Origin of the sequence: Paenarthrobacter sp. 22069, assembly GCF_052046035.1 — a bacterium.
In the GTDB taxonomy this organism is placed as follows: Bacteria; Actinomycetota; Actinomycetes; order Actinomycetales; family Micrococcaceae; genus Arthrobacter.
Map to the genome: position 1 here is coordinate 26620 of NZ_JBQEQF010000017.1, position 86509 is coordinate 113128.

The window sequence follows — 86509 nt, forward strand, 5'->3', positions numbered from 1 at the left end:
GAGGCTCCGGATTGCGCCTATGGAGATGTGCGCCCCGGTGGCGGGTGACCAGATGATGGCGCCGCCCTGGTAGTTCTGGAAGACGCCGCCGTCTTTGAGGCCGCCCACTTCGTCCGTGACCGGGTAGCCGAGGCTGCCGTTTTCGAACCCGGTGGCTGCCCAGAGGCTCCGGATCGGCCCCGCTGAGACATGTGCCCCTGAAGCCGGCGAGTAGAGGATGCATCCGCGCTCAAAGCACTGGTACCCGCCGTTGTCCCTCAGCCCGTAGACCTCCGGAGTGGTTGCCGCTCCCAGTGCGCCGTTCAGTGAAGCCGCCTTCACGGCAATCGGAGTTTGCGAGGTCGCGGTGCCGGCTGTGGTGAAGGTCCAGGTCTTGTCCGCGGCCAGGGCGTTACCGGCAACATCCTTCACGCCGCTGCTGCCGCCCTTGAGGGTCGCCGTGTACGTCGTCCCGGCAGCAAGGTCTGCGCCGGGGTCCAGTGTTGCAACCTTTCCGGTGGCCCCGTACGTCACAGTGCCTGTCACGGCCACCGTCCCGCCGGTGAGCGTGACCGTGCCGGACGTGATCGTGGAGGGGTCCATGGCCTCCGAGAAGGTTCCTGTCACGTTTGCCGTCACTGAAACTCCGGTGGCGCCTGCGGCCGGGGAGGTGGCGGTCACTGTCGGGGCGGTAGCGTCAGAGCTTCCACCGCCGCCGGTGGGGTCGTAGTAGTGCCAGTACTGCTTGGTGGCGTTGACATCCGCAAGCACCAACAGGCCGCTGTTCGCTGTGCCCCCCGCGGCACTGTTGACGTTCTGCTTCGTGGAGGTCACGTTGTGTACAAACTGGTCGGCGTCGACAATGCGTGCCGTCTTGGTGGTGGTGAAGTTGATGTTGTCCAGCGGTGTGGACTTCTCGTAGATCGCCCCGCCGGAGGTGGTGCAGACACCGGCGTCCGTTGTGCCCGATGGCTTTGGATAGGTGGCGAAGGTACGCAGCCTTTGGGTGCTCTCGTCAATCATGACGATCACCCGGTTGGGACACTCGGCAACGGTTGCGATCGTGTGCGCCGACCAACTGGTGCCGCTGAGAGCCAGCAACTCGATCAGAGGCTGGGATGCCGAGATGTACGAGGTCTTGATGGCCGCAAACACCCGGCCGCCTGAGGAATCCAGCCACTTCAGGTTCATATGGTCATCACTGCTGCGCTGCCCGGACACTGCCGCCACGGGGGTACTCCATGTGGTGGCCGACGCGCCATCGACGTGGTAGCTCCAGTACATGCCGTCGGTGGAGTCGCCCATCTGTCGGCTCCACATCACGCCGATCTTCCCGTCGAAGGCAATCACGGCCGAGGTATCGTCCACGGAAACGTTGCTCATTGCTCCCGGAAGCTGGAATGGGGTGCCCCAGGTCTTGCCGTCAGTGGCGGTGACGTTCACGTAGATCCTGTTGTCCTGCTGCCAGCTGGACCAGATTCTGCCCGTGGAGTCCTTGTCGATGGTCAGGACTTCAATTTTTGAGTTATTGATTTGGCTGGAACCCAGCAGCGTGTACTTCTTCGCACTGGAGTCGTAGCTGTAGCGGCGCATTGTCGTGGGGAAACCAGGCTCGGCGGGCAGGCCGTCATCAACGAACTTGTAGCTCGCGACATACAGCGTCTTTCCGTCCCACAAAACATCATGATGGGTGTTGGGACGCGAATCTGTTGCCACTCCCGTATCCGCCCAGGAACTCGTCCCCGCATTGAACTTAAAGATATGGAAATTCGACGATGTGGAATTCCACAGATTTCCCCACCAGGAGCCGTCGTTAAACCACAAAGAACTTGTGGCCCGCTTGGTACCCGTGGGAGTCTCCGTGCCCGCATGAAACGGACCTGCAACACCAACATCGCCGGTGGCAGCCGACGCCGGAATAGGCGCCACGAGTGCCGCCAGTACAACCAGCAATGCCGTCACGAGTCCAGGGAGGCGCAAGTCCGGCCATTGGCGCGGACGGGGACCGGGCGGGCCTTCAACCCGCGATGGGAAAGGTAAGGAAAACCCGGCGCTATTGGCACGCCTGCGCCGGTGGAAAAACGGAATATTGATCAATTTGGCTCCCGGAGTTAAATACCACCGCTGAATCCCAGTTCGATCAGTGTTGGTGCTCAAGGCATTCAAAAACAATCCCGGGCTGCCCCTAATTGTTGCCCCTATGCCTCAGCTTAAATTCATGGGAATTCACCGATTGCCGGAACGGCAATTTGCCACAGCGGCCTACCGGTCAGGGCAGGCCGGCCATCCGGGCCGCGAGGTGCAGTGCCGCCAGCCTTCCCGTGCCCCGCGGATCGCCCCCGCAGAGCTCGAAAATCCGCTGCAGCCGGTGGTGCATGGACTGCCGCTCCAGGTGCAGTTCGCGGGCGGACTGCGCTGTGTTGCAGCCGGAGTCCAGCCACACCTGCAGGGTCTCCAGCAGCTGGGACTGCCGCTGGGCATCGTGCTCCAGGACTGCCCGGAGCTGCCGGTTGACGAATGCCTCCCGCGCCGTGGCGTCCAGGCAGGTCAGGGAGAGGCTTTCCACGGCGGCGTCCTCCGCGTCCACCACCACCAGGCCGCGGGCCGGGAACCGCCGGCGCGCCGACGCGTTCCGGCGGCGGATCTGGCGCACCTCCAGTGCACGCCGTGCCTCCGCGAGCGACCAGGCAGCCTCGGCCACGCCGCCCGCCAGGGGTCCCACGGCGATCACGGCATCGTGGTCACCCTCCAGGCTCCGGAGCGACTCCACCAGCTGGCGCCGTTCGCTGGGCGTATCGGTGCAGGGCAGCCCGATCATGACCACCAGCTCGGCGTCGTCCAGGTAGGCGGCGCAGGGAATGCGGCGCGTGCTCAGGAAGGTTTCGACGGCGCCCCGCAGCTCCTGCGGGGACGCTGCATGGATTGCCGCCACCACTGCCGGGGAATCGGTGGGAAAACCGGCCCCCGGAGCCAATTGCTCAAGGCGCCACTCCGGGGATGAGTTCAGTACCGCGCGCATCAGTTCCGCGCCGGCCAGGGCGTGCAGGCCCGGCGGGGTGTGCTGCAGCAGCGCAAGCCCCAGGATGTCCTCAGCCCGTTCCCCGGCCACCTGTGCCAGCGCTACGTCCGCAGCGTCCGGCACCCGCACCTCGAGCCGGCCCATGAGGACTCCACGCACAGGGATGTCCACATTCAGCACCGTTTCCCCGCCCGCCCTGCCAAAGGTGCCGTCCCCGCCCGGCTCAGGGCCGTCGTCGTCCGCTGCCGGGTTATCCCTGACGGCCCAGCTCTCCGGAACCGCGCTGCCCATCGTGACTCCCCAGGGGGACGTGAGCCTGACCGCGGACCTGGTGATGCCGGCCAGCACTCCCAGGATCTTGTCGAGCGAGGCCCCGTGGGCCAGCTCGGCCGCCATGGCGCGGGTGGCCGCGTCGGCCTGCTGCAGGTGGCCCACGGACTCGCTGACCAGCATGGAGTTAATGGCCTGCATGACGCCCACAAACGGAACCACCTTGCGCAGCTCCACAAGTGGAAGGCCGAATTCCTCTGCCGTGCGGAGCATGTCTTCAGGAATCCCGGGCAGGGCGCCGCCGGTCTCGACAGCCAGCGCGGCAATGCCTTTCTGGGCCAGTTCGCGCACGTAGTCTTCACGCCTCGCGGGCGTGGCGGTGGCAAGGGTGATGCCGCCGCAGAGCAACAGTTCCCCGCCGCGAAGCAGGGGAGCGATGTCCAGGACCTCGCTGGAGTGCACCCAGCGGACGGGCTGCGAATCCGCCGCTACGCCCCGCGGGTGGACCAGGGGGTCGGCGGCGGCGAGGGCGGGGTGGGCGAGTATTTCGCCAAGAAACACTGACACGACGATCCGTAACGTAATAGGGGAATCTGTTCGACAGATTGTATCTTGTTGGTTGTGATGAGGGCCACATAGCCTTTTGGTACTTATTCACCTCACGGAGGCCCCCATGCAAGAAAAGCTTTCAACAGCCACGCACGGCCAATCTGGCCAGGCGGCGCAGGACCACAGCGTTGTGGACCACGAAGCCTGGCTGCAGCCCATCCCCGAATCAGCAAGAACACGCAAGGTATCCGGCCAGTTCTGGATCTGGGCGGGCGCCAACTTGGCTCCCATCAACTGGGTGCTGGGGGCACTCGGTATCCAGCTGGGACTTGGACTGGCGGACACCATCACCGTCCTGGTGCTGGGCAACCTGATCGGCATGCTGCTCTTTGGCTGCTTCGTCCTTCTGGGCCAAAAGACCGGAGCTACCGGCATGGTCCTGGCCCGGGCAGCGTTCGGCCGCCGCGGCAACTACCTGCCGGCCGCCATCCAGGCGCTCCTGGTGATCGGTTGGTGCGCGGTAAACACCTGGATCATCCTGGACCTGGTGATGGCACTCTTCGGAACCCTTGGCTGGGTGGACCCGGATGCCCCCAACTACGCCTCGAAGATCGGCGTCGCCACCTTCATCATGGCCCTCCAGGTAGCCATCGCCTGGTTCGGCTACAAGGCCATTGCGGCCTTTGAGAAATGGACGGTACCGCCCACCATCCTCATCCTGGCTGTCATGTCTGCCGTCGCCTGGTTCGGCATGGACATCGACTGGGGCTACGCCGGACCCGCAGGCGCCATCCTCGAGGGCTCGGAGCGGATCGCCGCCATGAGCGCCGTCATGACCGCCATCGGCATTGGCTGGGGCATCACCTGGTTCACCTACGCCGCGGACTACTCGCGGTTCGTCAGCACCAGCGTCCCCAAGAAGAAGGTCTACCTCGCTTCAGTGCTGGGCCAGTTCATCCCCGTAGTGTGGCTCGGCGTCCTGGGCGCCAGCCTTGCCACCAACAGCGGAGAAATCGATCCCGGCAAGCTGATCGTGCTCAACTTCGGCGCCATGGCCCTGCCGGTGCTGCTGATGGTGCTCCACGGACCCATCGCCACCAACATCCTGAACATCTACACCTTCTCGGTGGCCACCCAAGCCCTGGACATCTCCATCAGCCGCCGCAAGCTCAACCTGTTCGTCGGTGTCTTCTCCCTCGCCGCCGTCGTCTTCTTCATCTTCCAGGAGGACTTCGCCGCGGTCCTCGACGCCTGGCTGATCGGCCTGGTGGCCTGGGTGGCTGCCTGGGGCGGGATCATGCTGGTGCACTACTTCTGGCTGGACAAGCGGTGGCCCGGCGAGCCGGAGCGCCTGTTCGACGCCGTGGGAACCAAGCGGCTGCCCGGCGTCAACTGGGCAGGGGTCATCTCCCTCGTGGCCGGCATCTTCGCCACCTGGCTGTTCATGTACGGCCTGATCCCCGTCATGCAGGGCCCCATCGCGGTGGCCCTGGGCGGTTGGGACCTGTCCTGGCTGGCCGGCGGCCTCACCAGCGCCGCGGTCTACGCCATCCTCGGCCCGCGGTACCACGTCCGCTACCTCGCCCTGGAGCGCAGCGCAGCGCAGCAAGCAGACGCCGCTGCCGGTGAAGAGGCCACATCCGCTGACAGCGCGCCGGCCCTTCCCGCCCTCTAACCGGCACAACTCCTCTTCTCCAAGACCAGGCGGGCGCACTGCGCCCGCCGAAAGGACTTCCCGTGAACCAGCCCGCCATCGCGGACCCGCTGCACCCCATCGTTTGGCCCGACGGCGCCAAAGCAGCCGCCTCCTTCACCTTCGACATGGACGCCGAATCCTGCACCATCGCCCACGATCCCACCAGCACCCGGCGCATGTCGCTGATGACCCACCAGTCCTACGGCCCCAAAGTCGCAGTCCCGAGGCTCCTCGGGATCCTGGCCCGCCAGGACATCCGGGCCACGTTCTTCATCCCCGGTTTCACCGCGGAGTCCTACCCGGATGTGGTGCGGCAGATCGTTGACGGCGGCCACGAGGTGGCACACCACGGCTACCTCCACGAACCCATGCAGGGCATCGACGCCGCCACCGAAGCCAGCTACATCGACCGCGGCCTGGATGCGCTGGCCAAGGTGGCAGGTGTCCGCCCGGTGGGCTACCGGGCGCCGTGGTGGGAGCTGAACTGGCACTCGCCCGGCCTGCTGGCGGACCGCGGCTTCCTCTATGATTCCAGCCTGCTCGACGGCGACGCCCCCTACCGCTTCGCCGTCGCCGCGGATGATCCCCGGGACATCGTGGAGATTCCCGTGGACTGGACCCTTGATGACTGGGAGCAGTACGCGTTCTACCCCGGCGTGACGGGCAGCGGAGTGATCGAAAGCCCTGCCAAGGTCCTCGAGATGTGGAGGCTGGAGGCCGAGGCACACCACTCCCAAGGCAGCTGCTTTGTCCTGACCAACCACCCCTTCATCTCCGGGCGGCCGTCCAAGGCCGTGGCGCTGGAACAGCTCATCGAGCGCGTAAAGGCGATGGATGGCATGTGGGTCACCACCATGGAGCAGATCGCCCGGCACACCAAGGCCACGGTTTCCGAGGTCCACACCCACGCGCGGATTGAGGTGCCGGTATTCCCGGGCGCGGGTGCCCGGTTCGAGCCGGCCGTGGTGCGGCAGGAGGTGCCGGCCTAGCGTCCAGGACACGGCGGCCGGTGGGGGGAACTCCCGCCACCGGCCGCTTTCCTGTGCCCATGGACACCGTGGTTGGGCGTGCTTAAGGTGGCGGAGGGAGCCGGTGCAACCGGCCGGGAGGAGCGCTCGCATGGACCTCATGGACAGCCTGAAGGACGGCATCGGCCAGGAGCTGGACTGGCAGATTCCGCTGTACGAGCAGTTCCATCGGCATCCGGAGCTCGGCCTGGCCGAACACGAAACGTCCGCAGCGGCAGCGGACAACCTGGCCGGCTGGGGTTTCGACGTGCGGCACTTTGGCGGTACCGGCGTCGTAGGCGTCCTTGCCAATGGTGCCGGTCCCTGCGTCCTTGCCAGGGCTGACATGGACGCCCTCCCCGTCACCGAGGCAACGGGGGCTTCCTACGCCTCAGCCGTGCCCGGCGTGATGCACGCCTGCGGCCACGACATGCACGTGGTGGCGTTGCTTGGCGCAGCTAAGTACCTGGCCGGGAACCGTGAGGGCTGGTCCGGCACATACATTGCCCTCTTCCAACCGGCGGAGGAGACAGCGGCAGGCTCTCAGGCAATGCTCGACGACGGCCTGGCCGCCGGCATCCCGAGGCCGGACGTTGCACTGGCCCAGCACGTCATGCCCACCCAGGCGGGGACGATTGGCACCACACCAGGGCCCATCCTGTCGGCCGGTGATTCCATCCGGGTCACCGTGCATGGCCGCGGCGCCCACGGGTCCATGCCGCACAAGGCTGTGGACCCGGTGGTGCTCGCGGCCTCCATTGTCCTGCGCCTGCAGACTGTGGTGTCACGGGAAACAAACCCGGGGGAGTTCGCGGTCCTGACCGTTGGCGCGGTCAATGCCGGCGCAACAGCCAACATCATCCCTGACCGGGCGGAACTGCTGCTCAACCTCCGCACCTACAGCATGGCGACCCGCAGCCAGATGATCGCCGCCATCGAACGGATCGTGCGGGGCGAGTGCGCTGCCGCGGGCTCTCCGCAGGATCCGGAGTTCGAGTACTACGACCAGTACCCGCTCACCAGCAACGACCCCGAGGCCAACGCCCGGGTCACGACGGCGTTCACCAGGACCTTCGGTGCCGACGCCGTTTACCGCACTGCCCCGCAGACGGCCTCCGAGGACTTCAGCCGCATCCCCGATTCCTTTGGAATCCCCTACGTCTACTGGATCGTCGGCTCCGTGCCCCGGGACACCTACCGGCGTGCGGTGGCGGCGGGGACCGTGGACACCGACATTCCGGCCAACCACTCGCCGTTCTTCCTGCCGGCCGTGGATTCCACCCTGGGCATGGCCACCCGGGCCCAGGCTGCCGCTGCGCTCGCTTTCCTTGGTCCGGCAGCCGGCTAGCCTGCCTTGGACAGCAGGGACTGCATTTGCGCCCCGGCGTTGCTGCCCGGGGCCGGTGTGTAGACCACGATATGCAGGTCCGGCCGGTCTGACGGGGACACTTGGTGGTGTTCCAGTTGGAGGACGCCCACTGCCGGGTGGTGGAAGAGCCGCTCGCGGGACTCGAAGCCCAGGATGTCGTACAGATCCCAGCCCTGTTTGAACTCGGGGCTGGCTTCCTTGAGCCGCTCGACCTGGTACTGGATGTCCGGGTCGCCCAGCCGCTGCCCGGTTTCGGCCCGGAACTCGGCAAGGAAGCGTTTGCTGGTGGTTTCCCAGTCGGGCAGCAGGTCCCGGACGTAGGGGTCCGTGAAGACCAGCCAGAGCAGGTTCCGGTCTGCCGCCGGCACGTTGGCGATGTTGGGATACAGCGCGGCGTAGGCCTTGTTCCAGCCGGCTACGCCCCAGTCCGGAAAGAGTGCGAAGGACGGGTTGGGGTCCAGCGCATCCAGGAGGCGCTGGATGTGGGGAGGAGCAGTATCGGCGGCCGGTCCGGCCGGTGCAACCGATGCGTATCCGCCCAGCGACAGCACATACGCCAGGCCGGTGCTTGATAGGTGCAGCGCGCGGCTGATGGCTTCTAAGACCTGCCGGGACGGACTGATGTCCCGGCCCTGCTCCAGCCAGGTGTACCAGGTGACGCTGACGCCGGAAAGGAACGCCACCTCCTCGCGGCGGAGCCCCCGCTCCCGCGTGCGTCCCACCGGCGGCAGGCCGTAATCGCCCCGCAGTGCCTGGTCGCGCCGCGCCCGCAGGAACAGGCCGAGTTCTTTTCGGCGGCCGGGATCACTCACGCACAAATACTATTACTCTGGTACTCCCACTACTAGTAGCAGCGCTGTCTTCCGTCCGCGTCGCCCAGGCAAGAGGATGGTAAGCATGCCTGCACTCCGCTCTAAAACAGTCACCCATGGCCGCAACATGGCCGGCGCCCGCGCACTGCTGCGCGCCTCCGGCGTCGCCAACTCTGACATCGGCAAGCCGATCATCGCGGTCGCCAACTCCTTTACCGAATTCGTCCCGGGCCACACGCACCTTGCCCCGGTGGGCCGGATCGTCTCCGACGCGATCCTCGCCGCCGGCGCTGTACCGCGCGAGTTCAACACCATCGCCGTGGACGACGGCATCGCCATGGGCCACTCCGGCATGCTCTACTCGCTGCCGTCCCGCGACCTGATCGCCGACTCCGTGGAGTACATGGTCAACGCGCACTGCGCCGACGCCCTGGTCTGCATCTCGAACTGCGACAAGATCACCCCCGGCATGCTCATGGCCGCACTGCGCCTGAACATCCCCGTGGTCTTCGTCTCCGGCGGCCCCATGGAGGCCGGGCGCGTGACCCTGACCGACGGCTCCGTGCGCTCCCTGGACCTGGTGAACGCGATCGCCGACGCCGTGGACGAGTCCATCTCCGATGCCGACATCAACCTCATCGAAGAGAACGCCTGCCCCACCTGCGGGTCCTGCTCCGGCATGTTCACCGCCAACTCCATGAACTGCCTCACCGAGGCCATCGGCCTGTCGCTGCCGGGCAACGGTTCCGTGCTGGCCACCCACACCGCACGCAAGGCACTGTACGAAAAGGCCGGCGCCACCGTCGTCGAGCTGGTGAAGCGCTATTACGACGGCGACGACGACTCCGTGCTGCCGCGCTCCATCGCCACCGCCAAGGCCTTCGACAACGCCATGGCCCTGGACATCTCCATGGGCGGCTCCACCAACACCATCCTGCACCTGCTCGCCGCGGCCCAGGAGGCGGGCGTGGACTACGGCCTGGCCGAGATGGATGCCAAGTCCCGCCAGGTACCCTGCCTGGCCAAGGTGGCCCCCAACGTGGCCAAGGACAAGACCTACTACATGGAGGACGTCCACCGCGCCGGCGGCATCCCCGCCCTGCTGGGCGAGCTGAACCGCGGCGGCCTGCTGCACAAGGACGTCCACTCCGTGCACTCCAATGACCTGGACGGCTGGCTGGATGACTGGGACATCCGCGGCGGCAAGGCCACTGAGGAAGCAAAGGCCCTGTGGCACGCAGCCCCCGGCGGCGTCCGGTCCTCCACCGCGTTCTCCCAGTCGCACGAGTGGACCTCGCTGGACACGGATGCGGCGGAAGGCTGCATCCGCTCCGTGGAGCACGCCTATTCCAAGGACGGCGGGCTGGCCGTGCTGCGCGGCAACGTGGCCGTCGACGGCGCCGTGGTGAAGACCGCCGGCGTGGACGAATCCATCTGGACCTTCTCCGGCCCGGCCGTGGTGTGCGAGTCTCAGGACGAAGCCGTGGAGAAGATCCTGAACAAGCAGGTCAAGGAGGGCGACGTAGTGGTTATCCGCTACGAGGGCCCCAAGGGCGGGCCGGGCATGCAGGAAATGCTTTACCCGACGTCGTTCCTCAAGGGCCGCGGCCTGGGCAAGAAGTGCGCCCTCATCACTGACGGCCGCTTCTCCGGCGGCACCTCCGGCCTGTCCATCGGCCACATCTCCCCGGAAGCTGCCTCCGGCGGCGCCATCGCCCTGGTGGAGGACGGCGACATCATCAGCATCGACATCAGCCAGCGGTCCATGCAGCTGGAGGTATCCGACGAGATCCTTGCCGAACGGCGGGAAAAGCTGGAGGTTAACGGCGGCTACAAGCCCAAGGACCGGGACCGCCAAGTATCCGCTGCACTGCGCGCATACGCCGCCATGGCCACCTCTGCGGACAAGGGCGCAGTCCGGGACGTGTCGCTCCTGGAGCGTTAACCCTGCCTCCCGGGCGGGGGAGGGACAGGTCCATGGCCCTCCTCCGCCCCATGTCAACGGGCCAAAGGTCCGCTCCTTTCGGTCCGCTGGTGACGGTACCCTGTTTCCATGGTGCAGGACATCTCCGATTACCGGGCGGAAGGCATCCTGCTTGCGGGGGCAGGGCGTGCCATTTTGCTGCAGCTTGCCAATCCCGCCATTGGCCGGGGCGTAGCCGACCACAGCACTTTCACGGAGCGCCCCGTCAACAGGCTCAAGGGCACCCTGACCTATGTGTACGCCGTCGTCTACGGAAACGAGGCGCAGGTCAATGAGGTCCGCCGCAGGGTCAACCGGGCGCACGTGCCGGTGCACCGACCCGGAGACAAGACATCTGCCGGTTACAGCGCCTTCGATCCGGAACTGCAGCTCTGGGTGGTGGCCACTCTTTACGACACCGCACTCACCATTATCGAGAAAATTTACGGTCCACTGGACGACGCCGCCGCCGACGCCATGTACCAGGACTATGCGCGGATCGGCACCGCCCTGCAGCTGCCGGCGGGCATGTGGCCGAAGGACCGGGCAGCGTTTGACGGCTACTGGGCGGAGCACCTCAAGGGGCTCCGCGCGGAGTACCCCGGAGTCCGCGTCGGACGGGGGCTGCTGTTTCCCAAACACACGGCGCTTTGGTACCGCGCCATCATCCCACCCGCGAGGTTCCTGACTGCCGGGCTGCTTCCAGAGCCCCTGCGCAAGGATTTTGGCCTCCCGTGGAGCGACCGGCACGAGCGCCGCTTCGACCGCACGTTCCGCATCCTTGCCGTCACCTACCCCAGGCTGCCACAGGGCATCAGGTACTGGTTCAAGGATTACTGCCTGCGGGAACTCGACAGGGACCTGAAGCGGAACGGCCAGCCAGGCACGCGTCAGGGGATCAGTGCGTAATTCGACACCAGTGGAGCAACGGATCGATGAACGCGCGCACCGCTTCCTGGCCACGGCGCCGGCCAGCGGGGCCAAGGCAAGGCTCACCGAGTTCGTCGTGTTTGGCCTCAAGCAGGGATGGGCCTGCATTTTCGGTGCAGCCCTGCTGGCCGTGCTTCTGGCGGCCAGGCTCTGGTACCCCGGCAACGCCGGCCTGGCGCGCAACGACTTCCTGACGGTTGCCGCCGTCGCCATCCAAATCATGATGGTGGCGTTCAAGCTGGAAACCCTGCGGGAACTGAGGGTCATTGTCCTGTTCCACGTAGTGGGAACCGTGATGGAACTGTTCAAAACGGACATGGGTTCCTGGTCGTATGAGGCGGAAGGCGTGCTGCGCGTCGGCGCCGTGCCGCTCTTCAGCGGCTTCATGTACGCCGCCGTGGGCTCGTACATGGTGCGCGTCTACCGGCTGTTCGACCTGAAGTTCGCCGCCTACCCGCGCCGCTGGATCACGGCTGTCCTTGCCGGCGCGATCTACGCCAACTTCTTCACCCACCACTACATCTGGGACCTGCGCTGGGTGCTGCTGGCCGCCGTCGTAATTGTCTACGGCCGGTGCGTGATGCACTTCCGCGTGTTCCGCCGCCGCTTCCGGATGCCCCTGGTGGCCTCTTTCCTGCTGGTGGCGCTGTTCATCTGGCTCGCCGAAAATATTGCCACCTGGTCCGGTGCCTGGCTCTACCCCAGCCAGGTGGCGGGCTGGCACCCGGTGGGCTTGGAGAAACTGGTGGCATGGTTCCTGCTGATGATCATTTCCGTGGTGCTGGTGGCGTGGGTCTATAAGCCACAGCCGCCGAAAGCAGGGGGGAAAGAGGGCCGGCACCTGCAGGAGGACCAGCCCGCAGCGTTGAAGCAAGGGACCGCATAAAGGTTCCGGGTAAAGGGGGCTGCGTAAAGGGGGTCTGGCAAAACCCGTTACAACAGGGCCCTCGCTAGGGCTGGAGGCGAACGGTTGAATGGAAGCCATGGCCCCCGAAACCCCTCTCATCCACACCAGCCGGCAACAGAAAACCAGCACTCCTGAACGGCACCCGGCCCACTGGGGCGGCGTCTTCGCGATGTCCCTTTGCGTCTTCGCGCTGATCGCCTCAGAGTTCATGCCCGTCAGCCTGCTCACTCCGATGGCCGCGGAACTCCAGGTGTCAGAGGGGATGATTGGGCAGGGAATCGCCATCTCCGGCGTCTTCGCCGTCCTGACCAGCCTGTCAGTTTCCACCCTGGCCGGCAGCATGAACCGCAAATCACTCCTGTTGGGCCTGACGGCACTGATGGCGGTTTCGGGAGCATTGGTGGCGACGGCACCCGGATACCTGCTGTTCATGGCGGGCCGTGCGCTCATCGGCGTGGTCATCGGCGGTTTCTGGTCCATGTCGGCAGCCACTGCCATGCGGCTGGTGCCGGCGCACCAGGTGCCCAGGGCCCTCGCGATCTTCAATGGCGGCAATGCCCTCGCCACAGTCCTGGCTGCACCGCTGGGAAGCTACCTTGGCTCCGTCATCGGTTGGCGCGGCGCGTTCTTTTGCCTGGTGCCCATAGCGGTGCTTGCCCTGGCCTGGCAGTGGATCAGCCTGCCGTCGATGACGGTTGAGAAGCGCACGTCCGGCAACGTCTTCGGGATTTTCGCCGGGCTCAGGAGCCGGCCCGTCGCGTTGGGCATGGCCGCCTGCGGCTCCTTCTTCATGGGCCAGTTTGTGCTGTTCACCTACATCCGCCCGTTCCTGGAGACCGTGACCCGCGTGGACGTTGCCACAGTGTCCCTTGTCCTGCTGGTGATCGGCGTGGCGGGCTTTGTGGGAACGCTGCTGATTGGCCGCTTCCTTGGAAAGGGCCTCTACCGCACGCTGGCCACCATTCCGGTGCTGATGGCGGTCATCGCCGCGGCGCTCGTTCCCGCGGGCAGCTGGATTGCCGCCGTCGTGGTTCTGCTCGGCCTGTGGGGCCTGATGTCCACCGCCGCACCCGTCGGCTGGTGGAGTTGGCTGGCGGAGGCAATGCCCCACGATGCCGAAGCCGGCGGCGGCCTGATGGTCGCCGTGGTCCAGACATCCATTGCCATCGGGTCAACGCTCGGCGGCGTCCTGTTCGATTCTTCGGGCTACCAGGCCACGTTCCTGGCCGCAGCTGCCATCCTTTGCATCGCCGCTGCCCTGTCAGTCCTGGCATCCCGGGCCACACCCCGGCAGGCCACGTAGCCCCACCGACCACTTACCGATCCCCGAGGAGGAGATTATGAAATACACCAGGAGCGGCGGCCAGACAGCAGCCGGACCGCAGGAATGGTTCACCGGAACGGTGCAGATTGACGGCATTCGGAACCCGGACGGGCAGTCAGCGGTCGGATGCGCGCACGTCCGGTTCGCCCCCGGCGCCCGCACCGCATGGCACCACCACCCCAAGGGCCAGACCCTGTACGTGACCGACGGGATCGGGCTGGTGGCGCGCCGTGGTGGGGAAGTCCAGGAGATCCGCCCCGGCGACGTCGTCTACATCGAACCCGGTGAAGAGCACTGGCATGGTGCCACCCCGGACCGGTACATGGCGCACGTGGCCATGCAGGAAGCGGACGCGGACGGCCAGGTGGTCACCTGGCTGGACCACGTAACCGACGAAGAGTACCGGGCCTGACCTGCCGGAAAAAGGGAAGAGCGGACGANTCCGCTCTTCCCTTTGCGGGGCCTGGTCAGTCGTCGTAGGTGTTCGCGATGTAGACATCGCACGGCGCGTTGTGCGCCACGCTGTTGGCGACGCTTCCCAGCAGCCGGCCGATCCCGCGCATCCTGCGGTTGCCCACCACGATCAGCCGGGCATCCATTCGGATGGCTTCCTTGATCAGGGAATCGGCGGGCTTGCCGCGGGCAGCGAAATGGGTAACCTGCACGCCCGGCCGGGACTTGGCCAGGTCCCCCGCCACGATCTCCGAGCTGTCCGCGTTGGAGATCCTGACCTTGTCCGAGCCCACGCCAAAGGTTTCGGCCGTTTCGGTTTCAAAGGCCGTCACCACATGGAGCGAGGCCCCCAGCGACTCCGCCAGGCCCAGGGCCACTTCCGCAGCCTTCCGTGCCGACGGGCTGGCGTCCACACCTACTACAACTACTCCGCTCATTGTTTTGCTCCTTCGTTATTCCCGGCATACAACGTCCACTGGTCAGTCTAAGGACTACCCGCCTGGAGCCCGCCTAACCGTAGACTCTGAAGGCGGGACCGGGACACGGCGGTTTGATGGGGGAACATGGGTGGCTGGCAGGCCGACGGCGCGCGGATGCTGAGCCGCCCGGGCCGCCGTCGAACCATCCCTGACAACGGCCGCTGCCGGTCATGCCGATGCGGCGTCCAGCTGCCTGCTGTACCGGCTTTCTGGCCGCGCCAGCCCGTAGTGGTCGCGCAGCGTCCGGCCCGTGTACTCCGTGCGGAACAGGCCGCGGGACTGCAGGATGGGCACCACCTGGTCCACGAACGCCTCCAGCCCGGAGGGAAGCACCGGCGGCATGATGTTGAAGCCGTCCGCCGCGCCGCCGTCGAACCACTCCTGGATGGCGTCCGCCACCTGCCCAGGCGTGCCGGCGAAGGTCCGGTGCCCGCGGCCGCCGCCCAGCCGCCCGATCAGCTGCCTCACAGTCAGCTGCTCCCGCCGGGCCAGCTGCACGATCAGGGTGTAACGGCTCTTGGCGCCCTCAATCTCATCCTCGCTGGGCAGGTTCTCCGGCAGCTGCCGGTCCAGCGGCAGGTCTTCGGGATCCACCCGCAGGGTTTTGGCCAGCTGGATCCGGGCGTACTCGGGCTTGATCAGACGGTCCAGTTCGCGTTCCAGCTCCAGCGCCTCATCCTCGGTAGGGCCGATGACCGGCACGATGCCCGGCAGGATCTTTATGGCCTGCGGGTCCCGCCCGGCAGCAGCGGTGCGCCCCTTGAGGTCGCGGTAGAACTCCTGCGCGTCGGCCAGGGTCTGGTGGGCGGTGAAGACGGCGTCGGCGTAACGCGCCGCGAGGTCCTTGCCGTCCTCCGATGAGCCCGCCTGGACGATCAGCGGGTGGCCCTGCGGCGACCGGGGCACGTTGAGCGGGCCGCGCACCTTGAAGTGCCTGCCCTCATGGTCAATGGTCCGGATCTTGTCCGCGTCAGCCCAGATGCCGGCTGTTTTGTCGGCGAGGACGGCGTCGTCCTGCCAGCTGTCCCACAGCTTCTGCGCCACCTCAATGAACTCGGCGGCGCGCCCGTACCGGACGGCATGGGCGGGTTGGTCGTCCACCCCGAAATTGCGGGCGGCGTCCGGGCCGGCGGTGGTCACCACATTCCAGCCTGCGCGCCCGCCGCTGGCCCAGTCCACCGACGCGAAGCGGCGGGCCAGGTTGAAGGGTTCGTTGTAGGTGGTGGACGCGGTGGCGATCAGGCCAATGCGCTCGGTGGCAGCTGCGATGGCGGTGAGCAATATGGTGGGTTCCAGCTTGCCGGCAGGCCGTCGGCCCACTTCGCCGAACAGGACGGGGGAGTCGGCGAAAAAGATTGAGTCCAGTTTGCCGCGCTCGGCGGTGCGGGCAAGCTGCTGGTAGTGCTCCACCTTGTTGCCGGCGTGCGGGTCGCTTTCCGGCAGCCGCCAGGAGGCTTCATGGTGGCCTGTGCTCATGAGGAAGGCGTTGAGGTGGAGTTGGCGGCGGGACGGTTTGTGGGCGGTCATGGATGGCTCCTTGAGGGGTGTGGGGTGGTTAGTGGCCGACGGCGGCGGGTTCAGCAGGGTGCGCAGGCCCGACGCCCAGCGCGGCGAGGAGGTCACGGCGCAGGGATTCGTGGCCGGAGGTATCGGTGGACGTGCGGATTTCCGGCGGCACCGGACGGATGGCTGCAATGCGGCCGCGGTCCAGGACCACTATCCGGTCCGCCAACGCGATGGCCTCGTCCACGTCGTGGGTGACCAGCAGGACGGCGGGCCGGTGGGCGGCCACCAGGTCCTGGAGCAGCCCGTGCATCCTGATCCGGGTCAGCGCATCCAGGGCTCCGAAGGGCTCGTCCGCCAGCAGCAGCTGCGGTTCGCGGACCAGGGAACGGGCCAGGGCCACGCGCTGCTGTTCGCCGCCGGAGAGCTGGTGCGGCCACGCCTTTTCACGCCCGCCGAGGCCCACCTCGGCGAGGGCACTGCGCGCCCGGGTCCCGGCGTCGGGCTTCCGAAGACCCAAAGCGACGTTGCCCAGCACGGTGTCCCATGGCAGCAGCCGCGAGTCCTGGAACACCACGGACACGCGCTCCGGGACACTGACAACACCGCTGCCGCTGACCTCGTGGTCCAGCCCGGCGAGGGCACGCAACAGGGTGCTTTTGCCGCAGCCGCTGGGACCCAGCAGCGCCACGAACTCGCCGGCAGCGATGTCCAGGTCCACGCCGTCCAGCACGGTCTTGGTGCCGAAACTGCGCATCAGCTGCCGGACAGACACGGCGGAAGGGGCGGTTGGAGCGGGTGCGGGCGCGGTCAGCCCGCCAGGGTGCGCTGCCATGAGAGGGCCTTTCCTTCGATGAAACGGACGATTGCGTCGGAGAGCAGGCCGAGGATGCCGTAGACGGCCAGGCCCAGGACGATGATGTTGGTCTGGCCATACGTGCGGGCGAGCTCCATCATGTAGCCGATGCCGCTGGTGGCGTTGATCTGTTCCACCACCACCAGGGACACCCATGCGCCGGTGACGGCGAAGCGCAGGCCCAGGAAGAACCCGGGCAGTGCGCCGGGGAGCACCACTTTGCGGACGAAGGCCGCCCGGCCCAGTCCCACGGTCTGGGCCAGTTCCACGAAGCGCAGGTCGATGCCGCGCAGGCCCGCGTGGGTCTGCAGATAGACAGGGACAAGGACGCCCAGGGTGATGGTGAGGACCTTCATGGTTTCGTCGATGCCGAACCAGAGGATCAGCAGCGGAATCAGGGCCAGGCCCGGGATGGCCCGCTTGATCTGCACCGGCCCGTCGATCAGTGCCTCGCCCACCCGGCTCAGCCCGGACAGGAGGGCCAGCACGGCGCCCACGAGCGTCCCGGACACCAGGCCCAGGCCTGCCCGCTGGGCGGAAATAGCCAGGTTTTCCTGGAGCCGGCCGTCCGCGATCAGCTCACCGGCGGTGGCCACCACGGTCCAGGGTTCGGACAGGATCCGCGGGTCCAGGAGTCCTGTTGCGGAAGAGGCTGACCAGAGCAGCAGCAGGGCCGACGGGCCCACCCAGGCGAGCCGCCGCCGTCGTCCCGGGCCCAGCCTTTTCGCGGTGGGCCGCACGTCCTGCCGCCCGGCAGCGGCCTGCGCCTGGTGCGGCGCCAACACGGGCCGGTCCAGTACGGCGCTCATGCTGCCCCTGCCTTTCCTGCAGATGCGAAGGCGGTGCCGGCGATGGCCTCGAACCTCGTGTCGTACAGGTCCGCGGCCTTCAGCTGCGGCTTCTTCTGCTCCCGGGCCAGCAGGTCGATGGTTTCCTGGTGCCGGGCGATGGCCTCTGTCCAGGAAGTGGGGAGGTCGCGTTTCCCGGTGGCGTCGATCAGGTACTGGCCGTCGTCGGGGGACAGGCCCTGGTCCTTGACGTAGTAGCCCTCCAGCCATTCGGCGGGGTGGTCCTCGATCCATCGCTGCGCCTTGCCCCAGACCTTCACATAGGCTGCCAGGGCTGCGGCCTTGGCGGGATCGGCCAGGACCTTGGCGGGCGAGTAGAGGAGGCTGGGGTCATCGCGCAGCCCGTGGCGGAGGGTGGTGGCGTCGTCGGCCTTGTATTTGGTGAGGTAGCGCTTGATCTGGACGCCGCCCAGCGGAGCCGCGTCCACCTGCTTTCCGGCCAATGCCGTGGCATAGGCGTCGCCGGTGCTGGGCAGTTCCACGAGTTTGACGTCGTCCTGCGTGAGCCCGGCCTTCGCCAGGATCCGCAGGACCAGTGCGCCCTGCGCCTGGCCCGGGCTGTAGGCCACCTTCCTGCCGCGCAGGTCCTCGAGAGAGCTGATGCCCGTTCCGGGGGCGATGCCGAGCTCGTAGATAGGGTGGTTCACGGCGTCCTGCCGGTAGCCGGCGGCGATGATGCGGACGTCGAGTCCTGTCCAGGTGGCGTGGATGGGCGGAATGTCCGCCACGGATCCGACGTCCAGCGCATTGGCGCGGAAGGCCTCGGTAGTTTGCGGCCCACCGGAGATGTTGGCGAATTCCACGGTAAAGCCGTCCAGCTCCTTGGCCAGGCCGGACAGTTCCAGCGCCACCCGGATGCTCGGGTCACCCACCGTGATGGTGGTTCCGGCGGGGACGGTGTTGGCGAGGGGTTCAAGGGACGCCGGGTTGATACGGTCTCCGCCTGCCGTAGCGGTGCCGCCGCAGGCCGAGAGCAGGGCGGCGGCGGGGACCGCGAGGAGCGCACCCAGGGCGTGGCGGCGGGTGAACGCGGGGAGCCCGCGGCTGGGGGTGGGCGGTGGTGCCGGGAAGGACATGGTGTTCCTTTCAGGAAGATTCCGGGTACGACGACGTCACCCGGCGGAGTGCGCCCGGCGGAGTGCGCCCGGTGGCGTGGGGAAGGTGGTTGGGTCCGCCGTTGACGGCGGGATGCGGAGGTGTTTCGGCTGGTGCGTACGGCCTGGCCGGTGCCGTGGAAACACCTAAACACGCGCTCAGGGGCGTTGGCCAGCACCGCGCAATGCACGCTCAACGCGGGGAAACGGCGCTACATCCGGCGACATGCGCGTGACCAACCGGGCAACCCGGCGCCACGAACCGAAACCTGGGTTAGGGAACCGCAACGGGCGTTAATGTGGCTGGACGCCCGTCATGCCAGCCGGCAATTAGGCGCGGACCTGGCCCTGCGCCATGTCCGCGATCTTTTCGGTGGCCGCCCAGGAGGCCAGCAGTTTCAGGCCTTGCTCGGAGGGGCTGCCCGGAGTGGCCGGGTAGACGGTGAGGGTGTGCCCGGGGTCCTCCTCCAGGCCCAGGACCTGGTAATTCAGTTCGAGCAGGCCCACCACGGGGTGCTGGAAGAACTTGGTCCCGGCGTAGTGGCGGCGGACGTTGTGCGCGGCCCACAGGGTGCGGAATTCGTCACTGCGCATGGACAGTTCACCGATGAGTTCGGCGATTCCCTTGTCGTGCGGGTTCCGGCCCGCTTCGCGGCGGAGAATGGCGACATTGGTGTTGGCGGCGCGGTCCCAGTCCGTGTAGAAGTTGTGGGCACGCGGGTCAAGGAAGATGAACCGGGAGTGGTTGGCCGGCCGCGACGGGTTGCGGTACAGGTCCGAGTACAGGGCGTAGCCCAGGGTGTTGGCGGCAACGATGTCCATCCGGTTGTTGCCGATGAATGCCGGCGCTTCCGTGATGGCGTCCAGGAGGTACTGCAGTTCCGGCCGCACGCCCGCGGGGGCGGGCGCAGCGGCGCCGGAAGCCCGCTTGCGCCCCGAGGTGTTGGCTGCACGGGCGAGGTCGTAGAGGTGGTCGTGCTCGGCGCGGTCCAGTTCCAGCGCTCCTGCGATCGCGTCCAGGACGCTGTCCGAGACGCCACTGAGGTTTCCCCGTTCCAGGCGCGTGTAGTAGTCCACGCTGACTCCGGCGAGGCGGGCAACTTCCTCGCGCCGGAGGCCGGGCACGCGGCGCCGTCCGCCGTAGGGTTCGATGCCTGCCTGTTCCGGGGTAATGCGCCCACGGCGTGAGGACAGGAACTGCCGGACCTCGGCTCGGTTATCCATACCGGACACGTTACGGCTATTGGCCTTGCCGTAAGGAGGGTCTGCCAGAACCAGTTACGGCAGGACCCTCCCTAAGGACGGCAGGGACGGGTTTGATAGGGATGTCCGCTTTCCGCAATTCACCACAGGGGAGGACCCATCATGCGCGCAACCATCCTGCACGCCCCCGGAGACGTCCGCGTCGAGGACCGTGACAGGCCAGCCATCCGGCAGTCCACGGATGCGGTCATCAAACTCGTTGCCGCCTGCGTATGCGGTTCGGACCTGTGGCCCTACCGCGGCGCGGACAAGGTGTCCAGGCCTTCGCCAATGGGCCACGAGTACGTGGGGATCGTGGAAGAAATGGGTGCAGACGTAAAAACGGTGCAGCCGGGCCAGTTCGTGGTCGGGTCCTTCTTCGCCTCGGACAACACGTGCGAGATCTGCCGATCCGGCTACCAAAGCGGCTGCGTGCACCGCCAGGGCGTGGGCGGCGCCCAGGCCGAGTACATGCGCGTCCCGCTGGCCGACGGCACCCTGGTGGCCACCCCGGAGATGCCCGACGACGGCAAGGTTCCGTCGCTGCTGGCAGCCTCCGACGTCCTGGGCACAGGGTGGTTCGCCGCCAAGGCGGCGGAGGTAGGACCGGGCAAGACCGTGGCGGTGGTGGGCGACGGCGCCGTGGGGCTGTTGGGGGTCCTGGCAGCCAGGCAGATGGGGGCCGAACGGATCATCGCCATGTCCCGGCATGCCGACCGGCAGGCCCTGGCCCGCGAATTCGGCGCCACCGACATTGTTGAAGAGCGCGGCGATGCCGGCGTGAAAAAGATCAAGGAACTCACGGGCGGCCTCGGCGCCCACTCCGTCCTCGAAGCCGTGGGCACCCAGGAATCCATGCTGCAGGCCATCCACGCGGCCCGCGCCGGAGGCCATGTCGGCTTCGTGGGGGTGTCGCACGACGTGGCGTTGCCCGGCCGCGACCTTTTCTACTCGCACGTCCACCTGCACGGTGGCCCGGCTCCAGTCCGGCAGTACCTTCCCGAGTTGATTGACCTGATCCTGCGCGGAGAAATCAATCCCGGAAAAGTCTTCGACCTCGAACTCCCCCTGGAGCAGGCAGCGGAGGCATACAAGGCCATGGATGAGCGGCGCGCTATCAAGGTGCTGCTCCGCCCGTAACGGCAGTCGCCGGCGTGGCCACTGCAGGCCGGCAAGGGTAGGACTGCCAAGACCAGGTACAACAGGGCCACGCTGGACCGGCCTTTTCCGGGGATTGCTCCGAACAACCCCGGTAGCATTTTTGTTATCCCCCAACAGATCAGAGGAGAACCATGACTACCGTCAAGGCTTATGCATCCCCGTCCGCCACGGAGGACCTGGTGGCAACCACCATTGAGCGCCGCGAGGTGGGTCCGCACGATGTCATGATCGAGATCAAGTTCGCCGGCATCTGCCACTCGGACATCCACACGGTGCGCGGCGACTGGGGCCCCCAGCAGTACCCGCTGGTCCCCGGCCACGAAATTGCCGGCATCGTCAGCGAGGTTGGTTCGGCTGTAACCAAGCACGCCGTTGGTGACCGCGTCGGTGTCGGCTGCATGGTCAATTCCTGCAAGGAGTGCGTCAACTGCCTCCAGGGCGAGGAGCAGTACTGCCTCAAGGGCATGGTGGGCACCTACGGTGCCGTTGACCGCGATGGCACCATCACCCAGGGCGGCTACTCCACCCACGTGGTGGTCACCGAGGACTTCGTGGTGACCATCCCGGAAGGCGTCGAGCTCGACGTCGCCGCGCCGCTGCTGTGCGCCGGAATCACCACCTACTCCCCGCTGCGCCACTGGGGCGCCGGTCCCGGCAAGAAGGTTGCCGTGGTGGGCCTGGGCGGGCTGGGCCACATGGCCGTCAAGCTGGCGCACGCCATGGGCGCCGAGGTGACGGTCCTGTCCCAGTCCCTGAAGAAGCAGGAGGACGGCCTGAAATTGGGCGCGGACCACTACTTCGCCACCAGCGACGAGAACACCTTCTCCGAACTCGCCGGCTCCTTCGACCTGATCATCAACACGGTCAGCGCCTCGATCGACATCAGCTCCTACCTTGGCCTGCTGAAGCTCGACGGCGCCCTGGTGAACGTTGGTGCCCCGGCGGAGCCGCTTCCCGTCAACGCCTTCGCATTGATCGGCGGCCGCCGTTCCTTCGCCGGGTCCATGATCGGCGGCATCCGTGAAACCCAGGAGATGCTGAACTTCTGCGCCGAGCACCACCTGGGCGCCGAGATCGAGGTCATCCCGGCAGAGAAGATCAACGAGGCCTACGAGCGCGTCCTCGCCTCGGACGTCCGGTACCGCTTCGTGATCGATACCGCCACCCTCTAAAGCACCACCCTCGCTTTCAACGCGGGCGACGGCGGGCCTGCTCCCATAGGGGGCCGGCCCGCCGTCGGGCTTTAAGGAAGGGGACGACGGCGGGACAGTCCTTACGGCCGAAGGGCAGCCAGGATGGACGCCGCCGGGGCATCCACCGCGTTCCGGTAGTTGATGCCTGCCCACAGGTTCAGCCAGTCCGGGTCCCCTGCCGCAGCAGCCGCTGCACGCAGGGGAGTGGTGAGGTGGTGGATTTCGGGGTAGCCGTAGGGGGCCTCCCCGTCGTGGCGGCGCATGAATTCGTTGTAGAGGCCGCGGGCGTTGCGGCCCGAGAAGGCGCGGGTCACGCCGGTGGTGGGAAAACGGTCGGGCGACGACAAGGCCGCCCGGTGCGCAGGCTTGGTTCCTGCCTCATCCGCGCGGAGGAACGCTGTTCCGGCCTGCACCGCCGCGGCACCCACGGCGAGCGCGGCCCGGGCGTGCTCCGCTGTGGCAATTCCGCCCGCCGCGATGAGCGGCACCTCCAGGTCTGTGAGGCTTTCAAGGATCCCGTGCAGGGGAACGTCGGGCGGTGGCGCAGCAGCGGCAAAGGTTCCACGGTGGCCCCCGGCTTCCGGGCCCTGGACGCACAGCGCGTCGGCGCCTGCGGCAAGGGCCCGCAGTGCTTCATCACGCGCAGTCACTGTGGCGATGACGTACACCCCGCGGTGCTGCAGGGCTTCCACCACGGCCGGTTGGGGGAAATCGAAGGTGAATGAAACCACCGCCGGCGCCAGGTCCAGCAGGACCTTGAGCTTGTTGTCCCAGTCGTCGTCGTCATGCCGTGGGGCGCCCAGGCTAACGCCGAACCGTTCAGCGTCAGGTGCCAGCGAACCTGCATAGCGCTGAAGGGTATCGGGGTGGACGACGGAGGCCTGGGGAACGAAGAGGTTGACGCCGAAGGGCCGGTTCGTCAGCCCCGTGAGATTCTGAATGTCCGTCCGCATCGCTGTAGCCGTCTTGTAGCCGGCCGCCAGGAATCCCAGCCCTCCGGCGGCGCTGACCGCGGCCGCCAGCTCCGGCGTGGAGGGCCCGCCGGCCATCGGGGCTTGGATGACCGGTATTTTCAGGTCTTCCAAACGAAAACGGGCTGCTTGATGTTCGGTTCCCATGTGGCCTTTCCCCGCGTTCCGCACCTGCGCCTACCTCACGAATGCTACGCGGGTCTGCCGGCGGGGTGGGGAATGCCAAGGCAGAAAGGGCAACAGAAAGGCGCGTACGACGGCNGATGCCCGCCGTCGTACGCGCCCTTTGTGCCTGGGTTACCTAGAGGGCCAGTGCCGGCTCTTCCCCGCGCACGCTCAGGGTGAAGGTGTTGGGGCCGCTGCATGTGACGGCAACCCGGCAGGTGGTGGTGTTGTGGCGGGCGGAAAGATCGGTGATTGCGGAATCGAGGGTCTCGTGGAGGGAGGCCCGGTCCCAGATCTTCAGGCTGACGGAATTGGCGGCATCGAACGTCATTATTCAACTTCCATTTCTTGCGTTGAACGGTCCGGACCCGGCCGGACCGCGCCCTCGGCTCTGAGGGCAAAAGGCTGGGAAAGCGCGTTCCCGTACTTCAATCGTGCACGGCTGCCGGATCGATGGCAACCACTTGGGGCGGAATGTGAGCAACCGCACGCGGCGCCCTGCATTCCTCCTTTCCATGGTGCCCATACCGGCGACGGCGGCTCAACCGGATGGCGCAGTTTTGGCACGTGAGACTCATCACGTCCCGCCGGGCCGCCTATTCGTCGAAGTACGTGGAGATCGTCGTTTCGCCTGAAATAGAGGCAATGACTGCAGCCGCCACGTCCCGAAGTTTGGCGTTGCGGGTATTGGATGCCCTGGTCAGGATGGCGACGGCGGTATCCCGTCCGCAGCGGTTCTCGGCCATGATCGCCCCGACAGCCATATCGATGATGGTGCGCGACTCCAGGGTGGCGGAAAGATCACTCTTGACCTCGATGAGCTGGGTGATCCGAACGGCCAGCCGGAGCGAGCTTGCAGCCTGCACAGCGAACGTTTCGGCCTCGGAGACGTCCTCGCTGGAGAAGCCGCCGGGGTGTGCCGAATACAGGTTGAGGACGGCGTCCGCCTCGCCGGCAAGATCCAGCGGGACCGCAAGGATGGAGGCCACGCCATGCTGCCGGGCGGTCCGCACGTACGGGTGCCAGCGGCGTTCCACCGCGAGGTCGGGAACCAGGAGGGTGGCCCTGTTGCGCAGGGCGGTGAGGCACGGGCCCTCACCGAAGCCGTTTTGCAGTTCATCAAGGGCCATCGCGTGCGGGTCGCTGGCGGCAACCGCGCGCGGCCGTTTATGCCGAAGCACCGTTACCCCGGCGTGGATGGTGTTGCCCGGCGTTGAAAGCCGATAAGCGGCCAGGACTGCCAGCTCGTCCAGGAAGGCTGCGATGTCGCGGCTTTCCAAGAGCATCAGCTGGAGCGAAAACTCCGTGCCGGCCACGGGATCAGGGCGGCCCGTCCCGTGCAGCGGTGTCCCTGTGTCCGTCACTCTCGCTCTCCTCCTGTGGATCTATACGTGGTGGTCTGCTGAGGGGCCCGGGAAATGGCCGTCGACGATGTCACTGGCAACCTCCTGGAGCCGGCGGTTGCTCGACTGGCTTGCGGCTTGCAGGACCTCCAAGGCCCTGTCCCTTCCGCCGCGGGTCTGGAGCATGATCAGCGAGAGGGCGGCGTCCACCACAGCCCGCGATTTCAGGGCGGCGCGCAGTGCACCGTGGGAAGATTCGGCAGCGTGCAGCTTCAAGGCCAGGCGAAGAATCCGGGACATGGACTCCGCCTGCTCCTCCACAAGTTCCACGGCGGCGGCATCGAAGGCGTTCGCGCTCGCTGCGTAGCAGTTGAGGGCGGCGTGTGCCGTGCGTCCCGCCGGAATGGGCGTAGCTAAGACGGAGAGCACATTTTCGAATCCAGCCTCGTCGCGGTAGCGGGCCCACTGTGGGTCATTGCGGAAATCGCCAACCAGCACCGTGCGCTGCTCGCGTTCTGCCGTGAGGCAGGGTCCATCACCGATGGCGTATTGGGTTTCGTCGAGCCGTTGGCCTTCTTCGCTGCTCGCGGCAACCGTAGAGGTGCCGCCGGCGCGCTCCACTGTGATGGTGCAGTCCAGGATGCTGCTGTCGGCGCCGAGCCTGGAGACGGACATCATTGCCAGGCCCAGGAGGAATTCAGTGAACCCGGGGCTTTCAAGGAGCAGGTCCTGGTACTCGTCAGAGGCCGTCAGCTCTCGGTTCCTGGCCATCAGGCCTCGATCCGTGTTGGCGCCAGCGCCGTTACGCCTGGCTGTTCGGCCGCCCGCTCTTGGCGCGCACGGCCCCGGCATTCAACCTCCGGATCCTGTGGCTATCCCGAAATCTCCTACCTTCGACACTACGCTCCCGCCGGTGTTTCCGATACTTCCGCAGCAAACGCCTGGCACTGGAACGGGACTGCTAGTTATCCGCCTGGGGACCATCCGGCGGGTTGCCGCTGCCTTCTTCGTCCGCCCCTTCCGCGGGGGCGCCTCTCCCATCCGCCGTATCGGCTGCAAAGTCGTCGGAATAGGGGGCGTGTGGCCGAGGCAGTTCGTCGATCAGTTCATTCGCGGCAAGGGCCAGGAGGTCCCGTTGGGTCATGGGCAGGGAGAGCAGTCCCTGGAGGTAGGCTTCCACTTCGTACTCGCCGGCGTCACCGGACAGGCTGAAGTACTTCAGCCACAGCTCTGGAATCGAGATGTCGGCTGCCTTGAGTGCTGCCCGGAGCCGGCGCCGTTGTTCCGGCTCGTTCGGATCAAACCCCATGGGCCCGTCCCTACTCGCGGCCGGCCGGCGTCCCGGCGAGAATGGATTCGCTGACGTCCTGCAGCCTGGAGTTTGAGGCGCGCGCTTCCCTGATGAGCTGCTGCAGCGCTTCCTGGTGGCTGATGCCTGACCGTTCCATCAGGATTCCGCAGGCGCGGTTCACCAGGTCCCGGGTGTGAAGCGAGGACTGAAGGCCATCGGTCATCTTCTGCGGAGCTTCGGCCGCCTGGATGTGGGAGAGCAGCGTTGCCGCGGGGCCAGCGAAAAGCTGCACCAGGGGCGGCGTGGAGAGGTCATAGGCGTTGGCCGCTGCCGAGTACAGCTTCAGCGCACCAATGCATTCCTTTCCGGCCAGCAGTGGAACACTGACAACGGAGCGGATGGGAAGTGGCAGGACTGTGTTGCGCCACCCAGGCCAGCGCTTGTCGCTGTGCAGGTCCTGGATGAGTACAGGCCGCTCGGTTGCCCATGCTGTCAGGCAGGGCCCTTCGCCGAGTTCATACTGTGCCGCGTCCGCGCGTTCCACCACCGTGTCCGTGTAACCACTGCTGGTTCTCCGTCCCCGGGCGTCCATCAGGGACACGCCGGCACCGAGGGTGCCGCGGACGGACTCCTTCGCCGCCCGCGCAAGGGACTGCACGGCGCCGTTGACCTCTTCCTCCGTGAGCAGCAGTCCCTGGATCCGGGCAATCAGGAGGCTGAGCTCGTCAAGGGGAAGTTTCTGGGCCATTTCATCAGCATAACTCCCATCTTTAAGGGGCTAACGCCCTTGCCACGGGTGCGGCGCCAGTAAGATGAACCCATGCCCAGTTCAGCCGATAACGAGTCCGTTCAGCACCTGCAGGAGATCCTCGTGGGGGCTGACAACGTGGTCGAATTCCTGTCCGGCCTCTCCGGGCTCGCGGCAGCCTCGGTATCGGAGGCGTCGGGCGACGACATTGAGTGCGCCGTCACCCTGAAGCTGCGCCGGCGTCCCGCCACGGCTGCGGGCAGCAGCGCGCGTGCTGTCATGCTGGACCACGTGGAGCAGGCACTGGGCGACGGCCCCTGCATCCGTGCCCTCCGCGAGATGACCCCGGTGATGATTGACGACGTGTCCACGGATCCGCGCTGGAAGACGTACAACCAGAAGCTTGCGGAGCACAACGTGCACAGCACCCTGGGAGTGCCGCTCGTAATCACCCCCGAGGCAAGCGCCGCCCTGAACTTCTTTGCCACCAGGCCCCGCGCGTTCAATCCGGATGTCTACGACAAGGCGGTGGGCTTTGCTGCCGCCGCACACAACACGCTGCACCTGTCGGTGCGCCTCAACACTGCACAGAACCGTGCAGAAGACCTCGAAGCCGCACTTGAAAGCAGGACAGCGATCAACCTGGCCTGTGGTGTGATCATGGCGCAGAACCGGTGCTCGCAGGAGGAAGCGATGGAGATCCTTACCCGGGTGTCCAGCAACCGGAACAGGAAGCTCCGGGACGTTGCCAAGGAACTGATCGAGCAATTGTCGGGCAGCACGGTAAGCACCCATTTCGACTCCTAGTCATCCGGAGCCGCTACCAGTGCGGGAAATCTCCACCCACCGCCCCCTGGAGACCGCACAGAAACCGTGGTCCCGCACCCGGTAAGGCGGATGTCCCAGCAGTTGCCGGTACCGATGACCTCATAGTCCTCATCGCCGGGCCTTGAGAGCACTGCGGCGGTGTTGTCATCGATGGCTGCGACCCACTTCACCAAACCTGCCGCTACGGCGGCCGCGGCGCGGCTTACCGTTCCGGCGTGCACATCCACCGCGAACGGGGCCAGCCCCAACCCGTCGCGGACGTCCACGGTGTCAAGGGCCCTCGGAGCGCTCCTCGCCGCACACATCCACGCCGTCGATCCGCTATCCGCCGACCAGCGCGCTCTGCGGCGCCAGCATGGCTCCGGCGGAAAGACGTGCGGGAAAGCCGCTGGATCCGGGCCGGCCCCGGCAAGGAAAATGCTCATGGGCTTCGAGATACCGGCATGGGCAAGGGCCAGAACGAACCACAAAAACACCTTGACCCCTGCCGACGGCAGGACTAACGTACAACCAAATGGTTGTAGAAAAGATGAGCGAGACCGAACAAGACCGCCTCTTCCAGGCGTTCGCCGACTCCACCAGGCGGGACATCGTCCGCCGGGTGACGGCCGGTGGGTATTCCGTTTCCGGCCTGGCAGCCCTCTACGCCATGAGTTTCGCCGCCGTTCAAAAGCATGTGGCGGTGTTGGAGCGCGCGTCATTGGTTACCAAGGAAAGACGCGGAAGGGAGCAGATCGTGCGGGGCAATCATGAAGGACTGCAGACGGCCCGGCGGCTGCTCGACGAATACGAACACATCTGGCGGCAGCGTGCCGCCAGGATGGCAGAAATCCTCGATGAAGGTTAGGAAGGCACCGCCATGGCAGTCATCAGCACGGACAAGAATCCGGAGGCACTGACCCTTACCCTGGTCGCCGAGTTCGACGCCGGCGTCGAACGTGTGTGGCAGTTGTGGGAGGACCCACGCCAGCTGGAGCGCTGGTGGGGCCCTCCCGGCTGGCCCGCAACGTTCCACAAAATGGACTTTGTTCCAGGCGGACGCGCCAGTTACTACATGACCGGCCCGGGCGGGGAGAAGGCCCACGGCTGGTGGGAATTCACGGCAATCGAAGCTCCGCGGCGGCTGCAGTTCGACGACGGGTTTGCCGACAGCGACGGCAAACCTACGGGTGACCAGGGGACATCCCACGCCACGGTCACCCTGGAACCTGTGGGGGAGCGGACACGCATGACCATCCACTCCGCGTTCGATGCCGAGGAGCAGATGGAGCAGGTGATGGCCATGGGCATGGAGGAGGGGCTGAAGCTGGCAGTCGGGCAGATCGACGGCATCCTTGCCGAGCACGCCAACGCCTGATGGCACGCTGTCGCCAGGAGCCTTTTCCTGATGCCGGGGTGGGCGGACGACGGCGGGGTCCCGCCGTCGTCGGCCTTTCCTGGCGTTGAACCTCCGGGGCCGCCGCTGAATACTGGAAGGTGGACGATGCCAAGGGAAGGCGGTGGCAGCAGTGAGCGGCGGGGCAGGGGACTTTCGGAAACGCCTGGAGCGGGCTGCCGAGGTCCGTTCATACCGCGGCGCCGGGATCAGTGCGGAGGAGGAAGCAGCACTGGACGCCCTCGACGCCCGGGAGCGGGAGAAGCGGCGGAAGGTCAGCGACGCCGCCCGGTCGGAATACCTGGTCCGGGATGCCATGGCGCAGGGCAAGTTCGACAAACTGAAGTACGCGGGCAAACCGATTCCCGGATTGGGCGAGTCCTACGACCCCGACTGGTGGGTCAAGGGGCTGATCCAGCGGGAGAACATTAGCGGTCTTGGTCCCGCGGCTATTCTGCTCCGCACCGAGGACGCGGAACTCGATGCCAAGCTGGACGGCCAGTACACCGAGCAGCAGGTGCGGGACATCCTGCAGGACTTCAACCGGCGGGTGATCGACGCGCGCCGCCAACTCCAGGGCGGGCCACCGGTGATTACCAAGACCCGCGACGTGGAGGAGGAAGTAGAGCGCTGGCGCACGCGACGCGCTGGCCGGGTTGAAGAGGCTCCGCCTGAACCGGAGCCGGAGCGGTCCTGGTGGAAGCGGTTGTGGAAGGGGACGGGCTAGGCTGAAGGATTCCGCGCATCGAACAGCCGCGGCAGGGCAGGGCCCGACGCCGGAATTGGCTTAAGGAGCAGCGTCCCCGCGAGCTGGACGGCGGGTGGCCCAGGACGAAGTCTGCGTCGTCCGGCTTCCAGGGGCGCAGGATCAGCCGCCTTGTCTCAACGATTTCCACCACTCCCATGCTGCCAGAGAGGGTCGACATGTGGGCTGTTTCTGGTTTTCCACATAGGGGTTTTAGGTGGCTGGGATTGTCGGTGCCTGGTGAAAGACTTGGGCTATGGAAGCGGTTTTGGGGCAGGTTGCAGGGCGTGGGCGGGAGCCTCAGGCACCCTCTATTGCCGATGTCCTGGGGCTCTTGGCCCGTGTTCCCATGGCCAGTGATGATGCGGGGAAGATCGATCAGATTCGCGGGCTTGAGGACCTGAAGTCGCTGGCGGCCGCGCGGCAGGCCGAAACGAGCGTCGCTTTCGATCTGTCCCAGCGGCGGGAACAGTCCGCGGCCGGGGTACCTGTGGAGGAGCAGGGCGCGGGGGCTGGTGCGCAGATCGCGTTGGCCCGCCGGGAATCCCCGAACCGTGGCTCCCGGCTGCTGGGGCTGGCCAAGGCCCTGACCGGAATGCCCCGTACGTTCGCCGCCTTCCGCAGTGGGCGGTTGAATGAGTGGCGGGTCACGCTGATCGTGAAGGAAACAATCTACCTCAGTGTCGAGGACCGGGCCGGGGTGGATGAGGAACTCGCCGCCGACACCGGTGCCCTGGACGGTGCCGGTGACCGGGCCATCATCGGCGCGGTCCGGGCCGCCGCGTACCGGCGGGACCCGACTTCGGTGGCGAAGCGGGCAGCACGGGCAGTTACGGAACGCACTGTGAGCCTGCGTCCGGCTCCGGACACCATGACCTACCTGACGGCGTTGCTGCCCGCAGCCCAGGGCGTGGCCGCTTACGCCGCGTTGTCCCGCGACGCCGACACAGCCCGCAGCCGTGGGGATGAACGTTCGCGGGGCCAGGTCATGGCCGACACCCTCGTCGAACGGGCCACCGGCACCCCCGGCGGCGTGACCGGGGTGGAGGTCCAGCTGGTGATGACCGACCGCACCCTCCTGCAGGCCGATGCCGAACCCGCCAGGCTCCCCGGCTACGGCACCATCCCGGCAGCCACCGCACGGTCTATTGCCCTCACCGGTGGATCATCAGCAGCTCAACAACCGGCGCCGGACCCGGCCGTCCCTGAAGAACTCAGCCTGTGGATCCGCCGCCTGTACACCGCCCCCGGCACCGGAGAGCTGGTAGCAATGGACTCCACAGCCCGGCTCTTCCCACCCAACCTGAAACGCTTCCTCCAAGTCCGGGACGATACCTGCCGCACCCCGTACTGCGACGCCCCGATCCGGCACCACGACCACATTCTGGGATGGGCAGCTGGCGGCAAAACCACCGCCGGCAACGGCCAGGGCCTCTGCGAAGCCTGCAACCACACCAAAGAAACACCCGGCTGGACCACCAAACCCATCCCCGGTCCACGCCATCCGGTGGCGACCACCACCCCGACCGGCCACACCTACCGCTCCACCGCTCCACCACTACCGGGAACGGCGGTGCGCATGTCACCTGAGCGTCCTCCCGGGCACGCCGTCCAAGGCGGCGGCGACCCCGGAAGTCCGTTACACGCTGCCCACCCCGCTGCCAAGGCATCGGTTCTGGCTTCAGCGGCCGAGGCTTCAGGGATCACGGCTCCAGGGTCGGCTGCGGGTCCAGCCGTAACTACGGCCTGTAATTACGGCTGCGGGTCCAGCCGTAACTACGGCCTGTAATTGGGGTTCGGCCCGATCATCGAGGCGGGAGGCGGCGCGAAGGGGCCTGCTGGATAGAGCGGCGCCACCTTAAGCATGTAGTTGGCCCACTGTGGACCGGCGATCATGTATCCGTCCAGGCTGGGATAGAACGTGCCGTTGATAGTGACATTTTGTCCCGCCCGCTTTTGGCCTTCGAGTGCGTCGCCAAAGAATGACGCGGTGACCAGGCCGGTGGTGTAGCCAACCACCCAGGTGGACCCGTTGGTGTTCGAGGTGCCGGTCTTGGCCGCGGTGGGAACCACGTCCTGCACTTTCGGCTTGATGTAGACGCCGGAGCCCTTCTTCAGGACGTCCTGCAGCACCGAGTTCACGCCGCGGGCAACGTCAGGCTTAACGGCGTCATGGCAGTCCGGGGCCTGGGCGGGCAGTTTTGCTCCCGCTGCGTCGGTAATTTCAACGACGGCGATGGGTGCACAGTAGCGGCCATCCGTGGCAAACGTGGCAAAGGCGTCGGCCAGGGTGAGCGGGGCAACGCCGGTGCCACCCAGCAGGTTGCCCAGTTGATGCATGTTGACCGGACTGCTGTCGAGCCCGCTGTGCAGGCCGACGGCGTCCACCATCTTCTGGATGCCGCAGAAATCAAGCTGTGATGCTGAAGCGAACGTGGCGGTGTTGATGGAGTTGTACAGGCCGTAGTTAACCGGCATGGGCCGGTAGAAGCCGTCCTCTGCATTCTGGAGGTCGTCCGTGACGCCAAGGGCAGGGTTGGCCTGCGCAGTGCTGTAAGCGCCCAGCACCTTCCCGCAGCTGTCCTTCCAGGGGAACCCCAGCGGGTAGGTCCTGCGCGAGGCGTCCACCTCGGCCGTGATCGACTTGCCCTCGTTCAGCCATTCCGCGAACGTGAAAGGCTTCATGGTGGATCCGGGCTGGAAGCCGCCGGCACCATTCAGGTCATTGCCCTGTGCGTCCTTCGCGTCGACGTTGAAGTTCAGGTTGGTATCGAACTTGCCTGGCTGTGGGATGAACACCGTGTTTTGGGCCATCGCCAGGATCTTTCCGCTGCCGGGCTGGATGCTGACCAGTGATGCTCCCCATTTGTCAGGGTTTGCCCCAGCGGTCCCGTCCACTTGTGCCTGGGCCGCCGACTGCAGCCTGCTGTCCAGGGTGGTGACGATCGTTAGGCCGCCCCTGTACAGCCGCCGCTCACGTTCAGTCTCCGTCGGCCCGTAGGCCGGATTGTTCAGGATCAGGTGGGAGATGTAATCGCAGAAGTACGGCGCCATGGACGCGTTGGCGCAACCCTGCTGCTGAGGCGTGATCTTCAACTGGATGGGGGTCGCCACCGCCTCATCGTGCTGGGCCTGGGTGATCTTGCGCAGGCGCAGCATTTCAGACAGGACCTGGTTCCGGCGGCCGATCGACTGGTCCGGGTTGGTCGCCGGGTTGTAGAGGGTCGGGCTGTTAACCACGCCTGCCAGCAGGGCCGCCTGCGGAAGGGTGAGGTCTTTCGCGGTGGTACTGAAGAAGTAGCGTGCCGCAGCCTCAATGCCGTAGGCGTTATTGCTGAAGAACACGATATTGAGGTAGCCCTCCAGGATCTGGTCCTTCGTGTACTTCTTCTCCAGGCTGATGGCCAGCTTCATTTCCCGGATCTTGTCGCCGATGTTTTTCTGTCCGTTCAAGACCACAGCATCGGGCCTGTCCTGGGAGAGCTGGGCCTCGTTCAGGACGTTCGTAACGTACTGCTGGGTGATGGTGGATGCCCCCTGCTCACCGCCTTTGGTCAGGTTGGACACCAGCGCCCGCAGTATCCCCTCGGGATCAACGCCCGCGTGTTCGTAGAACCTGCTGTCCTCAATGGCGACGATGGCGTCCTTGATGAACGGTGACATCTGGTCAAGAGGCACTTTCACACGGTTTTCAGCGTAAAAGGCGGCAATCTGTTGCCCATCGGAGGTGAGAACCTTCGTGGCCTGCGACGGCGGCTGGACCGCCAGGTCGGCCGGGAGGCTGTTGAAGAAATCGATGGAGGTGCTGACTCCCATGCCCGCAGCTGCCACGGCGGGGACCACCAGGCTGGCGGCCAGAACGCCACACATTGCACTGGCTGCCAGGAACCCCAGGATCCGTCCCAAGGCCGCGCCAAAGCCGCGCCTGCGCTTCCGCTTCTTTGCCATTGTCCAGCCCTCGTCCTCGAAGGTGGGATCAGGATACGCCTGCCATGTAGGGGGAACCAGATCTGGGAAGGTCAGGATTTGGTCACGCCGAGCCATTGACGACGCGATAGTTAACGACATATCGTTAACTATCGCTGAAGAAGCAGCGACAACAAGATACAGGAAGGACGATGCCGCTATGAAAGGCATGTTCGATGACAAGCATCCCGGCCCGGAATTCGCAAAGGGCAGGTTCGAGCGCGGCAGGGGCCGCCGGGGACCGCACGGGCACCGTGGTCCAGGCTTCGGGCCCGGGTTCGGGCCCGGGTTCGGGCCCGGGTTCGGGCCCGGTTTTGGCCCAGGGTTCGGTCCGGGGTTCGGCCCAGGTTTCGGGAGGGGCGGGCGCCGTGCCAGCCGCGGCGACGTCCGCGCGGCCATCCTCTCGCTCCTGGCAGAAGCGCCATCCAATGGTTACGGGCTGATCAAGACCATCGCCGCAAAGACTGGCGGAATGTGGCGCCCCAGCCCGGGATCGATCTATCCCACCCTCCAGCAGCTGGTGGACGAGGGCCTGATCGAGGCCCTCAGCGAAGGCCGCGGGACCGAGTTTGCCCTGACGGACGCAGGCAAGGCGTACGTGGCGGAGCACGCCGAGGAAATGGAGAACGCGTGGAATGCTGAACCGGACAGCGCGGACAGGGACTTCCACCAGAGCATCGCCAAGCTCGTGGGTGCCATTCACCAGTTCCGCTCCGGTGTCAGCGAAGAGCAGCGGGCTGCCGCGATCGCCAAGATGGACGAAACCCGCCGTGCCCTTTACAAGATCCTGGCGGACTAGCAGCCCCGGAAGCCCGAAGGGATCGCTTGGGGGCAGGTGTCCTGGGGGCAGACCTAGGCGAAGGAGTCTTCCTTGGCGCGCTGTTGGGCGGCCGGTGCAGCGGCGGCGGCTGGAGTTGCCGCGTGGTGTGCGAGCATCTGGCCAAGGGTGCTGAAACCGGATCCCATCTCACCGAAGGCATAGGCGGTTTCGGCGTGTTCGGACAGGTCCACGCCGGCCGTCTCAGCCTCGTGGCTGACCCGGAAGCCCACTGCCTTGTTGATGACGCGTGCGATGACAGCGGTGCCAAGGCCGGACAGCAGCACGGTGATGACGACGGCGGCCGTCTGGGCGATGAGCTGCTGGGCACCTCCGCCGTAAAAGAGGCCGCCGCCCTGGCCGTTGACGGGGAGGGCAATGAGACCCAGCGAAAGGGTGCCGATGAGGCCGGCGCCGAGGTGGACACCCACGACATCCAGCGAGTCGTCAAGGCCAAAGCGGTACTTGAGGTCCACGAACACGCAGCACGCTGCCCCGGCCACCAAGCCAAGGCCGATGGCGGCCACCGGGCTGACGTTCGCGCAGGAAGGGGTAATCGCCACCAGCCCGGCCACGACGCCGGAGGCTGCACCCAGGGAGGTGGGGTGGCCGTGGCGGATCTTCTCGGTGACCAGCCAGCTCAGCATGGCGGCCGCTGGCGCCACCAGGGTGTTGATCCAGATCAGGCCGGCCTGTTCGGCGCTGGTTGCGGCCCCGCCGTTGAAACCGAACCAGCCGAACCACAGGATGGCCGCGCCCAGCATGATGAAGGGAATGTTATGCGGGCGGTGGTTGGGGTCTTTGGCGAAACCATGGCGCTGGCCCACGATGACTGCGAGTACCAGGGCCGCGGTTCCCGAGCTGATTTCCACCACCGCGCCGCCGGCGAAGTCGATGACCTGCCCGAAGGCCGCGGTAACGGCGCCGCCTGCGCTCATCAGGCCGCCGCCCCAGATCATGTATGCGAGGGGGCAGTAGATGAGGGTGATCCAGACCGGAACGAACAGGGCCCAGGCGCTGAACTTCGCGCGGTCGGCGATGGCACCGCTGATCAGTGCCACGGTGACGATAGCGAAGGTGGCGCTGTAGCCGGCCTTGAGCAGGTCCGGCGAACCCATGAGGTTCTGCAGGCCGAAGCTGGTGAACGGGTTGCCGAACAGCCCCAGGATCCCGTCGCCGGTGGTCATAGAGTAACCCCAGAGGACCCAAACGACGCCCACGATGCCGGCGGAGATGAAGCTCATCATGATCATGTTCAGCGCGGCCTTGGCGCGGGTCATGCCGCCGTAGAAGAGGCCGAGTCCGGGGGTCATGAACAGTACCATGGCGGCCGAAACCATCAGCCAGACGTGTTGGGCAGTGATTTCCACCGGTGGGTCCCTTCGCAACGTGATCGTGGTGCGGGACCCGTTTGGCCCCGAAGCATTTCCCCCGGGTTCCATTTTTGGTGCGGTGTGTTTCAGCCAATGCCGCTTAAAGTTGCGCCCACGTTACACAAATGGCTCCGGTGTGAAGTTCACGTATCACCCATGTTTCAGGAATGTAAACGGCTTCTTCCTCTGGCCGGTCAGCGAAGCCCGTGGACCCCCCAACTTCCCCGGAAATGGCGGGCCGGGCGGCCCGCCAAAGGTGAGGGCCGCCGTCGTACGCCCTTAATCCCTTCTGTTTCCTGGCTATGAACGGCGGCTCACCATGGTGAACTGGCGGGCGTTGGCCAGCACCGGCAGTTTTTCGCGCACGTCGTCAACGGTCGAGGGATCGATATCGACGACGGCGAGTTCCGGCCTTCCCCCGAGGGCCACCACCGCTTTGCCCAGGGGCGTGATAACTGCACTGTGGCCGATTCCGGTGGGCGCCGTTCCGGCGGGGCCTGCGCCGGTGGATTCGGGGTCGCCCTGGCCGCAGGCAATAACGAAGGCGGTGCTGTCCAATGCCCGGGCGCGGACCAAAAGGTCCCACTGCTCGGCCTTGCCTTCGCCCGCGCCCCAGGAAGCGCAGACGATATTCACCTGTGCACCTGCGTTGGCGTTTGCCGTGAACAAGGCCGGGAATCGGACGTCGTAGCAGGTGGCCAGGCCGAACACGGTGCCGTCCAGCTCGAACGTTACAGGCGCCTCCCCGGCATCGACTGTGCTGGACTCCGTAAAGCCGAAGGCGTCAAAAAGGTGGACCTTGTCGTAGGAAGCCTCAACTCCACGGCCGGTGACCAGCAGCGTGTTACGGACACGGCCGTCCTTGCCGGGCGTGAACATGCCCGCCACGATCGTGATCTCCAGTTCCCTGGCTATCCGGCGGACCTCACCGGCCCACGGACCATCGAGCGGTTCTGCGATGTCCCGAAGGGAGTGGCCAAAGGCCCGCATCGTGGCTTCGGGGAAGACCACCAGTTGTGCGCCGGCATTACTGGCCTGCGCGGCGTACTCCCACACCAGCTCAAGGTTGGCTGCGGTGTCCGCACTGCTGATGATCTGGGCTACTGCGATACGCATGGATGAAACTCAATCTGTGGGTAACGGAAAAGAGGTGCCCGGGCTGGTTGGCCCGGACACCCAAGGCGATGCAGGCTCCGGCTACTGCCGGTAGCCTTCAACCTCGCTGATGGGCCGGGCCTCGGCGTCGTTCGGGTTTTCCCCTGAGTCCTTCTTGGCGCGGCGCTGGCGCAACAGGTCCCAGCACTGGTCCAGGCTTTCTTCCACATACTTCAGGCGCGCCTGGTCCGGCGCCTGCCCGTTGCCTGACCCCTCGCGCAGGGAGTGCTCCTCCTCCACGAGGGCCTGGATGTGCGTCAAAATGTCCTGATCGTTCATGGCTTCCCCTTCCTCCGGTCCGGTCCCCTTCAGCGTACGTACCAGGTGCTGAAGCCACCAGTCCCGGCGCTGTACCATCGATTCCATGCCCACTGCGCTCGATATGGCAGGTCCCATCCTGGAAGTGCTCACCTGGTTGTGCCTGCCCGCCGGACTGGGCCTGCTCTTCTACACGGGGTTCCTTCGCCGGTTCATCCACCCCTGGGACGTGGCCGAGGCCGTGGTGTATTCCGACACCACCGGAGTGGGCTTCCGCTGGTTCGACCGGAAGCACAACGTGCACAACGCCCCCATGTCCCCGTACGACATCAGGGATATGGCGGCGGGGGACACCCTGCCGATCTACTACCACCCCAACCGCCCCACCCAGTGGCAGACCACCGCCCCGGAGGAGGCAGGACGCACTGCCTCGGTCCTGGGCCGCTGCCTGACGGCCATCGGGGCCGTGGCGCTTTTGGGCGGCTTCGTCCTGCCGATGTTTTAGGGCGGCCGGTACTCCTCGGCAGTCAGCTGGCCAGGACCACAACAATGCCCACCCCGCCGAGGACCACCCCGGCCAACGCAGTCCACAGCACCGCGGACAGGTCCGCTTCGATGCTTTCCCCCGCCAGGCCGCGGGACCGAACCCGGTAGCGGCGGCGTTGGGTGAGGTAGATGGCAAGGGCGGTGCCGCCGGAAATCACCGGGAGCACCAGGATGGGCGCCCCGTAGGTGGGCAGCCAGCGCAGGAAGAAGGCGCTCGCGGTCACCATCGCCAGCATGGTCCGGCCCCACGCAAGGGCCGTCCGCTCAGGTTGCAGCCCCGGATCGCCGTGAGGACTGGATGCGTGTGGCGCCACAGATCAGCGCCAAAGGATGAAGACAAGGACGACGGCGGCAGCAAGCGCGCCTGCCCCGGCCAGCAGGGGCACAATGAACGGCAACGGCAGCGGAGCCTTGGTGCGCATGCTTCGTTCCACCCGCAGCCACCGGACTGCGGCGCCCCCGCTGAGCATCATGCCGAGCAGGAGCAGGAGGACCGCCAGCCCTTTGCGGACGGGCTCAATGAAAAGCCCGGAGGTGAACGCCTCGAGGGCAATCCCGCCCGCCAGCAGCGCAAGCGAGGTGCGGATCCAGGCCAGGAAGGTGCGCTCGTTGGCGAGGGTGAAGCGGGGGTCCGGTTCCTCGCCGCCGGGCAGCAGCCGTTCGGCGAGCCTTCCGCGCGACGGTGTGACGGGCCTGGGCTGCTCGCTGTTGTCCACCGGGCCAGTTTAGCCGGGGCGGCTAGCTGCCACTCCGCGGGGCAAACATGATCACGGCAACCCCGAGCAGGCAGACCAGGGACCCCGCCACATCCCACCGGTCCGGCCGGAAGCCGTCAAAGGCCATTCCCCATGCCAGGGAACCCGCCACGAACACGCCGCCATATGCGGCGAGGATCCGGCCGAAGTGCGCGTCCGGCTGGAGGGTGGCCACAAAGCCATACGCGCCCAGCGCGACCACACCCAGCCCGGCCCACCACCAGTCCTTTCCTTCGCGGACGGCCTGCCACACCAGCCAGGCCCCGCCAATTTCCGCAGCAGCGGCCAGCACGAACAACACGACCGTCTTGAAAACACTGACGGTTTCCCCTGGAATACCCACGCAGCCATCATGCCAGCCGGGAATTCAGCCGCCGCCATCACGGTTGGGGGAAGTATGGAGCGTATCGGATTCCTTTCATTCGGCCACTGGGGTCCCGGCCAGGGTTCCCGCACCAGGACGGCTGCGGACGCCCTGCTCCAGGGAATCGACCTGGCCGTTGCCGCTGAAGAGCTGGGCTTGGACGGCGCATTCTTCCGTGTCCACCATTTCGCCCGGCAGCAGGCATCGCCGTTTCCCCTCCTCTCGGCCATCGCCGCCCGCACCAGCCGCATCGAGATCGGCACCGGCGTGATCGATATGCGCTACGAGAACCCGCTCTACATGGCCGAAGAGGCGGCAGCCTCAGACCTGATCAGCGGCGGCAGGCTCCAGTTGGGCATAAGCCGCGGCTCACCTGAGCCTGCCCGGGAAGGCGCAGCGGTGTTTGGCTACAGGCCGCAGCCGGGGGAGAGTGACGCCGACATGGCCCGCCGCCATACCGCCGTCTTTCGCAAGGCCATCACCGGGGCCGGCATGGCCGAAGCCGATTCGAGGTATGCCGGCGGGGCCACCGGGCTCCTACCTGTCCAGCCACAGTCCCCGGGCTTGTCGGAACGGATCTGGTGGGGCGCCGGGAGCAGGAAGACTGCCGTGTGGGCTGCCGAACTGGGCATGAACCTGATGAGTTCCACCCTGCTCACCGAGGACACCGGGGTTCCGTTCCATGAACTCCAGGCAGAGCAGATCCAGCTGTACCGGGACGCGTGGGCGGCGGCCGGCCACGCCCATACGCCCCGGGTTTCGGTCAGCCGCAGCGTCCTGCCCATCGTGGATGAAGAGGACAACTACTACTTTGCCGGCAGCGCCCTCCGCGACGGACGCGACCAGGTGGGCGTCATTGACGGGCTGACCGCCAGGTTCGGCAAGAGCTACGTGGGCCCGCCGGAGGTCCTGGCCGAACAACTCGCCGCCGATAGCGCGGTGCAGGCAGCAGACACGCTGCTCCTGACCGTTCCCAACCAGCTGGGCGTGGAGTTCAACGCCAAGCTCCTGGGCAACATCGCAAAATACGTGGCCCCTGGGCTGGGATGGAGCCGAAAGGATGCCGGGAACCTTTTGTGAGACCTAACCGTTACTCTTAAGAGTGCGGCGTGGGGGCTTCGCGCCAACAACTAGCGTGTGACTGCGGAACGGTCATATGACGGAGAGAGAGAAATATGGCTCGCACCGCCTTAGGCTTAACCGCATGATCCGGCTACGACAGCTGGCCCAGGCGGCCTCAGTGCTCACCACCCCTTTGGCGCCGGAAGACATCCTGGCGCTGTTCAACCCTGTCTACTCCGCCCGGCAGCTGCGCGGCGTGGTCACCCGGGTGGTCCAGGAGACCGCCCAGTCCGCCACGATCTTCTTCCGCCCCGGCCGCGGCTGGAAGGCGCACCTGGCAGGCCAGTGGGCCCGCATCGGCGTCGAACTCGACGGCGTCCGCCACTGGCGCTCCTACTCCCTCAGCGCTCCCGCCGGCAAGGACCCGGCCATCACGGTCACCGATGTCGGTGCCGTGTCCGGAACGCTGGTGCGCACAACCAAGCCCGGGGATGTGCTGTTCCTGGCCCCGCCCCAGGGCGACTTCGTGCTCCCTGAGCACCCGCGCCCCCTGCTCATGGTCACTGCGGGCAGTGGCATCACCCCGGTGATGTCGATGATCCGCACCCTTGTTCCCCGGCGCCCGGATGCCGACGTCGTCCTGGTCCACTCGGCCCGCACCCCGAATGACAGCCTGTTCCGCGAGGAACTGGCCGAGCTTGCGGACCAGTTCCCCAACTTCCGGCTGGCGCATTGGTACACCGGCGAACAGGGCCGCATGGACTTCTCCAGCACCAAGGAACTGGACGCGATCTGCCCCGACTGGAAGGAACGGGCAGCCTACGCATGCGGTCCCGACAGTTTCCTGGATGACGCCGAGGCGCTGTGGAAGCGGGCACTCACTGCCAAGCCTGCCGGATCCGAGGTCGCCGTGGCCGGCGACCCGGGCAACCTGATGATCGAGCGCTTCAACACCACCTTCAACGCCGGCGTAGGGCACGACGGCGGCCTGGTCACCTTCGAAGCCTCGGACCGTGAGGTGCAGGCCGACGGCGATACCCCCATCCTGGACGTCGGCGAGGACGCCGGGGTGCTGATGCCCAGCGGCTGCCGGATGGGCATCTGCCACAGCTGCCTCACACCGCTGCTTGCCGGGCAGGTCCGGGACCTGCGTACCGGCGAAATCCATGGCGAACCCGGCCAACTGATCCAAACGTGTGTCTCGGCAGCCGCCGGACCCGTAAACCTCGAAATCTGAGGAGCACCACGGAATGTCTGTAATCACACCTACCAAAGTCACCCCCGCGGGAAGCTCGAGAACGCGCCCCGGGAAGCTCGCCGAATCGGGCAGCCCCACCGTCCGGCCGCCGGCCGCCGCGCACCTCAGCGATGAGCAGGTAGCGGAGCTGGGCCGCGAGCTCGACGCCATCCGGGACGAGGTCCTGGCCAAGCGGGGCGCCGAAGACGCCGCCTACATCCGCCGGATGATCAAGATCCAGCGCGGGCTCGAAATCTCCGGCCGGGCCGCCCTCCTGGTCAGCAAGAACAAGGCTGCCTGGGTTACCGGCACCACCTTGCTGAGCCTGGCCAAGATCCTGGAGAACATGGAGCTGGGCCACAACATCCTCCACGGCCAGTGGGACTGGATGCGCGATCCGGACATCCACTCCACCACCTGGGAATGGGATTTCGTCACCCCGTCACGGTCCTGGCAGCACACGCACAACGACCTGCACCACCGCTGGACCAACGTTGTTGGCAAGGACAACGACGTCGGATACAACCTCCTGCGCATGGATGAGCAGCAGCCGTGGAAGCCCATCAACCTGGCCAACCCGCTGTTCAATGCCATCCTGGCTCCGGTCTTCGAATGGGGCATTGCCATCTACGACCTCGAGCTGACCGAGTACAAGGAAGGCACCAAGTCCAAGGAGGCCCTGCTCAAGGACCTTAAGGCGCTGGGCAAGAAGGTTGTCACCCAGTTCACCAAGGACTATGCAGCAACCCCCGCGGTCGCCATGCTCACCGGGTCCGCGAAGCAGGCCCTTTTTGGCACGATCGCCGCCAACGCCATCCGCAACGTCTGGGCCCACGCCGTGATCTTCTGCGGCCACTTCCCCGAAGGCACCGACACTTTCACCGAGGAAATGGTGGACGGGGAAACCCGCGGCGACTGGTACGTCCGCCAGATGATTGGTTCGGCGAACATCTCCGGGTCGAAGTTCATGCACCTCATGACCGGCAACCTCTCCCACCAGATCGAGCACCACCTCTTCCCGGACCTGCCCTCCAACCGGTACGCCGAGGTTGCGCCGAGGGTGCGTGAAATCTGCCAGCGCTACGGCCTGAAGTACACCACCGGTCCGCTGCTGAAGCAGGTCGGCTCGTCCTGGGCAAAGGTATTCAAGCTTGCGCTGCCTGGAAAGGCCGCCCGCGCCTGAAACCATGTACTACAACGTAGAAGTGACCCTGCCGGCGCTGTCGGGCAGGGTCACTTTTGCGTATGGGGCTTTTTGGGGCTTTCAGTGCCGTGTGCCCGTGGCGGGGGCCAGCAGCATGTGGTCCAGCTTGGGCAACGCATGCCGGAGCCGGTGCTCGGCGTGGTGGATGATCTCCTCCGCCTGCGACAGACCGGTGTCCGCGACGTGGAGCAGTGCAGAGCCCTGCAACCGGTGCCCGGACCAGCGCAGCTGCAGGTTCTGGACCGCAAGGACGCCAGGCGTCTCCGCCAGGGCGGCTTCGGCACGTGACACCAAATCAGGTTCGATGCCGTCCATGAGCCGCCGCCCAATGCTGCGGACGGTGCCCCACAGGAGCACCATGATGGCGGCAGAGATGACCAGCCCCACGATCGGGTCCGCGAGCGGAAAACCGAGCATGACGCCGACGGCGCCCACCACCACGGCCAGCGACGTGAAGCCGTCAGTGCGGGCGTGGACGCCATCAGCGACGAGCGCGGCGGACCCAATCCTGCGGCCCACCCGGATGCGGTAAATCGCCACGGCCTCGTTTCCGGCGAAGCCGATCAGGCCCGCAGCCATCACCCAGCCCAGGTTCTGCAGCGGCTGGGGATTGACCAGCCGGTCAACGGACTGCCAGCCGGCAACGACGGCGGAGAGGGCCACTACGGCCACGATGAACAGCCCGGCCAGGTCTTCAGCCCTGCCGTAGCCGTAGTTGTACCGGCGCGTGGCGGTCCTGCGCCCAAGGATGAAGGCAACCCACAGGGGCACCGCCGTCAGGGCGTCCGAAAAGTTGTGGATGGTGTCCGCGAGCAGTGCGACCGAGCTGCTGAACAGGACCACCAGGAACTGCAGCACGGTGGTGGCCAGCAGGACGAACATGCTGATCTTCAATGCCCGGATGCCCTCGGCGCTGGCCTCCATGGCATCGTCGATCGAATCAGCGGCGTCATGCGTGTGCGGGACGAACAGCTCGACCAGCCAGCCCTTGAAGCCGGCATGGTGATGATGGTCGTGGTCGTGGTCGTGGTCGTGGTCGTGGTCGTGGTCGTGGTCGTGGTCGTGGTCGTGCCCGCCGTGCCCCTCCGCATGGGCGTGGCCGTGGGTATGCATTGACCCCCGGTGCGGGCCGCTCACGAGGCACTCCTTTGCGCAGAATGGTTGGTGATGCGGTGGTGGGCCGGCTCGCCGCCAAGGGCATGCTCGGCCTGGAAGATCGCATCCGCCACTAGCTGCCGTGCATGCTCGTTCTCCAGCCGGTAGAGCACACGCGTCCCGTCCTGCCGGGTGGACACCATCCTGGCCAGTCGCATTTTCGCCAGGTGCTGCGACACTGCGGCGGGAGACTTGCCCACAACGTCTGCCAGCGCGCCCACCGCCATCTCGCCGTCCCGGAGCGCCAAAATAATCCGCACCCTAGTGGCGTCGGCCAGCATGGCAAAGACCTCCACGGCCAGCTCCACGTATTGGCTGTCCACCGCCAGCGAGCAACCGTTCGTATCTGCATTCATGCGCATATAGTGTCACAGCTGCCGCGGCAGCGCATCCTGCCCGTGCCGCCGTCACGGTTTCCAGCGTCGTCGCCTCGCCGGGGCACCTAGAGTAGGAAGTGCACGGGCATGGCGCCCTGCCTCCCGCTTGGTCAGTCTCGAAAGGAATTACCCCCGATGGCTTTCATCACCGTAGGTACTGAGAACAGCACTGAGATCGAGCTCTACTACGAGGACCACGGCTCGGGCCAGCCTGTCGTGCTGATCCATGGCTACCCCCTGGACGGATCCTCCTGGGAAAAGCAGACTGCAGCGCTCCTGGCAGCCGGCTACCGGGTCATCACCTACGACCGCCGCGGCTTCGGCAAGTCCAGCAAGCCCACCGAAGGCTACGACTACGACACCTTCGCCGCGGACCTCAACACCCTGCTCACCACGCTGGACCTGAATGATGTGGTGCTGGTCGGCTTCTCCATGGGCACCGGCGAAGTCGGGCGCTACCTGGGCACCTACGGCTCCGCCCGCGTGGCCCGTGCCGCATTCCTCGGCTCCCTGGAGCCCTACCTGCTCAAGACGGACGACAATCCCGACGGCGTCCCGCAGGCGGTGTTCGACGGCCTTCTGGAAGCAGTCACGGCAGACCGCTACGCCTTCTTCACCGAATTCTTCAAGAACTTCTACAACTCGGACACGTTCCTGGGCACCCCGCGCCTGAGCCAGGAAGTGATGAACGCGGGCTGGAACCTTGCAACCGGTGCAGGCGCCACCGCCTCCGTGGCCGCCCAGCCCACCTGGCTCACCGACTTCCGCCAGGACATCCCCAAGATCGATGTCCCCGCACTGATCGTGCACGGCACCGCGGACAACATCCTGCCCATTGACTCCACCGGCCGGCTTTTCGCCAAGGCGCTGCCGGACGCGCAGTACGTGGAGATTGAGGGCGCCCCGCATGGCCTGCTGTGGACGCATGCGGCGGAGGTCAACGAGGCGCTGCTCGGCTTCCTCTCGAAGCAGTAACGGAATGCATGAACAGCGACGGCGGGATCCCGCCGTCGCTGTTCGACGTTCCGGGAGTGCCGGCGCGGGTCCCACCTTCGGATGCTGCGGGGGAGCTGCGGGGGATAAGCCCGCTAGGGTTTACTCCTGTGATACAGGAGGCCGTGAAGCCGATGCCACGGGAACAGCCGGCGGTGAAGTGTGCCCCGCAGTATCAATTGCGGGGCACAGCTGCAGCGCAAGCTCTTTGAGTTCCCTTGGATGGAACGGTTTGGTGAGGTATATGGCCGCACCCGATGCCATGCCGGCCAGGATGTCGTCCTCCTCGGACCGGGCCGACAGGAACAGCAGGGGAGCCCCGCTGAGGGCACGAATGGCCCGCGCCACCACATGCCCGTCCATGTCCGGCAGGCCCAGATCAAGGGTGACCAGGGAAATGGCCGGATCCGCCGCGGCGGCGATGCCCTCTGCGCCCGTGCCCACTGCCCAAACCTCGAAGCTGGCACGCGAAAGGACCGCGGTGATCAGTCCACGGATATCGGCGTCGTCCTCAATGACAAGGCAAACACGCTGCTGTTCCATCAAGCCCCCCGGCGAAAAGTTGGCATCAGTCTACCGGCGCCGGGTAAGCGGCGGGGACATCGCGCCTAGCCGTCGTAATGTGTCCGCGCCGGGCCCTGCCCCAGCGCGTTGACCACTGCCGCGGCCACCTCGTGCAGCTTGGTGTTCCGGGTGCTGGACGCCGTCCGCAGGATGCCGAACGCCTCCTGCTGGCTGCATCGGTTCTGCGCCATGATGATGCCCACTGCCATGTCGATGACCGTCCGGGACTCCAGTGTGGCGCGGAGGTTCGCAGCCGTCTCGCTGTAGTGCGCAAACCGCACGGCAAGCCTCAGCGCCAGCGATGTCTGGCGGACGAAATCCTCGGCGAACTTCAGTACCCGGCCTTCAAAACGATGGGCGCGGCGGGAATACAGCAGCAGTGCCGCCTTGGTCTCACCCTCGAGCCGGAACGGAACCGCTGCGACGGAACGGATCCCGTGGCCGGCAACGGCTGCGGCGTAGTCCGGCCAACGGTCGTCCTGGGCAAGGTCCGGAGCGTGGACAGTCTCCTGCAAGGTGGAAGCCGTCAGGCCGGGCGTCTCGGAGAACTGGTGCTCAAGCCGGCCGATCGACGCCGCTTCCTGGCTGCTGCTGGCGACGGTGGCGGTTTTGCGCTGCCGGAGCAGGGTGATCGCGCACAGCATCTCATCGCCCGGCTCCGAGAGGTTGCGCGCAGACACCTGCGCCAACTCATTGAGGAAGTCCTCAACATCGGAGCTATTGAGGACCAATTCATGAAGGTGTTCGGTGATGGATGTATCGGTTTTTGCTGTTGACTCGCTGGCCACGGTTTTCTGGTGCCATTCGCTCAGGTCAAAACGAGCCCGCAACGCACCAATGCCCCGCTGCTGGACAGGGAGCCGGTGATGGTCGCTGGATCGACGAACTTTCCAACGGCCTGCTGCTAAACCGATAACCAAAGTATATACAACCGCGCAGCCTGGGAGGCGTCACACAGGCCCGCCCCGTTCCTGACGGAGGCTGGTGCCCGAGCGCGGCAGCGGGCAGAATGAAGCGGGACCCGCCGTGGGGGAAGGACATGAACATGACCAGGCTTCTCATCATCGGTCCGCCGGGCTCCGGCAAAGGGACGCAGGCCGAACGCCTTGCCCTCCACTTCGCGGTTCCCGCAGTTTCCACGGGGGACATCTTCCGGAGCAACGTCATGCGTGAGACGGAGCTTGGCAACCAGGCTGCAGGGTATCTCGACGGCGGACAGCTCGTCCCGGACCACCTCACCAACGCCCTGGTCAAGGACCGTCTCCTTGACCATGATGTCCGCCAGGGATTCCTGCTGGATGGCTACCCCCGCACCGCGCCCCAGGTCGCAGAACTGGACAACATGCTCGCGTCGCAGGGCTGCACCCTGGATGTTGTCATCGAGCTGCAGGCGCCCGACGCGGAACTGGAGCAGCGCATGCGCCGGCGTGCGCTTGAGCAGGGCCGCACCGACGACACGGTGGATGTTTTCCGGCGCCGCCTGGACCTCTACCACCGGGAAACCCATGAAGTAGTCTCGGTGTACGCGCGCCGGGGCATCCTGGTGCCCGTCAACGGCAGCGGCGACCCGGGGGAGATCACGGATTGGGCGATTTCCGCCGTCGAAAAGTTCCTGGCCTCCCCGCGGCCGCCGGCCTGATCCAAGCACCGCTCGTGAAACGCTGAACCAACAGAAGGAACCACTGATGAGAATTGCCGTTACCGGCGGAAGCGGAAAACTGGGGCGCCATGTAGTGCGCCGGCTCACGGGGGACGGCCATCAGGTCCTCAACCTGGACCGGGCAGGAGACCGGAACCCGGGCCTGCTGGTGGTTGACCTGCGCAACTACGGCCAGGTTGTGGATGCCCTCCTGGGCGTGGACGACCGGCATGACGGGTTCGACGCCGTCGTCCACTTGGGGGCCATCCCCGCCCCGGGCATCCTGCCGGACGCAGCCACGTTCGAGAACAACATGCTGTCCACCTACAACGTCTTCCAGGCGGCGCGGCGCGCCGGCATCAAGAAGGTGGTGTACGCGTCCAGCGAGACCGTCCTGGGGCTGCCGTTCGACATCGATCCGCCCTACATCCCGGTGGATGAGGAATACCCGCCGCGGCCGGAGAGCACCTACTCGCTGGTGAAGCGGCTGGAGGAGCAGATGGCCGTGGAGATGACGCGGTGGGACCCCGAACTCAGCATCACCGGCCTGCGCTTCTCCAACGTCATGGATGAGGCCGACTACGCCCGATTCCCCTCGTTCGATGCGGACCCGACCCTCCGGAAGTGGAACCTGTGGGGCTACATCGACGGCCGGGACGGGGCCCAGGCCGTGGTGCGGGCCTTGGAAAACGCCCAGCCAGGATTCGAGGCCTTCATCATTGCCAACGCGGATACGGTCATGAGCCGGTCCAGCGCCAGCCTTGCCGGCGAGGTCTTTCCCGGCGTCAAGGTAACCAAGGAACTGGGCGAGCACGAAACCATGCTGTCCATCGACAAGGCGCGGCGCCTCCTCGGTTTCGAGCCCGAGCACAGCTGGCGGAACCACGTGCCGGAGGGCTCCCCGGGCGCCACGGCCAGCGGTGCCGAAAGCTAGGGAAAACCGGTCAAAAACGCCAGCCCCCAGGAATCGCCAAGGGTTGGCACAGGATCATCCAAGGAGCCGGAAGCATTGCGCTTCCGGCTCCTATCCTTTTTGGTACAGCCACCAGGTGGCCAGTGACGGGGCAGATTTTCCCGCACCGTCTGCCCGCCCCCGCTATTCCAAGGACCCCCAAAATTCGTACCCGATCCTACGCGCTGCCCGTCCTCACGGCGCTGCTCTCCGCCACCGCCCTTTCCATCGTGTCCCTGCCCGCTTACGCTGCCCCTGCACTGCCGGGCGACGCCGGCAACCCGACCGGCCGCTACATCGTCCAATACGCCGCCACTGCCGACGTGGCGGCAGAAGTGTCCGGCCTACGCGGCCAGGGCCTCGCCGTCGGCCGTACCTTCGAGCATGCGATCCGTGGTGCCGTCGTCACCGCCAATCCCGCCCAGGCAGCAGCCCTTGCCAAGTCCGGGAAGGTGCTGTCCGTGGAGCCCGACGCCCCCGTCAAGCTCTCGGCGACCGAGCAACCCGCCCCCTGGGGCCTGGACCGGTCAGACCAGCGCGCCCTCCCCCTCTCCGGCTCCTACTCCTGGACCGCCGCCGGCGCGGGAGTCACCGCGTATGTGGTGGACACGGGCATCCTGTCCTCCCACACCGACTTCAGCGGCCGGGTGGCTGCCGGCTGGACAGCGGTGGCGGACGGCAACGGCACCACGGACTGCAACGGCCACGGAACCCACGTCGCCGGCACTGTCGCGGGGGCCACCTACGGCGTCGCCAAGAGCGCCACCCTGGTGCCCGTTAGGGTTCTCGACTGCAGCGGATCCGGCTACAACTCCGACGTCGTGGCCGGCCTGGACTGGATCGTGGCCAACCACGCCGCCGGAACGCCCGCCGTCGCCAACCTCAGCCTCGGCGGAGCTGCCAGCAGCACCGTGGACAGCGCCATCCAGGCGGTCCTGAACGACGGCGTCACTACGGTCGTGGCGGCCGGCAACTCCGCCGTGGACGCCTGCACCGGCTCGCCCGCCCGCGTCCCTGGGGCCGTTACGGTGGCGGCCAGCGACTCGGGCGACAAGCAGGCATCGTTCTCCAATTTCGGGTCCTGCGTGGACCTGTACGCGCCCGGCGTCGGCATCACTTCCGACTATTACACGTCCACCACTGCCACGGCATCCATGTCCGGAACCTCCATGGCCGCCCCCCACACCACGGGCGCGGCCGCGGTGCTGCTGTCGCAAAACCCGGGCCTGGCCCCGGCCGACGTGGCCGCCGCGCTGGTATCCAACGCCACGGCCGGGGTGATCACCGGTGCCACCACGGGCACCCCGAACCGGCTGCTGTACACCGGAACGGGCGCAACCGCCCCCGCAACCGCCCCGGCTCCTGCCCCGACGGTCAGCGCTGTGTCGCCCGCCGCCAACGCCACGGCCGTGGCCGCGGGCACCAACGTGGCAGCTACATTCAGCACCGACGTCCAGGGCATATCAGGAGGGACCTTCGTCCTCAGGAACGCGGCAGGCAGCACTATCGCGGCTGGCGTCACCTATAACTCCACCACCAGGACGGCCACGCTTGATCCGGGTGCCAACCTGGCCGCCGATGCAACCTATACCGCCACTCTGGTGGGCGGAAGCTCAGCGATCCGGGATGCGGCAGGCACACCGCTGGCCTCAACCAGCTGGTCGTTCACCACAGGTCCGGCACCCACCGTCACCAGTTACTCACCCGGCAGCAATGCCCTTCTGGTCCGCCGGAGCAGCAACGCCAGCGCCACCTTCAGCGAGGCAGTCCAGGGGGTGGGCACCGCCACTTTCACCCTGAAAAATGCCGCCACCGGAAGCATCGTGGCAACAACGGTCTACCGCAACGGAACCACCAACCAGTGGATCCTGGACCCGCAGGAACCCCTGGCCGCGAAGACCCGGTACACCGTGACGCTGACCGGCGGAGCAACCGGGATCCGCGACCTGGCAGGCAACCCCCTCGCAAGCCGCAGCTGGCAGTTCACCACCGGATCGTTTTGATCGCGTGATGGAGTGAAAGGCCCGTCCCCGGGATAATCTTCAGCCTAGGCAATCATCACGGCACGCGTTCACCGCGGCGTAGGGACGGGCAGCACATTGGCACAGAAATCAGCAGGGTCCGCAGTCACGGGAAAAAATGCCGGCAGGTGGCAGACCTTCCATGAGAAGTTCGTGGTCGAGGAACGGTATGTGGACCCTGCCGACCGGCGGCGCCTCTACCGTGCATCCGTCATCCTGGCCGTGGTGGGGCTGGCCATCTTCATTGCCACCTTGGTAAGCGTGGTGCAGTCGGGCGGACTTTCCGCTGCCGACGGCCCCGTGCACGACTGGCTGCTGACCACGCGGTCAGGCGCCGTGACTGCCATCATGATCTTCCTGGCGGTGTTCTTTGGCCCTATCGCGCTGCCCATCATCGTGCTGGTGGTGATCCTTGTCTGGGGATTCGCCGCCAAGCACGCATGGCGGCCCATCCTACTTGCCTCCGCCATGCTGACCGGAGTGATCGTTTCGCAAATCATCCTCCACATCGTCCAGCGCCCCCGGCCGCCCGTGGACCAGATGCTGTTCGGAGCGGACCAGACATTCTCATACCCGTCCGGACACGTCCTGGGCGCCTGCGACTTCCTGTTGGTAGGCGCCTACCTCATCTTCTCCCGGCGCCGGAACCGGCGGGCAGCAGTGCTTGGATTCATCGGGGCCGGCATCGGCATCTTCCTGGCCATCATCAGCCGCCTCTACCTGGGCTACCACTGGCCCACGGATACGCTCGCATCATTCTCGCTGTCGCTGCTCATCCTGGGCGCGGTCATAGCACTTGATACCTGGCGGACGGCGAGGATCCCCGGGGAGCCGGTGACAGGAGAGCTGTCGAAGTCCGAACTGCCCCGCGAGTAGCCGCCGGCTAGGGATACCTGCGAGGGGCACCGGCGAACAGGGCCGGCTTACTGCTGGCGCGACCTGGCCCGCTTGAGGGCACGGTGGAGTTTCACGTTCGCCGCCTCCAGCTCCAGGACCTTGGCAACGCCCGCCAGGTTCAGTCCCTCCTCGAGGAGTTGGCCGATGCGCAGCAGCACGGCGATGTCATCGTCGCTGTACTGGCGTGTTCCGCCCGCCGTCCGCGATGGCGTCAGCAGGCCTTTGGTTTCATATAACCGGATGTTTTGCTGGCCGGTCCCGGTCAGCTCGGCCGCCACCGAGATGGCATACAGCGCCCGCGGACCGGGGGAACGGGCGGCCTTTCCTGCGTCCGGACCTGCCATATGCCCTCCCAAAACCACGTGCCGGCTGTCTTGCTTCAGTTTCCCACGAGTGCTATAAAAAATCTATATCCATCACCATAGATTAAGGGTTGCTGGATAGGCGCAGATCAACACTTGGAAGCCGAAGGAGTGGGAAATGATGTTGATGCGTACTGACCCGTTCCGTGAGCTGGACCGGCTCACGCAGCAAATCTTTGGAACTGCTGCACGCCCGGCGGCCATGCCAATGGACGCCTGGCAGGAAGACGGCGAATTCGTGGTGGCGTTCGACCTTCCCGGCGTGAAGGTGGACTCCCTGGACCTGAACGTCGAAAAGAACGTCCTGACCGTGCGGGCCGAGCGCCAGGACCCCACGCAGCCCAACGTGGAGCTCGTGGCTTCGGAGCGTCCCCGCGGCGTATTCAGCCGGCAGCTCATCCTGGGCGACACCCTGGACACTGAGAAGATCAAGGCCACCTACGACCAAGGTGTCCTCACCCTGCGGATCCCGGTTGCTGAGCAGGCCAAGCCGCGGAAGATCGAGATCGAGACCCAGCAGCACGGGAAGCAGGAGATCAGCACCTAGGGGCAGGGTTTTCCCGCCGGTGCCCCGCCCACCCGGTGGGGCGCCGGCGGAACAGGAGGCTGGGATGACTGAGGTCCCTGATTACTACGCCATCCTCGGCGTAGGCCGGGATGCCACCCGGCAGGAAATCTCCCATGCGTACCGTGCCCTCATGCGCAGCCACCATCCGGATATGGACAGCGGGCAGCCAACCAGGGACAAGGACGCCGTGGGACCTCCCGTGCAGGAGGACGTGCTTCTGCGGATCATGCAGGCGTTCAACGTGCTGCGCGATCCAGGGCGCCGCGACGAGTACGACCGGAAACTGGCCGCAGCGGAGCCCACCATCATTCCCGTCCGGAAAGTCCGCGGCACCGGCGGACCTTCCGGGCACACCATCCGTGTCACCCCGGTGCGATGGGAAAGCGGGCCCTGGTCCTGACAAGGGCGTGGGGCAATTCAGCCAAGGAGGCGGAAAACTGCATGAGCGAGTGGCGGCGTTATGACTCACACCTGATCCCTGCATTCCATGAGCGCTTTGAGCAGCGGTGGGGTGCCGGCACCGCGCCCTTCCTGGATCCGGAGGCGCATGAACAGCCGCTGCCGCGGGCGCAGTGGATCAATCCTTCCACCGGGGCAGCCCTGGCGGTGGTCCCGGTGTGGACGGCAGACGAGCGGCAGCAGCGTTCCTTCGGTGTGTTCTACCTCCCGCCGGCAGGGGATATCTGGGTGCTGCGGCCGGGCTACACAGGCTACCTTGAGCCCAGCGACGGCGACACGGAGCACCTGGTGACCCTCCGCAATGACGCCTTCCGCAAGGCAGTGGCGCACGCCAAGGAGTTCCTGTTCGGTTCGCAGTAGCTGCCGGTGCCGGGTGCAGGGTGTTGCTCGTCAGGCGCCCCCCGCTGTGACATTGTGGGACTTACCCTGACCACCGTGACCAAAAGGCTGGACCACATGCACATCTCCGCCAAGGACCTCGCAGCGCTCATCCCTGCGGGGTTCACGCTTGGTGTCGCAACCGCGGCATTCCAGATCGAAGGGGCGCTGGACGAGGACGGCCGCGGACCTGCGGGCTGGGACAGGTTCGCCGCCCGGCCCGGCGCCATCGTGGAAGGCCACAGCCCGGTGGTGGCCACGGACCATTACCACCGGATGCCGCAGGACGTCGCCCTCCTGAAGCAGCTCGGCATCGACTCCTACCGGTTCTCCTTCTCCTGGCCCCGGATCCAGCCCGGTGGCACAGGCCCGGTGAACCGCGCCGGGCTGGCGTTCTACGACCGGCTCCTGGATGAGCTCCTGGGCAGCGGGATCGCGCCGATGGCCACCATCTACCACTGGGATACCCCCCTGGAACTGGATGAAGCGGGCGGCTGGATGAACCGCGACACGGCCTACCGCCTGGGCGAGTACGCCGCAATTGTGGCGGAGGCCTTCGGGGACCGGGTGGCCCGCTGGGTCACCATCAATGAACCGGCCACCGTCAGCGCCAACGGCTACGCATTTGGGCTGCACTCGCCCGGCAAGGAGCTGGCCCTCGGCGCCTTCCCCACCGTCCACCACCAGTTGCTGGGGCATGGGCTGGCCGTCCAGGCCCTAAGGGCGGCGAAAGTGCCGGGCGAGATCGGGATGACCAACGTCTACTCGCCCATGGTCCCGAACTCGATCAACCCGCTGGACAAGATCAGTGCCGGGCTCATGGACCTGGGCCAGAACCGGCTGTACGCGGACCCGGTGCTCACGGGCAAGTACCCTGACCTGATCCGGGCAGCCAAGTTCTTCAGCTCCTTTGAGCACCCTGAAGAGGACATGGAGATCATTTCCCAGCCACTGGATTTCTATGGGCTCAACTACTACATGCCCACCAAGGTGGCGGCGGGTCCCGGTGGCGGTACCGTGCCCTCAAGCATGGCGGAGGCCATGGGCAGCGACCTCAGTGCAACGGGCAGCGGCACAACGCCGTTCCACGTTGAAACCTGGCCGGAAGCGGATATCACGGCGTACGGCTGGCCCGTTAAGCCGGAGTACATGGCGGTGGCCCTGAAGGAGATGGCAGACCGGTACCCCAACCTGCCGCCGGTGATCATTACCGAGGGCGGGGCGAGCTTCGAGGACATCATCGTCCGGGACAAGTCCACCAACACCCGGTTCATCCCGGACGAGCGCCGGCTCAAGTACATCTCCGACCACCTCGAAACTGCCCTTCGCGCCACGGCTCCGGGCGGTGTTGCGGAGTCCATGGACCTGCGCGGCTACTACGTGTGGTCCTTCCTGGACAACTTCGAGTGGTCCGCCGGCTACAACCAGCCGTTCGGCCTCCTGCACGTGGACTTCGAAACGCTGGAGCGGACGCCAAAGGCGTCGTTCTTCTGGTTCCAGGAGCTCGTCGAGGAACGCGACCTGGCCGCGGCGGCAGGGGCCGTCATCGCGCAGGCCTTGGTTCCGGACCTGGTGGACGGTCAAGACGAACTGGATGAAGAAGCAGTGGGCAGTGAAGCGCCCGACGACGGCGCCTCCCTGGGTGCCGGAGCCCAGTAACGGAGGGGGTGGGTCAGCCCCGAAGCAGGTCCAGCATGGCCAGTTGCTTTGCAATGCCGGCGCCGTCGGGAGAGTAGATCCACGGTACCCGGGACGTTGTGTGGTCGCCGTCCTCGGAGTGGCCGCCGGCGAAGACCGACTCGCTCACCGACAGCTGCCGGATGGCGATCGCCGCAACCTTGTCCGGGTGTTCGGTGGCGAATGCGGAGTAGATGGCTTCGTCATGCTGGCCGTTGTCGCCGATCAGGAGCCACCGCATGTCCGGGAATTCCTGGGCCAGCCGCTCCAGGTTGCGGCGCTTGTGGTCCTGTCCGCTCCGGAACCAGCGGTCCTGGGTCAGGCCCCAGTCAGTCAACAGCAGCGTGCCCTTGGGGTACATGTTGCGGTTCAGGAACCGGCCCAGGGTGGGGGCGGCGTTCCAGGGGCCGGTGGACAGGTAGACGACCGGGGCCTCCGGGTGCTCGATGGTCAGCCGGTCCAGCAGCACGGCCATGCCCGGTGTGGCCATGCGCGCCCGCTCGCTGAGCACGAAGGTGTTCCACAGCGCCAGGAAGGGCCTGGGCAGGGCGGTCACCATGACGGTGTCGTCGATGTCGGATACGATGCCGAACTGCACGCCGGGGGCGATCACGTGGATCAGCGCCTCCGCCGGTTCGGTTCCCTCCGCGCGCAGGACTGCGGTGTGCCAGCCGGGGGAGAGCTGCACGTCCACCTCGGTGTCGATCAGCCCGCCCCGGTCCGCCGTGACGTGGGTGACTGCGTCGCCGATGGCGATTTCGACGTCGGTGAACTGCAGCGGCACGCCTGTGAACGCCCGCCAGCCGCGGATGTTCTGGTTGCCGTTCTTCGCTTCGTGTTCGGCTTTGCTTCCGGGAAGGGGCTTCTGCGTCAGCAATACGCGCCCCAGCACGCGCACCCGGGTGGTTGATCCGTAGCCCTGGTAGGCAATGGTCTGCGGCACGAATTTCCAGCGCCTGGCCAGCTGGATCCGGACGTCGTTGACCGCGTCGGAGAGCCGGTGTGCCAGCCGGAAGAACTGGCTTCCCGACAACGCGTAGTGGCCCTTGGTGTTTTGCCGCGGCGGGCGGGCCATGTCCTGGGCTGGGTTCTGCGGAGCCGTGTCCATGCCACCACTCTGCCACAGGGCGGCCTGCTGCATCAGCCGCGGCCGAGTATCGCGCGCAGGGTCCGGGCGTTCCGCACCGCGTTTCCGCCGCCGTCGTTGTTGAAGTAGGCGTACACGTCCAAGCCCGCACCCTCCCACTCGCGGATCCGGTCCGCCCACCAGTGGAGGTCCGCATCCGAGTAGGAGCCACCGTACAGGTGCTGCTGGTCGGGGCCGTGCAGCCGGATGTAGGTGAAGGGCGCCGTGGTGCGCAGGATGCAGGGCAGATTGGCGCCGCTCATGATGCAGTACGCAGCGTTGTGCCGCTCCAGCAGCCCGAACACCTCGGGACAGTCCCATGTGGGATGCCTGAACTCGACGGCAACCCTGATCCAGGACGGCAGTGCGGCAAGGAAATAGTCCAGCCTCGCGTCGTCGCGCTCCAGCTGCGGCGGAAGCTGGACCAGGAGCACAGCCCGCTTGTCCCCCAGTTCATGCCAGCACCGCACGATGCGCTCCACCCACACCTCGGGGGAATACAGCTTCCGGGCATGCGTCAGTCCCCTTGGAGCCTTGACGGACATGCTGAAGCCGGGTGGCAGGCGCCGGTTCCACCCGGCGAAGGTGGTGTCCCGCGGCCACCGGTAGAAACTCGCATTCAATTCCACCGTGCCGAACTCGGCCACGTAGCACTGGAGCCGGTCCCGGACAGGCAGCCCCGGCGGGTACAGGACGTTTTCCCAGTGGTCGTAGCTCCAACCGGAGGTGCCAATGTGGATTGCCATTGGCCTCAGGCTACACCTGCACCAATCGCGCCCCCTTGGGGCCTCGGTGTGGCAGGGTAATGTCATGGCGCGAATCGAGGATTATGCGGTAGTCGGGGATCTGCAGACCGGAGCCCTGGTCAGCAAGGAAGGCTCGATCGACTGGCTCTGCCTTCCCAGATTCGATTCCCCCGCGTGCTTCAACGCGCTGCTGGACACCCCGGACGCCGGACGCTGGCTGCTTGCGCCCGAGGGCGGAGGTGCCTGCACCCGGCGGGGCTACCGCGACGGAACCCTGGTACTCGATACCGAATGGGAGACGCCGGACGGAACGGTGCGGGTCACCGACTTCATGCCGCCGCGCGATTCCGTCGCGGACATTGTGCGGATCGTGGAGGGCATCAGCGGCAGTGTCCGCATGCACGGTGAGCTGATAATGAGGTTCGACTACGGGCACATCGTTCCCTGGGTGCGCAAGGACAAACGCGGGCTCCACGCCATAGCCGGCCCGGACGCCGTCTACCTGGTGACGCCGGCGCCCCTGCACGGCGAGAACATGCACACGGTCAGCGACTTCACCGTCAACGCCGGTGAGAAGGTGCCGTTCGTACTGACGTGGGCACCCAGCCATGTGGGCCGCCCCGTCAGCGTGGAAGCGGAAGAAGTCCTTGAAAGCACGTGTTCGTTCTGGCGCGGCTGGTCCTCGCAGTGCACAGTCAAGGGCAAGTACCAGGACGCCGTGGTCCGGTCCCTGATTACGCTGAAGGCCCTGACCTACGCGCCCACCGGCGGCATCGTCGCTGCCGTCACTACCTCCCTTCCCGAGCAGCCCGGAGGCCAGCGGAACTGGGACTACCGTTACTGCTGGCTGCGGGATGCCGCCATGACCCTGCAGGCGCTGCTGGCCGCCGGCTACACGGCGGAAGCCGCGGCATGGCGGGACTGGCTGCTCCGGGCCGTGGCCGGGGACCCCGCCGACCTGCAGATCATGTACGGCATCCATGGCGAGCGGCGGCTGCCGGAGATGGAGTTGCCATGGCTGAAGGGGTACGAGAATTCAGCGCCGGTACGGATCGGCAACGCGGCCGCGGAACAGTTCCAGCTGGATGTGTGGGGCGAAGTGCTTGACTGCCTTGCCCTGACCCGCAACTCGCTGCTGAAGCACACGGATGAGGCGTGGGACGTGCAGATCGCGCTGATGGAGCACCTCGAAACCATCTGGGACCAGCCGGACAACGGGCTGTGGGAAATGCGGGGGCCGCGCCGGCACTTCACGCACTCCAAGGTCATGGCGTGGGTGGCTGCGGATCGGATGGTGAAGGGTGTGCGGGAGTCCGGCATGCCCGGTCCGGTGGAGCGCTGGGAGGCGCTGCGGGACCGGATCCGCGAGGACATCATGGCCAACGGCTTCGACGCCGGACGCAATACGTTCGTCCAGTCCTACGGCGGCTCGGAGCTGGATGCCAGCCTGCTGTTGATTCCCCGGGTGGGATTCCTGCCCCCTGACGACCCCAAAGTCGTGGGGACCATCGAGGCGATCCAGCGGGAGCTGACCGAGGACGGGTTCGTGCTGCGGTACCGGCCCGAAAAGAGTGATGACGGCCTGCCGGGCGACGAGGGGGTCTTCCTGGCCTGTTCGTTCTGGCTGGTGGAGGCACTCCTGGGCGCGGGCCGCCACGAGGAATCGCGCGAGCTCTTCGAACGGCTGCTGGAACTGCGCAATGACGTGGGGCTGCTGAGCGAGGAATGGGCCGTGAAAGCCGGGCGCCAACTGGGGAACACGCCGCAGGCCTTCAGCCATTTCGCCCTTGTGACTAGCGCCCTGGAGCTTCATCAGGATACGGTTCGGCGCAGTGACACTCCCATTCCGCCCGCAGGGGCGGATTCGCGCTGAGGCGGCGCGGAACGGGACCGTAACTTCTCCTTCGCAGGATAGATAAGTATACTTACTAACACCTCATGGAGTGCTCCCAAGCACAGTGCCGTGATTGATGGAGGAGTGATAGTTATGGCCGGATTTTTTGAGCTCGTGGACGCCCCTGACGGCGGTTACCGCATCCGGATGATGGACGGGAGCGGAAACCTGATGGCCATCTCCGTAACCTTCCCCACCAAGAGGGCTGCCGTGGCAGGCGTCGCGATGGCCCGCGAGATTGCCGGTACGGGCCTGATCCGGGACAAGAGCCTGGACGGTGCGGGGACGATCATCCGCGACCGTGTACGCCCCGTCAGCTCCGCCAAGGAAGAAGCTGCCCGGCGCAAGAAGGCGCCGGGAGTCCGACGGGCAGCGGTAGGCTGATGCCGGAGTCTTCAACACCCCCTGGCGACGCCCGCCGGGGGGTCCTCTTTGACGTTGACGGAACCCTGATCGACTCGTCCTACATTCACACCATCGCGTGGTGGGGCGCGTTCCGCCAGTACGGCCACGACGTGTCCATGGCGGCAATCCACCAGCTCGTGGGCATGGGCGGAGCGCGGCTGGTGGACAACCTCCTGCCGCCGGACCGGGACCGCGGCGAGGACCAGGACATCATGGCCAGCCACGGCGCGCTCTACGCCTCGCACTGGCCCTCCCTCCGCGCCCTCGACGGCGCAAAGGACCTGCTGGGCCAATGCCGCGAAGCCGGCCTTGCCGTGGCCCTTGCTTCATCGGCGCGGGAGCGGGACCTCCAGGTCATGCGGTCCGTCCTGGATGCCGACGCCTTCATCGATGCTGCCACCAGTGCGAACGACGCCGAGGAGAGCAAGCCCGCACCGGACATCCTTGAGGCGGCCCTGGAGGCGCTCGGCATGGAGGCTTCCAATGCCGTCTACGTCGGGGACGCCGTGTGGGACATGAAGGCCGCCGCGGCACTGGGAATCCCGGCCATTGGGGTTACCTGCGGCGGGATCCAGGCGGCCCAGCTTCGGGACGCCGGCGCTGTGGAGGTCTATGAGGGCCCGCGCCACCTGCTGGAGAACCTGGGCTCAAGCGCCATTGGCCGGCTGCTTGCCATGGAAACCAACTCCTAGCCTTCAGGCCGGCTCCCGGTCAGAGTGGCTGGCCGCCGGGCACTGAGTCCTCGTCCCCTGCGATGGCGGGCTTGGTCCAGGACACGACGACCTTCACGGAGCCGTCGTCGTTCCGCTCGATGTCCGTTGCCACTTCAGCCGCCGGTGCGCCCATCTCCGCCACCCGTGCCTGGTAGGTGGTGACCAATTCCGCCAGGCTCTCCTCCGTCCATTCGCCCGGACGCATGCGGGTGGAGATCTCGACGGGTTCCGGCTGGTACAGCGACATGGCGTTCCTCTTTCGCATGGGCTTCTGCTTTGCCCTTCCTACGCTAGAAGCAGTCGGGAGCGGCCACAAGCTTTTCATCAGTATGCTTACTTTTTTCCGCCAAAACCGATAGCGTCGAAGAAAGGGTGCCCGCGGGTGCCCTGCCCCGCCCCGGGAGACCCCGTGGGCAAAGCAGAGCGAGAGGGAGACTGTGAAAGCACTGACGTGGCAAGGAAAACGGTCGGTAAGCGTTGAAGAAGTGCCCGATCCCGTCATCCAGGAACCAACGGATGCGATCGTCCGGATCACCTCCACTGCCATTTGCGGCTCCGATCTTCACCTCTATGAGGTCCTGGGGCCTTACATGCACAAGGGCGATGTCATCGGGCACGAGCCGATGGGCATCGTGGAGGAAGTGGGAAGCGGCGTCACCAACCTCCGTAAGGGCGACCGCGTGGTGGTGCCGTTCAACATCGCCTGCGGCTCCTGCTACATGTGCAAGCAGGGCCTGCAGTCCCAGTGCGAGACCACCCAGGTCAAGGAGAAGGGATCCGGCGCTGCGCTCTTTGGCTACTCCGAACTGTACGGATCCGTTCCGGGCGGCCAGGCCGAGTACCTCCGGGTGCCGCACGCTGACTACGGCCCGGTGAAGGTGGGCAACGAACTTCCGGACGAAAGGTACCTGTTCCTCTCGGACATCCTGCCCACCGCGTGGCAGGCGGTGGAGTACGCGGATGTCCCCGAAGGCGGCACCCTCGCCGTGTTCGGCCTGGGGCCCGTGGGCCAGTTCGCCAGCCGCATTGGCGTGCACCGCGGCTTCCGGGTGATAGGCATCGACCCCGTCCCCGAACGGCGGGAGATGGCCGCGCGGCATGGGGTGGAAACGCTCGGCTACAGCAAGACCATCGGGGACGAACTCCGGGAGATGACAAGCGGCCGCGGTCCTGATGCAGTGGTGGACGCCGTCGGCATGGAAGCGCACGGCTCCCCGGTGGCGGGATTCGCCCACCAGGCGCTGGGCCTCCTGCCGGACAAGCTTGCGCAGAAGGCCATGGAGACCGGCGGCGTGGACCGGTTGGCGGCGCTGCATGCCTCCATTGATGCCGTGCGCAGGGGCGGAACGCTCTCGCTGAGCGGCGTGTACGGCGGACAGGCCAGCCCCATGCCGATGCTCACCATGTTCGACAAGCAGCTTCAGGTGCGTATGGGCCAGTGCAACGTGCGCCGCTGGACGGACGCCATCCTTCCGCTGGTGGAGGACGACGCCGATCCGCTGGGTGTGATGGACCTGGTCACCCACCGCTCCGGCCTGGACGGGGCGCCGGCGCTGTACGAGAAGTTCCAGAAGAAAGAGGACGGCTGCATCAAGGTGGTCCTTAACCCCGGCGCCTGAGCCAGGCTGCCAGCACAACAAAAGCAGGGGCCGCTACGGATGTCCGTAGCGGCCCCTCTGCTGCCCTGGCAGGCTGGAGAACTCCTAGGTGAGCTTCACCTGGCGGTTCATGTCCTTGTAGAGCAAGTAGCGGAACTCCCCAGGGCCGCCGGCGTAGCAGGCCTGCGGGCAGAAGGCACGCAGCCACATAAAGTCGCCGGCCTCCACTTCCACCCAGTCGTTGTTGAGCAGGTACATGGCCTTGCCCTCCAGGACGTACAGGCCGTGCTCCATCACGTGGGTTTCCGGGAACGGAATCACGCCGCCCGGCTGGAACGTCACGATGTTCACCTGCATGTCGTGGGCCAGGTCATTGGAGTCCGTGAAGCGGGTGGTCTTCCAGACGTCGTTGGTGTCCGGCATGGACGTGGGTTCCACGTCCTTTTCGTTGGTGACGAAGGACTTGGCTTCATAACCCTCAAGACGCTCGTAGGCCTTGCGGATCCAGTGGAAGGACACGACGTCGTCGGAGACGTTCTCCAGTCCCCACTGCGCACCGGCGGCGAGGTAGGCGTACCCGCCTTCCTCGAGCTGGTGCAGTTCGCCGTCAAGCATGAGGTTCACCTTGCCCTTGGTGACGAACACGACGCCCTCTACGCCCGCCTCGAATTCCGCCTTCGGTGCCCCGCCGCCCGGGCCGATTTCCACGATCAGCTGTGAGAACGTGGTGGCAAAACCCGAGATGGGGCGGGCGATGATCCACGAGCGGGTGTTGCTGAAGCCCGGAAGGTTGGACGTGACGATGTCCGTCATCACGCCCTTGGGGATCACTGTGTACGCCTCGGTGACGATGGCGCGCTCGGTGGTGAGGTGCGTCTGCGGCGGCAGTCCGCCGCTGGGGGAGTAGTACTTGCCCATGGAAGGGTTCCTTTGCTTAGGAGTTGGAAGTAGTGGCCAGCCGCGGGTGCGCCAGTGCGGTGAGCTGCGGAATTCCGACGCCGGCAAGCGCCTGGACTTCCTCGGCACCGACGGCGCCGCACTGGACGCCCCGGAGGACAAACGCGGCCAGCGCGCGGGCGGTGGCCGGCTCATCCATCACGCCGCCTTCGGTCCGCTCCACGTAGTTGCGCAGGCGGGCCGCGGCGGCCGGCAGGCCCTCACGGTAAAAGGCGTAGGTGGCGGCGAACCGGCTGGGGAGCTGGGCCGGATGCAGGTCCCAGCCCTGGTAGTAGCCGCGCTCCAGCGACCGCCGGACCAGGCGACCGTGCAGCTGCCAGGCGTTCTCCACGTTGTCGCCCACCGGAATGATGTTGGTGGACCCGTCGGAGAGGCGGATGCCCGTGCCGGCCACGGCCAGCTGCATGACTTCCTTGGCAAAGTCCGCCACCGGGTGCTCCATGGACTGGTACTCGGCGGAGATCTGCAGCGACGCGGAGTAGTCGTAGGTACCGTAGTGCAGGCCGCTGATCCGCCCGGGGACGGCGTGCGGCAGCTGCGCCACCGGCGAGGTGCCCTCCGGGCCGAGGATGAGCTGGGGCGTTTCCACCTGCACCTCAAAACGCAGCCGGCCTGCGGGCAGGCCGTGCACTTCCTCGAGCCGGGACACCGCGTAGTCCATGGCCTGGACCTGGGCCACGGTGGTGACCTTGGGCAGGGTCAGGACCAGCCCCTCCGGCAGCTCGCCGGCGGCGGCCAGGCCGGAGACGAACAGGTCGAGCGTCCGCAGGCCGCGGGAACGGGTGGACGCTTCGAAGCACTTGAACCGGATGCCGATGAACGGCGGAGCGGATCCGGCCGCGACGGCAGCGGCCACCGCGGAAGCCGCTGCCACTGCGGCAGCATCCTCGGCGTCGTCGCCCCGGTCACCGAAGCCGTCCTCGAAGTCCAGGCGCAGGTCCTCGATGGGCTCAGTGGACAGTTTCGCCGCCACGCGGCCGGCAACTGCTTCAGCGAGGGCGGTCTCCTGCCCCAGGAGCCGGCCCAGGTTCTCCAGGCCGCCGTGCGAATCCACCGTTGCAGTTGCCTGGCCGCCCCAATCGGCAGCGAACGACGGCGTGAAACGGTCCGCGGGCACGTACACCGTGTGCACGGGCTGGCGGGAGCCGTCGTCGCCCGGGTAGTTCTGTTCCAGCAGCCGGTCGGTGGCAGCGAGCTGCCCGTCAATGTGCGCGTGGTCCCCTGCAGAGAGCGAGGGCTTGGGTGCGGCCACCTCAGTCCACCAGCTCGTAGGCGGGGGTGGTGAGGAAGTCGGTGTAGTCGTCCGAGAGGCAGATGTCCGCGATCAGTTCGCTGGCCGGCTGGTAGTAGCGGCGGAACGCTTCGTCACCGAATTCGGTGCGCAGCCGCTCGGTCTCCTCGCCGAGGATCCGCTCCACCAGTTCACGGGTCACCGTGTTCCCTGTATCCGCCAGGACGGACTTGTTCCTGATCTGCTGCCACACCTGCGAACGGGAGATCTCGGCCGTGGCTGCGTCCTCCATCAGGTTGTGGATGGCCACTGCGCCGTTTCCGGACAGCCACACTGCTGTGTAGGCGACGGCGACATAGAGGTTCAGGCGCAGGCCGGCCTCGGTGACCTGGCCGCCGGCGGACTGGACATCCAGCAGCTGCTCCGCGGTGACCGAAACCTCCGGGCGCAGCTTGTCCACCTGGTTGGGCTTGTCGCCAAGCACGGAGTCGAAGACTTCCCGGCAGGTGGGTACCAGGTCCGGGTGCGCCACCCAGGAGCCGTCGAAGCCGTCGTTTGCCTCGCGGGTCTTGTCGGCCCGCACCTTCTCGAAGGCGGCCTCGGTGACTTCCGGGTGGCGGCGGTTGGGGATCACCGCGGCCATGCCGCCCATGGCGAAGGCGCCGCGCCGGTGGCAGGTCTTGACCAGGAGTTCGGTGTAGGCGCGCATGAACGGTGCGGTCATCACCACGGAGGCACGGTCCGGGAGGACGAACTCCTCGCCGGCGTCGCGGAAGTACTTGATGATGCTGAAGAGGTAGTCCCAGCGGCCGGCGTTCAGGCCCGAGGCGTGGTCCCGCAGTTCGTAGAGGATCTCATCCATCTCGAACGCCGCCGGGATGGTCTCGATCAGCACAGTGGCACGGATGGTGCCCTGGTGCAGCCCCAGGAAGTCCTGCGCGAAGACGAACACGTCGTTCCACAGCTTTGCCTCAAGATGGCTTTCCATCTTGGGCAGGTAGTAGTACGGGCCCTGCCCGTTGAGGACCAGCTGTTTGGCGATGTGGAAGAAGTGGAGCCCGAAGTCCACCAGCGCACCCACCGCCGGTTCGCCGTTGACCAGCAGGTGCTTCTCCTCCATGTGCCAGCCACGGGGGCGGGCCACGACGACGGCGAGCGGGGCGTCGGTGCGGAGCCGGTACTCCTTGCCTTCCTCCGAGGTGTAGCTGAGGGTGCCCTGGGCGGCGTCCCGCAGGTTCAGGATTGCGTCGATGACGTTGGCCCAGGTGGGTGTGCTGGCGTCCTCAAGGTCCGCCAGCCACACCTTGGCGCCGGAGTTCAGGGCGTTGATGGCCATCTTCGCCGGCGAGGCGGGGCCGGTCATCTCCACCCGGCGGTCCTGCAAAGCCGCCGGTGCGGGGGCAATCTTCCAGTCGCCGTCGCGCACGTCCTTGGTCTCCGGCAGGAAGTTCAGCTTGCCGGTTTCTGCCACCCGCTGCCGTTTGACGGCGCGGGCCGCCAGGAGCTCGTTGCGGGTGCCGGCGAACCGGTTGTGAAGCTCCTCGACGAACGCCAGTGCCTTGGGGGTGAGGATCTCCTCTGCGCGGTCGATCGGCCGGGGATTTGTGACGGTGATGGCCATTTCTGGTCCTTTCCTTTGGCTGGAAGTCGGGCGGTCAGGCGGAGGCCAGTGCAGGCACTGGTTCCTTGTCAGAGTCGGCCGGGCCGGCAGCCGTTGCAACGCTTGAAGCGTGGGCGGCTGCTTCGACGGCGGCCGCGACGTTGGCGGTTACGTGCGGATCGAAGATGCTGGGGATGATGTAGCTCGCATTGAGCTCATTATCATTCACGCGGTTGGCGATTGCCTCTGCGGCAGCCACCAGCATGTCCGGAGTGATGTCACTTGCCCCGGCGTCCAGGAGCCCGCGGAAGAGGCCGGGGAAGGCCAGGACGTTGTTGATCTGGTTGGGGAAGTCACTGCGGCCGGTGGCCACGACCGCGGCATGCTTGGAGGCGATCGCCGGGTCCACCTCGGGGGTGGGGTTGGCCATGGCGAACACGATGGAGTCCTTCGCCATGGAGGCGACGTGCTCCTCGCCGAGGATGTTCGGTGCGGAGACGCCGATAAAGACGTCGGCGCCGACCAGTGCCTCGTGGAGGCTGCCGGAGAAGCCCTCCTGGTTGGTGTTCTCGGCGATCCAGGTGCGGTGCCCGTCGTCGTACTTCTCGCCCTTGTGGATGGCGCCGGAGCGGCCTGCGGCAACAATGTGCCGGGCGCCCTGGGCCTTGAGCAGCTGGATGATGGCAGAGCCTGCCGCGCCGACGCCGGAAACGACGATCTTCACGTCCGCGATCTTCTTGTCCACCACGCGCAGGGCGTTGACCAGGGCAGCGAGGGTCACGATGGCGGTGCCGTGCTGGTCGTCGTGGAAGACAGGGATGTCCAGTTCCTCGCGCAGGCGCGCCTCAATCTCGAAACAGCGGGGCGCGGCGATGTCCTCCAGGTTCACGCCGCCGAAGACGGGGGCCAGGAGCTTGACGGTGCGGATGATTTCCTCCGTGTCCTGGGTATCCAGGCATACCGGCCACGCATCCACGTTGGCGAACTGCTTGAAGAGGGCGGCCTTGCCTTCCATGACCGGCAGGGCGGCGGCGGGGCCGATGTTGCCCAGGCCCAGCACGGCGGAACCGTCGGTGACCACGGCAACGGTGTTGCGTTTGACGGTCAGGTTGCGGGCTGCGGCGGGGTCTTCGGCGATGGCCAGGCAGACTCGGGCGACGCCGGGGGTGTAGGCGCGCGAGAGGTCGTCCCGGTTGCGCAGCGGGACCTTGGGGACCACCTCGAGCTTTCCACCGAGGTGCATCAGGAAGGTGCGGTCCGAGACGTGCTGGACCGTGACGCCGTCGAGGGCGTTGAGGGCGTCCTTGACGCGGGCTGCGTGGGCGTCGTCGGTGGTATTGCAGGTGACGTCGACCACCAGGGTCTCGTGGTGGGACTCGGTGACGTCCAACGCGGTGATCGCTGCGCCGGCTGCTCCGACGGCTGCGGCAAGTTCGCTGGTGGCGCTGAAGCTTGACGGTGCTTCCACGCGCAGGGTGATCGAATTTCCGGGGCTGGGGTTCGCCATTGAATGTCCTCCTGTTGGGCCTTGTCCGGCTGCTGCGCGGATTCGAATGTTTTCGTATTATGGATATTATTATCTACTTTATGGAAATACAAGCCCTTGCAATGTGACTGGTCAACTGCCATCGCAGCCCGGGTCGCGGTGCTGTATGTTGGGTGTTCTAAGCACTCTTTTCACGATGCGGATAAGAGTTGTCGGATTCCGAGCCATAGGAGACAACGGAATGGCAGAAAAAGCCTCTGGCGGGGTGCAGTCGGTGGAGCGCGTCTTCGAACTGCTGGAGCTGATCACTGATGCCGGCGGCGACGTCACGCTCAGCGAGCTCTCCTCGTCCACGGACCTCCCGCTGCCCACCATCCACCGACTGCTCCGCACTCTGGTGTCGCTCGGCTACATCCGGCAGCTGCCCAACCGGCGTTATGCCCTGGGTCCGCGGCTCATCCGCCTGGGTGAAGGCGCCAACAAGCAGCTCGGTGCACTGGCGCGGCCGCAGCTGAAGACCCTTGTCGACAGGCTGGGGGAGACCTCCAACATGGCCGTACTGGACTCGGACATGGTGATCTACGTGGCGCAGGTGCCCTCGCTGCACTCCATGCGCATGTTCACGGAGGTGGGCCGCCGCGCCCACACCCATGCCACCGGCGTCGGAAAAGCTATCCTGGCCCAGCTCGATGATGACGCTGTCCGCGGCATCGTGGCGCGCGCCGGGATGCCCACCCCTACGCCCAAGAGCATCGGCGACGTCGAAGAGCTCCTGGCGGACCTCAAGCTCATCCGCGAGCGGGGCTACTCCATTGACGAGGAGGAGCAGGAGCTGGGGGTGCGGTGCTTCGCCATGGCCGTTCCCAACGCCCCCACGCCCACGGCCATTTCGGTGTCCGGGCCGGTGTCGCGGGTGGACGAGGACTTCGCCGACAAGGCCGTCCCGGTCCTCCGCGAAGCTGCCGAGGCCATCTCCCGGGAACTGAACCACACCTGAGGCGCCTGGCCTGGACAGGCTGTGCCAGCCACGCCCGACGGCGGCCCCCTCCTTTCGGAGCGGGCCGCCGTCGTCGTTTGTGCGGAAAGTCAGTGCTCTGACGCCTTATCTGATGCCTGGACGGGGACTTCCTTGCCGTCGCAGTCGATCAGCTTGCCGTTTTCGAAGCGGTCGCCTTCGGCCAGGCAACGAAGGTCGTCCGCCTTGACCAGCCGCTCAGTGCCCGCCACGAACACGGACTGGTTGTCCGAATTGCCCGCCCGAAGGTGGTTGAACAGCAGGTTCAGCAGGATGGCCATGACGGCGGCGGAGCTGATGCCCGAGTGGAAGATGGTGCCGAACCAGGACGGGAACTGGTCATAGAAGGTGGGAGCGGCGATCGGGATCATGCCGAAGCCGATGGACGCGGCTACCACGATCAGGTTCATGTTGTTCTTGTAGTCCACCTTGGAAAGGGTCCTGATGCCGCTGGCTGCCACCGTGCCAAAGAGAACGATGCCGGCACCGCCCAGGACGGGCGTCGGTACCGCTGCGACCACGCGGCCCAGGACGGGCAGCAGGCCGAGCACCACCAGGATTACGCCGCCGGCGCTCACCACGAACCGGCTCTTGACACCGGTGATGGCCACCAGGCCCACGTTCTGGGCGAAAGCGCTCTGGGTGAAGGAGTTGAAGAGCGGGGAGATGGCGCTGGAGAGCATGTCCGCCCGCAGGCCGTTGCCAATGCGCTTGGAGTCCACCTTGGTGCCCACGATCTCGCCCACCGCGATGATGTCCGCTGACGTCTCGGTCAGGGTGACCAGGATGACGATCAGCATGGAGATGATGGCTGCGAGCTCAAACGTGGGTGGCCCGAAGGCGAAGGGGGTGGGGAAGGCAACGATCTCGCCCTGGCCCACCTTGGAGAAGTCCGCCATGCCGAAGACCACTGCGACCAGGGTTCCCAGGACCATGGCCAGCAGGATGGAAAGCCGCGAAATCGCGGCGCTGCCCACCTTGCTCAGGAGCAGGACGATGCCCATGGTGGCCGCTGCCAGTCCAATGTTTGCCACGCTGCCGTAGTTGGGCGCTTTGTTGTTGCCGCCCATGGCCCAGTTGGCGGCCACCGGCATCAGCGTCAGGCCGATGGTGGTAATGACCGTGCCGGTCACGACGGGCGGGAAGAACCGGATGATCTTCGAGAACAGCGGCGTGATCAGCAGGCCTATCAGCGAGGCAGCGATGACGGAACCGAAGACAGCCTGGATCCCACCGCCGCCGTGGACGATGGCCACCATGGTGGAGACCCCTGCGAAGGACACGCCCTGCACCAGCGGCAGCTGCGAGCCGAAGAAGGGGATGCCCACGGTCTGCAGGATGGTGGCAAGGCCGCCGACGAAAAGGCAGGCGGCGATGAGCAGGCCGATGTCCTGGGAGTTCATGCCGGCGGCGGCGCCGATGATCAGGGGAGGGGCGATGATGCCGCCGTACATGGTGAGGACGTGCTGGAAGCCGTAGGCGAAGGTGCTTCCGATGGAGAGCCGCTGGTCCTCAGGGCGGGCCTGGGCCCCTTTACCGGCGGCTGCGGCAGCCAGTTTCTTTTTGGTGTTCATGGCAGACTTTCTTGGTTCATGGCAGACGTCATCGTCTGGCTAACTGGTGTCTGGCTAACAGGTAAGGCTGTGGGGTGGTGCGGGAGTGGTTTCGACGGGCTCAACCAGCGGTGGTTGAGCCCGTCTGGCCGGGTGGCGTTTAGCAGAAGCCGGCGATGCCGGACCAGGCGGCCGGAGCGGCTGCAGCGTCCTCGCGCTGGACGGTGGCCTCGATCAGGCCGTAGGGGCGGTCGGCAGCGAAGAAGACCTCGTTGGGGTTGTCCAGGCCGAACGGGGAGAGGTCCACGAGGAAGTGGTGCTTGTTGGGCATGGAGAACTTGATCTCGTCGATCTCGCTGTGGGCCTCGAGGACCTTGGCGCCCATGTCGAACAGGGTCTGCTGCAGGGCATGGGAGTACTTCTCGGTGAAGCCTTCGAGCAGGAGGTCCTTGACGTCCTCGTAGCTCTTGTTGAAGTCCAGGCTGCTGAAGTCGGTTCCGGTCTTGTAGCGCCAGCGGGCCGAAACGTCCGTGGCGAGGATCCGGTCGGTGGTCTCGGGCAGCGTGGTGTAGCGGTCCCGGGGGTAGCCGACGAAGCCGGACTGGGTGGACCTCAGGACGGTCAGGTCCTTCAGTCCCGAGATCAGGTGGCTGGTGGCGCCGTCGCGGACCAGGACGGCGGTCCGGACTTCCTGCCCGTTGCGGACGAACGAGTGGTCGTGTTCGCTGCCGTGTGCCTGGATGCGGTTCCAGGCGTAGGACTCAGCTTCCCAGCGGCCGCCGGTAACCCAGTCGAAGCTGGAGGTAAAGTGCTCGCCGAGGCGCAGCAGGAACGCTTCCGGCGAACCGATGCCGTCACGGGCGAAGGCGTAGATGGTGTTCTTCTGGGTGTCGGTGGCCACCACGTGGGCGTTGTCGCCCTCAAGGTGGGCCGCGGCGAAGTCGCCCCGCAGCTGCGAGGTGACGTTCAGGTCCTCGATCTCGTGGCGGTCGGTGTCCCTGGTGATCTTGACGACGCGGACTTCTGCCTTGCCGTACTGGTTTTCGCCGAGAATGATCTTGCTGCTCATGGTCTGTTCCCAATCTCCGGTAAGTGGAACCAAGGTTCCATCACTGAAATTAAGCGCGCGTTTCGAGCGCGTTTCCGGTGGAGCCGACCCAACAAAAAAGAGCCGGCATCCATTGATGCCAGCTCATTACGACCCTGCCTGCTGCTCCCAGGTTACGTGACCTGCGCCACGAGTTGCCTACCAGCGTACCCCTGCTTGCCGGTGGTGTACATCACAAGCCGAAAATTCATTTTGTGACTGGCGTCCTTGAGGGTGGGGTGCCGAGGGTCATTGACGCGCAGCAGGACCAGCCCTATTCTTTTCACATAGCAATAAACAGTTTCCGAAATGCGGAAAAGATTGCGCTAGAAGGAGGAGCAGATGAACCCCCAGGAACAGAACAAGGTCGCGGAGTTTCCGGCACCGGGCCAGGAGTTGTACCTGCCCTTTGGAGCCACGGATCCGGACTTCTACATCCTCGCCGAGCACGAGCGGCGCAACTCCGGGTTCTCGCGCTGGCTGCGCGCACTTCCCGTCTTTGGCCGCCAGCGCCCCTGACGTCCGGCCGGCCGGCGGTCCACGCTAGGCCCTGCCCGGCCATTCCTTCCCGGCCCAGGGGTCGTAGTCCGCAACAAGCTCCTCCTGGGCCGGGCGCTCTGCCTCGGGAACGTGCTGCAGGTTCACCCGCACCCGGTACCAGAGCGAACTGGATCCGCGCATCCCGTCAATAAGGACGTCGGCTGGGCTCAGGGAGGGGACGACCCCGGCATGCCGGGACTTCCATTCCTCCAATGCCGCCACAGCCTCCGGCCTGGTGCGGGTGCGCGCCACCTCAATCAGCGGCATCGTCGACTGTCGGCGGCCCGAACCGTTGGCTCCCCGCGGCGCCTTCTCGGCCGGGCCCAGCTCCTTCGCAAGGGCCAGCAGTCCCTCAAGGGAACCAGCGGCGTCGTCGATTCCCCGGTGCGGGTCGCCGATGTCCGCGAAACGCTCCAGCACAGTGGGGACCGTAAACCGCTCCGGCCGGGCGGTCCGGACCTCCTCCCACGTGAGCGGCGTGGACACGCGGGCGTCGGGCAGGGCCCGCACCGAGTAGGCCGACGCCACCGTGCGGTCCTTGGCGTTCTGGTTGAAGTCCACGAATACGCTTTCGCCGCGCTCCTCCTTCCACCACCGTGCGGTGGCCAGCCCCGGCGCGCGGTTCTCCACCTCCCGGGCGAGGGTTTCCGCGGCGAGCCGGACATCCTTGTAGGACCACTGCGGGGCGATGCGCACCAGGATGTGCAGCCCCCGCGAACCGCTGGTCTTCGGCCATCCCACCAGCCCCACGTCGGCCAGGACCTCCTGCGCCACGTAGGCCACATCCACGATCTGCGACCAGTCCACGCCGGGCATGGGATCCAGGTCCACGCGCAGCTCGTCCGGGTGTTCGAGGTCCTCGGCACGGACCGGATGCGGGTTCAGGTCCAGGCAGCCCAGGTTCACCACCCAGGCGAGGCCCGCCGCATCCCTGATCACGGCTTCCTCCGCAGATGTCCCCGACGCGTAGTGCAGCGTGGTGGCGTCGATGTAGGGAGGATGGTTCTCCGGGACCCGTTTCTGGAAGAACGGCTCCGCATCGATGCCCTTGGGGAAGCGCTTCAGCACCATCGGCCGGCCGCCCGCACCCCGCAGGGCCCCGTCCGCCACTGCAAGGTAGTACTGCACCAGGTCAAGCTTGGTCAGCCCCGGTTCCGGGAACACCACCTTGTCCGGACTGGAGATGCGGACCTCTTCACCATCGACTTTAAGGATTTCGGGCGGCGTCTTGGACGGTGTCATGCGGTCACGGTAGCAGCGGGCGCGGCATGTGTCAGCCGTTTACCAGGCGCCTTGCCGCAGCCGAGTGCTCGGCGATGAGCCCCGCGACGTCAAGTCCCGGGATGTGCCCGTCCACCACCCGCCACTGGCCGCCCACCATCACCCGGTCGGCCCGGTCCGCCGCGCACAGCAGCAGGGCGGCGATGGGATCGTGGCTGCCGGAGAAGCGAAGGTCATCGAGCGTGAACAGTGCCAGGTCTGCCTGCATGCCCGGAGCCAGCTGGCCCAGTTCCTGCCGGCCCAGGACGGCGGCCGAGCCGCGGGTGGCCCAGCCGAGTGCCCGCTCCACGGGAACGTCGGCGCCGTACCGCAGCCGCTGGAGGTACAGCGCCTGCCGCGCTTCCAGGATCATGTTGGAGGCATCGTTCGACGCCGAGCCGTCCACGCCCAGGCCCACCGGAACCCCGGCGTCCTCCAGCTCCAGGACACGCGCGGTTCCCGAGGCCAGCCGCATGTTGGACGTGGGGCAATGCGCGACGGCGGTCCCCGCGGCCCCGAGGCGGGTGATCTCGGCGTCGCTGAAGTGGATGCCGTGCCCCAGCCAGGTGCGGTCCGTCAGCCAGCCGACGCTGTCCAGGTAGTCCACCGTCCGCAGGCCAAACATCTCCCGGCAGAAGTCCTCCTCGTCCAGCGTTTCCGCGAGGTGGGTGTGCAGCCGGACGTCCAGGCGTTCGGCAAGGGCCGCGCTTTCGGCCATGATCTCCTTGGTCACCGAGAACGGTGAGCAGGGGGCGAGGGCAATCTGGATCACCGCATCGTCCCCGCGCTCGTGGTAGCGGCCCACCAGGCGCTCGCTGTCCTCCAGGACCACTTCGGGACGCTGGACGGTGGACTGCGGCGGCAGGCCGCCGTCGTCCGTTCCCAGGGTCATGGAGCCGCGGGTGAGCGTGGCGCGCATGCCCAGCCGGCGGACCGCCGCCACCTCGATGTCGATCGCATCCTCAAGCCCGGCGGGGAAGAGGTAGTGGTGGTCGGCGGCGGTGGTGCAGCCGGAGAGGAGCAGCTCGGCGAGGGCCACGGTGGCGGCCAGTTCAAGGTTCTTGGGGGTCAGCCGGGCCCAGACGGGATACAGGTTCTGCAGCCAGGGGAAGAGCGGGGCGTTGGCCACCGGCCCCCAGGCGCGCGTGAGGGTCTGGTAGAAGTGGTGGTGCGTGTTGATGAGGCCGGGCAGCAGGACGTGCCGGCCGGCGTCGAAGGTTTCCCGGACGGGCGCCGAAGGCTGCTGGCCGGCTGCCAGGACTTCTTCAATGACCCCGCCGTTGACCACCACGCCGCCCGAGGCGTCGAGGCTGTTGGCGGTGAAGGCTGCCAGGGGATTCCTGATCCAGAGCCGGTTGGTGGGTGCAGGGAAATGGATCACGGGCTGTCCTTGTCTGAGCGCAGTTGCGGTGAAGCCAGCTCAGTGAAGCCCTGTCTGCTGATCCAGGGCCCGCCGTCCCAAGGGAGTGCGGGTGGGATCAGGCTAGGGAAGGGGCGCGGCGCGCGTCAATGCCGCGGATTGTGACCGCCGCCGCTACCCGGGGACAGTGAACGGACGGAAACATCGATTTCACATTGCGAAATTAAATTTCCAGAAAACTATGGCGTGGCCCACAAACCGGTGCTAATCTCGATTCTGCCAAAGGCGGGCACCCGAACCCGGGAAGCTATCTACCAGGCGCAACTTAACCTTCACAGCACATGCTGAAGCCTGGTAACCGTTCGCACCTGGTTCTACTGGTCCTGCACGGCAACAGGCTTCCCGGCAAAAGGAAGTCGCATCATGAGTACCACCGTCACGGCCGAACAGTATTTGGCCAGATCAATCCGGCTGGCAACGGCCAACGTCCTCAACAGCGGCGGGCCCTTCGGCGCCATGATCGTCACCGCGGACGGCTCAACCTTCGACGGCGTCAACCGCGTCACCGCGGACAACGACCCCACCGCCCACGCAGAGGTCACCGCGATCCGCAACGCCTGCCGCGAACTGGGTACCTTCGACCTTAGCGGCGCCACCCTCTACACCAGCTGCGAGCCCTGCCCCATGTGCCTGGCGTCCGCGCTCTGGGCCCGGATCGACCGGGTGGTGTACGCCGCGGACCGCCATGACGCAGCCTCAGTCGGCTTTGACGACGCCGTCTTCTACGAGTACTTCGACAACCAGGACAGGGACTCCCTGATGCCGGTCTCCAAGCTGGAACTGGGCGATCCCCAGGCACCGGCCCCCCTGGAGCCGTTCAATACCTGGAACACCCTCGAATCCAGGATCGACTACTAGGCCCGGCGGCTCAGATGACCATCCTGGACCATTCCCACGAGGAGCATCCGGCTCCCAGCACCCCCACCACCCGGCAGGCCCCCCGCGCTTCGAAACTGCCGGCGTCGAACTCCTTCCTTGACCGCTTCTTCCAGATCAGCCGCCGCGGTTCAACGCCGGGGCGCGAATTCCGCGGCGGCCTGGTCACCTTCTTCACCATGGCGTACATCGTCATCCTGAACCCCCTCATCCTTGGCGGGTTCAGCGCTGACAACGCCCCCACCGACGTCGCGGGCGGCTGGCTCTCTGCGGCCCAGGTGGGTGCCGTCACCGGCCTCACCGCCGGGGTCATGACCATCCTCTTCGGCCTGATCGCCAACCTGCCGTTCGGGCTTGCCGCCGGACTCGGCATCAACTCCTTCCTTGCCGTCTCGGTGATCCACGAGGTCACCTGGGCCGAGGCCATGGGCCTGGTGGTGATCAACGGCATCCTGATCGTCCTGTTCGGCGTCACCGGGGCCCGGACCGCCATTTTCCGGGCCGTTCCCAAGGAACTGAAAGCAGCCATCACCGTTGGCATCGGACTGTTCATTGCCTTCATCGGGTTCGTGGACTCCGGATTCGTCCGGCCCACCTCCGGCGGGCCTCCCGTCCAGCTGGGCGACGGCGGCTCCATCACCTCCGTGCCCACGCTCGTGTTCGTCGTCGGCCTCCTTGCCATGGGCATCCTGGTCGCACGAAAGGTCCAGGGCGGCCTGCTCATCGGCATCGTCGGCACCACCGTGCTGGCCGCCGTCGTGGAAGCCATCATGAAGCTGGGCCCCGCCAGCACCACCAACCCCGGCGGCTGGCACCTGAACACCCCCGTCCCGTCCGGCCAGTTGGTTTCGGCGCCGGACCTGGGCCTGGTGGGCCACTTCGACCTGTTCGGCTCGTTCGGCAGGATCGGCGGACTCGCGGCCACCATGCTGGTCTTCACGCTCGTGTTCACCAACTTCTTCGATGCCATGGGCACCATGACCGGGCTGGCCAAAAGCGCCGGCGTCGCCCACAAGGACGGCACGTTCCCGCGGCTGAAGTCCGCCTTCATTGTTGAAGGCTTCGGCGCCGTGGCCGGCGGGGCCACTTCAGGGTCCTCCAATACGGTCTACATCGACTCCGCGGCCGGCATTGGCGAAGGTGCCCGCACTGGCCTGGCTTCGGTGGTGACGGGCCTGCTGTTCCTGGGCTCAATGTTCCTCACCCCGCTCACCAGCGTGGTGCCCCTGGAGGTCGCTGCCGCCGCCCTGGTGGTGGTTGGCGCGATGATGATGGCGCAGATCCGCGAGATCAAGTTCAGCAAGTTCACGGTGGCGCTGCCGGCATTCCTCACCATCGTGACCATGCCGCTGAGCTACTCGATCGCCAACGGCATCGGCGTCGGCTTTGTGAGCTGGGCCGTGATCGGGGCGGCATCGGGCAAGGCGAAGAAGATCCATCCGCTGATGTGGGTGGTGAGCGCCGGGTTCCTGGTGTACTTCGCCCGCGGGCCCATCAACGCCCTGCTCGGCGGCTGAAAACCACCAACCGGGAAGCCCCGGGGACATCCGCACCGGCACCAGAGGTGCGGATGTCCCCGCCCGGATGCTTTTACAACGACTTGATAGGAACGAGAATGGACACCACAGCGCGGCAGGAGGTACCGCAATGCTTGACCTGATCCCTTCGCTTGGCGCCTGGCTGCCCACACTCGGGGGCGGGCAGTTCGCCGTCGCCACCATCGCGGCCGCCAGTGGTTCCGTGCCGCGCCCGGTGGGAACATCCATGATCATCACCGCCTCCGGTTCCGTGCTGGGGAGCCTTTCCGGCGGCTGCGTGGAGGGCGCCGTGGTGGCGCTCGCCCAGGAAGCAATGGACGACGACGCCGCACGCCGGAAGACCTTCGGCTTCAGTTCAGAGGACGCCTTCGCGGCCGGCCTCACCTGCGGGGGAGAGCTGGACATCCATATCCAGCCGGTGCCAGCCCGCGCCGCGCATCCACTGCGCACCGCGCTCCAGGTGATGGCCCAATCCGGCCCGGACCAGCCCCTGGCGCTGGTACGTACGCTGGGCACCCGGGGAGGAGACGCCGTCGTGGTGCCCGATCCGGCCGCCTTCCAACTGGCTGGCCTCCTGGCAGCGGCGCCGGAGCTGCTCCACCTTCTGCACGGGGAAACAGCGTTGCAGGTGGAGTCGATGGTGCGCGGCGGCGGTGCCGGTTTGGTCCGGCTGTCCGGGCCGGGCGAATGCCCGCCGGACCGCGATGGCCGCAGCGGGCGTCCGGAGGACGCTGCCGTCCTGGTGGAGTCCAGGCTTGCACCGCCCCGGATGCTGGTTTTCGGCGCCAACGATTTCGGCGCCGCGCTGGTGCCCGCTGCCAGGCTGCTCGGGTACCACGTGACCCTGATCGATGCCCGCCCCGCTTTTGCCCGCCAGCCCCGCTTCGCCGCCGCCCACCAGGTGGTCACGGACTGGCCGCACCGGTACCTGGCAGTGGAAGCAGCTGCGGGGCGGTTGGACAGCCGCACCGTCGCCGCCGTCCTGACCCATGACCCGAAGTTCGATCTTCCGCTGCTGGAGGCCGCGCTGGCCCTGGACCTTGCCTACGTGGGGGCCATGGGATCCCGCCGGAGCCACCTCCAGCGGGTTGGGGACCTGCTCGCGGCGGGCGTCGCGCCGGAGCGGATCGCCCAACTGCACTCGCCCATCGGCCTGGACCTCGGGGCCGTCACCCCCGCGGAGGTGGCAGTGTCCATCACCGCCGAAATCCTCGCAGCCCGCACCCGCGCCGCCAGCTGCACCCCGCTGCGGGACACCTCCGGCTCCATCCACCAACACCCGGGGCCCGCACCGGCGCCCACAGACTTCAACCACCAGGAGATCGCATGGACATGAACACCATTGAGGCGGTGGTCCGCACCACCGACCCCGCGGAGTGGCGGGACGGCGATGCCTGGCTGGCGGGCGGCACCGTCCTTTTCTCCTACGGCAGCTATGCCTTCGGACCGCAGCCGCTCACCCGGCTCCTGGACCTCGGCTCTGCCGGCTGGACACCCATCACGGTCACCGACGACGGCATCGACATCGCCGCGACCTGCACCGTTGCCGGCCTGTACAACCTCCCCGGGATGCCCGAGGTTTCCGGCCGCGGCTGGCCCGGCCTGGACCTGGTCAAGGCATGCTGCGATTCGTTCGTGGCCTCCTTCAAGGTGTGGAACATGTCCACGGTGGGCGGCAACATCTGCACCTCCCTGCCCGCCGGGCCCATGACCTCACTGTGCGCCGGCCTGGACGGCACCGCCACCATCCTTGCCGCCGGCGGCACCAGCCGCAGCATCCCGGTGGCGGACTTCGTCACCGGTGACGCCACGAACTGCCTGGCACCAGGCGAGCTGCTCCGCGGCGTCCACCTCCCGGCGTCGGCCCTCTCCGCCCGGGTGGCGTTCCGGCGCCTGTCGCTGAGCAACCTGGGCCGGTCCGGTGCGCTGCTGATCGGACGGCTCGACGGCGGCACGTCCCTGGTCCTGACCGTCACGGCCGCGACCAAACGGCCGGTCCAGCTGCGCTTTGACGGGTTGCCGGATCCCGACGGGCTGGCCGCGGCCCTTGACGGGGCAGTCCCCGCAGACCTATACCACGATGACATCCACGGTCTGCCGGCCTGGCGGCGCGACATGACCTACCGGCTGGCAGAAGAGATCCGCGCCGAACTGGCAGTGCCCGATGGGACACCGGGACTGGCTGTCTCGGGCGACTTCTGGCCCCCGCGGACAGGCCCGGCTGCCGGCCCCACCACACTTTCGAAAGGGGCCTGAGCATGGCCATGGAGATCAACGGAACGCCTGCTGCCGCCGAGCCGCGCCCCGGGCAATGCCTCCGCACGTTCCTGCGCGAGCAGGGCAACACCGGCGTGAAGAAGGGCTGCGACGGCGGCGACTGCGGCGCCTGCACGGTCCACGTGGATGGCGTGCCGGTCCACAGCTGCATCTACCCCGCGGTCCGCGCCGAGGGGCACTCCGTCACCACCATCGAGGGACTGGCAGCCACCAGCGGCGGCACTGGCCTGCATCCGGTGCAGCAGCAGTTCCTGGAACGCCAGGGCTTCCAGTGCGGCTTCTGCACCGCTGGCATGGTGATGACCGCCGCCACGTTCGACGACGGACAGAGGGAGAACCTGCCCCGGAACCTCAAGGGCAACCTCTGCCGCTGTACCGGGTACCGTGCCATCGCGGACGCCGTCTGCGGCGACGCGGGCCACCCTGATCCGCAGGGGCCCGGCTCCGGCATTGCCGGGAAAGGGCAGCCGGACCCCGAACCTGGCCAACTGGGCGACGACGTCCCGGCCCCGGCCAGCCGTGCCGTGGTCACCGGTGCCGCACGCTATACCCTGGACATCCCCGCGGACCAGGCACAGGGACTGCTGCACCTGAAGATCCTGCGCTCGCCGCACGCCCACGCCCGGGTTGTCGCCATCAATAAGGAGGCGGCGCTGCGGGTGCCGGGCGTGGTGGCCGTCCTCACGTCGGAAGATGCCCCCGCCCAGCTGTTCTCGACCGCCCAGCACGAGCTCTTCACGGATGACCCGGATGACACCCGGGTGCTTGACGACGTGGTGCGCTTCATCGGGCAGCGGGTAGCCGCCGTCGTGGCCGAAACGGTGGGCGCCGCCGAAGCGGGGGTGCGCGCCCTGCAAGTGGAATACCAGGAATTGCCCGCCGTCTTCTCGCCCCGGGAGGCACTGCTCCCCAACGCGCCGCTGGTCCATGGCGACAAGGATGCAATAGCGTCCCGCATCTCCGCGCCGGAGCACAATGTGGTGGCGGAGCTCCACTCCGAACTGGGGAGCGTGGCCGACGGGTTCGCGGCCGCAGACTTCATCCACGAACAGACCTACCAGACCCAACGGGTACAGCACGTGGCCCTGGAAACACACGCGGCCATCGCCTCCGTGGATGACCAGGGCAGGCTCCAGGTCCGCACTTCCAGCCAGGTTCCCTTCCTGGTCCGGCGCTCCCTCTGCCGGGTTTTCGGGCTCGACGAGGACAAGGTCCACGTGGTGGCGGGGCGCGTGGGCGGTGGATTCGGCGGCAAGCAGGAAGTCCTTACCGAGGACCTCGTGGCGCTCGCAGCCCTGAAACTGCAGCGGCCGGTGCAGCTGGAACTGACCCGCACCGAGCAGTTCACCGCCACCACCACCCGGCACCCGTTCACCATCAAATTGAGGGCCGGCGCCAGCAAGGAGGGGCGGCTGACGGCCCTGGAGCTGGACGTGGTCACCAACACGGGCGCCTACGGCAACCACGGCCCGGGTGTCATGTTCCACGGCTGCGGGGAATCCCTGGCGGTCTACAACTGCGTCAACAAGAAAGTGGACGCCCGTTCGGTATACACCAACACGGTCCCGTCCGGCGCGTTCCGTGGCTACGGGCTGAGCCAGATGATTTTCGCCATCGAGTCCGCCATGGATGAGCTGGCCGCGGGGATCGGGATGGACCCGCTGGAGTTCCGCCGCCGGAACATGGTCCGGGAGGGGGACCACATGCTGTCCACCCAGCCGGACCCGGAAGAGGACGTCCACTACGGCAGCTATGGCCTGGACCAGTGCCTGGACCTGGTCCGGGACGCGTTGGACCGCGGCCAGGAACGGTACCGGCAGGCAGGGCTTGAGGACCTGGGGCCGGACTGGATGGTGGGCGAGGGTACCGCCCTGTCCATGATCGACACCGTGCCGCCACGCGGCCACTTTGCCCATTCCCGCCTCCGGCTCCTGCCGGACGGAACGTACCAGGCCGACGTCGGGACCGCCGAGTTCGGCAACGGCACCACCACGGTGCACGCCCAGCTCGCTGCCACGGCACTGTCCACTGAAGCGTCCAAGGTGGTGGTGCGGCAGTCCGATACGGATCTGGTGGAACACGATACCGGGGCGTTCGGGTCCGCCGGCACGGTGGTGGCCGGTAAGGCCACCCTCGCCGCGGCGGAAGAGCTGGCCGTCCGGATCCGGGCATTCGCCGCCGGCATCCGTCAGACCCAGGCCTCTGCCTGCGTCCTTGACGGGGACTCAGTAGTGGTTGACGGAACGCCCGTGGCACTGCCGGAACTGGCGCAGGCCGCTGCGGAGGCCGGCGTCGAACTCGCCGCCGAGGGGCGCTGGGGCGGCACGCCGCGCTCGGTCGCTTTCAACGTGCACGGCTTCCGGGTGGCGGTGAACCGGGGCACCGGCGAGCTGAAAATCCTGCAAAGCGTCCAGGCCGCAGACGCCGGCGTGGTGGTCAATCCCCGGCAGTGCCGCGGCCAGATCGAAGGCGGGATAGCCCAGGCCCTTGGTGCCACGCTGTATGAGGAAGTGGTGGTCAACGACGCCGGGAAGGTCGCCACGGACATCCTCCGGCAGTACCACATCCCCACCTTCGCGGACGTCCCGCGCAGTGAGGTGTACTTCGCGGACACCAACGACAAGCTGGGGCCCCTCGGTGCCAAGTCGATGAGCGAAAGCCCCTTCAACCCGGTGGCGCCCGCGCTGGCCAACGCCATCCGGAACGCCACAGGAGTTCGGTTCGCAACACTGCCTATCGCCAGGGACAGGATCTACCTGGGACTCAAGGAGGCCGGGCTGGTGCCGGTGCCGGAGCGGGTTCATTCCTAAGGCAGCCGTTGGTCGTTCTTGGCAATGTGCGAGTGCAGCCCGGGGTCGGATCTGACCCCGGGCTGCATCGTTGCATATAGTCGGGGGATGGAACAGCGGATTTTATGCAAGACCGGACGGAATGTGTCCATCGTGGGGCTGGGTACGTGGCAGCTCGGCGCGGACTGGGGCAACGTCGACCCGGCGCAGGCGCAGGCGATCCTGGCGGCTTCCGTTGAAGCGGGGGTCACCTTCTTTGACACCGCCGACGTCTACGGTGACGGACGCAGCGAGCAGGCCATCGGAAAGTTCCTGGCGGACAACCCCGGGCTTGGCATAACCGTGGCCACGAAGATGGGCCGCCGGATGGAGCAGCGGCCGGAGAACTACAGCCTGGCCAACTTCCGCCAGTGGGTTGACCGGTCGCGGAAGAACTTGGGCACCGACGCCCTGGACCTGGTCCAGCTGCACTGCCCGCCCACTCCCGTGTACAGCAATAACGAGGTGTACGACGCGCTGGACACCCTGGTGTCCGAAGGCGCCATCAAAAACTACGGCGTCAGCGTGGAACGGACGGACGAGGCCCTCGAAGCGATCCGCCACGGGGGAACCGCTTCCGTCCAGATCATCCTTAACGCCTTCCGGCTCAAGCCCGTGGACGAAGTCCTGCCGGCCGCCAAAGCCGCAGGCGTGGGCATCATTGCCCGCGTTCCGCTGGCCTCGGGCCTGCTATCCGGCAAATACTCCAAGGACACCACGTTCGCGGAGAACGACCACCGGAACTACAACCGCAAGGGCGAGGCCTTCGACGTCGGGGAAACCTTCTCCGGCGTGGACTACGAGCTGGGCCTGAAGGCTGTGAAGGAGTTCGAGCAGCTGGTGCCGGAGGGCGCTACCACCGCCCAGGCCGCCATCGCCTGGATCGCGGCGCAGGACGGTGTCAGCACCGTGATTCCCGGCGCCCGCAACGTGGACCAGGCGCGTGCCAACGCCGCGGCGGCCGCCGTCAGCATCGGCAAAGAGTTCGACGACGGTGTCCGCTGGATCTACGACCACTACTTCCGCGAGGCCATCCACCCGCGCTGGTAGCGGAGCCCAAAGGGCAACACGGGTCTGCGGCATGGAGGTGTGCGGTGACCAAACAGTCTGATTACAGGGCGGTGTTGGAATCGCTCCCCGCCGGGCAATGGCTGGCCTACCTCGATGCTGAGTCAGGACTGCCCGGTCCCCGCGGCAACATTGAGCTGGCAGAGGCTTTTGCCGATGTGGCGGACCCCGGGCTGATAGAGGCGTGTGCCGGGAGCCCGGACGAATACCGCGCCATGTGCGGTGCCGTGGGCCTTGGCCGATTGCTTGTTGAGGGCCGGCAGGGCGCCGCAGAGACATTACGGGGCCTTGCAGGGGACCATCGCTGGCGGGTCCGCGAGGGGGTTGCGATGGCACTGCAGCGGCTCGGTGGGGTGGACATGCCCGCGCTGTGGGCCTTGTCGGCGGCCTGGCTTGGCGATGGTCCCTTGGTCCAGCGGGCCGTGGCTGCCGGTATCTGTGAACCCCGCCTGCTGCGCACCCCCGAGGATGCCGGAAGGGCGGTGGACGTCCTGGACAAGATCACCGCCGCCATTGCAGGAACCGACCCAGGCTTGCGGCGAACTGAAGAATTCCGCGTGCTGCGGCAGGGCCTCGGATACTGCTGGAGCGTGGCCGTCGCCGCCGCCCCGGAGAAAGGATTCGGGTGCCTGGAGAAATGGGCCGTGAGCCAAGACAAGGACGTGCGCTGGATCCTGCGCGAGAACCTTAAGAAGGCGCGCCTCGCGAGAGCTGACGAGGCCGCGTGCGGACGCCTGGCCGCGCGCCTGGAAGAACCGGGCGAATGAGTGCTCCTGCCATCGCGGCATTCGTTGAGCAGCTTGCAGTCGTTGACACGGGTGCTGCCGCCAACAATTTCTTCAACCACGCAGTTCCGGAGAATGCGCTCCGCCGCCATAACCTGGAGATCTACCTGCAGGAGATGCTGGACCGCCGTCCCAAAGTACTGCTGGTGGGCGAGGCGCCGGGCTTCAGGGGCATGCGTATCACCGGCGTTCCCTTCACCAATAGAGTCATCCTCGGAGGGCCCGCCAACAGCTTCGGGCTTTTCGGTCCCGGCAAGGGTTACGTGCTGCCGCCAGAAGCTGCGGGGGTTGCCGCGGAGCCCACCGCTACCGTGCTCTGGCAAGTCCTGGAAGAAGTGGATTTCCTTCCGCTGCTGTGGAGTGCTTTTCCCTGGCACACGCATCAACCAGGCAAGCCCTTGTCCAACCGCACGCCCAGGCCCTCTGAGACCAAGCTGGGCACCCCTTTTTGGCAGGAGCTTTCGGAACTGTTCGGCATCAGTACCATCGTGGCGGTGGGCAATGTGGCCCAGCACAGTCTGCAACGCAGCGGCCTTGACGTACCGAAGATCCGGCATCCCGCCCACGGTGGCAGGTCTGGCTTCAAACAGGGGCTGGAGCAGTTGCTGGAGCGTGGGATGCCGGCCTGAGCTGAATTCTCCGTTATGGATCCTGATTGTCGTACCCCCTTGCCATGATGGGTTTATGGGGAAGGCAGCGGTGGTGAAGGCGTTTGGGGATATCCGTGCTGCCCTTGCTGTGTTGAACGCTGAGGTGGAGGGGGCGGGTTCGGTCCCGTTTTCGGTGGGGGATCCGTTGTCTGGGTTGGCGGATGGGTGCCTGGACATTTTGGCCGGGTCACGGGAGGTGGAGGCCGGGTTCGCGGGGTTGAAGGCGAAGGCGGCGGTGAAGTATTCGGAGTCAGCTTTTGCTGTTGCGGGCCCGGATGTGCCGGTGGTGGCGCAGGAGATGGCGGTCGCGGCGGAGATCGGCTGCCTGCTGGCCCTTGGTCCGCGGGCCGCGGGCACGTTCCTGGGCACCTCCCACGCCCTGACCACCGGTTTGCCGCGGACCTTGGAGGCTTTGCAGGCCGGGACGATCTCGTGGCAGCACGCGGTAGTGATGGCCGACGAAACCGCAGGCCTGGACGCTGCCGGGGTGGCGGCGTTGGAAGCCCATTTCCTAGACCCCGAAGCACCGGAGCCGGCGCGGGGCTGCCCCGCCGGTCAGTTGCCGGCGCACCGGTTCAAGGCCAAAGCCCGCACCTGGCGGGAACGCCACCACGCCCAGTCCATCGAACAACGCCACACCAAAGGGGTGGCAGAGCGGCGGGTGGAGTTCCGGCCGGACCAGGACGGGATGGCCTGGCTGTCTGCGTACCTTCCCGCGGACCAGGCCCAGGCGGGGTGGAACCGGCTCACCGCGATCGCCCGGTCCATGCAGGGGCCGGACGAACCCCGGACCCTGACCCAGCTCCGCGCGGACACCTTTGCCGCCGCAACCCTTGGCAGCGGCACAACAGTCAACGATGCCAGGCTCGGCGCGGGAACTGACCAGCAATCTCCGATCCGGGCGCAGGTGCTGGTCACTGTGCCGGTGTGTGCGCTGCTGGGCGTGAGTGATGAGCCGGCGGTGCTGGATGGGTACGGGCCCATCCCCCCGTCAATGGCCCGGCGGCTCGTCGCGGACGGTGCCGGTTCGTTCTACCGGGTGTTGGTGGACCCGCGGGACGGGGCGCCGCTGGAGATCGGCAGGACCAGTTACCGGGTCACGAAAGCGATGCGGGCCTGGCTGAGGATGCGGGACGGCAAGTGCCCGTTCCCGGGGTGCAGCAACAACTCCCTGGACACCGAGGCCGACCACATCCTCGCCTGGGCCAAGGGCGGCACCACCGGAATCAGCAACCTGGGACAGCCCTGCCCCAAACACCACAAACTCCGCCACGCCACCGGCTGGAAACCCACCCCCGCGACCAAAAACGAACCACCCGGCTGGACCTCACCCACAGGCCGCCACTACCAAAGCGAACACCAGGACTGGGAACCACCACGTTGGCCCCAGGGGGTACATCCGGGCAGTGTCGACTTCTTTCACCGTGGGCTGTCGCCCGGAGAAGGTGACCTGGAACGGTTCCTGCGGGCGCAAGCCTGACTGCTACTGGAGAAGGCCGAGCTGGTCCGGCGTATCCACGTCCTCTCCGGTGGACTGATCGCTGCAATCCACCTCGTCCACAAGGTCCGGGTGGCTGTGCAGGAAGCCGCGGGCCCCGGCGTCGCCCGTCACCGTTGCGCAAACAGCTTCGCGGAGGGAGGCGTCGATGAGCAGGGGGTGCCCGCGGCGGAGAGCCGTCCCACCGCCGTCGTTGGAACCACGACGGCGGTACGCGGCCGCGGTGATCCGCCCAGGGCGGCGGGAGGACAACAGGCGGTGCACGGATTCCGGCGTCAGGCCCGGCTGGTCCACCAAGGCGATCAGGAGGTGGTCTGCCGGGTCCGCGGCCTGGTTGCCGAGCAGGAAGGAACTGCCCATTCCTGACTCCCATTCGGGGTTGGTCAGCACGCGGCAGCCGTCCAGCCTGGCGGCAGCCTCAACCTGGGCCGCCCCTGCACCGAGGACCACCACTACCTCGCGGCAGCCGCCGTCGAGGAGTGTTCCGGCGATAGCCTCCACCAACGGCCTGCCGCGGTAGGGGAGCAACGCCTTTGGCCCCAGCCCCAGGCGGGTGCCCGCCCCTGCGGCGAGCACCACCCCGGTGGTTCTCATCCCCGCTGAACCGGTCCCGTCACTGTCACCCATAGCTGCACCCTATGGGAGTAATGCTCAGGCGTCGCCTCCCGCCCCACCGGTGGTGCCGGCGTTGACATCCAGCAGCTTGTAGCGGTCCATTGCGTACGACGGCGCGTCCGCCTCCACTTCGCCCCTCGCCGCGAGCATCTGCAGGACTTTCACCACGATGGAGTGGGTGTCGTTCTTGAAGAAGCGGCGGGCGGCTGCGCGGGTGTCGGAGAAGCCGAAGCCGTCGGCGCCGAGGGTGGCGAATTCGCTGGGGACGAATTGCCGGATCTGGTCCGGGATGGCTTTCATGTAGTCGGAGACGGCGACGATGGGGCCGGTGGCGCCTTCGAGTTGCTGGGTGACGAAGGGGGTGCGGGCGGGTTGGCCGGGGTTGAGGAAGGCTTCCTCTTCGGCGGCGAGGCCGTCGCGGCGCAGTTCGTTCCAGGAGGTGACGGACCAGACGTCGGCGGAGACGTTCCAGTCGTCGGCGAGGATGCGCTGGGCTTCGAGGGCCCAGGGCACGGAGACGCCGGAGGCGAGGATCTGTGCCTTCGGTCCTTCCATACTCGACGCCGACACCCGGTAGATGCCGCCCAGCACACCCTGCACGTCGAGGTCCTCAGGCTCGGCCGGCTGCAGGATCGGTTCGTTGTAGACGGTCAGGTAGTACATGACGTTCTTGTCCGTTGAATCCCCGCCGTACATGCGTTCCAATCCGGAGCGCATGATGTGGCCGATCTCGTAGCCGTAGGCGGGGTCGTAGGTGACCACTGCCGGGTTGGTGGAGGCGAGCAGGGGGGAGTGTCCGTCGGCGTGCTGGAGGCCTTCGCCGGTGAGGGTGGTCCTGCCTGCG

At 66.6% G+C, this 86509-nt stretch carries 85 protein-coding genes; 44 read left to right on the forward strand and 41 right to left on the reverse strand.

Annotation, left to right across the window (positions count from 1 at the left end):
* Both ACTJK0_RS14690 and ACTJK0_RS14695 read right to left on the reverse strand, forming a co-directional pair.
* The coding region (locus ACTJK0_RS14690; protein ID WP_440745669.1) for an Ig-like domain-containing protein at positions 1–1695 on the reverse strand (1695 nt) is incomplete at its 3' end.
* 553 nt (positions 1696–2248) lie between these two features.
* Positions 2249–3835: a PucR family transcriptional regulator gene (locus ACTJK0_RS14695; protein ID WP_440745670.1), complete on the reverse strand. Its 1587-nt coding sequence runs from the start codon at positions 3833–3835 to the stop codon at positions 2249–2251.
* 106 nt (positions 3836–3941) lie between these two features.
* On the opposite strand from ACTJK0_RS14695, the gene ACTJK0_RS14700 reads away from it, so the two are divergent.
* The 3 genes from ACTJK0_RS14700 (at position 3942) to ACTJK0_RS14710 (ending at position 7868) form a co-directional block, all read left to right on the forward strand.
* Positions 3942–5492, forward strand: coding sequence for a purine-cytosine permease family protein (locus tag ACTJK0_RS14700; RefSeq protein WP_440745671.1), 1551 nt, complete (start codon positions 3942–3944; stop codon positions 5490–5492).
* A 62-nt stretch (positions 5493–5554) separates the two neighbouring features.
* On the forward strand, positions 5555–6502 hold the full coding sequence (locus ACTJK0_RS14705) for a polysaccharide deacetylase family protein (RefSeq protein WP_440745672.1): 948 nt from the start codon (positions 5555–5557) through the stop codon (positions 6500–6502).
* A gap of 130 nt (positions 6503–6632) precedes the next feature.
* Complete coding sequence (locus ACTJK0_RS14710; protein WP_440745673.1) at positions 6633–7868, forward strand: amidohydrolase; 1236 nt, start codon at positions 6633–6635, stop codon at positions 7866–7868.
* Here ACTJK0_RS14710 and ACTJK0_RS14715 read toward each other — a convergent pair.
* Complete coding sequence (locus tag ACTJK0_RS14715) at positions 7865–8701, reverse strand: helix-turn-helix transcriptional regulator (protein ID WP_440745674.1); 837 nt, start codon at positions 8699–8701, stop codon at positions 7865–7867. The genes ACTJK0_RS14710 and ACTJK0_RS14715 overlap by 4 nt on opposite strands.
* An 85-nt stretch (positions 8702–8786) precedes the next feature.
* Between ACTJK0_RS14715 and ilvD the strand changes: the two genes are divergently transcribed.
* The 5 genes from ilvD (at position 8787) to ACTJK0_RS14740 (ending at position 14237) form a co-directional block, all read left to right on the forward strand.
* A complete protein-coding gene (ilvD, locus tag ACTJK0_RS14720) occupies positions 8787–10646 on the forward strand; it encodes a dihydroxy-acid dehydratase (protein WP_440745675.1) in 1860 nt (619 codons plus the stop codon).
* Between the two features lie 108 nt (positions 10647–10754).
* A complete protein-coding gene (locus tag ACTJK0_RS14725; RefSeq protein ID WP_440745676.1) occupies positions 10755–11573 on the forward strand; it encodes an oxygenase MpaB family protein in 819 nt (272 codons plus the stop codon).
* A complete protein-coding gene (locus tag ACTJK0_RS14730) occupies positions 11566–12480 on the forward strand; it encodes a DUF817 domain-containing protein (protein ID WP_440745677.1) in 915 nt (304 codons plus the stop codon). Before ACTJK0_RS14725 ends, ACTJK0_RS14730 begins: the two co-directional genes overlap by 8 nt.
* 97 nt (positions 12481–12577) lie before the next feature.
* Positions 12578–13804 carry an MFS transporter gene (locus tag ACTJK0_RS14735; RefSeq protein ID WP_440745678.1) on the forward strand — a complete coding sequence of 409 codons (1227 nt, stop codon included), beginning with the start codon at positions 12578–12580 and terminating at the stop codon, positions 13802–13804.
* Between the two features lie 37 nt (positions 13805–13841).
* The gene (locus tag ACTJK0_RS14740) at positions 13842–14237 is read left to right on the forward strand and encodes a (R)-mandelonitrile lyase (protein ID WP_110541794.1); all 396 of its coding nucleotides are present in this window, start codon (positions 13842–13844) and stop codon (positions 14235–14237) included.
* Between the two features lie 55 nt (positions 14238–14292).
* Here the strand turns inward: ACTJK0_RS14740 and ACTJK0_RS14745 are convergent, their stop codons facing one another.
* The 6 genes from ACTJK0_RS14745 to ACTJK0_RS14770 form a co-directional block, all read right to left on the reverse strand.
* Positions 14293–14715 carry a universal stress protein gene (locus tag ACTJK0_RS14745; RefSeq protein WP_440745679.1) on the reverse strand — a complete coding sequence of 141 codons (423 nt, stop codon included), beginning with the start codon at positions 14713–14715 and terminating at the stop codon, positions 14293–14295.
* Between the two features lie 210 nt (positions 14716–14925).
* Positions 14926–16284: an LLM class flavin-dependent oxidoreductase gene (locus tag ACTJK0_RS14750; protein ID WP_440745680.1), complete on the reverse strand. Its 1359-nt coding sequence runs from the start codon at positions 16282–16284 to the stop codon at positions 14926–14928.
* A gap of 28 nt (positions 16285–16312) precedes the next feature.
* Positions 16313–17095: an ABC transporter ATP-binding protein gene (locus ACTJK0_RS14755; protein WP_440745681.1), complete on the reverse strand. Its 783-nt coding sequence runs from the start codon at positions 17093–17095 to the stop codon at positions 16313–16315.
* A complete protein-coding gene (locus tag ACTJK0_RS14760) occupies positions 17071–17925 on the reverse strand; it encodes an ABC transporter permease (protein ID WP_440745682.1) in 855 nt (284 codons plus the stop codon). Before ACTJK0_RS14760 ends, ACTJK0_RS14755 begins: the two co-directional genes overlap by 25 nt.
* Positions 17922–19040, reverse strand: a complete 1119-nt coding sequence (locus ACTJK0_RS14765; RefSeq protein WP_440745683.1) for an ABC transporter substrate-binding protein — start codon at positions 19038–19040, stop codon at positions 17922–17924. The genes ACTJK0_RS14760 and ACTJK0_RS14765 overlap by 4 nt, the downstream gene beginning before the upstream one ends.
* 348 nt (positions 19041–19388) lie before the next feature.
* A complete protein-coding gene (locus ACTJK0_RS14770) occupies positions 19389–20282 on the reverse strand; it encodes a helix-turn-helix transcriptional regulator (RefSeq protein ID WP_440745684.1) in 894 nt (297 codons plus the stop codon).
* Positions 20283–20423: 141 nt separating this feature from the next.
* Between ACTJK0_RS14770 and ACTJK0_RS14775 the strand changes: the two genes are divergently transcribed.
* Positions 20424–21440, forward strand: coding sequence for a zinc-dependent alcohol dehydrogenase family protein (locus ACTJK0_RS14775; RefSeq protein WP_440745685.1), 1017 nt, complete (start codon positions 20424–20426; stop codon positions 21438–21440).
* Positions 21441–21592: 152 nt separating this feature from the next.
* The gene (locus ACTJK0_RS14780) at positions 21593–22633 is read left to right on the forward strand and encodes an NAD(P)-dependent alcohol dehydrogenase (RefSeq protein WP_440745686.1); all 1041 of its coding nucleotides are present in this window, start codon (positions 21593–21595) and stop codon (positions 22631–22633) included.
* A 101-nt stretch (positions 22634–22734) separates the two neighbouring features.
* Here ACTJK0_RS14780 and ACTJK0_RS14785 read toward each other — a convergent pair whose 3' ends face one another.
* The 6 genes from ACTJK0_RS14785 to ACTJK0_RS14810 all read right to left on the reverse strand — a co-directional run bounded on the left by ACTJK0_RS14785 (position 22735) and on the right by ACTJK0_RS14810 (position 27172).
* Complete coding sequence (locus ACTJK0_RS14785; RefSeq protein WP_440745687.1) at positions 22735–23772, reverse strand: nitronate monooxygenase; 1038 nt, start codon at positions 23770–23772, stop codon at positions 22735–22737.
* Between the two features lie 154 nt (positions 23773–23926).
* A complete protein-coding gene (locus ACTJK0_RS14790; protein ID WP_440745688.1) occupies positions 23927–24121 on the reverse strand; it encodes a hypothetical protein in 195 nt (64 codons plus the stop codon).
* A 265-nt stretch (positions 24122–24386) separates the two neighbouring features.
* Positions 24387–25154 carry a GAF and ANTAR domain-containing protein gene (locus ACTJK0_RS14795; RefSeq protein WP_440745689.1) on the reverse strand — a complete coding sequence of 256 codons (768 nt, stop codon included), beginning with the start codon at positions 25152–25154 and terminating at the stop codon, positions 24387–24389.
* A 21-nt stretch (positions 25155–25175) separates the two neighbouring features.
* The gene (locus ACTJK0_RS14800; protein WP_440745690.1) at positions 25176–25904 is read right to left on the reverse strand and encodes a GAF and ANTAR domain-containing protein; all 729 of its coding nucleotides are present in this window, start codon (positions 25902–25904) and stop codon (positions 25176–25178) included.
* 190 nt (positions 25905–26094) lie between these two features.
* Positions 26095–26442 carry a hypothetical protein gene (locus ACTJK0_RS14805; RefSeq protein WP_440745691.1) on the reverse strand — a complete coding sequence of 116 codons (348 nt, stop codon included), beginning with the start codon at positions 26440–26442 and terminating at the stop codon, positions 26095–26097.
* A gap of 10 nt (positions 26443–26452) precedes the next feature.
* The gene (locus ACTJK0_RS14810; protein ID WP_440745692.1) at positions 26453–27172 is read right to left on the reverse strand and encodes a GAF and ANTAR domain-containing protein; all 720 of its coding nucleotides are present in this window, start codon (positions 27170–27172) and stop codon (positions 26453–26455) included.
* Between the two features lie 72 nt (positions 27173–27244).
* Here ACTJK0_RS14810 and ACTJK0_RS14815 point away from each other — a divergent pair, with 72 nt between their 5' ends.
* Entirely contained in the window at positions 27245–27979 is a 735-nt protein-coding gene (locus ACTJK0_RS14815; RefSeq protein ID WP_440745693.1) for a GAF and ANTAR domain-containing protein, read from the forward strand.
* Here ACTJK0_RS14815 and ACTJK0_RS14820 read toward each other — a convergent pair.
* Positions 27976–28266, reverse strand: coding sequence for a hypothetical protein (locus ACTJK0_RS14820; RefSeq protein WP_440745694.1), 291 nt, complete (start codon positions 28264–28266; stop codon positions 27976–27978). The two genes, ACTJK0_RS14815 and ACTJK0_RS14820, sit on opposite strands and share 4 nt — an antisense overlap.
* A 248-nt stretch (positions 28267–28514) precedes the next feature.
* On the opposite strand from ACTJK0_RS14820, the gene ACTJK0_RS14825 reads away from it, so the two are divergent.
* From ACTJK0_RS14825 to ACTJK0_RS14840, 4 genes are all read left to right on the forward strand, one after another.
* A complete protein-coding gene (locus tag ACTJK0_RS14825) occupies positions 28515–28847 on the forward strand; it encodes an ArsR/SmtB family transcription factor (RefSeq protein ID WP_440745695.1) in 333 nt (110 codons plus the stop codon).
* A 12-nt stretch (positions 28848–28859) separates the two neighbouring features.
* Positions 28860–29357 carry an SRPBCC family protein gene (locus tag ACTJK0_RS14830; protein WP_440745696.1) on the forward strand — a complete coding sequence of 166 codons (498 nt, stop codon included), beginning with the start codon at positions 28860–28862 and terminating at the stop codon, positions 29355–29357.
* A gap of 151 nt (positions 29358–29508) precedes the next feature.
* The gene (locus ACTJK0_RS14835; RefSeq protein ID WP_440745734.1) at positions 29509–30102 is read left to right on the forward strand and encodes a DUF1992 domain-containing protein; all 594 of its coding nucleotides are present in this window, start codon (positions 29509–29511) and stop codon (positions 30100–30102) included.
* A 274-nt stretch (positions 30103–30376) separates the two neighbouring features.
* Positions 30377–31909: an HNH endonuclease gene (locus ACTJK0_RS14840; protein WP_440745697.1), complete on the forward strand. Its 1533-nt coding sequence runs from the start codon at positions 30377–30379 to the stop codon at positions 31907–31909.
* Here ACTJK0_RS14840 and ACTJK0_RS14845 read toward each other — a convergent pair.
* Complete coding sequence (locus tag ACTJK0_RS14845) at positions 31897–34068, reverse strand: transglycosylase domain-containing protein (RefSeq protein WP_440745698.1); 2172 nt, start codon at positions 34066–34068, stop codon at positions 31897–31899. The two genes, ACTJK0_RS14840 and ACTJK0_RS14845, sit on opposite strands and share 13 nt — an antisense overlap.
* A 178-nt stretch (positions 34069–34246) precedes the next feature.
* Here ACTJK0_RS14845 and ACTJK0_RS14850 point away from each other — a divergent pair, with 178 nt between their 5' ends.
* On the forward strand, positions 34247–34885 hold the full coding sequence (locus ACTJK0_RS14850; protein ID WP_440745699.1) for a PadR family transcriptional regulator: 639 nt from the start codon (positions 34247–34249) through the stop codon (positions 34883–34885).
* A gap of 53 nt (positions 34886–34938) precedes the next feature.
* On the opposite strand, the gene ACTJK0_RS14855 is transcribed toward ACTJK0_RS14850, so the two are convergent.
* From ACTJK0_RS14855 to ACTJK0_RS14865, 3 genes are all read right to left on the reverse strand, one after another.
* Positions 34939–36273 carry an ammonium transporter gene (locus tag ACTJK0_RS14855; RefSeq protein WP_440745700.1) on the reverse strand — a complete coding sequence of 445 codons (1335 nt, stop codon included), beginning with the start codon at positions 36271–36273 and terminating at the stop codon, positions 34939–34941.
* A 303-nt stretch (positions 36274–36576) separates the two neighbouring features.
* Complete coding sequence (locus ACTJK0_RS14860) at positions 36577–37392, reverse strand: carbon-nitrogen hydrolase family protein (protein WP_440745701.1); 816 nt, start codon at positions 37390–37392, stop codon at positions 36577–36579.
* An 81-nt stretch (positions 37393–37473) separates the two neighbouring features.
* A complete protein-coding gene (locus ACTJK0_RS14865; protein ID WP_043455532.1) occupies positions 37474–37710 on the reverse strand; it encodes a DUF2630 family protein in 237 nt (78 codons plus the stop codon).
* 85 nt (positions 37711–37795) lie between these two features.
* Here ACTJK0_RS14865 and ACTJK0_RS14870 point away from each other — a divergent pair, with 85 nt between their 5' ends.
* A complete protein-coding gene (locus tag ACTJK0_RS14870; protein ID WP_110541775.1) occupies positions 37796–38194 on the forward strand; it encodes a hypothetical protein in 399 nt (132 codons plus the stop codon).
* Between the two features lie 22 nt (positions 38195–38216).
* Here ACTJK0_RS14870 and ACTJK0_RS14875 read toward each other — a convergent pair whose 3' ends face one another.
* The 3 genes from ACTJK0_RS14875 to ACTJK0_RS14885 are packed head-to-tail and all read right to left on the reverse strand — an operon-like array spanning position 38217 to position 39333.
* The gene (locus ACTJK0_RS14875; protein ID WP_440745702.1) at positions 38217–38549 is read right to left on the reverse strand and encodes a DUF202 domain-containing protein; all 333 of its coding nucleotides are present in this window, start codon (positions 38547–38549) and stop codon (positions 38217–38219) included.
* A 3-nt stretch (positions 38550–38552) separates the two neighbouring features.
* The gene (locus tag ACTJK0_RS14880; RefSeq protein ID WP_440745703.1) at positions 38553–38951 is read right to left on the reverse strand and encodes a YidH family protein; all 399 of its coding nucleotides are present in this window, start codon (positions 38949–38951) and stop codon (positions 38553–38555) included.
* A gap of 22 nt (positions 38952–38973) precedes the next feature.
* Positions 38974–39333 carry a YnfA family protein gene (locus tag ACTJK0_RS14885; RefSeq protein WP_440745704.1) on the reverse strand — a complete coding sequence of 120 codons (360 nt, stop codon included), beginning with the start codon at positions 39331–39333 and terminating at the stop codon, positions 38974–38976.
* 54 nt (positions 39334–39387) lie between these two features.
* On the opposite strand from ACTJK0_RS14885, the gene ACTJK0_RS14890 reads away from it, so the two are divergent.
* The 3 genes from ACTJK0_RS14890 to ACTJK0_RS14900 all read left to right on the forward strand — a co-directional run bounded on the left by ACTJK0_RS14890 (position 39388) and on the right by ACTJK0_RS14900 (position 42836).
* Positions 39388–40434: an LLM class flavin-dependent oxidoreductase gene (locus ACTJK0_RS14890; protein WP_440745705.1), complete on the forward strand. Its 1047-nt coding sequence runs from the start codon at positions 39388–39390 to the stop codon at positions 40432–40434.
* A gap of 124 nt (positions 40435–40558) precedes the next feature.
* Positions 40559–41653, forward strand: a complete 1095-nt coding sequence (locus ACTJK0_RS14895; protein ID WP_110541771.1) for a ferredoxin reductase — start codon at positions 40559–40561, stop codon at positions 41651–41653.
* A gap of 13 nt (positions 41654–41666) precedes the next feature.
* On the forward strand, positions 41667–42836 hold the full coding sequence (locus ACTJK0_RS14900; RefSeq protein ID WP_440745706.1) for a fatty acid desaturase family protein: 1170 nt from the start codon (positions 41667–41669) through the stop codon (positions 42834–42836).
* 81 nt (positions 42837–42917) lie between these two features.
* Here the strand turns inward: ACTJK0_RS14900 and ACTJK0_RS14905 are convergent, their stop codons facing one another.
* Positions 42918–43970 (reverse strand): cation diffusion facilitator family transporter, encoded by a 1053-nt coding sequence (locus tag ACTJK0_RS14905; protein ID WP_440745735.1) that lies wholly within the window; start codon positions 43968–43970, stop codon positions 42918–42920.
* A gap of 20 nt (positions 43971–43990) precedes the next feature.
* Positions 43991–44368, reverse strand: a complete 378-nt coding sequence (locus ACTJK0_RS14910; protein ID WP_110542141.1) for a metalloregulator ArsR/SmtB family transcription factor — start codon at positions 44366–44368, stop codon at positions 43991–43993.
* Between the two features lie 156 nt (positions 44369–44524).
* Here ACTJK0_RS14910 and ACTJK0_RS14915 point away from each other — a divergent pair, with 156 nt between their 5' ends.
* Positions 44525–45364, forward strand: coding sequence for an alpha/beta fold hydrolase (locus ACTJK0_RS14915; RefSeq protein WP_440745707.1), 840 nt, complete (start codon positions 44525–44527; stop codon positions 45362–45364).
* Positions 45365–45484: 120 nt separating this feature from the next.
* Here the strand turns inward: ACTJK0_RS14915 and ACTJK0_RS14920 are convergent, their stop codons facing one another.
* Both ACTJK0_RS14920 and ACTJK0_RS14925 read right to left on the reverse strand, forming a co-directional pair.
* The gene (locus ACTJK0_RS14920) at positions 45485–45925 is read right to left on the reverse strand and encodes a response regulator transcription factor (RefSeq protein ID WP_440745708.1); all 441 of its coding nucleotides are present in this window, start codon (positions 45923–45925) and stop codon (positions 45485–45487) included.
* 65 nt (positions 45926–45990) lie between these two features.
* Positions 45991–46734: an ANTAR domain-containing protein gene (locus ACTJK0_RS14925; RefSeq protein WP_440745709.1), complete on the reverse strand. Its 744-nt coding sequence runs from the start codon at positions 46732–46734 to the stop codon at positions 45991–45993.
* Between the two features lie 257 nt (positions 46735–46991).
* On the opposite strand from ACTJK0_RS14925, the gene ACTJK0_RS14930 reads away from it, so the two are divergent.
* The 4 genes from ACTJK0_RS14930 to ACTJK0_RS14945 all read left to right on the forward strand — a co-directional run bounded on the left by ACTJK0_RS14930 (position 46992) and on the right by ACTJK0_RS14945 (position 51434).
* Positions 46992–47585 carry an adenylate kinase gene (locus ACTJK0_RS14930; RefSeq protein WP_440745710.1) on the forward strand — a complete coding sequence of 198 codons (594 nt, stop codon included), beginning with the start codon at positions 46992–46994 and terminating at the stop codon, positions 47583–47585.
* Between the two features lie 46 nt (positions 47586–47631).
* Entirely contained in the window at positions 47632–48519 is an 888-nt protein-coding gene (locus ACTJK0_RS14935; protein ID WP_440745711.1) for an NAD-dependent epimerase/dehydratase family protein, read from the forward strand.
* A gap of 122 nt (positions 48520–48641) precedes the next feature.
* Positions 48642–50540 carry a S8 family serine peptidase gene (locus ACTJK0_RS14940; RefSeq protein WP_440745712.1) on the forward strand — a complete coding sequence of 633 codons (1899 nt, stop codon included), beginning with the start codon at positions 48642–48644 and terminating at the stop codon, positions 50538–50540.
* Positions 50541–50636: 96 nt separating this feature from the next.
* Entirely contained in the window at positions 50637–51434 is a 798-nt protein-coding gene (locus ACTJK0_RS14945) for a phosphatase PAP2 family protein (RefSeq protein WP_110541764.1), read from the forward strand.
* Between the two features lie 47 nt (positions 51435–51481).
* Here ACTJK0_RS14945 and ACTJK0_RS14950 read toward each other — a convergent pair whose 3' ends face one another.
* On the reverse strand, positions 51482–51799 hold the full coding sequence (locus tag ACTJK0_RS14950) for a MerR family transcriptional regulator (protein ID WP_110541763.1): 318 nt from the start codon (positions 51797–51799) through the stop codon (positions 51482–51484).
* 139 nt (positions 51800–51938) lie between these two features.
* On the opposite strand from ACTJK0_RS14950, the gene ACTJK0_RS14955 reads away from it, so the two are divergent.
* The 4 genes from ACTJK0_RS14955 to ACTJK0_RS14970 all read left to right on the forward strand — a co-directional run bounded on the left by ACTJK0_RS14955 (position 51939) and on the right by ACTJK0_RS14970 (position 54881).
* Positions 51939–52364, forward strand: a complete 426-nt coding sequence (locus tag ACTJK0_RS14955) for an Hsp20/alpha crystallin family protein (protein ID WP_110542138.1) — start codon at positions 51939–51941, stop codon at positions 52362–52364.
* Positions 52365–52428: 64 nt separating this feature from the next.
* Positions 52429–52785 carry a J domain-containing protein gene (locus ACTJK0_RS14960; RefSeq protein ID WP_110541762.1) on the forward strand — a complete coding sequence of 119 codons (357 nt, stop codon included), beginning with the start codon at positions 52429–52431 and terminating at the stop codon, positions 52783–52785.
* Between the two features lie 41 nt (positions 52786–52826).
* On the forward strand, positions 52827–53204 hold the full coding sequence (locus ACTJK0_RS14965; RefSeq protein WP_110542137.1) for a hypothetical protein: 378 nt from the start codon (positions 52827–52829) through the stop codon (positions 53202–53204).
* A gap of 96 nt (positions 53205–53300) precedes the next feature.
* On the forward strand, positions 53301–54881 hold the full coding sequence (locus ACTJK0_RS14970) for a family 1 glycosylhydrolase (RefSeq protein WP_110542136.1): 1581 nt from the start codon (positions 53301–53303) through the stop codon (positions 54879–54881).
* A gap of 13 nt (positions 54882–54894) precedes the next feature.
* On the opposite strand, the gene ACTJK0_RS14975 is transcribed toward ACTJK0_RS14970, so the two are convergent.
* Positions 54895–56007 (reverse strand): App1 family protein, encoded by a 1113-nt coding sequence (locus ACTJK0_RS14975; protein WP_440745713.1) that lies wholly within the window; start codon positions 56005–56007, stop codon positions 54895–54897.
* Positions 56008–56039: 32 nt separating this feature from the next.
* On the reverse strand, positions 56040–56771 hold the full coding sequence (locus ACTJK0_RS14980; protein ID WP_110541760.1) for a DUF72 domain-containing protein: 732 nt from the start codon (positions 56769–56771) through the stop codon (positions 56040–56042).
* Between the two features lie 64 nt (positions 56772–56835).
* Between ACTJK0_RS14980 and ACTJK0_RS14985 the strand changes: the two genes are divergently transcribed.
* The 3 genes from ACTJK0_RS14985 (at position 56836) to ACTJK0_RS14995 (ending at position 59762) form a co-directional block, all read left to right on the forward strand.
* Entirely contained in the window at positions 56836–58644 is a 1809-nt protein-coding gene (locus tag ACTJK0_RS14985) for a glycoside hydrolase family 15 protein (RefSeq protein WP_110541759.1), read from the forward strand.
* A gap of 114 nt (positions 58645–58758) precedes the next feature.
* Complete coding sequence (locus ACTJK0_RS14990) at positions 58759–59049, forward strand: hypothetical protein (protein ID WP_440745714.1); 291 nt, start codon at positions 58759–58761, stop codon at positions 59047–59049.
* Positions 59049–59762: an HAD family hydrolase gene (locus tag ACTJK0_RS14995; RefSeq protein ID WP_110541757.1), complete on the forward strand. Its 714-nt coding sequence runs from the start codon at positions 59049–59051 to the stop codon at positions 59760–59762. Before ACTJK0_RS14990 ends, ACTJK0_RS14995 begins: the two co-directional genes overlap by 1 nt.
* A gap of 19 nt (positions 59763–59781) precedes the next feature.
* Here the strand turns inward: ACTJK0_RS14995 and ACTJK0_RS15000 are convergent, their stop codons facing one another.
* Entirely contained in the window at positions 59782–60048 is a 267-nt protein-coding gene (locus ACTJK0_RS15000; RefSeq protein WP_440745715.1) for a hypothetical protein, read from the reverse strand.
* Between the two features lie 172 nt (positions 60049–60220).
* Here ACTJK0_RS15000 and ACTJK0_RS15005 point away from each other — a divergent pair, with 172 nt between their 5' ends.
* Complete coding sequence (locus ACTJK0_RS15005) at positions 60221–61402, forward strand: zinc-dependent alcohol dehydrogenase (RefSeq protein ID WP_440745716.1); 1182 nt, start codon at positions 60221–60223, stop codon at positions 61400–61402.
* An 84-nt stretch (positions 61403–61486) separates the two neighbouring features.
* On the opposite strand, the gene ACTJK0_RS15010 is transcribed toward ACTJK0_RS15005, so the two are convergent.
* The 4 genes from ACTJK0_RS15010 to ACTJK0_RS15025 are packed head-to-tail and all read right to left on the reverse strand — an operon-like array spanning position 61487 to position 66676.
* The gene (locus tag ACTJK0_RS15010) at positions 61487–62299 is read right to left on the reverse strand and encodes a bifunctional allantoicase/(S)-ureidoglycine aminohydrolase (protein ID WP_110541755.1); all 813 of its coding nucleotides are present in this window, start codon (positions 62297–62299) and stop codon (positions 61487–61489) included.
* 16 nt (positions 62300–62315) lie between these two features.
* Complete coding sequence (locus ACTJK0_RS15015) at positions 62316–63590, reverse strand: DUF6986 family protein (RefSeq protein ID WP_440745717.1); 1275 nt, start codon at positions 63588–63590, stop codon at positions 62316–62318.
* A 1-nt stretch (position 63591) separates the two neighbouring features.
* On the reverse strand, positions 63592–65190 hold the full coding sequence (gene aceB / locus ACTJK0_RS15020) for a malate synthase A (protein ID WP_440745718.1): 1599 nt from the start codon (positions 65188–65190) through the stop codon (positions 63592–63594).
* Between the two features lie 34 nt (positions 65191–65224).
* A complete protein-coding gene (locus ACTJK0_RS15025) occupies positions 65225–66676 on the reverse strand; it encodes an NAD-dependent malic enzyme (protein WP_110541752.1) in 1452 nt (483 codons plus the stop codon).
* A gap of 220 nt (positions 66677–66896) precedes the next feature.
* Here ACTJK0_RS15025 and ACTJK0_RS15030 point away from each other — a divergent pair, with 220 nt between their 5' ends.
* Positions 66897–67652: an IclR family transcriptional regulator gene (locus ACTJK0_RS15030; RefSeq protein ID WP_110541751.1), complete on the forward strand. Its 756-nt coding sequence runs from the start codon at positions 66897–66899 to the stop codon at positions 67650–67652.
* Positions 67653–67741: 89 nt separating this feature from the next.
* Here the strand turns inward: ACTJK0_RS15030 and ACTJK0_RS15035 are convergent, their stop codons facing one another.
* The gene (locus tag ACTJK0_RS15035; RefSeq protein ID WP_440745719.1) at positions 67742–69244 is read right to left on the reverse strand and encodes a nucleobase:cation symporter-2 family protein; all 1503 of its coding nucleotides are present in this window, start codon (positions 69242–69244) and stop codon (positions 67742–67744) included.
* A 139-nt stretch (positions 69245–69383) separates the two neighbouring features.
* Complete coding sequence (pucL, locus tag ACTJK0_RS15040) at positions 69384–70292, reverse strand: factor-independent urate hydroxylase (RefSeq protein ID WP_440745720.1); 909 nt, start codon at positions 70290–70292, stop codon at positions 69384–69386.
* Positions 70293–70652: 360 nt separating this feature from the next.
* Here pucL and ACTJK0_RS15045 point away from each other — a divergent pair, with 360 nt between their 5' ends.
* Positions 70653–70829, forward strand: a complete 177-nt coding sequence (locus tag ACTJK0_RS15045; RefSeq protein ID WP_440745721.1) for a hypothetical protein — start codon at positions 70653–70655, stop codon at positions 70827–70829.
* A gap of 24 nt (positions 70830–70853) precedes the next feature.
* Here the strand turns inward: ACTJK0_RS15045 and ligD are convergent, their stop codons facing one another.
* Positions 70854–72092: a non-homologous end-joining DNA ligase gene (gene ligD, locus ACTJK0_RS15050; RefSeq protein WP_440745722.1), complete on the reverse strand. Its 1239-nt coding sequence runs from the start codon at positions 72090–72092 to the stop codon at positions 70854–70856.
* Between the two features lie 31 nt (positions 72093–72123).
* Positions 72124–73491 (reverse strand): 8-oxoguanine deaminase, encoded by a 1368-nt coding sequence (locus ACTJK0_RS15055; RefSeq protein ID WP_440745723.1) that lies wholly within the window; start codon positions 73489–73491, stop codon positions 72124–72126.
* A gap of 402 nt (positions 73492–73893) precedes the next feature.
* Here ACTJK0_RS15055 and ACTJK0_RS15060 point away from each other — a divergent pair, with 402 nt between their 5' ends.
* The 9 genes from ACTJK0_RS15060 (at position 73894) to ACTJK0_RS15100 (ending at position 85032) form a co-directional block, all read left to right on the forward strand.
* On the forward strand, positions 73894–74388 hold the full coding sequence (locus ACTJK0_RS15060; protein WP_110541746.1) for a nucleoside deaminase: 495 nt from the start codon (positions 73894–73896) through the stop codon (positions 74386–74388).
* Positions 74389–74402: 14 nt separating this feature from the next.
* Entirely contained in the window at positions 74403–75923 is a 1521-nt protein-coding gene (locus ACTJK0_RS15065) for an NCS2 family permease (protein ID WP_440745724.1), read from the forward strand.
* 130 nt (positions 75924–76053) lie between these two features.
* Positions 76054–77280 (forward strand): XdhC family protein, encoded by a 1227-nt coding sequence (locus ACTJK0_RS15070; protein ID WP_440745725.1) that lies wholly within the window; start codon positions 76054–76056, stop codon positions 77278–77280.
* Positions 77271–78200 (forward strand): FAD binding domain-containing protein, encoded by a 930-nt coding sequence (locus ACTJK0_RS15075; RefSeq protein WP_440745726.1) that lies wholly within the window; start codon positions 77271–77273, stop codon positions 78198–78200. The genes ACTJK0_RS15070 and ACTJK0_RS15075 overlap by 10 nt, the downstream gene beginning before the upstream one ends.
* A gap of 2 nt (positions 78201–78202) precedes the next feature.
* Positions 78203–81031 carry a molybdopterin-dependent oxidoreductase gene (locus tag ACTJK0_RS15080; protein ID WP_440745727.1) on the forward strand — a complete coding sequence of 943 codons (2829 nt, stop codon included), beginning with the start codon at positions 78203–78205 and terminating at the stop codon, positions 81029–81031.
* Between the two features lie 87 nt (positions 81032–81118).
* Positions 81119–82099: an aldo/keto reductase gene (locus tag ACTJK0_RS15085; RefSeq protein WP_440745728.1), complete on the forward strand. Its 981-nt coding sequence runs from the start codon at positions 81119–81121 to the stop codon at positions 82097–82099.
* Between the two features lie 44 nt (positions 82100–82143).
* Positions 82144–82884: a HEAT repeat domain-containing protein gene (locus ACTJK0_RS15090; RefSeq protein WP_440745729.1), complete on the forward strand. Its 741-nt coding sequence runs from the start codon at positions 82144–82146 to the stop codon at positions 82882–82884.
* Positions 82881–83531, forward strand: coding sequence for a uracil-DNA glycosylase (locus tag ACTJK0_RS15095; RefSeq protein WP_440745730.1), 651 nt, complete (start codon positions 82881–82883; stop codon positions 83529–83531). The genes ACTJK0_RS15090 and ACTJK0_RS15095 overlap by 4 nt, the downstream gene beginning before the upstream one ends.
* Positions 83532–83586: 55 nt before the next feature.
* Positions 83587–85032, forward strand: coding sequence for a DUF222 domain-containing protein (locus tag ACTJK0_RS15100; protein ID WP_440745731.1), 1446 nt, complete (start codon positions 83587–83589; stop codon positions 85030–85032).
* Between the two features lie 3 nt (positions 85033–85035).
* Here the strand turns inward: ACTJK0_RS15100 and nboR are convergent, their stop codons facing one another.
* Both nboR and ACTJK0_RS15110 read right to left on the reverse strand, forming a co-directional pair.
* A complete protein-coding gene (gene nboR / locus ACTJK0_RS15105; RefSeq protein ID WP_440745732.1) occupies positions 85036–85677 on the reverse strand; it encodes a nicotine blue oxidoreductase in 642 nt (213 codons plus the stop codon).
* Positions 85678–85701: 24 nt separating this feature from the next.
* On the reverse strand, positions 85702–86509 hold an 808-nt coding region (locus tag ACTJK0_RS15110; protein ID WP_440745733.1), incomplete at its 5' end, for a transketolase-like TK C-terminal-containing protein.

Coding starts and splice junctions, on each gene's coding strand:
- ACTJK0_RS14700 (WP_440745671.1), top strand. CDS start 3,942: ATGCAAGAAAAGCTTTCAACAGCCACGCACGGCCAATCTGGCCAGGCG.
- ACTJK0_RS14710 (WP_440745673.1), top strand. CDS start 6,633: ATGGACCTCATGGACAGCCTGAAGGACGGCATCGGCCAGGAGCTGGAC.
- ilvD (WP_440745675.1), top strand. CDS start 8,787: ATGCCTGCACTCCGCTCTAAAACAGTCACCCATGGCCGCAACATGGCC.
- ACTJK0_RS14725 (WP_440745676.1), top strand. CDS start 10,755: ATGGTGCAGGACATCTCCGATTACCGGGCGGAAGGCATCCTGCTTGCG.
- ACTJK0_RS14735 (WP_440745678.1), top strand. CDS start 12,578: ATGGCCCCCGAAACCCCTCTCATCCACACCAGCCGGCAACAGAAAACC.
- ACTJK0_RS14740 (WP_110541794.1), top strand. CDS start 13,842: ATGAAATACACCAGGAGCGGCGGCCAGACAGCAGCCGGACCGCAGGAA.
- ACTJK0_RS14745 (WP_440745679.1), bottom strand. CDS start 14,715: ATGAGCGGAGTAGTTGTAGTAGGTGTGGACGCCAGCCCGTCGGCACGG.
- ACTJK0_RS14750 (WP_440745680.1), bottom strand. CDS start 16,284: ATGACCGCCCACAAACCGTCCCGCCGCCAACTCCACCTCAACGCCTTC.
- ACTJK0_RS14755 (WP_440745681.1), bottom strand. CDS start 17,095: ATGGCAGCGCACCCTGGCGGGCTGACCGCGCCCGCACCCGCTCCAACC.
- ACTJK0_RS14760 (WP_440745682.1), bottom strand. CDS start 17,925: ATGAGCGCCGTACTGGACCGGCCCGTGTTGGCGCCGCACCAGGCGCAG.
- ACTJK0_RS14765 (WP_440745683.1), bottom strand. CDS start 19,040: ATGTCCTTCCCGGCACCACCGCCCACCCCCAGCCGCGGGCTCCCCGCG.
- ACTJK0_RS14770 (WP_440745684.1), bottom strand. CDS start 20,282: ATGGATAACCGAGCCGAGGTCCGGCAGTTCCTGTCCTCACGCCGTGGG.
- ACTJK0_RS14775 (WP_440745685.1), top strand. CDS start 20,424: ATGCGCGCAACCATCCTGCACGCCCCCGGAGACGTCCGCGTCGAGGAC.
- ACTJK0_RS14780 (WP_440745686.1), top strand. CDS start 21,593: ATGACTACCGTCAAGGCTTATGCATCCCCGTCCGCCACGGAGGACCTG.
- ACTJK0_RS14785 (WP_440745687.1), bottom strand. CDS start 23,772: ATGGGAACCGAACATCAAGCAGCCCGTTTTCGTTTGGAAGACCTGAAA.
- ACTJK0_RS14790 (WP_440745688.1), bottom strand. CDS start 24,121: ATGACGTTCGATGCCGCCAATTCCGTCAGCCTGAAGATCTGGGACCGG.
- ACTJK0_RS14800 (WP_440745690.1), bottom strand. CDS start 25,904: ATGGCCAGGAACCGAGAGCTGACGGCCTCTGACGAGTACCAGGACCTG.
- ACTJK0_RS14805 (WP_440745691.1), bottom strand. CDS start 26,442: ATGGGGTTTGATCCGAACGAGCCGGAACAACGGCGCCGGCTCCGGGCA.
- ACTJK0_RS14810 (WP_440745692.1), bottom strand. CDS start 27,172: ATGGCCCAGAAACTTCCCCTTGACGAGCTCAGCCTCCTGATTGCCCGG.
- ACTJK0_RS14815 (WP_440745693.1), top strand. CDS start 27,245: ATGCCCAGTTCAGCCGATAACGAGTCCGTTCAGCACCTGCAGGAGATC.
- ACTJK0_RS14825 (WP_440745695.1), top strand. CDS start 28,515: ATGGTTGTAGAAAAGATGAGCGAGACCGAACAAGACCGCCTCTTCCAG.
- ACTJK0_RS14830 (WP_440745696.1), top strand. CDS start 28,860: ATGGCAGTCATCAGCACGGACAAGAATCCGGAGGCACTGACCCTTACC.
- ACTJK0_RS14840 (WP_440745697.1), top strand. CDS start 30,377: ATGGAAGCGGTTTTGGGGCAGGTTGCAGGGCGTGGGCGGGAGCCTCAG.
- ACTJK0_RS14845 (WP_440745698.1), bottom strand. CDS start 34,068: ATGGCAAAGAAGCGGAAGCGCAGGCGCGGCTTTGGCGCGGCCTTGGGA.
- ACTJK0_RS14850 (WP_440745699.1), top strand. CDS start 34,247: ATGAAAGGCATGTTCGATGACAAGCATCCCGGCCCGGAATTCGCAAAG.
- ACTJK0_RS14860 (WP_440745701.1), bottom strand. CDS start 37,392: ATGCGTATCGCAGTAGCCCAGATCATCAGCAGTGCGGACACCGCAGCC.
- ACTJK0_RS14865 (WP_043455532.1), bottom strand. CDS start 37,710: ATGAACGATCAGGACATTTTGACGCACATCCAGGCCCTCGTGGAGGAG.
- ACTJK0_RS14870 (WP_110541775.1), top strand. CDS start 37,796: ATGCCCACTGCGCTCGATATGGCAGGTCCCATCCTGGAAGTGCTCACC.
- ACTJK0_RS14890 (WP_440745705.1), top strand. CDS start 39,388: ATGGAGCGTATCGGATTCCTTTCATTCGGCCACTGGGGTCCCGGCCAG.
- ACTJK0_RS14895 (WP_110541771.1), top strand. CDS start 40,559: ATGATCCGGCTACGACAGCTGGCCCAGGCGGCCTCAGTGCTCACCACC.
- ACTJK0_RS14900 (WP_440745706.1), top strand. CDS start 41,667: ATGTCTGTAATCACACCTACCAAAGTCACCCCCGCGGGAAGCTCGAGA.
- ACTJK0_RS14905 (WP_440745735.1), bottom strand. CDS start 43,970: ATGCATACCCACGGCCACGCCCATGCGGAGGGGCACGGCGGGCACGAC.
- ACTJK0_RS14910 (WP_110542141.1), bottom strand. CDS start 44,368: ATGAATGCAGATACGAACGGTTGCTCGCTGGCGGTGGACAGCCAATAC.
- ACTJK0_RS14915 (WP_440745707.1), top strand. CDS start 44,525: ATGGCTTTCATCACCGTAGGTACTGAGAACAGCACTGAGATCGAGCTC.
- ACTJK0_RS14920 (WP_440745708.1), bottom strand. CDS start 45,925: ATGGAACAGCAGCGTGTTTGCCTTGTCATTGAGGACGACGCCGATATC.
- ACTJK0_RS14930 (WP_440745710.1), top strand. CDS start 46,992: ATGACCAGGCTTCTCATCATCGGTCCGCCGGGCTCCGGCAAAGGGACG.
- ACTJK0_RS14935 (WP_440745711.1), top strand. CDS start 47,632: ATGAGAATTGCCGTTACCGGCGGAAGCGGAAAACTGGGGCGCCATGTA.
- ACTJK0_RS14950 (WP_110541763.1), bottom strand. CDS start 51,799: ATGGCAGGTCCGGACGCAGGAAAGGCCGCCCGTTCCCCCGGTCCGCGG.
- ACTJK0_RS14955 (WP_110542138.1), top strand. CDS start 51,939: ATGTTGATGCGTACTGACCCGTTCCGTGAGCTGGACCGGCTCACGCAG.
- ACTJK0_RS14960 (WP_110541762.1), top strand. CDS start 52,429: ATGACTGAGGTCCCTGATTACTACGCCATCCTCGGCGTAGGCCGGGAT.
- ACTJK0_RS14965 (WP_110542137.1), top strand. CDS start 52,827: ATGAGCGAGTGGCGGCGTTATGACTCACACCTGATCCCTGCATTCCAT.
- ACTJK0_RS14970 (WP_110542136.1), top strand. CDS start 53,301: ATGCACATCTCCGCCAAGGACCTCGCAGCGCTCATCCCTGCGGGGTTC.
- ACTJK0_RS14975 (WP_440745713.1), bottom strand. CDS start 56,007: ATGGACACGGCTCCGCAGAACCCAGCCCAGGACATGGCCCGCCCGCCG.
- ACTJK0_RS14980 (WP_110541760.1), bottom strand. CDS start 56,771: ATGGCAATCCACATTGGCACCTCCGGTTGGAGCTACGACCACTGGGAA.
- ACTJK0_RS14985 (WP_110541759.1), top strand. CDS start 56,836: ATGGCGCGAATCGAGGATTATGCGGTAGTCGGGGATCTGCAGACCGGA.
- ACTJK0_RS14990 (WP_440745714.1), top strand. CDS start 58,759: ATGGCCGGATTTTTTGAGCTCGTGGACGCCCCTGACGGCGGTTACCGC.
- ACTJK0_RS14995 (WP_110541757.1), top strand. CDS start 59,049: ATGCCGGAGTCTTCAACACCCCCTGGCGACGCCCGCCGGGGGGTCCTC.
- ACTJK0_RS15000 (WP_440745715.1), bottom strand. CDS start 60,048: ATGCGAAAGAGGAACGCCATGTCGCTGTACCAGCCGGAACCCGTCGAG.
- ACTJK0_RS15010 (WP_110541755.1), bottom strand. CDS start 62,299: ATGGGCAAGTACTACTCCCCCAGCGGCGGACTGCCGCCGCAGACGCAC.
- aceB (WP_440745718.1), bottom strand. CDS start 65,190: ATGGCCATCACCGTCACAAATCCCCGGCCGATCGACCGCGCAGAGGAG.
- ACTJK0_RS15025 (WP_110541752.1), bottom strand. CDS start 66,676: ATGGCGAACCCCAGCCCCGGAAATTCGATCACCCTGCGCGTGGAAGCA.
- ACTJK0_RS15030 (WP_110541751.1), top strand. CDS start 66,897: ATGGCAGAAAAAGCCTCTGGCGGGGTGCAGTCGGTGGAGCGCGTCTTC.
- ACTJK0_RS15035 (WP_440745719.1), bottom strand. CDS start 69,244: ATGAACACCAAAAAGAAACTGGCTGCCGCAGCCGCCGGTAAAGGGGCC.
- pucL (WP_440745720.1), bottom strand. CDS start 70,292: ATGAGCAGCAAGATCATTCTCGGCGAAAACCAGTACGGCAAGGCAGAA.
- ACTJK0_RS15045 (WP_440745721.1), top strand. CDS start 70,653: ATGAACCCCCAGGAACAGAACAAGGTCGCGGAGTTTCCGGCACCGGGC.
- ligD (WP_440745722.1), bottom strand. CDS start 72,092: ATGACACCGTCCAAGACGCCGCCCGAAATCCTTAAAGTCGATGGTGAA.
- ACTJK0_RS15060 (WP_110541746.1), top strand. CDS start 73,894: ATGAGTACCACCGTCACGGCCGAACAGTATTTGGCCAGATCAATCCGG.
- ACTJK0_RS15065 (WP_440745724.1), top strand. CDS start 74,403: ATGACCATCCTGGACCATTCCCACGAGGAGCATCCGGCTCCCAGCACC.
- ACTJK0_RS15070 (WP_440745725.1), top strand. CDS start 76,054: ATGCTTGACCTGATCCCTTCGCTTGGCGCCTGGCTGCCCACACTCGGG.
- ACTJK0_RS15075 (WP_440745726.1), top strand. CDS start 77,271: ATGGACATGAACACCATTGAGGCGGTGGTCCGCACCACCGACCCCGCG.
- ACTJK0_RS15080 (WP_440745727.1), top strand. CDS start 78,203: ATGGCCATGGAGATCAACGGAACGCCTGCTGCCGCCGAGCCGCGCCCC.
- ACTJK0_RS15085 (WP_440745728.1), top strand. CDS start 81,119: ATGGAACAGCGGATTTTATGCAAGACCGGACGGAATGTGTCCATCGTG.
- ACTJK0_RS15095 (WP_440745730.1), top strand. CDS start 82,881: ATGAGTGCTCCTGCCATCGCGGCATTCGTTGAGCAGCTTGCAGTCGTT.
- ACTJK0_RS15100 (WP_440745731.1), top strand. CDS start 83,587: ATGGGGAAGGCAGCGGTGGTGAAGGCGTTTGGGGATATCCGTGCTGCC.
- nboR (WP_440745732.1), bottom strand. CDS start 85,677: ATGGGTGACAGTGACGGGACCGGTTCAGCGGGGATGAGAACCACCGGG.